Below are 113,957 nucleotides of genomic sequence, written 5' to 3'. Positions count from 1 at the left end.
CCGCACCCCCGCTCTCCCCGGACCACGTCGGCCGGAGCCGACCGCGGCCGAAGACCGCGTAGGCCAGGGCCGGCATCGGCCGGTGTCAGACGCCTGCCGGCGACGGCCTCGGCCGAAGCAGGCGGCGGCCGAAGTCCGTTTCAGTCGAAGACCACGCAGGACGCCGCGGGCACCTCCACCGAACCGTCGTAACGGGGCAGCCCGGAGTCCCGGTCGATCGCGAACCAGGTGACGTTCCCGGAGCGCTCGTTGGCGGCGTACAGGAAGCCGCCGCTCTCGGCCAGCGCGCGCGGCCAGTGGCCGCCGCAGGGCACCGTACCCGTCAGCCGCAGCCCTTCGCCCTCGACGGCGAACACGGACAGCACGTCCTCGCCACGGGTCGCGGTCCACACGAACCGTCCGTCGGGCGAGACGACGATGCCGGACGCGTAGGCGTCACCGGCCGGTGCGCCCGGCAGGAGCGGCGTCTCGGTCAGCGGCCGCAGCAGGCCCTCCCCGGCGTCCCAGCGGCACACGGTGACCGTCGGGGTCAGCTCGTTGACGACGTAGGCGTACCCGCCGTCCGGATGGAAGGCGAGGTGGCGGGGGCCGGAGCCGGGGCGGAGGGCGATCTCGCGGTGCAGCACGGGGGTGCCCCGCTCCAGGGTGCACACCCGCACCGAGTCCGTGCCCAGATCGACGCTGACGGCCCAGCGGCCACTGGGGTCCGGTTGCACCTGATGGGCGTGCGGGCCCCGCTGGCGCCGTTCGTGCGGGCCCGCGCCGGCATGCTGGAGGATCCCGGACCGGACGCCGGCCAGGGAGCCGTCGGCGCGCACGGGCACGGCGGTGACGCTGCCGGAGCCGTAGTTGGCGGTGAGCAGGTGACCGTCGTACAGGCCGAGGTGGGTGGGGCCGCTGCCGCCGACCGACACCGGCGCCCCGGCCAGCACCGGCTTGTCACCTTTGACCCGGTACGCGGCCACCGCGCCGTCGGCCGTCTCGCTGACGGCGTACAGCATGCCCCCGTCGGGCGACAGCGCCAGATACGACGGGTCCGGGACACCGTCGACACTGTCGAGCACCATGAGCGCACCGCTGTGCGGGTGGACGGCCACCGTCACCAGCCCGGGGCCGCCCGCCGCCGTGAACGACCCGATGAAGGCCCTGGGCCGCCTGTTGCCGTCTGCCACCGTTGTCCCCTCTCGTGCGTGCCACGTCCGGGGCCGACGGTAGCAGTCGATCTCTGGCGGTCTAGACCAGGCCCGCCCGGTCCGGGCGCGGCCGCCTGCGGGACGTGAACCGGACGGGCCGGCGACGACTCGGCCCGGTTCGCAACGGCTCGGTCCGGTCAGTGTGGTCGGCGGGTGCGTGTCGCGCACCGTGGCGGTCGACCGGCACCGGTCCCGGCGGTCGCAGAGGCCGCGGCCCGCGCGGCGGCAGGGTTCGCCCGGTGGCCTGCGCCGGGCGGGTGACCCGCTCGGCGCAGGCCGCGATGTGCGCCCTGCCGCGCGGCGCCGAACCGCCGTTCCCGTCCCGGTCGGGCCGGTCCGGGCGGGGCCCGGACCGGGGCCGCCACCCGGACGGCTCAGCACGGTTGTTCGGCTCCGAAAAGCGGTACCGGCCTTGTCGTCAGGCCGCTGCACAGGTGGTGACGGCCCGTTTTCCCGGCGTCCCGGCGCGCGGGGCACGACGTCTGTTCCTACGGTGTGCGCAGGACAGCACAGGAAGGTCTGCCCCATGCCCACCGACCCGATCCCTCCGCACCGGCAGCCCGGGCTGTCCCGCCGCGCCGCCCCCGCGCCCACCGGGCCGGGCGTCCGGCACCCCGGCCTTTGCTGGTCGCCATGAGCACCGTCCAGACCCAGGAGACCGAGCCGCTCGCGGACGAGCGGCGCTGGAAGGCGCTCGCGGTCTGTCTGACGGCGGGCTTCATGACCCTGCTGGACACGTCGATCGTGAATGTCGCCGTGCCGTCGATGGAGCGCGGTCTGCACGCCGCCCCGTCCGATCTGTCCTGGGTGGTCTCCGGCTACGCGCTCACCTACGGTCTGTGCCTCGTGCCCGCCGGACGGCTGGCCGATCTGCGGGGCAGCCGGCAGGTGTTCCTCACCGGGGTCGCGTTGTTCACGCTCACCTCCGCGGCCTGCGGGCTGGCCCCCACGGGCAGCTGGCTGGTGATTTTCCGGCTGTTGCAGGGCGTGGCGGGCGGCCTGATCGCTCCTCAGACGTCGGCGCTGATCATGCAGTTGTTCCACGGCAGTGAACGGGCCCGCGCCTTCGCCGCGTTCGGCAGCGTCGTAGCCGTCTCCACCGCGGTCGGTCCGCTGGCGGGCGGTGTGCTGATCGAGGTGTTCGGCAGCTGGCGCTGGGTGTTCTACCTCAACCTGCCGATCGGCCTCGTGGTGTTCGTGACCGCGCTGCGGCTGCTGCCGAGAATCGCGCCGCGCGGGAACGCCGGGGAGGGCTTCGACGTACCGGGCGTGCTGCTGCTCGGCTGCGGCGCGTTCGCGCTGATGCTGCCGGTGGTGCAGGAACAGGCGTGGCCCGGCCGGGGCAAGTGGGCCCTGGTTCCCGTGGCCGTGCTGCTGCTGGTGGCGTTCCGGGCGTGGGAGCGGCGGCAGGGCCGGCTCGGCCGGGGACCGCTGCTGGACCTGGGGCTGTTCGCCCTGCGGTCGTTCTCGCTGGGCTCGCTGCTGAGCCTGGTGTACTTCGCCGGATTCACCTCGGTGTACTTCGTCTACTCCCTGTACCTGCAGAACAGCCTCGGCTACAGCGCACTGGCCGCCGGAACGGCCGCGATGCCGTTCGCGGTCGGCTCGGCGGCGGCCGCCCTGGCCGGCGGACGGCTCGTCGTCCGCTACGGCCGCGGGCTGGTGGTGGTCGGGCTGCTCGCGGTGACGCTCGGGGTGCTGGGTGCCCTGGCGGCCGTGCAAATGGTGCCGGGCCCGGGGGCCGGCTGGGCGGCGGCGCTGCCGCTGCTCGTCGCCGGTGTCGGCTCCGGTCTGACCGTGTCGCCCAACACCACGCTGACGCTCGCCGGGGTCCCGGTGCGCCGCGCCGGGGCGGCCGGCGGAGTCCTGCAGACCGGGCAGCGGATCGGGTCGGCGGCCGGGATCGCCGTCGTGGGCTCGGTGTACTTCGCGCATCTCACCAACCACGGGCGGGCCGCCGACGCGCTCCGGCTGGCCTTCGCGACCTCGCTGGTGTTCGTCCTGGTGGCGCTGGTACTGGCCGTGGCCGATCTGCGGGGCCCGTCGGCGAACGGCTGACCGTGCGCCCTCACCCGGCAGGTGACCGGGACCGCGGCGCCCGCCGGGTCAGGACCGGCGTCGCGGCCTGCCGCTACCGGTCCCCTTGGCTCCTTTGCCCCCCTTGCTCCCCTTGCCGCTCTTGGCGCTCCTGGTGTCCTTGGCCCCCTTGGAGGCGGTGGAGCGGTTCTGCCGGGTGCGGCCGGCCGAGCCGCCCGTCGCGGGCTGCTGCCGGGCGGCTCCCTCGGGGGTTTTCCGCTTCGGCGGGGTCTGCCCGGCCTGAAGGGTGCCCCGGCCGCGGGTGCTGTTGGCGGTGCGTCCGCGCACGATCCCGATGAAGTCCTCGACCAGGTCGGTGGTGGCGTGCTCGGGCCAGCACAGGGCGACGCCCGACTGGGGGGCGTCGACGACCGTGCGGTAGGTCAGGTCCCTGCGGTGGTGCAGGCGGGCCAGTGACTGCGGGACGACGAGGAGACCCACCCCGGCCGCGACGAGCTCGACGGCGTCCGCGGTGGTGGCGGGCCGTTCGACGGCGGGCCGGCCGGGCGGGGCGTCCCAGTCGAGGACGTCGTCGAGGGGGTGCCAGACGACCTCGTCGGCGAGGTCGGCGAGGGTCACCTCGTCCGCGGCCGTGATCAGATGGTCCTTCGGGACCACCACCACGGTCGTCTCGGTGTACAGCGGGATCGCGCTGAAGAACGTGCGGTCGACCGGCAGCCGGACGAGACCCGCATCGGCCGATCCCCCGCGCAGCGCATCCGCCGTCTTCTCGGCCGGCACCGGGAGAAGGGCGAGCGGGACACCGGGCAGGCGTTCGTGCCAGATCCGCGCCCACTTGCCGGGCGTCGTCCCCGGTACGTACGCGAGTCGGAAGGACGGTGTCTCCTGCGGGCCCGTCGCCGGGCCATGGCCTGTCACCGGGCCAAGGGTACCGGCCGTGGCCGGCCCTCCCGTGTCCGGCCGATACCCTTGACCGCATGACGTCCCAGCAGAGCCCCCAGACGATGAAGCCCGCGACCGCGGCGAAGAAGCTGGGTGTGTACCTCCCCGCCACCCCCGCAGAGTTCCAGGAGGGTGTCGTCTCACGCACCGAGCTGAACCGGCTCCAGGCCGAGCCGCCGGAGTGGCTGCGCGAGCTGCGGCGCGACGGCCCGCACCCGCGTCCGGTGATCGCGGCGAAACTGGGCGTGTCCATCGCGGGCCTGGCCCGCGCCGGGGTGACCGACGCGCTCACCACCGAGCAGATCGAGTCGCTGAAGCGGGAAGGGCCCGAGTGGCTGGAGCGGGAGCGCACCACCCAGGCCGGGGTCCGCAAGGAGGCGGCCCGTCTCAGGGAACTGCGCAAGGAGCAGGCCGGGCAGGACTGACCGCCCCGCCCGGCGCGCGCCCGCTCAGCCGCTCGACGGCACCTTGAGCTTGTCCCAGCTGGCCCGGCCGGGGATGCCGTCCGCGTCCTTGCCCTTGAAGCCCAGTTTGCGCTGCCAGGCCGCGTAGGACTTGCGGTCGGCCTCGGTCCACTCCGGGCCCGGTCCCTGCTCGTAGTGGCCGCACCCCTCGGCGACGAGCCGGCGGCCCATCGCCGTGATCAGCGCCGACTTCTGCCCGATGTGGAAGAAGCCGCCACCCGGGAAGGGCGCGTACTTGGGCTTGGGGGTCGGGTCAGGCTGCTGCGGCTTGCCCGGGCCCTTTCCGCCCAGCCGGGCGGCGATGCGTCCGCGCATGCTGTCCATGGTGAAGCCGCGCGGGTCCTGCTTGCCCGGCTGCCACTCCTTGTGGCCGATCACCGAGCGCTCGCTCCAGCCGTAGTGGCGGCAGATGGCGGCGGCGACCCGTGCGATGGCGTCCTTCTGCGCCTCCGGCCAGGGGTCCTTGCCGTCGCCGAGGTTGACGCACTCGAAACCGTAGAAGTGCCGGTTGCCGTCGGTGTCGGCCTCGTTGTCGTGCGGCAGCTTCGCCTCGTTGACGACGGCCCGCAGCACGTCGCTGTCACCGAGGCCGGCGTGGTTGGCGCGGCCGTTGCCGACGAGGTGGACATGGCCCTGCTTGTCGATGACGCCGTGGCACAGCGGGCCGGGCAGCCCGGAGTAGCCGTTGTAACAGATGTTCACCGAGTTGTCGGTGCCCGAGGTGACGGTGTGGTGGATCATCACGCCGTTTATCGGGCCCCAGGGCCCCTTGGTGTTGCGGTTGTGGGTGCGCCACTTGCGCACCTCGTGGACCGTCACGCCCTCCGCTCGCAGGATCTCCACCAGCTTGGACGCGCTCATCGGCTGCGCCATCACTCGTCTCCTTCCACGGCCGCCTCCGCCGTAGCTGTGGTCTGTGACCGGCCGCCGGAGGGGTCGGCCTCCGCCGCTTGTTCCTCCCGCGCGGCGGACGCCTCCGCCGCGAGGGTCGCCTCGTCCGCCGCCGGGATGCTGCTGGCGAGCGGTCCGAAGGCATACCGCAGATCGACCGCGCCCTCCTCGCCCTTGACCAGGGCGAGCGGCGCGAAGTGCCGCTCGATACCGGCCGGTTGCCGCAGCAGGGGGCGCCGCGCCGGGGCCGTGGGCCACTCGACGCCGCCGGTGGCGGTGCGGGCGGGGACCAGCCAGTGATCGCCGGTGCGGTAGGTGCCGCCCGCGGCGAAGTACACCTCGACGCCGTCCTCCAGGGGCAGCCACTCCCCCTCGGTCACCGGGATCGCACCGCCCTTGAGCGCCGCGGTACGGCCCTTGCGGCGGGGCCCTTCGTGGTGGTCCCAGCGGCGCAGGAACGGGTGCAGGTGGGGCAGCCGCCCGACGTGCGGATCGGGTTCGGCGGACAGCCGGACCCGGCGGCCGGGCAGGTCCAGTTCCTCGACCCGCAGCAGCGGCAGGGCGTCGAGACGGGAGGCGTACGCGGTGTCCGTGAGCTCCACCAGGTCGCCGACGTCCAGGTCCAGCTTCTCGTCGAAGCCGAGGGTCGCCAACTCCACCCAGGTGCCGTCGAGTCCGTCGACCGGGAAGACCACCGAACCGTTCTCCCGGGACCACTTGAAGGTGGCGTCCTCGGCTTCGCCACCGGCGTGCACCTCCACCCGGTACAGCTGGTTCTCCTGGCCGCGGTAGCGGGCGTCGGGGCGGACCAGGCACGGGTCCTCGTCGGCGTGCTCGGGCCGTTCGGCGCGGGCGGCGAGCCGGGTGGTGGGCGCGGCCTGGCGCCGTGCCCAGCGGTCGAAGGCGGCGCGGACGACCTCCTTGGTGGGGTCGGCGTCCTCGATCTCCAGCTCGCCCAGGGACAGCGGCAGCACCTGCCAGACGACCTTGGAGCGGACGGCGGTGTCGGGCAGCGCGGCGCCGAGCGCGACCTCGCGCAGCGCGGGATCCTCGGCGGCCGAGACGGTCCGCTCCCACACCTTGAGGTAGGCCACGAACGGGGACTGCCCCGGCGAGGGCAGGCGGTCGCCGGGCCGCTCCGGGTCACGGAAGCCGTCGGGCTGGTGCCAGTAGTCCCAGATCGGCTGCGCGGCCGCCGGCTGCTGGTCCGCGGCGGCGTCCTCGTCGGGTACGGGGGTGTCCGGTGCCGGGCGGTCCGCGTCGCACAGGATGCCGTCGACGTAGTAGCGGCCGCCGCCGATGTACAGGGTGTCGAGGTCGTGCTTGCCGCCCACGTACTCGATGCGGAAGCCGGCGGCGTCGCGCGGCCCGCCGTGCCGGCCGATCAGATCGATGGTGCGGACACGGGCGTCGTGGAGCTGCATGGCGGCCTGCTCGTTCAGGTCGGCGTCCAACTGGACGCGGCCCTGCTGGGCGATGACCGCGGAGTAGTGCCGCTCGGGGCGGAAGGTGGAGCGGGAGAGATCGGCGTGCATGAAGGGTGTCCCCCTGGTTCAGGATGTGGTCTCGAAGGCGGCGGGCGGCTCACTCGCGGACGGGCGGCTCAGGTCACGAAGAAGATCCCGGCGTCGGTGCCGGCGGGCGCGTACTCGGCGAGCCTGGCCCGCAGGCCGTCCTCGCGCTGCGGCCGGTACAGGTCGTGGTACGCACCGAGTTCCGCGCCGTCGTCCGCGCCGCGCCGCAGTTCCCGGGCGCAGCGGTCCGAGAGCAGCCCGTACCACGGGGTGCCGTAGCGTTCGCCCGCGAACAGCGGCCGTACCCGCGCGGCCTCGGCCGGACCGGCCAGGTCCGGCTGGCAGCGGTGGCGGCGGGGGGTGCGCGAGCCGGGTGGTACGTAGCAGTACCGCAGGCAGCCGATGCCGCGCCGGACGACGTGCAGTTCGCCGGTGAAGACCGAGTTCTCGGCGATGCGCACCGCGTGGGTGCGGATCTCGCCGATGACGGTGGTGCGGTGCAGGTGCAGAACGGCGTGGGCGTGGCGGCAGTCCGGGGCGGACAGGGCCGTGCGGTCGTGGCCGGTGGCGTCCAGGATGCTGTCGCGCAGATGGATGTCGAGGGGGTCCTCGCCGACCTCGTCGCCGATGACCTCGATGGTGCCGAGGATGCTGTGTTCGATCTGCAGGCAGGCGGTGGTGCGGTCCAGGACGATGCTGGGCTCGTCGGGCGAGTGCGGCTCGCACTCGGGCTCCAGGGACCAGCCGGGCACCAGCGTGCTGTGCCGGACGACCACCGCGCCCATCGGGCCGGTGACGTGGATGCCGCGGCCGGCGACCAGCAGACCGTCGAGGACGAGGCGGGGCCGTTCGTGCGGCGCGCAGTCGTCGGACACGGCGCGGATGTTGAGGGCGTCGGGCCGGTTGCTGTACCAGTCGAGCAGCCTGATCACGGGCCGGGAGCCCTCGGCCGCGCGCAGTTCGAGGCGGTCGCCGGGGTCGAGGTCGAAGTCCAGCTGCTCCTGGTGGGCGCCGCTGTGGGTGATCTCGATGATCCCGGTGCGCTCCGGGCCGCGGTCCTGCTGCCAGGCCCGGTAGGCGTCCATGATCCGCTGGTAGGGCTGGCCGGGGCCGACCCTGAGGACCGTGGCGTCCGGGCGGGGTTCGCGGTCGCGGTCGTACTCGCCGCCGCCCAGGTCGGCGGCGGTGGCGTGGTGGTAGTCCACCCAGACGCCCTGGCGCGGCGCCGACCGGGACCCGAAGGCGATGCGGCCGAGTTCGGGATCGACGGCGACCTGGCCCCGCCCCGGGCGGTAGCGCCAGTCCGACAGGTCGGCGACCACCACGTCGGCGGGCGGCACCGGCCGGTCTTCCCCGTCGCGCCGGATGACGAGGCTCTTGCCGGGACCGTAGTAGTCGGCCAGCCGGTCGTGCAGCAGCCGGCGGGTGATGAACGCCGGGACGTTGTCGACGGCGGCGATGTGCGCGGGCGACGGCTCCGGGACCGGCTTGGTGACCAGCGGGGTGTCGTTGCCGAGGATGGAGAAGGTGTAGACATTGCGGGCGCGGTCGATGCAGTAGGCCGGGGACGAGGTCAGCGCCTGTGCCTTCAGCCGCCACACGAACAGCCCGACCCCGGCCGGCGTCCAGCCGCCCTGCTTGCGGCGGGAGTCGGCGCGGCGTACGTCGACGGTGCGTGCCGACTGCTCGAACGGGCCGCCGGCGACGGCGAGCGCGGCCCCGTCCCGCAGGTCGACCAGGCGCCCGCGGTCCCCGCGCCGGCCGCTGCCGTACAGCTTCACCGGCTGGGTGTGGGCCACGAGCCGGGACAGTTCGACGGCCCGCGCGGGCCAGTCGGCGACCTGCTGGGCCAGTTCCTCCAGCAGGGGGAGGGTGCCCTTGCGGCGGCGGTGGGAGACGGTGGCGGCCACGTCACGGCGCGGGGCGACGGCCTCGGCGAGCGCGTCCCGGCCGCCGGTGTGCAGGCCGGTGGTGAGGACGCTCCCCCAGCCTCCGGCCGGGGGTGCCCCCACCTCGCTTCGCTCGTAACCCGGCAGCGTGCGGTAGCCCACCAGGTCGCCGAGGTACGGCAGCACCCAGGGGGCCGCGGTCTCCACGAACAGGTCCTCGTAGCCCTGGGCGACGCCGTCGCGGACCCGGTCGAGCTGCTCGGCGATGACCGCGAGCAGGGCGCGCAGCGGTTCGCCCTCCTCGGCGTCGCGCAGCCGGTGCCAGCGGGGCAGCAGGTCGGCGAGCCCGTCCGGCTCCCGCGGCGCGACCGAGGCCGGCATCTCCAACTCGGCGTCGGGGGACATCACTTGACCTCCGTCAGGATGAGGGTGTCGATGGCCCGCGCCGACAGCAGCGCGAGCTGTGCGGGGCGAATGCCGCGGAAGACGAACACCGTCCGGCCCTTGTCCAGGCGCCGGGTGTCGGTGATGTCGGGGTTGAGGCGGAGCAGTTCGGCGAGCGGGACGCCGTACCGGGCGCAGACGGACGACAGGGTCTCGCCGTGCTCGTCGCGGACGGTGTGGGTGCGCTCCTCGTACGCGGCCGGGCGGGCCGGTACGGAGGGCCGGGGCTCTCCGGGATCGGCGAGCAGCGCGGTCAGCTGCTCCGGCCCGGCGGAGGCGGGCACGCCGGTGAAGACGTCGACGTCCACGTAGTCGACGCCCGGTACCGAGTGCGCGGTGGCCAGGACCTCGGAGAGCCGGGCGGGCTGCGCCAGTTCCCGTCCGGCGTAGCCGAGCCGGGCCAGCAGTGCCTGGCGCAGCCGGGGTTCGACCACCTCCCAGGTGTGGTCAGGTGCCAGTTTCACCTTGGCGGAGACGAGCAGCAGGACCAGTTCGCGCACGTCCACGCGGACGGGCAGGTTCGGGTCGCCGTACTCGGTGAGCGCGCCGCGCAGGGCGCGCAGGATGTCCGCGCCGTCGGCGATGGGCACGTCGTCGGTCCCGGCCACCGTCACCTGGAGCACCCGGCGCCGCCCGTCGAAGAGTTCGCGGGCCGCCGCCCGGCCGATGCCGGCCCGGGAGCGGGCGAAGTCCGCGTAGTCGGACGGGGAGACGAGGCGGTCCAGGGCGGAGACGGCGAGCGGGATCATACGGCGGGTCAGACCGGGCCCGTCCGCGTCCGCGCCGCCGGTGGCCGGACGCGGGTTGGTGACCGCGGTGACGCCGAGCGGGCGGGTGAGGGGCTGGGTGATCCGGTCGGCGGGGACGTTGGCGGCCTTGCCGGTGCCGAAGCGGTAGCGGGCGCGGACGTTCTCGTGGCCGCTGGACAGCCGGGCGCCGTGCACACCGTCGCCGAAGGTCACGGTCGTCCGGCCGCCCGCCAAGGTGCCGGTGATGTAGACCCGCTCGGTCGGACCGCGCCCGGCGAGGCTGTCCACCTCGTGCCACAGCACGCCGTCGACCCGGATCTCCAGGACAGGGGTGGCGCCGAGCGCGGCGAGATGGGGGTCCACCCCACCGGGGGCCGGTGCCGGACTGTCGGCGGCGAGCCAGGTCAGCGGCGACTGCCAGAGCGCGAAGGTCTGGTTGGCGCGGTCGGACTCGCCGCTGCCGATGGCCTCCTCCCGGCTCTCCCCGTGGGTGGCCTCGACGACGTTGCCGAGGATCCGGACCGTCGAGCGGCGGTAGCGGTGGACCAGGTCGGTGGTGAGGGTGAGCCGGGTGTGCACGTGGTCGCCGGGCAGCCGGGGGTCGACGGCCGGGTCGGCGGCGGCGATGGTCACCACCTCGGTGGCGGCGACCCCGGCGGTGCCCGGGATGTCGGTGCGCTCGCCGGTCACGATCAGCAGCCGGCCGGGCCGCAGTCCGTCGTACAGGTCGGCGAGTTCGATCTCGTTGCCGTGCACCTCGTCGCCGAGCGGTTCGTCCGCGAGGCGCAGCGGTTCGCCCGCCGCGTCCACCGTGGTGTCGCGGATGTGGGAGAGCAGGACGTCGAACTCGTCGAGCCAGGGGTCGGCGAGGGTGAGTTCGGTGCCACGGCCGGTGATGCCGTAGTTGGAGTACGCGGCCGTGCGCGCAGCCACCACCTGGGTGGTGACGAAGGCCAGTTTCGCGTCACCGGGGATGCCGCCCTGGGCACCCTTGGCCGGGCGCCGGATCGCGACCCAGCTGCCGACGGTGATGCCGTCCTGCACGGTGTCGAGTTGCAGCACCCGGCGGTTGACGGGCTCCGGCTTGGTGGCGATCACGATCTCGACGTTGGGTTCGGTGGTGCCGACGGTGTACTTGAGCGTCACCTCGTACGCGCCGTGGGTGAACTGCTCGGCGGCGCCCGGCCGCAGGGTGGTCTCGTGGGTGGTGCCGTTGTTGACTCCCACGTGGACGAAGCCGTCGTCATCGGGGCGGGCCACGAACAGGGTGCATTCGGGCAGCCCGGACTGGAGCCGGGCGGTGATGCCCGGCTCCTGGGAGTCGGCGGGGCGCCGGCCCAGCCAGTTCAGGTCGCGGTCCTGCCCGGCCCTGTTCGACAGGTCGACCCGGCCGGGGCCGAGCGGGAAGGTGACCGGCTGGGCGACGGGCAGGTTCTCGGCGCGCTGGTCGGAGCCGGCGCCCTCCACGTACTGGAACTCGGCCCGCACCGGGGCCTTGCCCGCGGTGTCGTACACCACGCGCATGCTCGCCAGCACGGCGCCGGTCAGCGGCCAGTCCGCGCTGCGGATGACCCGGCCCCGGTCGTCCTGGACCGGCTTCAGCGGGGCCGTGGCACCGAACGGGGCGGCGGTGACGCGCAGTGCGAGCAGTTCGCGCAGCAGTTGCGGAGCAGTCGGCGCGGCGGCCGCGCGCCAGGCCGGGTAGAGGCTGCCGAGGGCGGGATCCAGGGCGGTGAGGAGACGGGCGGTGTCGGTGCCGGGGCGCTGGGTGCGGGTGCCCGTACGGGCGGCGGGGGCGGAGCCGCGCAAGGCCGGGAGGACACCGGCCAGGGCCCTGAGGGCGGCCCGGCGGGGATCCTCGGACCGGTCCTGGGCCTGTTGCCCGGGTGCGGGCTGCGCGGTCACCGCCCGGGCGCCTCCGGTGGTGTGGCTCCCACCGGTCCGGGCGGCCTGCGCCGAGTGCGCGGGCGGGACCGGCTGCGCGGGTGCCAGGCCGAGGGCACGCCGGGCGAGTTCGGCGAGGACCGCCTCCAGCCGCTCGAACCACGCGGCCACGTCCGGGTACGGCTCGGCCAGCACCTGTGCCTCGTTCAGTCGGGCCAGCGGCTCGGCCAGCAGGGTCGCCAGGCCCTCCGGGGTGGTGGTGCCGTCCAGGCCGGCCCGGAGCGGCGCGAGTACCTGGTCGTCGAAGTCGTCGATCAGCCGGCTCACCGGCCGAGGATCGGGGACCTCGGGTGTCGGCGGCTCGTCGCCCGGCTCACCGGGAGCGGCGGGCTCCGCGGTCCAGCGCCGCACCTCGTCCACCAGTTCCTTGAGCGTGGGCGGGGCCGACTCGGGCAGCGAGATGGCGGTGATCTCGTCCTCCCGGTCGATGCGGACACCCGCGACGGGCAGCAACCTCCGTTGCCCGCCCGCCTGTTCGCCGAAGACGAAGAGGAGCTGGTCGCCGGTCTGGAGGGAGTTCGCCGTGCCCTCCACGAACAGCTCCGAACGGCGGTCCAGGTCCTCCGGCGTGACGAGGGAGGGACGACGGCGGCGCACCTTCAGCTCGTTCCAGGCCCAGCGGGCGGTGAGGTCCCGGAACGTCTCGAAGGTCAGCGACTCCTCGTGGGCGGCGGCCGGCACGCTGTGGCTGCGTGCCCCGCGCGGGATCAGCACGGGCAACTCGGCGGCGCGCGGGTCGTGGTCGAGGGTGTACGCGAGATGCGTGCCGGCCGCGACGCCCGGCCGCGGCCGGTGGCCGACGAGGCGGCCGAGCAGCGCCAGTGAGCGGTGTTCGCCGGCGGTGCGGATGTATGCCTCGTCCGCGATCCGCTCGGAGTGGAAGGTGAGCAGGTCCCCGAGGACGGCGGTGGCGTCGAGCAGGCCGATCGCCGGGTCGTCGGGGGTGCGGACGGTCAGCCCGGTCAGCGCCGGGTACGCCGGTGAGGCGAGCCGGTCGAGCAGCGCGGCGAGGAAGGAACCGTACTCGCCGACGCGGTAGTCGAGGGCGGTGCGGCCGGGCGGATTGTGCGGCGGGGCGGGGGCGAGGCGCTCGTCGTGGCCGCCGCACGCGCCGCCGCAGGAGCAGCCCCGGGTCATCGGGCACCTCCCAGGGATACCGCCAGCCGGCCGTTCTCCGGCCGGTCCGGGTCGTTGTCGCAGGTGGCGATCTCCAGCGGGCCGAGCCGCAGCACGCCGTCCTCCCTCTCTCCTCGGTCCTGTTCGAACAGCCGGCGCAGCCGGGTGACGTCGACGCTCTGCACCCCGGGCACGGCCGCGGCGACGGCGACCAGCCGGCTGAGCCGGACGGGCTCGCCGAAGGTCAGCGCGTCCGGGTGGAAGAAGCCCAGGCGTCCGCCGGGCAGCCGGCCGCTGCCGAGCGCCCGGTACAGGTCGGCCAGGATCTGCCCGTGCTGGTGGCCGGGCAGCGCGCACACCGTGAGCGCGATGTCCAGCGGGACCGGCCGGGCCGGGCCGACCACGAGGTCGTGCCCGATGCGCCGGTACCCCTCCAGGGCCTGGGCCGTCGCGGCGAGCAGCTCCGCGGAGGGGCTGCCGCTGCCGTACGCGTCGATCGCGACATGGGCCTCCTGGACGCTGCCGGTCCAGCGGATGGTGGCCGCGGCCCGCTGCACTCCCGGCAGGCCGGAGGCGAGGGCCGCGTAGTCCTCGGCGGTGACCGCGCGCATCCTGGTGCGGCGCAGGTCGAGCGGGGCCAGCTGGCGTACCTGCTCCAGCGGTTCCGGGTCGGTTCCGCCGGTGGCGGGCAGCGGGTTGCGGACGGCGGCGGCCGGTGGGGTACCGCCGTCCGCAACGACGACGAGGTGGTTGATGGCCTCCGCGCCGACGTTGCCGGTGGCGCCGCCGCCGAGCCGGTAGTGCACCGTCAGCCGTGCGCCCGGGGTGGGCTCGGCGCCGTACCGTCCGTCGCCGAAGCGCAGGGCGAGCCGTCCGTCGTCCTCCGGCTCGCCGACGAAGTGCCGGTCCCGGGCGGTGCTGCCGAGCAGGTCGCGGCGCGGTTCCCAGGTCTCGTCGCGGTCCTGGAGGCGTACGGCGGGCAGGGCGCGGCGCGGGTCCTGGGCGAGGGCGGCGGTCGCCGAGCCGCGCAGCACCGGTTCCTCGGGGTGCAGTTCGGCCGCGTACGAGGGACCCCAGCTGTGCGCGATCTCCCAGGCGATGTGCCCGTCGAGGACCGTGCCGGCCCGGGCCCGCGCGGCGAGGATCCCGATGCGCCGGAGCTTGGCGTCGAGCAGTTCGTCGGAGCGGTACAGCAGTTCGCGCAGGGCGCGCACCGGGTGGCGGCGCAGTTCCAGCCGCTCCAGCACCTTCAGGCCGTAGATCAGGGCGAGTTCGGTGACCTCCTCCGCGCCGAGCCCGTCGCGGTCGCGGGCGCTGCGCCACAGGTCCACGAGCCGCTGCCGGACCCGGCCCGGGACGGCGGCGATCCGCTCGGCCTGCCCGGCGGCGACCGTGCCCGGGTCGGGGTAGGGCACGGCCTGGGTGACCGGTGCCCGGCCGAGGACGGGGCGGAAGCGCGGCCGGATGCCCGGGTAGAGGGACTGTGCGAGCAGGGTCCGCAGGGCCGCGGCCTGGGCGTAGGCGGTGCCCGGCACCACCCGCCCATGGCTTTTGGCCTGGGGTGCCCCCGCGTGCCGCTGCCCGGCCTGTTCCAGGCCGAGTCCGGCGCGTACGGTCGCCTGTTCCCCGACGGTCTCGAAGAGTTGTCGGACGTCGTCCGGGGTCAGGGCCCGGCCGCTCTCCGTCTGGTCCGTGAGGAAGGTGATGAGCCGTGCGGGCGCGTTGCCCTCGCTGCGGTCCAGGCAGCCGAAGTCGGGCGGTTCGCAGGGTGCCACGACGGCCGGGGCCGGCGGCACGGTGACGGTCTGGTGCGGGCCGGAGCGGCCGTGGTCGACGAGGACAGTGTTGCCCCGGGCGAGGGTGACGTCCGCGACGGGCAGGCAGTCCCGTCCGCCACGGGTGGTCAGGCAGAACGGGAAGCGCAGGGCGTCCTCGACGGCCCAGGTGACCTCCAGGACGGGCTGGTCCTCGATGCGGTCGAGGCCGGGGGTGACGGAGGTAAGGCGTACGGCCTGGCGGTGGGCGGGGTCGGCGTCGCCCGGGGTGCCGGTGCGCGGGCCCTTGACCTCCTCAAGGACCAGGACGTCGCCCGGTTTCAGGTCCAGCCGGCGTTCCCGGCAGGTCTCGGGGTCCGCCCATTCGTCGCGCAGGGTGGCCGCGGTGGCGCCCTTGGGCAGGGCGCACACCTCGCCGTCCCAGGTCCACAGCCGGATCGCGTTGTGCGCGACCCGCAACCGCAGCGGATCGGCGGCGACGACCGGTTCGAAGACCTCCACGGAGCCGCGCTCGTCCAGGTCGCCGAGGTCGTTCTCGTCGATGACGATGCCGGGTTCGGGGCGGTCGTGCGGGTCGAGGGTGCGGACGTCGACCGACGCGAAGCGGAACGTGCCGGGGGTCAGGGTGTGGTCGGCGGCGGTCTCGACGGCCACGTACGCGCGGGCGTTGCTGCCCTCGTGCATGGCGTAGTCGATGAGCCGGACGTGGCGGCGCACCGAGACCCGGCGGCGCGCGGTGTCGAGGTAGGCCTCGGTGGCGACCGCGTCCTGCTGGTAGCTGATCTGGTCGCCGGTGTACGCGAGCAGTTCGACCAGGGTCGTGCCGAGGTCGGCGGGGCTGCGCTCCAGCCAGTCGGGGGTGGTCAGCGCGAGCCGGTCGAGCAGCACCTTGCGGATGGTGTCGTAGTCGCGGGCCGTGTAGTCGATGACGGGCGCGGCCGGGAGGTCCACGGGCCGTTCGGCGGGGTCGACGCAGTCGAAGGGGGTGGGGCAGTCGGGCCGGAAGGAGAACGAGGCGCTGTGGTAGCGCTGGTCGAAGCCGCGGAACGGTTCGGTGCCGGGGCGGCCGTAGGGGTCGGCCTCCACCAGCGACAACCGGTAGCGGGAGGTGTCTCCGGTCCGGTCGAGGGTGACGTAGAGCCGGTCGTCCAGCTCGGGGTCCTCCTCGCGTTCGACGCTGAGGTCCACGGCGGTGATGCCGGTGATCCGCCGGCCACCGTCGATCCGGACGTTCTGCGGGCCGAGCCCGTGCGGGGCCTTGCCGAGGAAGGTCACGGTGAGCAGCAGCCCGTCGTCGCCTGCCTCGACGGCGTCGATCCCGCCCAGCTGGGCGGCCCGTACCTTGGCCCGCCGGGTGGTTCCCGCGCTCATGCCGCCCTCCCTTCGAAGAGGTCCTCGTGCACGGAGCCCGTGGCCCGTACGACGTACGACAGCTGGACCCGGACGGCGTCGTCGTCGCTCTCGATGTCGAGGGACACGACCTCGACCAGGTCGCCGAGCCAGCGCTGGAGCGCGGCCTGGACGGAGAGTTCGAGGGTGCTGACCAGTTCGGGGCTGTTCGGGGCGAAGACCAGGTCGAGCAGTCCGCAGCCGAAGTCGGGGCGCATCACGCGTTCGCCGGGGCTGGTGAACAGCAGTTGCTCGATCAGGTCGTGCACGTGCTCGGCGGGGCGGGCGTGCGCGGTACGTCCCCGCCGGTCGGCGTGGAACGGGAAGGCGATGTCGGTGCGGGTGCGGGTGCGGTGAATCGTCGGCCTCATCGGACGGTGACCTTTCGCTGCGCGGCCTGGACGACGGGCGGGCCCTGGGGGACGAGGGCCGCGCTGAGGCACTGGGCCGCGGAGGTGGCCAGCAGCACGGGCGCACCGTCGACCGTGATGCCCGAGCCGTCCGGGGTCCAGCGGACCGAGACGCAGGGCGAGGGCACGCCGTCGACGATGTGCGGGCAGCCGGTGACGGCGTAAGCGGCCGTGGCCGTGACGACGGCGGCGCCCGCGATCCGCAGGCCGCCCGTGGGCGTGGTGGCCGGCGCGGCACGGCCGCCGTGCGGGCAGCCGATGACGGCGCTCGTGTCCAGCAGACTTCCGGACAAGTTCTCTTCCCCCGTGTTCTAACGCTTGGAGAGGACGGTCAACTGGCCCTCGTTGATGGTCACTTCGCGACCGCGCAGGATGACCTCGGCGCCGGCGCCGGTGGCGATGACCACGGCTTCCTTGGTGATGCGGATGTAGGCGCCGCCCTGGGCCTGCAGGAGTATGCCCTGTTCGGTGCCGGCGGTGTCGTTGAGCACGATCTTGTGGTCCTGCAGCGTCTGCACCACGACCGGTTTGTTCGCCGCGTTCGCCTGGAGTTCGCGGCGGGCGTCGGGCGGCAGTTCCGCGGCGTCGCCGTACCAGCATCCGGTCCACACCGGGAAGCTGGGGTCGCCCTGCTCGAACTCCACCCACACGCCCGCGCCGGGCGGCGGCACCACGAACTGGCCCGCCTGCGGTCCGGTGAACGGCAGGCAGGGCAGCGCCCAGGTGGACGGCTCGTCACCGAGGACGTCCGGGACCTCGGCCGTGATCCGGCCGATGTGCAGCGGGTCGTTGTTGTCCACCACCCGGCCGCGGAACTTGCCGAGATAGCGATTGCTGGGTGCCGCCATGCTGAACTGCTCCTGGTTCCTAGGTGGTTCGGGTCAGGGCCGGACGTGGGCGCTGCGTGCCTCCAGGCCCTCCCGGGAGAGGGTGAAGTTCTGCTGGAACGAGCCCGGACGCAGGCTGTGGGTGACGGACTTGACGTAGTAGTCGCCGTCGTACGCCCGCCCCGCCCCCCGCACGCCGACGAGCCGGCGCGGCTGCAGGAGGTAGCCGTGCCGGTTGACGTCGAGCGAGCCGGACCCGGAGATGACGTCGGCGGAGACGGCGGCCCTGGCGAGGAGTTCCGCCTCGGCCTGTGCGCGCTGCTGCTTGGCGGTGCCGGAGAGCGTCTTGCGCTTGAGGGCCGGGGTGGGCCGGCGGCCGAGCGGCGGGCGCAGGGGACTGATCGGCGGCTGCGGCAGCAGGGTGGTCTGCCGTGTCCCCGGGTCCTGCCAGCGGGCCTGCGGTTCCTCCCGTGCCGTACCGTCGTAGGAGAAGGTCAACTGGTCGACCGTCGTGTTGGCGTCCATGTTGACGTTGAGGGCGTGCTGACGGACGCCGAGCCGGACCTCCGGTCCCCAGCGGGCGGAGGACTGGCCGGGGGCGGGCCCGGGCTCCAGATAGAAGGTGTAACCGTTGGCGCGGGCCAGTTCGGTGACGTACTGGAGGTCGGTGCCCGTCTGGTAGTGCACCCGCAGGTCCTGGTGCGGGGGCTGGGCCACCTTCTCCGTGTAGACGTCCGGCCGGATGCCGTACTCCGAGTAGCGGCGCAGGATGGCGAGGACGCGTTCGGACGGGGGCAGGTTGGGGTAGCGGGCGGTGCGTTCCTCCAGGTCCATGAGCAGCGTCAGGTCCTCGCCCGTGACGGTGAGGGTGGAGTGGCCCGGAATGTTGCTGGCGCCGACCTCCTGCCGGACGATCAGCCCGTCGAACAGCACCTCGGGGGTGCCGCGGACGCTGACGGTGAGGATGACGCGGGTCTTCGGATCGAAGTATCCCTCGGGCAGCAACCGGCGGCTGATCTGCCCGTTCTTGGTGAGGTCGAACGCGAACTGGAAGCCGCTGCGCTCCCCCGCGGTCGCGGTGATCTGGGCGGAAAGCAGCGCCTCGGCGACCTCCGGCGGGACCGGGCGGGCCAGCGTGGGCCCCATCAGCAGCTGGATGTGGATGGGGCCCTGCCCCACGGGCTGTTCAGACATGCCGTTCTCCGCGTGGGAACCCGCCGCTGAGCGGGATGCCGATGACGCGGCCCGGTTCGCCCGTCAGCTCCCGCGGGTCGAGCACGGGATTGGCGTCGGCGATCCGCCACCACTGCCTCGGGTCGCCGAGGAAGCGCTGCCCGAGCAGATCGGGCCGCTCCCCGGCGCCGACGGTGTGCGGCTCGGTCTCCTCGTCCAGCGGGGGCAGCAGGCGCCGTTTGGTGTACCGGACTTCGGTCCCGTCCGCACGCCGGTGCACGCCGATCTCCGCGTCGTGGTAGCGGCTGGTACGCGGGTAGGGGTGCGCGCCCGGTATCGAGTCCAGGGCGCTCTCGTACGGCTGGATGTCGGCCATGGCGGTGGTCTCAGCCCCTTCCGGTGACGAGGTCGGCGCCCCCGAGGCCGAGGGCGCCCAGGCCGCCGCCGCGCGCGGCGGCGGCGAGCCGCTCCTTCTGCGCGAGGTGAGCCATGTACAGGTCGGCGCCGCGGTGCCCGGCGGGCAGATCACTGACGGTGAGGATCTTCATCCCGATGCCGAGCGAGGCCCGGATCGGGTTGAGGTTCACGTCGAAGGCGGACTCGTTGACGGAGAGTTCGGTCAGCCGGACGGGCATGACCCGCTTGCTCCCCCAGGTGAACAGCGTCAGCGGCATCTCGATCGGGCCGATCTCGATGGCGCCCTTCTGCGTCAGCCGGGCCGCCGCACGCAGTTGCGCGGTGGTCGGCTGCACGAGCATTTCGAGCGTGGCGAGCTGAGGGTGGATGCCGTCGGGCGCGGCGATCTCCAGTTGGTCGGTCGCGTCGATCTCGGCGGTGAACTTCCAGGTCTCCTGGGCGGGCCCCTTCAAGCGCAGGGCTTCGTTCCGGTCGCCGCTGCCGGTGCCGCCGCCTCCGCCGTCACCGCTGTCCCCGGCGGACTGCGGCGCGATGCTGCGCTCCAGGGTGTCCGGGTTGAACTGGAGCACGATGATCCGTTGGGGAATGCCGGTTTCGGGGCTGACGACGACGATTCCGGAGCGGATGGGTTTGGGGATGTCGGCGTAGCGGGTCATGAGCCCTCTTCATGCTCTCTGATCTGCTTGATGGCGATCGACCACCAGGTGTCCGGCTCGCGAAAGGCATGCGGGTCGCGATCGATGAGGATCTCCGCTAGCTCGTCGGCGTCCCGCACGCCTTCGGCGCTCGATTCGGGAGCTGGCGACACATCACGCCGGGCGATGCGGTAAAGGAATTCCACGAAATCACCCAGGGTGCTGTTCACCACCTCTCCACGAGGTTCGTCATGGAAAGCGATCAAACCAACGAAACTATCCCGGACATTGAGAAAGTATCGCATTTTCGGGTCGTCACGCGGACCGCCGAGAATCACCGCGCGATTGGCCCCGTCGTCCGAGAAGTTCCGGACGGCGAACAGCGGCGGACTCCCTTCCACCTCAGTCGTGAAGAGGGCTCCACAATTCTTCGGAAGTCCCACGTGCGAGAGGATGAGCGCGTCCTCTTCATCGAGGCCGATCCGCAGGGCCTCTCTGTAGTCAAACGTTTCGATGTTGCGTTCGCCGAAGATTTCGACGAGCTCACCATGGGAAGCCATGAATCCCCTCAGCCAGTCAGTACATTTTAATATCGAAAGTATACAGGGCGCCGTAGTCCAGATGATTCACCGAATCCGTGATCTGCCTTCCCATCTTCTTATTCATGCCCTTATCGATGAGCCGCAGGTTGTCATATATGTCACGGCCACCTGACTGCAGTTCGACTGTGTGGTCGGCCTGCATGTTGTTGAGCCGCTCCTTGACTTCGTTCTGGAACGGCCGCCCCTTGGGTTTGGCCAGCTGATCCGCGCGAATGATGACCAGTTGCCTGAACCTAAAACTGAGATCATTGATCCGGGTGGCCAGGGCGGGATCCCGTGACGGCTTGTCCTTCTTCTTCTTCGGCTCCCTGAGCCTCCTCGCGGTCTCACCGAATTGAGCGATCAACATTTCACGGTCGATCTCGTCGAGGAACATTTCATCCGCGCTGCTCTTGAACTTGGAGACCTGACCCCGTTCGCCGGCCTTCTTGAGAGCCAGGGCCTTTCGGGCGAACTCCACCTTGTTCGCCATCTTCTCCGGGGTCCACGTCACCCGGGCGACCCCCTGCGGCAGGTCCGGGTCACCCACGATGGGCGGCTTGGCCCGCTGGATCGCGTCGCTCATGTGTACGCGGTGGAAAGCATCCTCCTCCTGGCTGACCACACCGTCCGGAATGTCACCGCTGTCCGGCTGCCATCTCCCGTTGTTGGCATCCTGGGCACGCAGCTTCTTCCTTGTGTCGCTTTCCGCCACCCTGATCGTGCCAAGCGCTTTGTCCCTCGCATTGCGCCGATCCGCCTTGTCGAGATCCTTGAGTATCCGCCGGATCTTCATCATGAACTGATCGGCGTTCTCCGCCCCCTTGAACAGAAGCCAGTCGTGGATCGTCGAAATGTTCAGTGCCTGCTCAAGGCGTGCCCGCCGTTCGGGATCCTTGTTGAGGAATTCGTCCAGCCTGGCCGAAAGCTCGACTTTGGCGCGATCTCCCTCGCCGGCGCTTTCGGTCGGGTTCAGCGTGGCATTCACCTTGAACGGGCTGCTCCGCGTGTCGCCGAGCGCGGTGAGCCGGTACCAGGTACGGAGCCCGACGAGCACAGCCTTCGAAGCCAGCCGGCCGATGCCCTTGCCCAACATGTTCTGCAACCGCGGGCGAATCCGCTGGACGATCTTATGGAGCCGTACCTCCTTCGACTCCTTCGACTTCTCGTCCTTCTTCCGCTGGTCCTGCTTCTGCCTCTTCTGCTCCTGCTGCCGCCTCTTGTGGTCCCGCAGCCGGTCCTTCTTCTTCTTGAAGAAGTTCCGCAGCTTGGACGCACCGTTCTTGAGCGCCTTGCCCAGTTTCGACTTCTTCAGCTTCCGGCCGAGGGTCTTCGCCGCGTTGCCGACCTTCTTCAAGGCGGACTTGACCGCCCCCTTGGCCTTCGCGAGTGCCTTGCCCACCGGAGACTTGGGCTTCTTGGGCTTGGCCGGCTTGGGGCCCTCGATCTCTTTCTTCTTCTTGGGGGTGGTGTCGGGCCTCTTGTCCTTGGCGGGACCCCGGTCCGGCGTCCTGTCCTTCGACGATTCCTGCTCCCGCTCCTTGGCGGGCTTCGGCTCCGTGTCCTTCCGCCCCGACTCCGCCGCGTCCGGCTTCTTCGCCGGCCCCTTCGGTGTCGCGTGCTCCTTCGGCTTCACCGGGGACTTCGGATCCGGTGACGGTTTGCCCTTCGGTCTCGGTGCGGTGCCGGGTCGGGCCAGGGCCTGTTTGGCCTTCCGCATCGCCCCCCGCGCCGAGTTGACCGCGGCCCCCGCCGCCTTCTTCGCCCCGCCGCCGACCTTCTTCAGGCCGTCCATGATCTTCTGGGCCATGGCCTTGAGCCGCTTGCCGACGCCCTTCGTCGCCTTGGACAGGCGTTGGAGGAGGAAGTTGGTGATGAAGTCGAGCAGGGCCACGACGCCGGCCGCGACCGCCTCCGCGAACAGACAGGCCGCCGGGCCCGCCTTCACCGCCTTCAGGTACGCCCAGAACTTCGAGAACGCCGACAGGATCGAGCTGACCGTCGACCAGGCCGCCATCAGCCCCTGAATGATCGTCAGGATGGCGCCCGCCGCGGGGATGATCATCGAGACGACCTTCTCGATGACGAGTGTGGCGATCATCATCGGAAGCGAGGCGATGATCGCGTCCCAGGCCATCTTGCCGATCTGCTTGATCGAGACGCAGCCCTTGACCAGGACGTCGATGACCGCTTTGCCGAGGCCGAGGACGCCCTCGACCTTCGTGTCGAACCACTGCTTGACCGCCACCTTGATGGCGCCCCAGAGGTGGTCGGTGATCCCGGTCTTGGCCGCACTGGCCGCCTTCGAGATCCAGCCGCCCGGGTCCGGCGCGATGTCGGCGACGAGTGCCGCGAACTTCCCCAGCGCCTCGATGGCCGCCTGGGCGAACTTGATCGCTCCCTCGATGACGGCCTGGTACACCTTGATGACCGCCTTGACGCCCGCCTCCAGGACGTCGAGCAGTTTGTTCAGCCCGGCCGCCAGGGCGTCCAGGAATGAGTTGACGGCCTTCTTCAGGCCGTCCGCCAGTTGGTTGACCGTCGCGATGGCCGCGTCCCGCAGGCCCTCGATGGCCTTGCGGAAGCGGTCCCGCAGCGCGGGGAAGGCGGCGAGGAGCGTGTCACCGAGGGCGATCAGGACGTCCGCCAGCGCATTGATCGCCTTGATCGCCAGGTCGCGTACGAAGTCGATGGCCTGGTTGGCCCACTCCTTGAACTGGTCGATGATCCCGTTGACCGCCTTGCGGGCGGCGTCGAAGACCGCGGTGACCGCCGCGAGCAGGCCCTTGAAGAAGTCGGCGACCTTGTCGGCGATCCAGCCGAACAGCCCCCCGGAGGGCTTCTTCTCCTCCTTCTTCTTCTTGGCCTCCTTCTCGGCGTTCTCCCGCTCGGTGTCGATCTTCCCGTTGTCCGTGTCCTTGCGCGCGACGATCTCCTTGTCCTTGTCGTCGCGCGCCTTGACGATCTCCTTGTTCTGCTTGCCGTGTTCGTCCTCGGACTGCTTGTCCGCGTCCTCGATCTGCTTGTCCTGCTCGGTCCGCCAGTCCTCGCGCTGCTTCTGCGTCTCCTGGGCGACCTTGCCGCGTTCCGCGGTCTGCTGTGCGGTGTTCCGCTCGACCTCGCGGTCGATCTCGGTCTGCTTCTCCTGCTTGGCCTGCTGCTCGCCCTGCTGCTGTTCCTTCTCCTTGGCACCGAGGTCGCCCTGCGCCTTGCCCGCGGCACCGGTGATCTCGGTGCCCTTCTCCTGCTTGGCGACGGCGCCGACGCCCGCCTTCGGCGCGGGCGTGGCCGCGAGCGCGCCGCCCTTGCCGCCCCCGGAACCACCCGACGCCTTTCCGGTGAGCTGTTCCCGGGGCGCGTCGGGGTAGACCTGGTCCTCGCCCATGGGCTTGGCCGCGTCGTCGCGGCCGGTCGTGCGGAGGTCGGACTGCTTGTCCTTGAGCGCCTTGGCCTGATCGTCGGTACGGGTCGGGTCGCTGGCGCCCTCCAGCCGGATCTTCGGCGCCGGGCCGACGGTCTTGTTCTCCAGGGCGGGGTCCGTGGTCGGGACGGCGTCGGCCGCGGCCTCGACGTTCTTCGCCTCGGCCTCGCTGAGTCCCTTGTCGGGCACGGCGGGCGGCGGCGGAGGCGGAACGTCCGCGGCGGGCTGGTCGCCCGCGGCCTTGTCGCCGCCCTTGGCCTTCTGCTTCTCTCCCTGGTCCTCGGGGCCGATCCGTTCCACCTTGCCGGTGACCTGGGGGGCCACGGGCGCGGCCTCGGGCGGCGCGGAGCGCGTCTGCGGCGCCCCCGAAGGGCGTTCCCGGGTCGGTGGGGCCGCGTCGAGCCGCTTCTGCTCCTCGGCGATCTTCTTGTCCGCGGCCCTGTCGACGCCGGGCATGGCGGCGGCGGCCTGGTCGGGCGCCAGCTTGCTCACGGTCTGTACGGCGGCCTTGGGGTCCTGCCCGGAGACGTCCGGCGGATCCTGCTGCTTCTCCTCGGAAGCGGCCTCGCCGCCGCCCCCGCCACAACTGCCCTGCGCGCCCTCGTCCTTCTCGGGCGCGGGCGCGGGCGGCGCACAGCCGCCACCGTCCTTCTCCAAGGACGCCTCGGGCCGGGGCGCGTCCGCCGCCGCGGTCTGACCGGGCCCGTCGGTCTGCTCGGCGGCCGGACTCACCGCCGCCTGGGCGACGGAGGGCGCGGCACCCGGGCCCGCGGCGACGGCCGGCCCGGTCTTCTCGGCGGCACCCACCGGTCCGCGCGGTGTGGCTCCGGGCCCGGTCTCCTTGGGCACCCGGCTCTTGGCCTGGGGCGCCTCGCGTTCGGACCGGGGCGGTTCGGCACCGCGGCGAGCGGCGGGCGAGGGGTCGCGGTCCTCGACCGGTGTCCTCGGGGTCTGTGCGCCCGCCGGCCGGGACACGGCGGCCGCGACCGGGCCGGCGACGGAGGGCGCGGGACCCGGAGCCGACGGGGACGCGGCGCCGGTACGGGACTCGGCGGCCGTCCGCTCCCGCTGTTCGGCCTGCTCCTCCTGCTCGTCCTTGGCGTCCGGCCGCTCGTCGTCCCCGTCCGCTCCGCCGGCCCCGGCGTCGTCCGCGTCCTTGGTCTGTTCCTGCTCCTGCTGCTGCTCCGGACCGGGCTTCTCGCTCTCCGGCTCGGGACGCTCCTTGTCCTGGGTCCCGAGGTCCGGGCCGACCTCCTGGTCGAGCGGTTTGCCGGTCTCCTGGAGTTCCTTGGTGCCGCGGTCCTGCGCCTGTGCGGCAGGTCCGTTCTCGGGCTGCGGAGCCTCGCCCTCGACGGGTCCCTCGTCCTGGCCCGGGGCCTTCGCCTCGGGCCCGGCGTCGTCCTCGTCCTGTTCCCCTTCGTTGCGCTGCCGTTCCTGCTCGGCCTTCTCGGCCTTCGTCGGCGGTGGAGCGGGGAAGGCGGGCGGCGACGGTTCGGCGGCGCCCGGGCCGAGGTTGTCCGCGGTGGACACGGCGGACAGGTCGAGGTCGGCCTCGGGCAGATAGTCCTCGGGCTTGAGCGCGGGCTCGTCCCGCCCGCCCGGGGACCGGGTGTCTGCGTCCTCGCCGCCGGCGACCTCCTGGTCGGCGCCCGCTTCGAGGCCGAGCGGCCGCTCCTCCTCGCGTGGCTCGGCGTCGGCGCCGCCGTCCTCGTCCTTCTCGTTGAGCCCGTGCTCGGACAGCGCCGAGTCGGGCTGCTCGGCCCGTTCGTCGACCTTCTCGGGGCGCACCGGACCGGGCTGGGCCTGTTGCCCGGGATCGGGTTCGGCCTGCCGCGAACCGGCGGCGGGCTGCGTCTGGTCGTCCCGCTGCTTGCGCTTGTCGGCGCCGGGCGCGGCGGCCTGCTGCGGGTCGGCCTCCTCCCGTTCGCGCTGTTCCTTGCGCTGCTCGGTGGCCTGTTCGGTGCCTTCCTGCTGCCCCTGGGCGCGTTCGTCGCCGGCCCGGTCGGTGCGTTCGCGGTCGGTGGCGGCCTGCTCGTCCTCCTGCTGCTGCTCCTCCTTCGCCTGCTGCCGGGAGGCGGTGCGCTCGTCCTCCTGCTCGGTCCGCCGGGCGGCGTCCTGCTCCTCCGTGGCGGCGTCCGCGCGGGCCCGGCTGCGGTCGCTGCCGGACTTCTCGTCGCGCGCCGTGGCGTCACGCTGTTCTTCGCGCGCGTCGACGGCCCGCTGCGCGGCGGTCCCGTGGTCGGCTTCCTTCTTCGTCTGCCACTGGGTGCGTTCGACCCCGAGTTGTTCGAAGAGGTCGATCTCGGGCAACGGGGCCTCGGCGGGCTGGAGTTCGACGGGGCCGGGGCGGGCCTGCTCGGCGATCTCCAGCAGCCGGTCGTACTCGGGGGTGAGCAGCCGGTTCTCCAGCCGCTCGATGACGGCGTCCTCCAACTGCTCCGACATCCGGGCCAGTTGCAGCCGTACCCGGCCGGAGGTGTCGGCCGGGTCGCCGCGCAGTCCGCGCAGTACATGGCCCGCGAGCCGGTCCACGAGGGTCGCCGGGTCGACGGCCTCGGCGCGCATCCGGTCGGCGTCGACGGTGGCGTAGCGCAGCCAGCCGGGTGTGGCCTGGCCCTCCTCGACCTGCGGGGCCGGTTCCGCGGCGGGCTCCACCACCGCCTGCGCGGCTGCTTCCGCCTCCCGCTCGATGGACTGCTGGGGCAGGCTCACGGCGCCGAGTTCGCGGCCGGCCCGCAGCGTGCCGAGGCCGTGCGGGTTCTGCACCGTGTGCTGGAGTTCGTGGGCGAGCAGGCGCCGGCCCTCGTCGGTGCCGGGCCGGAAGGCGCCCTCGCGGAACAGGATGTCCTGACCGACGGCGACCGCGTCCGCGCCGAGCAGTTCGGTCAGCTGTCCGGCGTCCCGGCCGGTGTGCAGCCGTACCCGGCCGAGGTCGTGGCCCAGTTGCTCCTCCAGGTCCCGGCGCAGGCCGGGGTCGAGGGGCTGGCCCGCGCCGCTGACGATGTTCTTCGGCTCGGGCGCACGGGACTTGGCGGCGCGCTCCTTGCGCTTGCGGCGGCGCTGTTCGGCGGCCTGCTCCGCACGGCCGTCCTGGGTCCGGGAACTCACCGGGTCACCTCCCCGTGGCCGCTCAGCCCTTCGTGCACGGCGCGCGCCAGTTCCTGGCCGAGCCGGCGGGCGGTCAGCCCGGCCGGCAGCGGCGGAAGGCCGGACAGCGCGTCGACGGCGAGGGGGCCGTCCACGGCCAGCGGCACGCCGTGCAGCCGTACGAGCCGGGTCAGTTCGGTCTCGAAGGCGGCCGACACGCGTTCCGGATCCGCCTGGAAGCCGTCCAGCACCAGCTCGCCGATCTCGACCCGGATCGTCGAGGGTGCCCGCTCCCGCGAGCGATTCACACCCATCCGCGGACCTCCGTGGGCGTCAGCGAGCGCTCCAGCTTCAGGTACTCGGTGCGGGCGGCGGCGAGCATGTGCCGCATCTGGAGCCGGCCGCCCTCCTCGGCGGCGAGGAAGGCGCCGGAGAGGGCGATGTTGCGGATCGAGCCGCCCGCGACGGTGAGCTGGGCGAGCAGCCCGGGATCGATGTCCTTGACGGGGGCCTGCGGCGGCAGGACCCGGCGCCAGATCTCGGCGCGTTCGTGCTCGGCCGGGAAGGGGAAGTCGACGACGAAGCGGATGCGGCGCAGGAAGGCGGTGTCGAGGGCCTGCTTCATGTTGGTGGTGAGGATGGCGAGGCCCCGGTACGCCTCCATCCGCATGAGCAGGTAGCTCACTTCGAGGTTGGCGTACCGGTCGTGGCTGTCCTTGACCTCGCTGCGCTTGCCGAAGAGGGCGTCGGCCTCGTCGAACAGCAGCAGTGCGCCGCCGCGTTCGGCGGCGTCGAAGACCCGGCGGAGGTTCTTCTCGGTCTCGCCGATGTACTTGCTGACCACTTGGGAGAGGTCGACGACGAACAGGTCGAGGCCGAGTTCTTTCGCCATGACCTCGGCGGCCAGGGTCTTGCCGGTGCCGGAGCCGCCCGCGAACATCGCGGTCACGCCGAGGCCGCGGCGCAGGGTCGCCGCGAAGCCCCACTCGTGGTGGACGGTCGCCCGCTGCCGCACATGCGCCACGATCTCCCGCAGCACGCTCGTCTGCCGTTCGTGCAGGACGAGGTCGTCCCAGCCGGCCTGCGGCTCGATCCGCCGGCCCAGCTCGTCCATGCCGATCCGCGCCTCGTCGAGCCCGGCCCGCCAGGCGAGGCCGGCGGCGTCCTGCTCGTCCTCGTGCGGCAGCAGACGGCGTACGGCGGCGGCCGCGGACCGCACGACGTGCGGCGGCAGCTGGAACTGCGCCACCAGCGAACGCAGTTCACCGTCGTCGAGGTCGCCGACGTCCTCGAACGCCTCGCCCCAGAGTGCGAGCTGCTCGTCGTCGTCGAGCCGTGGCACGGTGACCCGCATCCGGTACGACCGCTCCGACCGCGGCGGGTCCTCGCTCGACACCACCACCGGTACGGCGGCTCCGGCCAGGAACGCCTCGGTCGCCGCCCGCTGGTCGCGGTCCAGTTCGCCCACCTCGACGAGGAGCGCCGCGGGCAGCAGGATCGCCTCGCGCTGCCACAGCCGGGCGAGCCGGTCGCGCTCGACCGGGTCGGAGGGAACGTCCTCGGCACTCATCGAGTAGAGCCCGAGGCCCGAGCGTGCGGCTGCCGCCGCGGCGATCTCGGTCCGGCTGCGCTGGTCCCCGCCGGTCACCTGGACGAGCGGCGCGTCGGATCCCGTGCCCGCCGTCCAGCCCTCGGCGAGGCTGCTCGCCGCCAGGTCGTACGACGGCGTCAGCGTCTGCGGTACCGGGACGCGGCGCAGTTGGCCGTGCAGGCGGGCGTCCAGGTAGGGCGAGCCGAGCAGGAAGTGCAGGACGCGTTCGTCCAGCCGGAGCCGGGACGTGGTCAGCCGTGCGGGGTCGTCGAGTTCGACGATCCGCCAGCGCCGGAGCGGGGCGACGGGGGTGAGCGCGCTCCAGTGCGGGTCGTCCAGCGCGGCCAGGGCGAGCGAGAAGGTGGGGTGGGCGCGCTGCGGGTCGCCGGCCGCCGCCGCACACCGGGCGGCGGTCGTGGGGTCGAGGTCGTCGGCGGCGGTGAGCAGGACGACGTCGCGTTCGAACGGGGTGAGTCCGAAGCAGCCGACGAGGGCGTCGAGTGCGGCGCTTTGGGGGGCGGCGGGCACGACGTCGGTGCCGGTACCTCCGGTGCCCGCACCGTGCGCGGCCCCGGGGTCCCCGGCGCCGCGCTCCGTACGGCTGCCGTCCGGGTTCGCGGTGTCCCGGGCGACGCGGGCCGCGTGGGTGTCGACGCGGGTGAGGACGCGGTGGATCTCCGTGGTCAGCGGCGTGCCGCCGCCGGGTGCGGCGGCCGTCGCCGGTTCGTGCGTGGCGTGTGCTCCCATGTGGTCACCTGCCCCCCTCGATCCCACGCCGCCTCAGCTCTCCGCGTCCTCGTCGGCCCCGGACCGCGTCGCGGGGCCTGCGTCCGGGTGTTCGGCGGGCCGGGTGGTCCGCGTCGTCCGTTTCGCGGCCTTGCCCGCCCTGGCGGGCTGCGCCGTACCGCGGGTGCGGGCGGGCGCCTTCGGCGCGGTCTTGGCGACGGCCTTCCCGGGCCGTTTCGCGGCCCGGCCGGCGGCGTCGGGCGCGGCTGCCTCGTCGGTGCCGGTCCCCGCCGCGCCGGACCAGGGCTTCGGCGTGCCGGGTCCGGTCTCCGCCGTCCCGGGGCCGTCCCCGCCGGCCGACGGCTCGTCGGCACGTGCCGGTCCCGGCGGTACGGGTGCGCCCGGCGCCCCGAACGGCAGCACCCGCACCTCGGGCCGCTCGACGGGCTTCGCCGGTGTGGGCGTCTCGCGGCCGTCGATGAGGACCAGGGACGCCTGGTAGACCACGGACAGCGCGTACGGGGTCTGGTAGAGCATCCCCCACAGCTTCGACGTCTCGTCGACGTCCATCACCGTCGGCGTGAACCGCACCCGCTGGGCGGCCTCGGCGAGGTTGCTGCCCGCCAAGTAGGGCTTCTCACCGGCGAGTTCGATGACGTCCTTGGGCAGCACCGGGATCTCGTGCAGGGTGCGCACCACCGAGCCGATGAGCCGCTGCCCGACCAGCTCGGTCTCGTCGCCGTACGCGCTGATCACATAGTGCAGGTCGAGCGCGGCCACGGCCCGGCGCACCAGGGTGCCGTCGGCGGCGCGGGTCGGCAGGTCGTCGTTGCGCCGTGAGACGTTGGGGGTGACCTGGTAGAGGAAGACGGAGATGGTGGGGTCCGTCGGCGGGTCGGCGGGCGGCTTGCGCGGTTCCACCTTGACGGCCATGTCGATCTCCGGCTGCAGGTGGGACTCGATCAGCAGGGCGAGGGCCTGGCTGACATGGGCGATGACGAGTGCGTTGCTCATGGCGTCAGTTCCTCGGTTCCTCTCGTCGTGCCGGTCCTGCCGCGGCACTGCCGGCGTGGTTCACTCACGCCCCCGGGCCAGGTAGTCGGCCAGGCTGAGGGCGGTGCCCGGCCGCTCGGCCGACCGGGCCCTCGGGGCACGGCCGCCGGCCGGTGCCTGGCCGGCCGTGACCTCCAGCCGCCCGATCTGCACCTGGACCACCTGCTCGGGCGTCCGTGCGGGACGGCGGGCGGCGGCCATGCGTACGGCGTCCCTGGCCGCCGTCGTGTCCGCGGGGCTGGGGCGCACTGCCGCCGGCACGACGGATGCGGGATCGGCGTCCCGGCCCGGGAGGGTGAGCGAGGACGCCGCGGTCCGGGCCGCGCGCGGTTGTGGGTGTCCCGGCCCGGGGGTGCGCGATCCGGGCCGGGGCACCGGGAGCGGGCCCGGCGCGGCGGGCGCGACGGGATGCAGCAGCGGTGCCTCGACCGGGGCGGGCGACGCCGGCCGGGCGGCCGGTTCGGCGGGCGCCTGCCGGGTGTGCACGACGGTGCGCTCCCGTTCCGTGTGCCGCGGGCCCGCGGTGCCGGCCGGGCGCGGATCGTCCCGGTCCGCCGCGGCGGCCGGCACCGTGAAGGGCCGGCCGGCCGGGTCGGCGGTGTCGGGGTCCTGGGTGCCGGCCCGTACCGCCTCGACCCGCTCGAACGGGCCGGGCAGCCGGGGGCGTACCCGGAACGCGGCCGGTCGCGGGGCGGTGTGCCGGGCGATCAGCCGGTCGAGGAAGTCGGGCTCTGCCGGGGGCGCCTCGGGGGTGGAGTCAGACATCCGCACACAGCTCCAGGTAGTAGCGGCGGCGCAAGGGGCTGAGCGCCAGGATCTCCGGCTCGCTCCACCCGTAGGCGGTGGCGAGCAGGTGGACGTCGAGGAGCAGGTCCCGTGCCCAGGAGTCCAGTTCGGTCCACAGGTACGAGGCGATGTCCAGTTCGGCGCGGGTGGCGGCGCCGCACTCGGGGCAGCCGACGTTGAGCGTCAGGTCGGCGGCCGGATCGGCGGTCTCGACGGTTTCGGCGAGGCGCCGCTGCACGTGCGCCGGCAGGGCGTCGGCGCCTGCCGGTGCCCCGTCCCGCACCGCCGAGACCAGGCACCGGGCGAGCAGCGCGGCGCGGGGGTCGGCGGACCGGGCCACCGCGGTCAGGTCGGCCGGGCCGGGCAGCCGGAACTCGATCTCCCAGCCGTCCTCGGCGATCCGGACGACCGGCTCGCGCGGCCCGGCCGCCGAGGGGGCGAACTGGCCGGCGTCGAGGTCGAACTCCATGTCCTGGCCGCAGGTCCGGCACTCCAGCCGGACCTGCATCCGCTCCCCGAACAGAGCCCGGCGCAGCGCGAACAGGTCGGCCTCGCGTTCGCCGACCGGCAGCGCCACGAGCGTCCCCGGGTCGGTGTCCGGGCGTGCCGTGCGGTGCAGCAGCAGGGCACGCCCGGCGGGCGCCTCGGCGAGCCCCGCCTCCCAGGTGTCCAGCAGTCCGGCCGTCCCGGTGATCGCCATGTCTCCCCCCGCGTTCCTCGACCGGTCCGGGTTCAGGCCGGGTTGAGGAAGGACGGTTCCTCGGGCTCGGGCACCTCGTAGTCCCGCTCCCAGCCCTCGCACTCCAGTTTCAGGCTCTGGATCGCCACCGCGTTGGCGTTGGCGTCCAGTTCGCCGAGCACCTGGTACTCACTGGGCCAGGCCCGGTAGAGCTTGTGCGACACGGCGACCTGGCCGGCCTCGTTGAGGACCTGGATGACGATGTCCTTGCGGAAGTCGGCGAGGGACACCTCGGAGCCGAGCCCGGCGCCGACCTGCCAGACCTTGTTGGCCCAGCGGTCGAACTCGGGGTCGTGGGTGACCCCGCGCTCCAGCGTGATGCCCTCGAACTCGGAGCGGCCGGGCGACTTGCGCGGGGAGGAGGGGTCGCCGCCGTGCCGGTGCTTGACGACCTCGGTGGTCCGCTTGAGTGGACTGATCTTGCTGATGCCGGCGACCGTACGACCGTCCCACAGGACCAGGAACTTGAAGTTCTTGTAGGGGTCGAAACGATGGGCGTTGACGGTGAACTCTGCCATCGGATTCCTTCAGCTCTCCACGTCTTTGGGGTTCCCGTGGGCCTACAGCTCGAACTGCCCGGAGGTCTGCTGGATTTTGACGATCACGAACTCCGCCGGGCGTACGGGCGCGATGCCGACCAGGACGTTGACGATGCCGTTCGCGACGTCCTCGTCGGTGGTGGTGTCGCTGTCGCACTTGACGAAGTAGGCCTCGCGCGGGGTGCCGCCCTTGAAGGCGCCCTGCCGGAACAGCGTGTGCAGGAACGAGGAGGCGCTGAGCCGGATCTGCTGCCACAGGTTCTCGTCGTTGGGCTCGAACACCACCCATTGCAGACCGCGTTGCAGGCTCTCCTCGACGTGCAGGGCGAGCCGGCGGACGGGGACGTACTTCCACTCGCTGTCGAGCGCGTCGGAGCCCTCCAGGGTGCGGGCGCCCCACACCGTCGGACCGGTCAGCGGGAAGGTGCGCAGGCAGTTGACGCCGAGCGGGTTGAGCAGTCCGCTCTCACGGTCGGTGAGGCTGACGGCGAGAGAGTGCACGCCGGCCAGCCGGGCCTCGGTGCCGGCCGGGGCCTTCCACACGCCGCGTTCGGAGTCGGTGCGCGCGATGACGCCCGCGACCGCGCCGGACGGCGGGAAGGCCCGCAGCCGCCCGGTGAGCGGGTCGGTGAGCTGGAGGTGCGGGAAATAGAGGGCCGCGTGGTTGCCGCGTACGGCGTCGAAGGCGGCGACTCCGGCGCGTGCCGCCTCCACGCTGACCCAGTTGCCGGGCGCGTCGACGAGCAGGAACATCCGGCGTTCCTCGCACAGCCGCTGGGCGGCGGAGACGACGGTGACGGCGTCCTCGGTGTTCTCGTACGCCGCGAGTTCGGGCAGGACGAGCAGGTTGACGTCGGCGACGTCGCGCAGCGCCTGGATGCCGGTCTTGTCGGCCTCGGAGCCGATGAGGTCGCGCGGTCCGGGGGCCTCGCCGTCCTCGCCGCCCGCCAGCGGGAACACGGGCGGGTTGACGGAGGCTTCCAGGCCGAGGTCGTTGGCGCACTCGCCGAGGAAGCGGACGACGTCCTCGGGGTCGGCTGAGCCCGCGACCACCTGGACGCGGCGGCCGAAGGGGGTGACCTCGACGCCCGCGAAGGCGTGCTTGCCCGGGGCGTCGGGCAGGGCCCGCAGTTTGCGCTCCAGGAGCAGGGCGAGGCCGGTCACGGAGGACGGGGCCTCGCCGTCGGAGTCGGGGTCGTGGAGGGTGAACTCGCGCTCCACGTCGCCGATCTTGACGGTGAGGTCCACGGCCAGGTCGGGCAGGTCGTGCCCGAAGGGCTTGGAGACCGTCCCGGACGGGTCGGGACGGCCCTCGCCGACGGCCTCGACGCGGATCAGCCGGGAGCCGGCGTTGACGACGGTCTGCACATAGCGACCGCCCGCCGGGTCCATGGACAGGCCGGTGAAGCTCTCCCTGGCCTCGCCCCTGGCGTCGTAGACGCGCAGGTTGAAGGTGTCGTCGGGGCAGGGCGTGTCGTGGTCGACGGCGACGCGCAGGCCGTTGCCCCAGCTGCCGGGCTCCTTGGCGTGCACGTCGAGGACCTTGGTCTCGCTGCGGCCCTCGGTGGACTTGAGGGTGACGCAGGCGGCCTTGCCGCTGCGGGCCTTGGTGACCCGCACGACGACGGCGACCGTGCCGCCGTTGCCGAAGAACTGGTGGACCGCGTAGCCGACGGCGCTGCGTGCGCTCAGTCCGCCGAAGCGGCGCTCGAACTCCGCGAAGCTGGTGACGCGTACCGGCTCGTTCAGCGGACCGCGCCGGGTGTGGCCCACGAAAGCGGTCACCGACGTGGTCAGGGTCGAGATGGTGCGGGTGCTGCTGGGAAGTTCTTCGACGTAGACGCCGGGATACGTCGGCTTGGCGGCGTTCACCGCGCTCATCGGCTCCCCCTCCTATCCCTGTCTCGGGCACCGGGCAAGGCACCAAGAGGCAGAGAGCGGAGGGACATGTCCGGATGGTGCGCCTGTCGAGCCGCGCGTCGAGGACGGGCGGCCTAGCGCACCGCATCAAGTTCCCCCGTCATCGCCCGGACGGTTCGGTTGTCCGGGCCAAGCAGCGCAGCTTGTGACTCCTGATGCTCAGGTGCTCGCACCACCTTGGTTCGTGGGCAGTTGACTCAACAAGGCGTGTTCTGGCCACCTGGCGAAAAGGTTTCGTGAAGGTCAACTTCCCAGTACCAGCACATCACTTCCGCGCGCCACCGGCAGGGAGTCCACGGTTCCTGCACAGCCGGCGTCCTGCCCTCACTCGATCGGGTCATACCGAGTCCTTCGCCCTCGGGCCAGTAAGCGATTGCCCAGTGGCCGGATCCACCGGTTGCCCGGCCGGGACCGTGTTCCGCGCACGTCGGGGGCGTTGTCAGTGGCCTGTCCTAAAGGTCCCGTCACTTGATCGATGCGGTGCGGCGAGGCACACATGGGGTGGGTGACGCCGGGCGGCTACGCGGTCGCCGTCGACGGCGGGAGGGTGGTGTGCCGCACGCGGCCGGACGGCGGCTGAAGTCGGGTCCGGCCAAGCTCGCGGACGATCCTGCGGTCGTCGGGCTGCGTCAGCTCGCCGCATGGCTGGAGCGGCACGAACAGCGCTGCCCGGCCGACGTGGAGCGGTGGATGGTGCGCTCGCTGCCGGTGCCGCTCGCCGTCGTCACCGGAGTGTGGGCTGATCCGGCATGGAGGTCCGCGCGGCGCACGCCGCGCGGCTCGCGGTGTCGGGCGCGACGGTCTCCCCGGCCGGACGGCTCGGCGCGAAAGCAGCGGTGCGGGCGGTTGGCACGCCGGGGGCCGACTGGGACGAGCGGCCCCTCGACCGGCCATCCCACGGATCCCGGCGCCCCTCTGGACCTGGGCTTCGACCGGCTGCTGTGCGCGGATCTGCCCACGGGCCGGACACCGGCGGCCGACATGATTCCCAGGCCCGCGCCCCAGGAGGCTTCGCTGTACCTGCTGCGCCGCCGGATCCGTCAGTCGATGTCCGGCGGACGGCGCGTACTCGCTTTCTCCGCCGGTGACACGGCGGACCGCCGACAACTGCACGGACACGCCTGGCGACGGCCGGCGACCTCCTCGGCGCCCTGCACTCGGCCGCGGCGGACCGCTCCCGCGACGCCTTCGGCCGTCTCCGGCCGGTCGACCGGGACCGGTTCGCCCGTAGTCGGCTGGCCGCCGCCCGGTACCTGGAGGAGGCCGACCGTGCGCTGTGCGCCGCGGCCTGGGGTGCGGGCCGCCACTCCCCGCGCCGACGGCCCCGGGCGGCGCCGGCGAGGGACCGGGATGAACCGGTCGGCGCCTGCCGCGGGGCCGTCAGGAGTGGTCGGCGCAGCAGGGTGTGGGGTTGGGCACCTCGAAGGGGGCGAGTGTCCCGCCCGCGGCGGGGACCAGGGCGAGGGTCAGCCGGCCGTCCCGCCACTCGGGCCGTACGTGGTCCTGGGTCACCACCGGTGTCCGCGGATCCGGCTCGGCGGCGAAGGGCGAGCCGACCACGACGACCCGTTCGATGGCCGACGTGGCCAGCAGATCGGCCAGGGTGACGGTGCCGGTGAGGCGGTCCGCACCGGGATAGAGCACGGCCCGTCCGCCGCTGCGCCGGACGTGTTCGGCCGCGCCCGGCTGTGCCGTGCGGGCGGCCGGTGCCGGGCCGTGCGTGCGGTCGCCGAGCACGGCGCCCAGGCCCGGGTCCGGGTCGGCGAGGCCGGTCAGGCGCTGCCACACCGTCTGGGCCGCCGTTTCGTCGGGCAGGGCGAACGAGACGGTGGTGCCCCTCCGGTCGGCGGTGCGGACCAGATGGGTGCAGGCAACGGTGCCGTCCGGCAGCCGGAGACCGTCCGCCAGCCGGTGGACGAGGTGATCCGCCTCGCGCAGGCTCACCGTGCCGGCGTCCACCCCGATGACGGAGCGGACGCCGGGCACGTGGTGGGGTGCCGTCATGCGGGCAGGACCCACATCGGGTTGGAGTAGAACCAGAGGTCCTTCCACGGGTCGGCGTCGCCGAGGACGTCCATGGCCGGACCCGCCGGGTCCACGGCGGCGCCGTTCAGGCCGACGGCGGAGCGGTTGCCGTCGGTGCCGCGCAGCCGTACGTACACCGGCTTGTCCACCCGGCCGAGGGAGTAGGCCAGCCGGACGGAACCGGTCGACCTGTTCACCTCGAAGGACTTCACGACCTTGGTGTTGGGGGTGGTGAAGGCGTCCTTGTCCGCGACCCGTCCGGTGACGTCGCCCTGGATGACGTCCACCCGGGCCAGCTCGGGCACGAACTGGGACCAGTTGGGGCCGCCCGCCAGGCTGATCTCGATAACCAGGTCGACCTGGCTGCCCCGGCGTACGTACAGCGAGTCGCCGAGCGTGACCGACCTGGACCCGGAGCGCAGCCGCGCGTCCAGGCCGCTGATCAGGCCGCCGTGGTCGACCCAGACGCGGCCGGCCCGGATGCCGTCCATGACCGCCTGGTACGAGAAGGAGGAGGCACCGACGTGCGTGCGGGAGTACTGGCCCGGCCAGTAGTCGCCGTCCGTCAGGTTCAGACCGCCGCCGTAGACCGGGTCCTCGTAGCGGCCGTTGGCCTCGAAGTTGCTGTTCGGACCGCGCACGGCGCTGTCCGCGTACACGTTGTGGGAGTCGGAGTTGGCGGTGATCCACCAGGGCTTGCCCTCGGCGAGCAGGCTGTCCCACAGGCCGCCGACGGTGGCGGTCATCCAGTCGAAGCCGCCCCAGGTGCGATAGCTCTCCAGCGGGTAGCCGGCGAACGAGTCGGCGCCGGGGCTGCCGTCGTAGTAGCCCCGTCCGCCGCCCGGACCCTGCGGCCGCGGCAGACCGGCGGCCTGGTGGCCGGGGGCGCCCTCCATGCCGACTGCGATGGCGGGGGCCGCGTCGCGCCAGCCGCGGATCTCGTGCGGGGAGTCGATGCCCTTGCGGGCCGGGTGGTTGGCCAGGAAGAGGGCGTCCTTGACCGTGCGGCGGCGCACCTGGTCGGCGAGGAAGTTGATGCCCGCGATGGCCAGTGCCTCGTTGGCCGGGGTGTTCGAACTGGCCTTCTTGACCGAGCCGTCGAAGGAGTTCTCGAACTCCTTCAGCACGGCGACCTCGTTCCTGCCCGGGTGGACGAAGACCGTGCCGTGCTCGGCCGCGGGAATGTTCCACTCCAGGCCCTGGAAGACCAGGGTGTCGCCGATCGTGTCGCGGGCCGCGACGATGTCCGGGTTGACCTTCTCCACACCGATCTTGGCGTGCGTCTCGCTGCCGTGGTCGGTGATCACCATCCAGTCCAGGCCGTGCGCGTTGCCCTGGCGGACGTGGTCGATGACGCGGTACTTGCCGTCGTTGCTGTGCTGGGTGTGGATGTGGTGGTCGCCGGCGAGCCACAAGTAGCCGCCCGGACGCGAGCCGTGCGACGCGTTCGTCGTCGTGGCCGGCGACGCGGCCGGGGACGCGGCCGCCTCGCCCGCGCCGCCGAGGACGCTGCCGGTCGCCAGTCCCGCGCCGAGCAGACCGGTGCGGCGGAGCATGGCGCGCCGCGACAACTGGCTGGGCGTCAGTTCGGCGTCGGGCACCGACAGGTCGAGGGCGGGCGGCAGGGACGTGGGCTCGTCGCCCCCGTGGTGGTGATGGTGATGACCGTGATCGTGTCTGTGGCCGTGGCCCATTTCAACTCCCGCTGACAACAGGGACGTACGCGCTTGGGACGTGTGGAGTCTGCAAAGCTCTGGTAAACGGGGAGGGTCAAGGCAATGGTCCGGCAACGAAGCCCGGATGTGCAGCGGGCGTCGATGCCCGCCCGGAGCTGCGCCGACGCCCTCGCGCCCGCGGGTCCGACCGCTCCCGCACGGCGGGGACGCGCCGCGTCGGCACCGCCGTGCGACCGCCCGGCCCCCTGGAATCGTTTCGGCCACCGGGGTCACGCCTGGGCCGCCCACGGACCGTTCGGTACGGCGCGGGAGCGGTGTGTCAGCCCGAGACGATCCCGACGACCAGGTTGATCACGGTGGCCAGGATGCTGGTGCCGAAGACGTACGACAGCAGGCAGTGCCGCAGCGCCACCGCGCGGATCGTCGAACTCGACACGCTGGTGTCGGAGACCTGATAGGTCATGCCGAGGTTGTAGCTGAAGTACAGGAAGTCCCGGTACGCCGGCGGCTCGTCCGAGTTGAAGTCGATGCCGCCGGCCGCCGTGCAGTAGAGGTGGGCGTAGCGCGTCGCGTACATCATGTGCAGGGCCGCCCACGCCATGAAGACCCCGCCGAGCGCGGCCGCCGCGGCGACATGGCCGTCGGCCGACCTGCCGAACGCCAGCAGCAGCACGATGCCGAGCAGCCCGCACAGGGCGGCCACGACCACGACGAGTTCGTCCAGGACCGGACGGAAGTCCTCGCGGCGGATGTTGCGGTGGGTCTCCTCGGCGTCCAGGGGCCACAGCACGATCCAGCCCGCCACCACGAAACACGTCTCCGCCGCCGAGATGCCGGCGAGCAGCCCGAGGGGCAGGTCGGTCGGGAGTCCGACGGCCACGCCGATGACCGCGCCGACGGCCGCCGATCCGAACAGCCGGGAGACCGCCGAGAGCGGCAACCGTGCACCCATGGACCGCAACAGTAGCGTCCGGGGCTCCGCCACGCAGGCAGCCACGGCCGGGCGCCGGGAGGCGCACCCGGGGCGGACGGACGCCGTCCGGCAGTCGTCGGGCAGCGGGGCGGGCCGCCATCCGAATGCCGGACGCGACCGTACGCGGCGGCGGCCCGACCCGTAGGGTGGCCGGTGCAGCTGGTTCGCCCCGTCAGCCGGACGGGATGCGTCGCAAGAGGGAACCCGGTGGGAATCCGGGACTGCCCCGCAGCGGTGAGCGGGAACGACCGCCGTCATACGCACTGGGCCCGAGGTACCGGGCCTGGGAAGCGACGGCCAGTAGGAGTCTCGTACGTGCTTCGTACGGACGAGATGTGCCCGCGAGTCCGAAGACCTGCCCGCTGCCCGCGCGCGACCGCTCGTGCGCGGACATCCCGGTGACCCCGAGGGCGGGTCGGGGACACCTCCGGACACTGTCCGGGGAGTGATGCCAGGCGCAGGGCCGCACGCTGCCACGCGTGCTCGTTCCGTCCGGTCCGGCACCCCTTCGCGCTCTCGCCCCGTCGCCGGGACCTCAGGGAATCGTCTCGCGAAGGAGATCTCCGTGACCACCGAGCCCACCACCGGGGCGGCACGGGCCACCGTGTACGGCTACCCGCGTCAGGGACAGCACCGGGAACTGAAGAAGGCCGTCGAGGGCTACTGGGCCGGCCGCGTCGGCGCCGACGCGCTGCGTGCCACCGCCGCCGGACTGCGCCGGGCCACCTGGCGGCAGCTCGCCGAGGCGGGCATCCACGAAGTGCCCACCGGCGACTTCTCGTACTACGACCACGTCCTGGACACCACGGTCATGGTCGGCGCGGTCCCGGACCGCCACCGGGCCGCCGTCGCGGCGGACGCGTTGGACGGCTACTTCGCCATGGCCCGCGGCACCCAGGATCTGGCGCCGCTGGAGATGACCAAATGGTTCGACACCAACTACCACTACCTCGTACCGGAGTTGGGTCCGGACACCGTGTTCGCGGCGGACTCGGCCAAACAGGTCGCGGAGCTGACGGAGGCCCTGACCCTGGGCCTCGCGGCCCGCCCGGTGCTGGTCGGACCCGTCACCTACCTGCTGCTCGCCAAGCCCGCGCCGGGTGTCGCCGCGGACTTCGATCCGCTGACCCTCCTCGACCGGCTGCTGCCGGTGTACGCGGAGGTCCTGGCCGACCTGCGGGCGGCCGGCGCCACGTGGGTGCAGCTCGACGAGCCCGCCCTCGTCCAGGACCGCACCCCGGCCGAACTCGGTGCCGTCGCACGCGCCTACCGGCACCTCGGCGGTCGCGCCGACCGGCCCAGGCTGCTGGTCGCCTCCTACTTCGACCGGCTCGGCGAGGCCCTGCCCGTGCTGGCCGACGCGCCGGTCGACGGGCTCGCGCTGGACTTCACCGGGGGCGGGGCCGCCCAGCTCGACGCGCTGGCCGCCGTCGGCGGGCTGCCCGGCAGGCGCCTGGTCGCCGGCGTCGTCGACGGCCGCAACATCTGGGTCAACGACCTGGCGAAATCCCTCGCCACGCTCGGCACGCTGCTCGGTCTGGCCGACCGGGTCGACGTGGCGGCCTCCTGTTCCCTGCTGCACGTCCCGCTCGACGCCGCCGCCGAACGGGACATCGAGCCGCAGTTCCTGCGCTGGCTGGCCTTCGCCCGCCAGAAGACCGCGGAGGTCGTCACCCTGGCCCGCGGCCTCGCGCACGGTACGGCGGCTGTCACCGCCGAACTGGCCGCCAATCGTGCCGCCCTGGCCTCCCGGGCGGCCTCGCCCCTCACCCACAGCCCGGCCGTGCGCGCCCGCACGGCGGCGGTCACCGGAGCCGACGCCCGCCGCGACCAGCCGTATGCGGTGCGGGTGGCCGCCCAGCGCGCCCGCCTCGGCCTTCCGTTGCTGCCGACCACCACCATCGGCTCCTTCCCGCAGACCGCCGAACTGCGCGCTGCCCGCGCCGACCTGCGGACCGGCCGGATCGACGGCGCAGGCTACGAGGAGCGGATCAGGGCCGAGATCCGGGAGGTGATCGCCTTTCAGGAGAAGACCGGCCTGGACGTCCTCGTGCACGGCGAGGCCGAACGCCACGACATGGTCCAGTACTTCGCCGAACGGCTCACCGGATATCTCGCCACCCGGCACGGGTGGGTCCAGTCCTACGGAACCCGTTACGTCCGCCCGCCGATCCTGGCCGGCGACATCTCCCGCCCGCAACCCATGACCGTGCGCTGGACCGGCTACGCGCAGTCCCTCACCGACCGCCCCGTCAAGGGTATGCTCACCGGCCCGGTCACCATGCTCGCCTGGTCCTTCGTCCGTGACGACCAGCCGCTCGCCGACACCGTCCGGCAGGTCGCCCTCGCCCTGCGCGAGGAGGTCGGCGACCTGGAGGCGGCCGGCACCCCGGTGATCCAGGTCGACGAGCCCGCCCTGCGCGAGACCCTGCCGCTGCGGGCCGCCGACCGGGCCGCCTATCTGGACTGGGCGACCGAGGCGTTCCGGCTCACCACCGGCGGGGTGAGCCCGGCCACCCAGATCCACACCCACATGTGCTACGCCGAGTTCGGTGACATCGTGCAGGCCATCGACGACCTCGACGCCGACGTGATCAGCCTGGAGGCGGCCCGCTCGCGCATGCAGGTCGCGCGTGAACTGGCCGCCCACGGCTATCCGCGCGAGGCCGGTCCCGGCGTGTACGACATCCACTCCCCGCGCGTACCGAGCGTGGAGGAGACCGCCGAACTCCTGCGCACCGGGCTGCGGGCGATCCCCGCCGAGCGGCTGTGGGTCAATCCCGACTGCGGTCTGAAGACCCGCGGCTGGCCGGAGACCCGCGCCTCGCTGGAGAACCTGGTCGCCGCCGCCCGCACCGTCCGGGGCGGGCCGGCCACGTCCTGAGCTGCGGCGCCCGGTCCGGGCCGGGGTGGGGGCGGCGTGCCTCACCCCGGTCCGCCGGCCGCTTCGCCGGGCGGCTTCCCGGTCGAGACCCACTCGTGGACGACGCTCGGGGACAGGCCGCCGTCGGCGGCTATGACCCGCTCCGGTACGCCGCTCAGCCAGGCGAGGAGCACGGCCCTGCGCAGTTCGGCCGCGCGGGTGGCGAGACCGGCCCGGTAGGCGCCCGCGGAGCCGACGGCGAGCTTCGGGGCGTCCTCCGCCAGGCGCCGGGCAGCCTTGCGCACCGTGCGTCGTGCGCTCAGTGTGTCGAGGTCGTTCATGCCGCTCTCGCCTCCCGTCGTTCCCGTTCCGTGTCGAGGTACCTCCGTTCCGTGTCGAGAGGATCGTGGTGCGTGTCGAGGCGGCCGTGGTCCAGGTGCCAGTGCAGATCCCGTACGCCGGGCTCCAGGGAGAGCCGGGCGATGAGCCGCTCCAGGCTGCGGGCGGGGTCGCCGGTGACGCAGACGCCGGCGCGCAGGGCGGTGGCCTCCTCGCCGTCGCGCAGCACCCGCAGGCCGGTGGGGGCCAGCCCGTCACCGGCGAGGGCCTGGGAGAGCTGCGCGCGGACATGGGTCTCGTCGGCGCGGTCGCAGACCACGTGGACACTGGCGCGCACGCCCTCGCTGTCGGGGTCGCGCTGCGGCACCCGGTCGATCAGCCGGCCGGCCGGACGCAGCAGCAGGTGGACGCCGAGGACCACGGCCGTACCGAGCGCGCACAGCGCAAGTCGGCCGGACGCGGCCAGCACCCCGACGGCGGCCGAACACCACAGTGTGGCGGCCGTGTTGAGGCCGCGGACGCCGCCGCCCTGGCGCAGGATGACTCCGGCGCCGAGGAAGCCGATGCCGGACACGACGTAGGACGCGACCCGGGTGGGGCTGCCGGTGTCGCCGACGGCCACGCCGTAGAGGACGAACAGCGTGGCTCCGGCGGCCACGAGTGCGTTGGTGCGCAGTCCTGCCATACGGGCACGCCACTGGCGCTCGACGCCGATCAGGGCGCCGCAGCTGACGCCCACCGCGAGCCGCAGCAGGAATTCGAAGGTGGTCAGGTTCGCCATGGGAGCCTCCCCTCCCCCGTCGTGACGGGGCAGGTCGAGGGCATGGCAGCCGCCGGGGCGGGGCGGGGGGCTACCGGATGCCCGAGGAGCGGGGGGACATGGGAATGCGGGGCCCGGTATGGCCGGGACTACTGCCACCGCTGCTGCGATCCATGTCGCTCACCTCCTCCTCGGTAGGCGGCGCCCGGTCCTCCCGGGCGTCCGGCACACCTCCAGAGTTGCACAGCGACGTGCATTCTGCCCGTCCTTGTCGCAGATCGTGCGGGGTGGCGTCCGCCCCGGGCGGCGGGGCGGATCAGCGGCAGTCCGCCCGGGTCGTTGTTCGCGCGGACCCCTGATGCGTCCCCGGCGGGGGTGCCGTCAGCCCGCGTCCCGGTGGTCCCGCAGGAGCCACTGGATCGCGGCCAGTGTCTCCGGGTCCGGGCCGCGGCCACCCGACGTCAGCGCCTCCAGACGCCGGGCGGTACGGAAGTCGTAGGCGTGTTCCTCCTCCTGGCCGGGCACCGCGGCGTACGACTCCGTGTCGGCGAAACCGACGACGACGTCGACGGCCCTGGCGAGGATCCAGGTGAGGACGAAGGAGAACGCGGCCACCGCAATGATGGCCACGACCTGCTTCCAGAGCAGTGAGCCGCCGCCGAACCGAGCCTCGGCGGACAGTCGTGGTCGTGGTGGCGGTCGGCGGAGCCGTGGGCGCCGCCCTCCGCTACGGGGTCTCGTCCCTGTGGCGCAATGGTTCCGACGCCTACCTCGTATGGCGCACCGGCGCGGCCGCCTTCCCCTGGAACACCCTGCTGATCAACGTCGTGGGCTGCTGTGCTGCTGGGTTTCGTCGTCCAGGCCGGTGCCGAAAACGGAATCGGGCCGCACGGGCATGCGCTGCTGTCGACGGGGTTCTGCGGGGCCCTCTCCACCTGGTCCACGTTCTCGCACGAGATCCTGGCCATGACCAGCGCCCGCAGGGCGACCGCCGCCGCCGGGTACCTCCTGGTCACGGTTGCCCTCGGCATCGGTCTGTCCTTCGCGGGCGCGGCCGCCGCCACGGCCCTGTGGTGAGGCGGACGAGCACCGTCGGCCTCACCGTTGCAGCAGGCGGCCACGCCGAGATCGGTCCCGCTCAGGCCAAGAAGCCCAGCCGCACCTGCCGGTTCGGGTTGTCCCGGTTGGTGTCGACCAGGCACACGGACTGCCAAGTGCCCAGTTCCAGACGTCCGCCCAGTACCGGCAGAGTCGCGTGAGGAGGGACGATCGCCGGGAGGACGTGGTCGCGGCCGTGGCCGGGGCTGCCGTGGCGGTGCTGCCAGCGGTCGTCGGCGGGGAGCAGGGTGTGCAGGACGGCCAGCAGGTCGTCGTCGCTGCCGGCGCCGGTCTCGATGACGGCGATCCCCGCGGTGGCGTGCGGCACGAAGATGTTCAGGAGGCCGTCGCGGCCGGCCGCCGCCTCGCGCAGGAAGGTCTCGCAGTCGCCGGTGAGGTCGATGATCCGCTCCCGGGAGCCGGTGGCGACGTTCAGCACCCGGGTGGTGAAGGCATCTGGCATGCCACCATCCTGACCCATGCACCGGTTTCGGCTCGTCCGCCGACCGCCGGCCGACCGCACTGCGTCCGCCGCGCCGGGCCCGCGTCGGGCCCGACGGCGCCGACTCGGGAGGGGCCTGTCGCCCGCCGGCGGCCGGGAAGATCCGCGTCCGCGCCGCTGTTGGCAGGGCCGTGGACAGCGAGCGCGAGGTCGAGACAGTCGTCATAGGCGCGGGGCAGGCGGGCCTGTCCAGCGCGTATCACCTGCGGCGCACCGGCTTCGCGCCGGACCGCGACTTCGTGGTGCTGGACCACTCCCCCGCACCCGGCGGTGCCTGGCAGTTCCGCTGGCCGTCGCTGACGTACGGCAAGGTGCACGGGATGCACTCGCTGCCGGGGATGGAGCTGACCGGCGCCGATCCGGCCCGGCCTTCGGCGGAGGTCGTCGGCGCGTACTTCGACAGCTATGAGCGCACTTTCGACCTGCGGGTACGGCGTCCGGTGGACGTCCGTGCGGTACGCGAGGGGGTGGCCGGCCGGCTGCTCGTCGAAACCTCGGACGGCACCTGGTCGACCCGGACGCTGATCAGTGCCACCGGCACCTGGGACCGGCCCTTCTGGCCGGTCTATACGGGACACGAGACCTTCCGCGGACGGCAGTTGCACACCGCGCAGTACGCGGGGCCCGAGGAGTTCGCCGGGCAGCGGGTGGTCGTGGTGGGCGGGGGTGCGTCCGCCACCCAGCACCTCCTGGAGATCGCGCCGTACGCGGCGGCCACCACGTGGGTCACCCGGCGGCCACCGGTCTTCCGGGAGGGCCCGTTCGACGAGGGTGTGGGCCGCTCCGTGGTGGCGTTGGTGGAGCAACGGGTCCGGCAGGGACTGCCGCCCCGCAGCGTGGTCTCGGTCACAGGTCTGCCGCTGAACGACGCCATCCGGCAGGGACTGCGGGACGGCGTCCTGGACCGGCAGCCGATGTTCGACCGGGTCGCCCCGGACGGCGTCGAGTGGCTGGGCTCACCCGGACACGGTGGCGGGCGGCACGTCGACGCCGACGTCATCCTGTGGGCGACGGGATTCCGGGCCGCCCTCGACCATCTGGCGCCGCTGCGGCTGCGCGAACCGGGCGGCGGGATCCGGGTCGAGGGGACCCGGGTGGCCGCCGATCCGCGGATCCACCTGGTCGGCTACGGCCCGTCCGCGAGCACCATCGGTGCCAACCGGGCGGGACGCGCGGCCGTGCGGGACATCCGGGGGCTGCTGGCCGCGGAGGCCGCCGCATGACGTCCCGGCTGCTCAGCTCGGCGACTGCGAGGCCGGAGACTGCGCTGCGGTCCGGCTCGGGCTCTGCTGCGGCTGACTGCTCTTGTGCTGCTGGGCGTTGAACTCCGCGACGTTGCGCTGGTGCTCCGTGTAGTCGGAGGTGAAGCGGGTGTCGCCGGGCTTGACCGTGACGAAGTACAGCCAGTCGCCGGGAGTCGGGTTGAGCGTCGCACGCATCGCGGTGTCGCCCGGGTTGTCGATCGGCGTGGGCGGCAGCCCCATGCGCTGGTACGAGTTGTAGGGGCTGTCGATGCGGGTGTCGTCCGTGCTGGTGTGGATCGTGTGGCGGCGCAGCGCGTAGTTGATGGTGGAGTCCATCTGGAGCGGCATGCCGCGCGCCAGCCGGTTGAGCACGACCCGGGCGACCTTCCCCATGTCGTTCCTGGTGGATGCCTCGGCCTGAACGATGCTCGCGATGGTGACCGCCTGGTGGACGTTCATCGCGTTGCGCTGTGCACCGGCCGCGAGGGGGGCGCCGTTGAACTTGTCGTTCGCGGCGTCGACCATCGACTGCAGCAGCGACTCGGGCGTGGCGCCCTTCACGACGGAATACGTCGCCGGGAAGAGATAGCCCTCCGGGTTGCCCGCGGCGTCGTGCGGCAGTTTGAGGCCGGCCTTGCCGATGGTCTTGGCGGTGGCGCCGGTGGGCAGGGCGAGCACCTTGTCGACGGCTTCGTAGACCTGACTCGCCCGCCAGCCCTCCGGGATCACCAGGCTCACGGGCTTGGGCGGCTCGTTGCCCAGGGTCAGCAGCGGCACCGCCACGGCGGTGCCGGCCACGACGGCGCCGGTCACGACAAGGACGAGCTTGCCCCGGCGCGTCAGTCGAATCGTGCTCCGTGACGGAGTGTTCATCTGCATGCGGGCACGTTAACCCGCATACACGCGCAAACCTGGCATATCTTCAGCTTGTCGGTTCCAGTTGCGCATCTCGGCGGACCAGGGCCGCGTAGCGCCCGCCGAGCGCGAGCAGTTCCTCGTGCGTGCCGCGTTCGGCCACGCGCCCGGATTCCAGGACCACGATCTGGTCGGCACCCCGGACGGTGGAGAGGCGGTGCGCGATGGTGAGTGTCGTCCGGTTGGCGGACAGGGCGTCGATGGCCGCCTGGACCGCGTGCTCGGTGCGGGTGTCCAGCGCGCTGGTCGCCTCGTCGAGGATGAGGACCGGCGGGTCGCGCAGGATGGTGCGGGCGATGGCCAGCCGCTGTTTCTCCCCGCCGGAGAAGCGGTGGCCCCGCTCGCCGACGACCGTGCCGTATCCGTCGGGCAGCGCCGCGATGTGGTCGTGGATCTGGGCCGCCTTCGCCGCCGTGTACAACTCCTCGTCGGTGGCGTCCGGCTTGGCGAAGCGGAGGTTGTCGGCGACCGAGGCGTGGAAGAGGTACGTCTCCTGCGAGACGACTCCGACCGCGCGGGCGAGCGTGTCGAAGTCGAGGTCGCGCACGTCGACACCGTCCAGGGTGACCCGGCCCCCGGTGACGTCGTAGAGCCGCGGCACCAGATAGCCGAGGGTCGACTTGCCGGCGCCGGTGGGACCGACGATCGCCAGGCTGCCGCCCGCGGGAACGGTGACGTCGATGCCGTCCAGTACGGGGCCGTCCTCGGCCTCGTAGCCGAACTCGACGTCCTCGAACCGCACCTCGCCCTTGACCTGGTCGAGATGGACGGGCCGGTCCCGCTCGGTGATCTCGATCGGCAGGTCGAGGTATTCGAAGATGCGCTGGAAGAGGGCGAGCGAGGTCTGGATCTGGACGCCGGTCGCCAGCAGGCTCACGGCCGGGCGGAAGAGGCCCTGCTGGAGCGAGACGAAGGCGACGATGGTGCCGATGGAGGCCTGGGGCCCGCCCAGTCGGAGCGTCATCCCCGCGGCCCAGTAGATGACTGCGGGCATCGCGGCCATGACGATGGTGATCACGGCCATGCGCCAGCGGCCGGCCATACTGGAGCGCACCTCCAGGTCGACCAGTTGCTCGGACTCGTCGGCGAAGGACCGGGTGAGGGAGTCGGCGCGGCCCATCGTGCGGCCCAGCAGAATGCCGCTGACCGACAGCGACTCGGTGACGGTGGCGGCCATGGCGGCCATCTGCTTCTGGCGCTGGGTGGTGATCCGCTTGCGTTCGTTGCCGACGCGGCGGCCGATCCACACGAACACCGGCAGCAGGACCAGCGAGACGATGGTCAGCCGCCAGTCGAGGGCGGCCATCGCGACGATCGTGGCGACCACACCGGTCAGGTTGGACACCAGGGAGGTCGCGGTGGAGGTGACGGTGGCCTGCATGCCGCCGATGTCGTTGGCGATGCGGGACTGCACCTCGCCGGTGCGGGTGCGGGTGAAGAAGGCGAGTGACATGCGCTGCAGACGGCCGTAGACGGCGGTGCGCAGATCGTGCATGACGCGCTGGCCGACGGTCGTCGAGATCAGCGTCTGCAGCACGCCGAAGACGCTGTTGAGGACGGCACTGAAGATCATGCCGAGCGCGAGCAGGCTCAGCAGACCGGTGCGGCCCTGCGGAATCGCGACGTCAAGGGTCTCCTTCAGCAGGAACGGCGTGGCGACGGACACCAGCGACGAGGCGCCGACCAGCAGGCCGACGATCGCGAGCCGCCCGCGGTAGGGGCGGAAGAGAGACAGGATGCGGCGCACCTGCCGAGGCCGGCCCTTCGGGTCGGCAGGCGGTGTCCAGGAGGGGGTGCGGTCGGGTTGCATGGGCTCCTACGGAGGTGAGGGTGCCGGCCGGAGGACCGGCCGGCGACGATTGAAGGATCTTAGCTCACTGTTACCTATACTCACAATGAGCGGACTCCTGATATTGTTCCCGCATGACCACCCCCGACCCCGAGGGCCGGCTCGCCGAGCAGCTGCTGCGCCTCACCCGCCGGGTCCAACGCATCCAGAAGCGCCATCTGGAGCACCGCGACCTGGGCGTCACCCCCGCCCAGTCCCGACTGCTGCGCACCCTGGCGCACTACGCCTCACCACCGCGCATGGCGGACCTCGCCGAGCGCCTGGAGGTGGTGCCGCGCGCGGTGACGACCCTGGTCGACGGGTTGGAGACACACGGCAAGGTGCGCCGGGTGCCGGATCCGACGAACCGCCGGGTGACCCGGATCGAACTGACCGAAGACGGGCACACGACGCTCGGGGAACTGCGCGCCGCACGCCGGTCGGCGGCGGAGGAGATCCTGGCCCCGCTCGCCGCGGAGCAGCGCGAAGTGCTCGGCGGGCTGCTCGACACCCTGCTCGACGACGCGGTCGCCCAGCGCTGCTGATCCCCCGGGACGGGTGACGGGCCGACGCCGGGGCGGTACGGGACGGCGGAGGCGTGAGGCGATCTGGCGCGATCAGGATCTCGATCGCGATCGAGACGGCGGTGGCGATCGAGGGGTGGGTTCGGGACGTTTCTGTCTGTCTGAGGTGGTGTGCCGGTACGGGACGGCGGCCGCGTCACCCCCGGCGCACCGCCCCCGCAGCACTACCCCCGCAACGGCGGCCGTCGCTCCGGTACGGCCGTCGCCCGACAGCAGCCACCACTCGACAGCAGCCGTCCCTCAGCAACGGCCGTGGCTCAGCAGCGGCTGTCGTCCTCGGTGAGCACCCCCTGGACTGTCGTCAGCGAGCGGTCGTAGCAGCCGTGCGAGCCGGACAGCCGGTAGCGCTCGCTCGTCGTACCGACCGCATGCCGCTGGTCACGGGGCACGTTCAGGGTGTAGGTCGCGTCGCCGGAGTAGGTGTCGTCGAACCGCGACCACGAGATGCGCCGACCGCCCACGGTCCCCGCCACCGACGCCCTCTCGCCGAGGGCGAGAACCGTGCGCAGCCGGTCGTCCGCGCCGATCGTCGTCGCACCGTCCATCGTGTAGGTCCGGTCCGTACGCGTGGTCCGGGTCACCCCGTCGGCGCCGACCGTGACCGACCCCCCGTCCGTCCAGGTGGCGTCGAGCCGGTCCGTCGTCTCGCCGTCGGTCCAGCGGTGCGTCGAGGTGTTCGCCAGGGTACGGCTGACGGTGGTCGCCACCCGGCCGTGCGAGGTGTCGAGGTACCCCGCGACGGTCAGCCGGTGACCGGCCCGGGTGTCGACCCGGTGCTCCGCGGAACCAGGAGTGTACGTCGAGGAGTTGACGAGGTCGGTCACCCGGTGCGTGGTGAGTTCGCCGGTGACCCGGGCGCGGTGCCGGTCCTGCCAGACGAGGACGTTCACCGGCGCGCTCCAGCCGGACTGCCCTTCGGGAACGCCCTCCACGGATATCTCGACCCGGTGCGGACGCCCGTCGTCGAGCAACCCGGCGAACGGGGTCAGGTCGTACTCGATCGGCCGCACGTCGAAGGCGCGGGGGCCCGGAATCACGTACCAGAGGAAGGGGTTGGACCAGCCTCCGGTCCATACGTTCGGGAACGGCGCGGCGATCCCGGCCAGTTGGCCGTCGACCTTGATCTGCACCTCACGGTAGGGGCCCCGGTCGGCCTTGCAGGAGTACGGAGCCGGGTCGGCCACGGTCAGGTACCAGAACTCCTCGCAACCGCCGCCGGATCCGGTGGCGTACACCTCGGCGACGATGCGCTCGCTGTTGCGCGGAGTCGTGAGGGTGGTGCCCTGGCCGGTGTCGGTGAGGGTGAGGACCCGGTCCGGTGTGGCGGCGGCCCTGCCCCCGTAGAAGGTCAGTGTGACCTTGACGTCGATGACACCGGTGTAGGTGTCGTCCACGGCGTTCCCGATGAGCATCTCGACGTCCTGCGGGTCGCTGAAGGTGTCGCTGTAGCGGGTGACGTCCTTCTCCACGGACCACTCGATACCGTCCGGCGAGGGCTCCGGCGTGGAGGTACGCAGGATCTCGACCCCGCCGACGTGCAGATAGCCGAGCCGGTCGTACTGACGGCCCCGCACCTTGCCGTCAAGGCGCAGCACGACCTTGCTCCAGCGGTCACCGCACCCGCGCGGCGGCGTGTACGTGCCCCGGTACGGCGTGAAGTCCCGGAACTGGGCCGCCGCGAGCGCGACCCGGCAGGACCTGGCGTCCGGTACGGCGACCGGCGGCGCGGCGGTCACCGGGTCGTGCCAGTCGGTGCCGAACTCGGCCGGGACACCGGCCGGGTCCTGGGCCGGGACCCGGGCCTGGGCCGGGATGGGTGTCTGTGCCTGAGCCGGAAGGATCAGGGCGGAGGCCGCCGGGGAGCCGAGGAGGATGCCCGCGAGGAGGGCCGCTCCCGCGAGCATGCACATGACTATCCGTCTTCTCATGGCCGGTGTTCTACGGGGTGGTCGGCCGTCCCGGCAATGCCGCATCCAGCCGGACGAGACTGCGGGAACCGTGCCGCCGACAGGCGGGGCCGTTTCCGGCGCCGCGGCAGAAAAACCGTTTGATTTTCGCCGCACTCCGACGCCAGCCTTGCACGGTTTGCTGCCGCCGCTCCTGTCCCCACCCCCGTCCGATTCCGCCCCGACACGAACCACTGGGACGTCATGCAGATCCAAGATCTTCCGTATCCCGACCCGGGTGTGCCGGACGCACGCTCGGGCCCCCGATTCCTGTGGTGGCTGGGGCGCAATCAACTGGGTGGCCAGCTGAAGGCGCTGGCCTGGGGCCTGCTCCATTTCACCTCCGTCTCCTCGCTGCCGTTCTGCGTGGGCCTCGCCGTCCAGGCCGTCGTCGACCGCTCGGGCACCCGGCTCGCCCTGACCGGCCTGCTGATGGCGATCTGCGGGATCGGCGTCGCGGTGGGCGACACCTTCCTGCACCGGGCCGCCGTCACCAACTGGATCACCGCCGCCGCCCGCGTCCAGCAACTGCTCGCCCGCAAGGCCGCCCTGCTGGGTTCGGGGCTGACCCGGCGGGTCGCGGCCGGTGAGGTGGTGGCCGTCTCGACCGGCGACGTCGAGAAGATCGGCTGGTTCGTCGAAGCCGTCTCCCGCTTCACCGCCGCCGCCCTGACGGTCGTCCTGGTCTGCGTGGGCCTGCTCGTCTACCAGCCCGTTCTCGGCGCCCTCGTGGCGGTCGGCCTGCCCTTGCTGGCCATCGCGGTCCTGCCGCTGCTGCCCCGGGCCACCCGGCGAGCCGACCTCCAGCGCGAGAAGGCGGGCCGGGCCACCGAACTGGCCTCGGACACCGTCGCCGGTCTGCGCGTGCTGCGCGGCATCGGCGGCGAGGAACTGTTCCTCGACCGCTACCGGCGTGCCTCACAGGAAGTACGGCACGCAGCCGTACGCAGCGCCCGGATGTGGTCCCTGATCGCGGCGCTCCAGGTGCTGCTGCCGGGCCTGCTGCTGATCGCGGTCGTCTGGCACGGCATCGGTCTCGCCCGCCAGGGCCGCATCGACGTAGGCGAACTGGTCACCGTCTACAGCGCGGTGATGGTCCTCGCCTACCCGTTGCAGCACTTCCAGGAGATCGCCATGGCGTACTCCTTCTCCCGCCCCTCGGCCCAACGCGCCTCCCGAGTACTGTCCCTGGAACGGCATACGGACGCCGGCGGATCACGCGCGGCCGAGGTGCCCAGCGGTGACCTGTACGACCCGGCCACCGGCCTGCTCGCGCCGGCCGGCCGGCTCACCGCCGTGGTGTGCGGCGACCCGGACGCGGCGGGGCGGCTCGCCGAACGGCTGGGCGGACATCCGGCCGAACCGGGCACCTCTGTGCTGCTCGGCGGCGTACCGCTCGACGAGCTCCCTCTCGACAGCGCCCGCACCGCCGTCCTGGTCCAGGACAAGGATCCGGTCCTGCTGTCCGGCACGCTCCGCGACCTCCTCGACGTGCCCGCGTCCGCCGATGTCCGCGCCGAGGACGCGCTGGCCGCCGCGCAGTGCGGGGACGTGCTGGAAACCCTCGTCGAGGGATCCGCGGACACGAGGGATCCCTTGGACGCCCGGATCACGGAAAGGGGACGGTCACTGTCCGGCGGCCAGCGCCAGCGGCTCGCGCTGGCCCGGTCGCTGATCACCGACCCCGAGGTGCTCGTCCTGGACGAGCCGACCTCCGCCGTCGACTCGCACACCGAGGCACGGATCGCGGAGGGCCTGCGGAAGCTTCGGACGGGGCGGACGACGGTGGTGTTCACCTCGTCGCCGCTCCTCCTGGATCGCGCGGACCAGGTCGCGCTGGTGCACGGCGGCGAGCTCGCGGCGGTCGGCGTGCACCGCGACCTGCTGCGCACGGAGCCTCGGTACCGGGCCGTCGTGACCCGCGAGACCGAGGACGAGGCGGCAGCTCGCGGCCCCCTGGACGGCAAGGACGCCCTGCGGGAGCCATCGGACGACGAAGCCGCCCTGCCGGGCGCCCTGGAAGAGATCGAGGAGAGCGCATGATCGGCGTTGCGCCACCGGCGTACGACCCGGCGGCCCCGACGACCGCGACCACCCTGCCCGTCGGCGCCGCGCGGACCGTGCGCGCCTACGTGGCCGAACTGTTCCGGCGGCACCGCCGCGCCTTCCTGATTCTCATCGCCGTCAACACGATTGCGGTGGTCTCCTCCTTGGCGGGCCCCTACCTCCTCGGCGGACTCGTGGAGAGGGTGTCCGACGGGGCACGGGAACTGCATCTGGGTTTCACCGCCGGGCTGTTCGTGCTCGCGCTGGCCGTGCAGGCCGTGTTCGTCCGCGAGGTGCGGCTGCGCGGCGCCATGCTCGGCGAGCGGATGCTGGCCGACCTGCGCGAGGACTTCCTCGTCCGTTCGGTCGGACTGCCGCCCGGCGTCCTGGAACGCGCCGGCACCGGCGACCTGCTCTCCCGCATCACCACGGACATCGACCGGCTGGCCAACGCCATGCGCGAGGCCGTGCCGCAACTGTCGATCGGCGTCGTCTGGGTGGTGCTGCTGCTCGCCGGGCTCGTCGGCACGGCGCCACCGCTTGCGGCGGCCGTACTGCTCGCCGTCCCGCTGCTGGTGTTCGGCTGCCGCTGGTACTTCAAACGCGCCCCGTCCGGCTACCGCTCGGAGGCCGCCGGGTACGCCGCCGTGGCCGCCGCGCTCGCCGAGACCGTCGACGCCGGCCGCACCGTCGAGGCCCACCGCCTGGGCGCCCGGCGCATCGCCCTGTCGGAACGCCGGATCAAGGAATGGACCGCTTGGGAGCGCTACACCCTCTGGCTGCGCTCGGTGCTCTTTCCGGTCGTCAGCCTCACCCACGTGGTGGTGCTGGGCTCGGTCCTGATGGCCGGCGGAGTCTTCGTCCTGCAGGGCTGGATCGGAGTGGGCCAGCTGACCACCGGTGCCCTCATCGCGCAGATGCTCGTCGATCCGGTCAACCTGATCCTGCGCTGGTACGACGAGGTGCAGGTCGCCCAGGTGTCGCTGGCACGCCTGGTCGGGGTACGGGAGATCGAACCGGACGCCGGGGATGCCGAACTGACTCCCGAAGGCCGGGACGTACACGCGGACCGGGTGCACTTCGGCTACCGCGAGGGCGTCGACGTCCTGCGGGAGGTGTCGCTCTCGGTCGCGCCGGGCACCCGGCTCGCCCTGGTCGGTCCCTCGGGCGCGGGCAAGTCCACGCTGGGCAGGCTGCTCGCGGGCATCTACGGGCCGCGCGACGGCCGGATCACTCTGGGCGGCGCCGAGCTGTCCCGGATGACCGCCGAACGCGTCCGCTCCCACGTCGCCCTCGTCAACCAGGAGCACCACGTGTTCGTGGGCACGCTTCGCGACAACCTGCTGCTCGCCCGCACCGACGCCGTGGACGCGGAGCTGTGGGCGGCCCTGGGTGCGGTCGACGCGGACGGCTGGGCGCGGGACCTGGAGGACGGACTGGACGCCGAGGTCGGCTCGGGCGGTCTGGCGCTCACCCCGGCGCAGGCCCAGCAGATCGCCCTGGCCCGGCTGGTGCTGGCCGACCCGCACACCCTGGTCCTGGACGAGGCGACCTCGCTCCTCGACCCCCGTGCGGCCCGCCACCTCGAACGCTCCCTGGCCCGAGTCCTGGACGGCCGCACCGTGGTCGCCATCGCCCACCGGCTGCACACCGCCCACGACGCCGACGTCATCGCCGTCGTCGAGAACGGCAGCATCCGCGAGCTGGGCAGCCATGACGAGCTGGTCGCGGCCGGCGGGGCGTACGCGGCGCTGTGGCGGTCCTGGCACGGGTGAGCGGGGCGCCGTGATCGGTACGCGTACTGGAGGCAGCGCCGCGGACCACGGCGTGCACGGACAGGCCACCGCATCGGCCCGTACAGGTGACCGGCGCACCGCCGGGTGCCGTGGCACCCTCGGCACCGAGGTGTGGCGAGCGGGGCCGGCGGTCGGGCGAGGGACCCCGACGCGGGCCCCGACGCCGGTGGTCACGCCGGTCGCAGGAGCGGGTCGCGGGGCAGGTGGGACGGCGTTCGCGGGCGCGGGCCGGGAGCCGTGGCGTTGCGCGGTCCCGAAGCGGAGTGAAAGGCTGGAGAACGGCACCGGTTCGGGGGATGCCCGGGAACCGTCGGGTTCGAGCCGGGTGAGACTTGTGCCCCGCGTGCCGGTGGTCCGCCGCCGCACATGGCGGGAATGGGCCGCCCCCACCACCTGGAGGTATCCGTGAACAGCTCCGACGGATGGGGGGACGACGTCTACCAGCCGGATGGATCCGAGATCCAGGAGGACTCGGGGCTGCTCGACGCCGAGGACACTCTCGTCGACGACGGTGTCGAAGATCCACTCGACCGGGGCTGGTCGCCCCCCGAGCGGCCGTGGGCGGTGGAACACGCCGGAGTGACGGCGGCCGAGGGCCATGAGGGCGAGACGCTGGACCAGCGCCTGGCCGAGGAGCAGCCCGATCTCGCCGTACCCGACGGTGACGGCATCGGCGACTGCCAGGGCACCGACGGCGAACTGCTCGACAACGAGGTCGGCGACCTCCGCTCCGGCCGCCTCGTCGCACCCGACGAGGGGGCCCACGAGGACGATGAAAGCGCACTCGTCGCCACCGACGTGGGCATCGACGGTGCGGGCGCCTCCGCCGAGGAGGCCGCGATGCATGTCGTGGACGAGGACTCCTTCTCCACCTGAGCCCGGCCGCACCCATCCGCCGACCGTCCCGCGCGAGGAGCCGCCATGCAGCAGGACAAGCACCCCGAGTACCGCCCCGTGGTCTTCCGCGACCGCTCCGCCGGCTACGCCTTCCTCACCCGGTCCACCGCCACCAGTGACCAGACCATCGACTGGGACGACGGCGAGACGTACCCGGTGGTGGACGTCGAGATCTCCTCGGAGAGCCACCCCTTCTACACGGGCAAGGCCCGCACGGTCGACTCGGAGGGCCGTGTCGCACGCTTCGAGCGCCGGTACGGCGAGGCCGGGCGGGGCTCCGCCGGGAGCGGTGGGGCCGGCTGACCCCGGAGCGCACGTCCTTGGAGCGCACGCCTCCTGAGCGGGACCCCCCGACCGAACGGGCCGCAGGTACCACCGACGCAGGCACCACCGACGTGCCCGTCCCCCCGCCGGGGAGCCCGGCCCTCGGCTCCGGCCACGGCTCGAAACTCCATCCGGGCCGGGGCCCGTATGGAGACCCGGTCCTCGGCTGCGATTGCCACCCGGACCTGGGCCCGAACCGGCGTCCGGGCACCGGCCCGGGTCGCCCACACCGCTCAGATCACATTGAGCGCCGCCGCGCAGCCCACCCCGCCGAGCAGCATGAACACCGGCATCAGCACCTTCAGCTCGACCCAGCTGCCCGCCCGGAACCGCATGGCCTTGGGCGGACCCAGGGGGTACCAGCGCTTGCGGCCGACCGGGATCGGCCACAGGATCGGGCAGCCGGAGACGGTCAGCGCGTCCCCGATGTCGTGCACCAGCGCCCCCAGCACGATGGGCAGCCCCAGCCACAGGTACTCCTGGCCGGGATCGATGAACAGCCAGTCCGCACCATTGCCCGGTTTGTCCAGAATGCCCGCAAGGATCCACGCGCTGGTCGCGGCCAGCAACCACACCAGGATGTCGCTGCTGGACCCCCGGGCCGCCCGCCACAACAGGCCCTCGATCGCCAGCACCATGTGGACGAAGAGGATCGCCAGCACCGCCCACCGGCCGCCGGTGATCGCCAGGGCCGAGGCGCCCGCCCCGATCAGCACCGCCCACAGCCAGGTGTGCGTCAGCGTCCGGTGCCCGCCGGAGCGGCGTGTGTCGCCCTTCATCCGGGTGCCCTTGTAGACGGCATGGGAGAGCTTGTCCACGATCTCGCACAATCCTCGTGACAACGGCCCGAAGGCGCGCGAGATGGTGGCCGCCTTGTGGTCGAGGTCCGGAGCGAGCGCGGCACCCGCGCTGATCAGGGCGCCCACCAGGAGGACCGGCCAGGGCATCGGATGCCCGCCCGCGGCGGCGGCCGCCCCGACGCCGAGCCAGGCCGCGGCCCCCGACAGTGAGTGCGCTGGTCCCATCATCGCCGTTGCCCGCCCCATTCCTCTTGTGCCGCTGTCCAGTTGACCGGGTGCATTGACGCTCCGCCGGCGACACAGCGTAGCGGTAGCGATCTTCGTACTCGCAGCCGATTCCCGGATCGGCCGGGTCGCCAGGCAAGATGGGTGCGTGACCCTCATCGATCAGCTGCCGCAGACCGCCGACCCCGATGCCCTCTACGAAGCCTTCGAGTCGTGGGCGCGGGATCGCGGTCTCACGCTCTACCCCCATCAGGAGGAGGCGCTGATCGAGGTGGTCTCCGGTGCGAACGTGATCGTTTCGACGCCCACCGGGTCCGGCAAGAGCATGATCGCCGCGGGCGCCCACTTCGCCGCGCTGGCCCGGGACGAGGTCACCTTCTACACCGCCCCGATCAAGGCGCTCGTGTCGGAGAAGTTCTTCGAGCTGTGCAAGCTGTTCGGCACCGAGAACGTCGGCATGCTGACCGGTGACGCCTCCGTCAACGCCGATGCCCCGGTGATCTGCTGCACGGCCGAGGTGCTCGCCTCCATCGCGTTGCGTGACGGCAAGGACGCGGACGTCGGCCAGGTCGTCATGGACGAGTTCCACTTCTATGCGGAGGGCGACCGCGGCTGGGCCTGGCAGATCCCGCTGCTGGAACTGCCCCAGGCCCAGTTCATCCTCATGTCGGCCACGCTCGGCGACGTGTCCTTCTTCGAGCAGGACCTCACCCGGCGCACCGACCGGCCCACCTCCGTCGTCCGCTCGGCGAACCGTCCGGTGCCCCTCTCCTACGAGTACCGGTTCACCCCGCTCACGGAGACCCTCACCGACCTCCTCGAATCCAGGCAGGCACCGGTCTACATCGTCCACTTCACGCAGGCACAGGCCGTGGAGCGGGCGCAGGCGCTGATGAGCATCAACATGTGCTCGCGCGAGGAGAAGGAGCAGATCGCCGAGTTGATCGGCAGTTTCCGCTTCACCACCAAATTCGGCCGCAACCTCTCCCGCTACGTCCGCCATGGCATCGGCGTGCACCACGCCGGCATGCTGCCCAAGTACCGGCGGCTGGTGGAGAAACTCGCCCAGGCCGGCCTGCTGAAGGTCATCTGCGGCACGGACACGCTCGGTGTGGGCGTCAACGTGCCCATCCGGACCGTGCTGTTCACGGCACTGACCAAGTACGACGGCAGCCGCGTCCGCACGCTGCGCGCCCGTGAGTTCCACCAGATCGCGGGCCGGGCAGGCCGGGCCGGATTCGACACCGCCGGTCTGGTCGTGGCGCAGGCTCCTGAGCACGTCATCGAGAACGAGAAGGCCCTCGCCAAGGCGGGCGACGACCCGAAGAAGCGTCGCAAGGTGGTTCGCAAGAAGGCGCCGGATGGTTTCGTCGGCTGGACCGAGAACACCTTCGACAAGCTCATCACCTCCGAGCCGGAGCCGCTGACCTCCCGTTTCCGGGTGACGCACACCATGCTGCTGTCGGTGATCGCGCGTCCCGGCAATGCGTTCGAGGCGATGCGCCGGCTGCTGGAGGACAACCACGAGCCACGCAAGCAACAGCTGCGGCACATCCGCCGGGCGATCGCCATCTACCGCTCGCTGCTGGACGGCGGCATCGTCGAAAAACTCGACAAGCCGGACGCCGAGGGCCGCATCGTCCGGCTCACGGTCGACCTCCAGCAGGACTTCGCCCTCAACCAGCCGCTGTCCACCTTCGCGCTCGCCGCGTTCGAACTCCTGGACCCGGAGTCGCCGTCGTACGCACTGGACATGGTCTCCGTCGTGGAGTCCACCCTGGACGACCCGCGGCAGATCCTGGCCGCGCAGCAGAACAAGGCGCGTGGCGAGGCGGTCGCCGCGATGAAGGCGGACGGCGTCGAGTACGAGGAGCGCATGGAGCGCATCCAGGACGTCACATACCCGAAACCCCTGGAAGATCTCCTCTTCCACGCGTACGACACCTACCGCAAGAGCCACCCCTGGGTCGGCGACCATCCCCTGTCGCCGAAGTCCGTCGTCCGCGACATGTACGAGCGGGCCTTGTCCTTCACCGAGTTGGTGTCGTTGTACGAGCTGGCGCGTACCGAAGGCATCGTGCTGCGCTACCTGGCCGGCGCCTACAAGGCCCTGGAGCACACGGTCCCCGACGACCTGAAGTCGGAGGACCTCCAGGATCTGATCGCCTGGCTCGGCGAGATGGTGCGTCAGGTGGACTCCAGCCTGCTGGACGAGTGGGAGCAGTTGGCCAACCCGGAGGAGATGACGGCCGAGGAGGCCCAGGAGCGGGCCGACGAGGTGAAACCCGTCACCGCCAACGCACGCGCCTTCCGGGTCCTGGTCCGCAACGCGATGTTCCGCCGGGTCGAACTCGCCGCCCTCGACCAGGTCGACGAACTCGGCGAGATGGACGCCGAAGCCGGCTGGGACGCGGATGCCTGGGGCGAGGCGATGGACAAGTACTGGGACGAGTACGAGGACCTGGGCACCGGCCCCGACGCACGCGGGCCCAAGCTGCTCGTGATCCAGGAGGAGCCGGACAACGGACTGTGGCGCGTCCGTCAGATCTTCGACGATCCGAACGACGATCACGACTGGGGCATCAGCGCGGAGGTCGACCTCACCGCGTCGGACGCCGAAGGCCGTGCGGTCCTCCGGGTCATCTCCGTCGGCCAGCTGTGAACACTGGAGAATCACGCGCATGACGAACCCCGCCGAAAGACTCGTCGACCTGCTCGACCTGGAACAGATCGAGGTCAACATCTTCCGTGGCCGCAGCCCGCAGGAATCCCTGCAACGGGTCTTCGGCGGCCAGGTCGCGGGCCAGGCGCTGGTCGCCGCTGGGCGCACCACCGACAGCGAGCGCCCCGTGCACTCGCTGCACGCGTACTTCCTCCGCCCGGGCATGCCGGGTGTGCCGATCGTGTACCAGGTGGAGCGCATCCGCGACGGCCGGTCGTTCACCACCCGGCGGGTGACCGCTGTGCAGCAGGGCCGCACGATCTTCAATCTGACCGCCTCCTTTCACAAACCTGAGGAAGGACCGTTCGAGCACCAGTTGCCGCCGGCCCGGGAGGTACCGGATCCGGAAACGCTGCCGACGATCGCCGACGAGATCCGCGAGCACCTCGGGGCCCTGCCGGATCAGCTGGAGCGGATGGCACGCCGTCAGCCCTTCGACATCCGTTACGTCGACCGGCTTCGGTGGAACGCCGAGGACGTCAAGGACGCGGAGCCGCGCAGCGCGGTGTGGATGCGCGCGGTGGGCCCGCTGGGCGACGATCCGCTGGTGCACACCTGCGCGCTCACCTATGCGAGCGACATGACCCTTCTCGACGCGGTCCGCATCCCGGTCGAACCGCTGTGGGGACGGCGGAACTTCGACCTGGCGTCCCTCGACCACGCCATGTGGTTCCACCGCCCGTTCCGCGCGGACGAGTGGTTGCTGTACGACCAGGAGTCGCCGATCTCGACCGGCGGCCGCGGACTGGCCCGCGGCCGCATCTACGACCAGGAGGGGCGCCCGCTCGTATCGGTCGTCCAGGAGGGTCTGTTCCGGTCCCTGTAGCCGAAGGTCTCACGCTCGCGCACACCGGTAACTTCTGCCGCGCAGCCGGTCGAGCAGTCCGCCGGGCCGCTCGGGTGTCCTGGCCGCCGACGGTGCACAGCGGGGAGTGGCTGCCCTGCTGCGGGCAGGCGCGGGAGTTGGTTGCCGAGGGCGCGGTACGACAGGTCCGACGTGACGCGGTGCGGACCTCTGGGCGCCTGCCTCGTCCACCGCGCGTGCCAACTCGCTCCTCAGCCAGCCGATCTCGTCCTGGTGGTCCGCTGTCATCAGCTTCTCCGCGAGGTGTGCGGAGGGTGATCCCGGCCTGCCGTGGACGGGCGGCCCCGGCCGGAAACGGTTGAGATGGGCGCGCTCGTGGGGGTCAGGGACGATGTCCGCGACGTGGGCGGGGTCGAGGAAAGCAGCCACGGCCCCGGCACGCTCCCACGGGTCGTCGGTCTGCCGCAGCAGGAATCCCAGGTGACGTCCGCGCCAGTTGCGGGGGCGGAGATCGAGTCCGGCCCCCAGCCGGCCGCGCAGTTCCTCGGGCATACGGCCCGTCAGCAGGTCGGCGCACTGGCCGTCGGACACGAACCGGCGCAGTTCGTCGGCCAGATAGAGCCAGACCACCGCGCGGTAACGATTGACGTAGAGCTTGACGGGCGCCACCAGGCCGAGGCGCGCGAGTCGGGTGAACCGGCCGGCCGGCACGTCCAGGAGCGCAGCGCCCGCCGCGGTGCCCACGGTCGCGACGCCCTCCCGGAGGGTTTCGGGGAAGTCCGCGGCCGCACACAAGCGATCGATCTCCGTCCGTGCGACCCTGCGGCCTCCACCGCCCTCGTCCAGTACGGTCCGAATGCGCCCGAGATGCACGGCGAGATCGAACTCACCGCGTTTGAGCCCGAGTTCACGTGCGGCGCGGCTCGGGGCGCAGGTGAGTTGGCGAGGTGATGCGACAGTGCTGCCCGGCATGGTGCTACTCCCCCGTGGAGTCGGTGCTCACGCTGTGTGCGTTCGCCGTGACACATGACGTTAGCCGCTCGGACGGATGTCGTGGCGAGCCTGTGGACAACTCCATCGGGCAGGACAAAAGCACAGGTCAGAGAGGTACGATCAGGAATATTCTCGTCGGGGATCTGCAAGAGATCCGCCGAAGATCCGCGAGAGATCTGCCGTCACTGATCTGAAGAAGGTCCGCGCTCGGGTTGCCGGGCGTCCACGCCGAGGTGTTCACCGACCCGGTTGACGAGCAGTGTCATCTCGTAGGCGATCTGGCCGATGTCCACTTCGGCGCCGCTGAGCACGCACAGACAGCTGCCGGAACCCGCGGCGCTCACGAACAGCACGGCGTCGTCATATTCGATCATGGTCTGGCGCACTCTGCCCGCGCCGAAGTGGCGTCCCGAGCCCTTGGCCAGGCTGTGCAGCCCGGAGGCTATCGCGGCGAGGTGCTCCGCGTCCTCGCGGCGCAGGCCGGTGCTCGCCCCCGTCACCAGTCCGTCGTTCGACAGGACCAGTGCATGCCGTACGTGTTCCACGCGTTCGGTCAGGTCGTCGAGCAACCAACCGAGCCGCTGGTTCTGCCCCATGTTCCGTCTCCCCGTGTGATGTCTCCCCCCTGGCCGGAGGATCCCTAAGCCAGCCTTACCCACGGCCGTCGTCCCGGCAAGGAGGATGGGAGGCATGGCACAGAAGATGACCGATGAGGAATGGCGGGCGTTCGTTTCTGACGGGACCCGCACCGGAAAGCTGTCCACCGTACGGGCCGATGGAAGTCCGCACGTCGCCCCGATCTGGTTCCTGCTGGACGGGGACGACGTGGTCTTCAACACAGGAAAGGAAACGGTGAAGGGGCGCAATCTGGCCCGTGACGGGCGGGTCGCACTGTGCGTGGACGACGACCGGCCGCCGTTCCACTTCGTCGTGCTGAACGGGCAGGCCCGGCTGTCGGAGGATCTCGGCGAGATCCGGCACTGGGCGACCAGGATCGGGGCCAGGTACATGGGCGAGGAGCGCGCGGAGGAGTTCGGCGCGCGCAACGGGGTACCGGGTGAACTGCTGGTCCGTGTCGCCGTGGACAAGGTGGTGGCGGTACGGGATCTGGCGGACTGACAGCATTTCAGTGCACAGCCGCCGGGCCGGAGGAGGGCGTGCTTCCGACGCCCGGCCCGGCGGTGTGACCGCAGAGGGTGAGAGCCGGGGATCACTGAAGCCGCGGTGGACAACCCGTCGTGACGCGAACGGCCGGGGACGCACGCGCGGATGGTGCGACGCGCCCGGCGCCGAGCCGACACGTCCCCCAGCCCATGACAGCCTGCGGCGGGCTGCCGCCGAATGCGGTGTGTTACAGGCGTTCCAGGGCCCGGACGCCCGCCGGGACGGGACACCGAAGGCGACCCCTGTCGATAGGAGTCGATCTTTGAGGTGGAGATGTGCTGGAACGATCGCATCACGCTCGGACATGGGCGCGGAGGCGCCTTTCGCGCTGGTGCGGGATCATGCCGAACATGAGCGACGACCACACACACGTGCAGGAGTTCTTCACCGCCCGTGCGGCCGACTGGGACCGGAGGTTTCCGGACGACGGTCCGGCCTACGCCGCCGCCGTCACCGCTCTCGGGCTGCGGCCCGGGGATCGCGTGCTCGACGCGGGATGCGGTACGGGCCGCGCCCTGCCGCCGTTGCGTGCGGCCGTGGGCACGTCCGGAGTGGTCCTGGGCGTCGACCTGACTCCTGCGATGCTCCATGAGGCGGTACGTGCCGGCCGGGACCGGGACGGGCGGCTGCTGCTCGCCGACGTGATCGCACTACCGCTGCGTACGGCGGCCATCGACGCCGTGTTCGCGGCCGGGCTGATCTCTCATCTGCCCCATCCCGGCGAGGATCTTCGGGAGTTGGCTCGTGTGGTGCGGCCGGGTGGCACGCTGGCCCTTTTCCATCCGATCGGCCGCGCGGCGCTCGCGGCCCGCCAGGGGCGGCGGATCACGCCGGACGGCCTGCGCGCCGAAGTCAACCTCCGGCCGCTGCTGGCGGGTACGGGGTGGCGTATGACTTCCTACATCGACGAGGACGATCGGTTTCTCGCCCTGGCGGTCCGGGAGGGCTGAGCACGGTTCGGGGCACCACGACCGGGCACGAACCCGTCCTGTCTCGGCGCCCCGTCCGCCTCCGCCATGCTCCCGCCCTCCCCGGTTGCTCCCCTCCACCACCGAGGTGTCCTCTTCCCTCACCAACACGCCCTCTTCTGTCACCGCGGCCGCGACCTTAGGTTGAGGGGAACGGACGCAGGACGGAAGAAGGCCGGACACAGGAGGAAGGTGGTCCGCATGTTCGACAGAATTCGCGCGTACGTCGCCGGATTCGGCGGTTCCGCAGACGCGGAGAACGCCGGACTTCGTGAACGACGCGCCCACAACTTGTTCGAAGCCGCAGCCGCCCATGTGGCGGCCCGAGCGGAGGACGACCAGGACCAGATCGACGAGACGGCGACCTGGGTGTCTCCGGAGGCGTTGTCGTTCGGGGTGAGCGAACTGGCCTGCCGGGCCGTCATCGCGCTGGCCCGGGAGCGCGACGAGTCGCCGCGCGCGGTGGCCCGTGACCTCCTGGGGCTGCCGACGGCCTGAGCGCAGAGCCACCGCCGTTCCGCGGGTCGTTTCGCCCGGTCCAGGAGGAAAACTGCAGGTCCGGGTGTGAAAGGGAATCGTGACAACCGGCTTCCGGTCGCACTATGGTGCGCGCCGTTGGACGAACCACTGGGGAGGCTGGGATGGCCGGGACGGACGAGGAGGTCGTCGCCGCCGCGGACGATGCGCTGTACGTGCTCACGGCAGTACTGCTGACGCCCGCGCAATTTCCGAGCGTGCTGGGCGACGACTATCCGGAGGCTTGCGCGGCGCTCGGCCTCGCGCCATTGGCCGACGGGTACGGCCTGGTGCTCGGCCAGGACGGTGCGGGCGCCCGCTGGACGGTCGTCATCGACGACGTCTCGCTGGTGGCTGTCGCGATCGCCTCCTGGGACTGCGGCATGGAGCACGACCTGTCACCGGACGAGCGCACGGTCGTCGCGGCTCTGCCGGGCTGGCCGCTCGCGGTCGCGGTGGCCGCGCCAGGGGTGCCGGCCCCGCACGATCCGGATCCTGAGGAGGTGGACGGCCCGGCGTTGACCCCACCGGACACCGGTACCTGGGGACCGGCCCAGCGACGGCTGGGCGCCGACGAGATCGCCTTGCAGTGGGCGGTCTGGCGCGAACAGATCGGCGAGGCCGACCTCCCCGCACCCGCATCGGCTCCGCAGCTGACCGCCGAAGCAGCCACGGACCAGGGGCCGGAAGCAGCCTCCGCGCAAGGACCGGAAGCAGCCTCGAACGGGGGGCCGGAACCGGCCGCCGGTCACCGCGGCATCCGGCGTGTCCTGGCCGAGGCCCGGGCCTACGTGGACGCGCCACCACCTCTCGGCCGGGTCCGCTCGGCCTTCGCCCCGGGCAACGCCCGGACGCTCCGCGCCGACGGCCCCGGCTGGTCGCTGGTCGCCCGCACCGACGACATCGCCTTCGTCCTGCTGGACGACGAACCCGGCGAAGTACTGCCGGTGGGCCGCGGCCCGGAGCTGCCTAGCCTTCTGGAAGCCCTCGACAAGCTGGCCGTACGCCCCAGTTGATGGCCCCGGGCCCGCGCCCCGGCGCGGTACGGGCTCCGGCCGACCACCTGGCCGATCCAGGTTCGCAGCGACTTCGGTGTCCTGTCACCGCCCCCTGACCCTGCCGACGTCCGGTGCGGGGGCGGCGACGTGACCGGCTGCTGCGCGCCGAAGAGGCCGCGCGGTGCCGAAGGGCGACCCGCCGCGACGCCGGTGTCTCAGCGCCCGATCTCCTTGCGGGCCGCTCGGCGCAGCCTGCGCCGCTGTGAAGGGTCCAGCGTCAGATACGCGGCGGCCGGGACTCCCACCACGATCAGGAACGCCACCCACCACGGCAGCCAGATCAGCAGGATGAGCCCGACCGCCACACCCCCTGCGGCGATCTTCGCGTTCTTCGACATGTACGTCGCCTCCTTCGCGGCCACTGCCGCTCTCTGCTCTGAAAACGGGCCCGCGCTTCCCACGGTTCCGGACCGCACCCCTGAGACGTCCCTGATACCAGTCCCTTACGCATCCCTGAGACCGGACTTCCCTGCCCCCTGTCGAACATCAAGTGAAGTGACTCAGGTCACAGCGTAGCCGTTCGGGGTCTACCGCGGTCGTGAGGTAACTTCGGCACCCTCTCCCCCCCAGTAGTCAAATTTGAGGAGTAGGGCAGAGCCGTGCAGAGCATCACCGCGGTGCCATCCTCCGAGCCGTCCGAACTGACCCATTGCTGTGCCGTCTTCCTGCCGACCGATCCCGCGCGGGCCGGCCACGTCGCCTTCTGGCGGCCGGACGGCCTCCCACCCGCCACCGCGGGCTCGGGTGCCGTCGCGGACCTGAGCGTGGCCGTGCCCGGCGAGCACGGGATCGAGCGGGTGCGGGTACCGGCGGTGCTGCTGCCGGTACCCGCCGCCCTGCCGGTGCTCACGCACGCGCGTACCGACACGCTCGCGGACCGGGCCACCGCCTTCTGGGGTTCGGCAGCCGTGCTCGCCCTGCACTTCCTGGCCCGCGGTCTGCTGCTGCCCGGGCTCTCCCCGGCCGATCACGACGCCTGGCGGATCGGTCCCCTGTCCGCCAAGGACGCGGACACCGTCCGCGAGCTGGCGGCCTCGATGCCGCCCGAGGCGCACGCCGTCCCGGTGAGCGACGCCGGGCCGCCCAGGCTGCCCGATCCGGAGCCGCTGCTGCGTTCCTTCCTGGACGCGGTCGCCGACACGCTCCCCCGCTCCCCCGCCGCATCGCTGGTCACCGGCGGCCCGGCGTACGCGGCGGCACAGCCGCAGCACCTGCCCCGGCAGCGGGCGTGGGCGGACGACGTGGCCGCGGGCCACGACGCCGGCGTACGCCTCTCACTACGGATCGAGGTACAGGGCCTCGACGACGCGTTCGACGACGCCGCGCCACGGTTCCGCACCGTGCTCCAGGTGCACACCGTCGGCGGACCGGCGGCTGTCGCGGACGCGGCCGAGGTGTGGTCGGGCGGACCGGCGGTCGCGGCCTTCGGCGCCCGCGCGCGGCTGGACACGCTGCTGGCCCTGCGCCGCGCGGCGCGCGCCTGGCCACCGCTCACAGCCCTGCTCTCGGCGGCCGTACCGGACCGTGTCGAGCTCTCCGAAGACGAGGTCGCCGAACTCCTCGGAGCCGGCACCCGGGCGCTGTCCGAGGCGGGCGTCGAAGTGCACTGGCCCAAGGAGGTGTCACGGGACCTGTCCGCCGGAGTGGACATCGGCCCGCCGGACGACGGGGACGCGCGAGCCGCACAACGCACGCGGGTGCCGTCGTTCCTCTCGGCCGACGCACGGCTCGCGTTCACCTGGCGGTTCACGCTGGACGGCCGGGAACTCTCCCGCGCGGAACTCGACCGGCTGGCGGCCACCGGACGTCCCCTCGTACGACTGCGCGACCAGTGGGTGCTGATCGACCCTCGGGAAGTGCGTCACGCGGGTGCGCGGCAGGACCGCGCGGTGACGCCCGTCGAGGCGCTCGGCGCCGCACTGACCGGCTCCACGGAGGTCGACGGCCGCCGGGTCGACGTACGGCCCACCGGGTGGCTGGCGGAGCTGCGGAAGCGGCTCATGGCCCCCGAGGGGCAGCAGCCCGTCGGCCTGCCTGCGGCGCTCACCGCCACCCTGCGCGACTACCAGGTGCGTGGTTTCAGCTGGCTGGCCCGGATGACGTCCCTGGGGCTCGGCTGCTGCCTGGCGGACGACATGGGGCTCGGCAAGACCGTCACGCTGATCGCCCTGCATCTGCACCGTCAGGAGGACGCCGCCGCGGCCGGTCCCACACTCGTGGTCTGTCCGGCGTCCCTGCTGGGCAACTGGCAGCGCGAGATCGAGAGGTTCGCTCCCGGCACACCGGTGCGCCGCTTCCACGGCCCGCGGCGCAGTCTGGACTCCCCGGCCGACGGAGAGTTCGTCCTCACGACCTACGGCACGCTCCGCCTGGACGCGGGGCGGCTCGGCGGGGTTCCCTGGGGCATGGTCGTCGCCGACGAGGCCCAGCACGTGAAGAACCCGTACTCGGCAACCGCGCGGGCGCTGCGCTCCGTCGAGACACGCGCGCGCGTGGCGCTCACCGGCACGCCCGTGGAAAACAACCTCTCGGAACTGTGGGCGATCCTCGACTGGACGACCCCGAGACTGCTCGGGCCGCACGGTGCGTTCCGCGCCCGCTTCGGACAGGCGGTCGAGGGTGCCCGTGACCCCGCCGCCGCGCAGCGGCTCGCCCGGCTGGTGGGGCCGTTCCTGCTGCGCCGCCGCAAGTCGGACCCGGGCATCGCGCCCGAGCTGCCGCCGAAGACCGAGACCGATCACGCCGTACCTCTGACCGCGGAACAGGCGGGCCTGTACGAGGCTCTGGTGCGGGAGACGCTGGACGCGATCTCGGGGACCGACGGCATGGCACGCCGCGGACTGATCGTGAAGCTGCTGACCGGACTGAAGCAGATCTGCAATCACCCGGCGCAGTTCCTCAAGGAGGACGATCCGCGGATCTCGGGACGGTCGGGCAAGCTGGAGTCGCTGGACGAACTCCTCGGCACGATCCTCTCCGAGGGGGCGGGCGTTCTCGTCTTCACGCAGTACGTGCGGATGGCACGTCTCCTGGAGCGGCATCTCGCGGCCCGTGGGGTGCAAACGCAGCTGCTGCACGGCGGCACGCCCGTGGCCGAGCGCGAGACACTGGTGCGGCGCTTCCAGGACGGCGAGGTGCCCGTCTTCCTGCTCTCCCTGAAGGCTGCCGGGACGGGGCTGAACCTGACCCGGGCCGAGCACGTCGTGCACTACGACCGCTGGTGGAACCCCGCAGTGGAGGCGCAGGCCACCGACCGGGCGTACCGCATCGGGCAGACCCGGCCCGTGCAGGTGCACCGGCTGATCGCCGAGGGGACCGTCGAGGACCGCATCGCGGAGTTGCTCAGCCGCAAACGGGCGCTGGCCGACGCCGTCCTCGGTTCCGCGGAGGCGGCTTTCACGGAACTGACCGACCGGGAGCTGGCCGGCCTGGTGGAACTGCGCGGGGAGGCGCGATGACCCGGTACGAGGAGCAGGCGGAGCGTACGTTCCCGGCTCTGCCGCCTGCACGCGGGCGGGGCTTCGCGCAGACATGGTGGGGCAGGGCGTGGCTGCGCGCCCTGGAGGACACGGCTTTGGACGGAACGCAGGTGAAGGCGGGACGCCGGCTCGCGCGCTCGGGAGCGGTGGGTGCGGTCTCGGTGCGGCCCGGCCGGGTCACAGCCGTCGTCCGGGACCCCGGCCGGGCGGCGCACCGTGCGGACGTCCTGCTGCCGGAGCTGTCGGGCGAACAGTGGGTCCAATTCCTCGACCTGGCCGTCGAGCGGGCGGGACACCTGGCGGCGCTGCTCGACCGCGAGATGCCACCGCACCTGGTCGAGGACTCGGCGGCCGCGGGCATCGACCTGCTGCCCGGGCTGGGCGACCTGGAGCCGGAGTGCGACTGCGGCGCCTGGGACCACTGCGGGCACACCGCGGCGCTGTGCCACCAGGTGGCACGGCTGCTGGACGAGGATCCGTTCGTGCTGCTGCTGTTGCGGGGACGGGACAGGCAGGCCCTCCTGGACGCCCTGCACCTGCGTACCGCGGTGCCCGAGGGGGCGCCGCAAGGGGTGGACGCTGCGGAAGCCTGGGCGGCCGGCGACATCCTGCCTCCTCTGCCCGCTCCGCCCGTCCTTCCGGACGCACCCGGCCGGCCGCCGTCCTTCGACGCCGAGGCGGCGCCCACGCCCGGGGTCGACCCGGCTTGCCTCGGGTACCTTGCCGCGCGGACCTCCGTGGAGGCATACCGCCTGCTCACCGTGGCACTCCACGGTGAGCCGGAAGGTGGGCGGGACGAGTGGGAGCTGACGCTCGGGCAGGATGTCGTGCGGCTCGCCTCCGGGGCTCCTGAAGGAGCCGTCGCCCACCGGCTGACGGACGGTTCGGGGCGCGGTCGGGAAGGGCTGGCGACTGCCGTGCGCGCCTGGCGTCTCGGCGGCACCGCGGCGCTGTCGGTACTCGACGAGGAGTGGCCGGTGGAGGGAGCCGCCCTGGCACGCGCGTGTGCCCTTCTGGAGGCGGCCTGGGACCAGGACGACCGGCCGGTGTTCCATCGGACGGGCAACCGGTGGACGGCGGTCCAGGGTGAGGACGTCCAGCTGCGGTGGGGACGGGACGGCCGCTGGTGGCCCTACCGCAAGGACGGTAGCTGGATCCCCGCGGGAGACGCGGCACGGGATCCGGCGACGGCGCTCGCGGCGGCGCGGTTCTCCCTTGCCGAGGAGCGCGAGGAGCCGTCGGCGGGTCCGGACGGCTCGACGACCGTGCAGGGGTGACGGACGAACGGCTGCACCGGAAGATCAGCCGCGGTTGCGAGGCCGACGCCGTGCCGTCGATATCAATGACGTCGGCTTCGGGGTGACCGACGGCTCGGGCGCCTTCGACGCTGAGGGCCGGCGCGTCGACAGCGGCATCGGGACGACCGTGGCCTACGTCCGGCTTCCTCAGGGCATGTGGACGACCCCGAGCCGGAGCACAGCGGCACCGGTCGGTCATCAGCACGCGCGCGTGGGGCGGCAGGAAATCCGCCGCCCCACGCGCGCGCAGTCGTTCCCACACACACGCGCGTGTGCGCGCGGTCGTTCCCACGCGCGCGTGCGTTCAGCCCCTGGCGCCGAGGAGGTGGTCCATGGCGAGCTGGTCGAGGTGTTCGAAGGCCATGCCTCGGGCGGCGGCGGCCGCCACGTCGAAGTCCTCGTAGGCGCTGCGGTCGGCCAGGAGTGTCTGCAGGCCGTCGGCGGCGGTGGGCTGGGCGAGCTGGTCGAGGCGGGCGGCCCGGAGGGCTTCCTGGACCTCAGGGTCGGCCCGGAAGGCTGCGGCGCGGTCCTTCAGGATGAGGTAGTTGCGCATGCAGCCGGCCGCGGAGGCCCATACGCCGTCGAGGTCCTCGGTCCGCGGGGGCTTGAAGTCGAAGTGGCGCGGGCCGTCGTAGCCGGCGGTCTCCAGGAGGTCGACCAGCCAGAACGCGGCGCGCAGGTCGCCGGCACCGAACCGCAGGTCCTGGTCGTACTTGATGCCGTTCTGGCCGTTGAGGTCGAGGTGGAAGAGTTTTCCTGCCCACAGGGCCTGGGCGATGCCGTGGGGGTAGTTCAGGCCGGCCATCTGCTCGTGGCCGACTTCGGGGTTGACGCCGTACAGCTCGGGGCGTTCCAGTCGCTCGATGAAGGCGAGTGCGTGGCCGACGGTGGGCAGCAGGATGTCGCCGCGGGGCTCGTTCGGCTTGGGCTCGATGGCGAAGCGCAGGTCGTAGCCCTGAGCGGTGACGTACTCGCCGAGCAGGTCGAATGCCTCCTTCATGCGGTCGAGGGCGGCCCGGACGTCCTTGGCGCCGCCGGATTCGGCGCCTTCCCGGCCGCCCCAGGCGACATAGGTCGTCGCGCCCAGTTCGGCGGCCAGGTCGATGTTGCGGATGGTCTTGCGCAGGGCGTAGCGACGCACGTCGCGGTCGTTGGCGGTGAACGCGCCGTCCTTGAAGACGGGGTGGGTGAAGAGGTTGGTGGTGGCCATGGGCACTTTCATGCCGGTGGCGTCAAGGGCCTGCCGGAACCGCTTGATGTGCGACTCACGCTCGGTGTCGGAGGAACCGAAGGGGATCAGGTCGTCGTCGTGGAAGGTCACTCCGTAGGCGCCGAGTTCCGCGAGGCGCTGCACCGATTCGACCGGGTCGAGGGCCCGGCGGGTGGCGTCCCCGAACGGGTCCCTGCCCTGCCAGCCGACGGTCCACAGACCGAAGGTGAACCTGTCCTCAGGGGTGGGCCGGTAGTTCATGCCGCGGCTCCTTGCTCGCTTGCGACTATTTCGTCATGGCGGTTTACAAATTAGTATGCGACTGCATCCCTGGGAAGGGATGAAGATGTCCCCAAAGGAGTGACGCCCGGTCGTCACCCTCGCGGACAGACCGAAGAACACAGGCCGGATCCCGCGAGCCGCGGGAGAGGGAGAGCCCGATGTCAGCAGCCGATGGTCCGCTCGTCGTCGGCGTGGACACGTCCACCCAGTCCACCAAGGCGCTGGTCGTCGACGCGGCCACGGGCCGGATCGTGGCCGGCGGCCAGGCGCCGCACACCGTCACCACCGGCGCGGGCCGGGAGAGCGACCCGCGCCAGTGGTGGGACGCCCTGTGCGAGGCGCTGAGCCAGTGCGGCGACGCGGCACGCGAGGCCGCCGCGGTGTCGATCGGCGGCCAGCAGCACGGCCTGGTCACCCTGGACGGCGCGGGCGAACCGGTCCGGCCGGCGCTGCTGTGGAACGATGTCCGCTCGGCGCCGCAGGCCCACCGCCTCGTCGAGGAACTGGGCGGCCCCAAGGCATGGGCGGAACGTACCGGCAGCGTGCCCAGCGCGTCCTTCACGGTCACCAAGTGGGCCTGGCTCGCCGAACACGAGCCGGAGGCGGTCCGCGCCACCAAGGCGGTGCGCCTGCCCCACGACTACCTCACCGAGCGCCTCACCGGCCAGGGCGGGACGGACCGCGGCGACGCCTCCGGCACGGGCTGGTGGGCGTCCGGCACCGGGGCATACGACGAGGAGACCCTCGCCCATGTGGGACTCGACCCGGCGCTGTTGCCCCGCGTGGTCCGGCCGGGCGAGGTGGCGGGAACCGTCCGCCACAGCCACGACCTGCCGTTCTCCAAGGGCACCCTGGTGGCGCCCGGCACCGGTGACAACGCCGCGGCCGCGCTCGGTCTCGGCCTCCGCCCCGGCACTCCGGTGCTGAGCCTCGGCACCTCCGGCACCGTGTACGCGGTGTCCACGCACCGTCCAGCCGACCCGACCGGCACGGTCGCGGGCTTCGCCGACGCTCGCGGGGACTGGCTGCCACTGGCCTGCACGCTGAACTGCACCCTCGCCGTCGACCGCGTCGCCACGCTGCTGGGCCTGGACCGCGAGGCGGTCGAACCCGGCGGTGCCGTCACCCTGCTGCCGTACCTGGACGGCGAACGCACCCCGAACCTGCCGAACGCCTCCGGGCTGTTGCACGGGCTGCGCCACGACACGACGGCGGGGCAGTTCCTCCAGGCGGCGTACGACGGCGCTGTCCACGCGCTGCTCGGCGCCCTCGACCTGGTGCTGGACGAGGACGCCGACCGCAGTGCGCCAATGCTGCTGATCGGCGGCGGCGCCCGCGGCACGGCCTGGCAGCAGACGGTACGGCGGCTTTCGGGACGGCCCGTACAGGTCCCCGACGCCGGGGAACTGGTTGCGCTCGGCGCGGCGGCACAGGCCGCCGGGCTGCTGACCGGCGAGGATCCGGCCGCGGTCGCCCGCCGGTGGAACACGGCCGCGGGTCCGGTGCTGGACGCCGTGGACCGGGACGAGGCGACGCTCGCCCGGATCTCCGCGGTACTCTCCGACGCGGCCCCGCTGCTGGCCCGGGGGACGGACGCCCGGTGACCGGTACCGCACGGGAAGGCCGTTGAGGGACACGGAGCGAGGATCGACGCAGGCATGACCGCACCGCTGCACGAGGGCCCGGCCGCATCGGGCCGCGCCCTGCCCGACACCCAGCAGGGCATGCGCCGCCGCAACCTGGCCCGGGTGATGCACGCCGTCAGCGCCGAGGGACCGCTGTCCAGAGCCGCGGTCGCCTCGCGCATCGGGCTGACCCGGGCCGCGGTGTCGACCCTGGTGGAGGAGCTGACCCGGTGGGGGCTCCTGGAGGAACTCGGCCCCGAGCGGCCCAGCCGGGTCGGCCGCCCGGGATCGGCGCTCGCCGTCAGCGGCCGCGGGCCGGCCGGGATCGGCGCGGACGTGGGCGTCGACCACCTCGCGGTGTGCGCGGTCGACCTGCGCGGAGACGTACGCGCGCGTGCCGTGCGGCACGGTCCCAACCGGGGTCGCGCCGCCGGACCGGTGCTCGACGACCTCGCCACGCTCGTCCGCGACGTCGTCGCCGAGGCCGAACGGGCGGGACTGTGGGCGGCGGGGCTTGCCGTGGCGGTCCCCGGCCTGGTGGCACGCGACGCCCGCACGGTCGTCCGCGCCCCGAACCTCGACTGGCGGGAGACGGACCTCGGCGCCCTGCTCCCCGTCGGCCTGCCGCTGACCGTGGACAACGAGGCCAACTTCGGCGCGCTCGCGGAACTCTGGCTCGGCGAGGGCACCCCGCGGGACTTCCTGCACGTGTCTGCCGAGATCGGCATCGGCGCCGCGGTCGTGGTGGACGGGCAGCTGCTGCGCGGGACCCGGGGCTTCGCGGGGGAGCTGGGCCATGTACCCGTCCGGCCGGACGGACCGCGCTGCCCGTGCGGCGGGCGCGGCTGTCTCGAACAGTACGCCGGTGAGGAGGCCGTCGTACGTGCCGCCGGTCTCCCGTCCGGTGAGGACCTGGTCGGGCGGCTCGCCCGGAGCGCCGACGGTGGGCACGAGGGCGCACGACAGGCCCTGCACGAGGCCGGCACCGCGCTCGGCATCGCCCTGACCGGCGCGGTGAACCTGCTCGACCCCGAGTCGGTGGTACTGGGCGGGGCGCTGGCGGGGCTCTCGCCCTGGCTGCTGCCGTCGCTCTCGGCCGAACTGGCGGACCGCACGGTACGACCGCCGTGCCCGGTGTCGGTGTCGCGTTTCGGCCCCGAGGGGCCGTTGCTCGGCGCGGCGCACTCCGTGGTGCGCGGTGTCCTAGACGATCCGGCGTCGGTGGCCGAACACGCCGCCTGAGGCAGTCTCAGCCGAGGAACTCCTCCGCCGTCCCGACGAACTGCCCGGCGTCGTCGAGCCAGGGGTAGTGACCGGCGCCCGGCTGGACGGTGAACCGCGCGTCGGGGAACAACGCGGCGTACTCGGCCACCGCGGGCGGCGGGGAATTCAGGTCGAACTCGCCGGCCAGCAGCAGCACCGGGCGTACGAAGGCGGCGATCGCCGCACGGGTGGCGTCCGGGTCGAAGGCTCCCGCGGCGGCGAAGACGGCGGCGGCCGCGTCGTTGCGCTGGCCGTCCTCGGCTGCCCGGTGGCACCGCGCGGCCTCGTCCCAACGGCCGTAGGCGAAGGGCGCGACGGACCGCCACGCGGCGGCGGTCGCGCGGCCGGCGACAATCTCCTCAAGGGCCGCACGGGCGGCCGGGAACCAGTGTTCGCCGCCCCGCAGCGACGCCGTCCGGCGGCGCAGGTCCGCGTCGACCGGGATGCCGACGGCCAGCAGGCTGGGGGTGATCAGCGCAAGTCTGCGGACGTGTTCCGGGTGGCGCTCCAGCGACGAGACGGTCGCAGCGGTACGAATCCTTCTCGTCCGGCACCCCGGAGGCGCCGGTGCCACGGAGATCCAGCATGATCAGTCGGCGGTACGCCGACAGGCCGCCCAACCCGCTCAGGTAGGCGGCGGCTTGCATCGGCCCACCCGGGAGGCAGACCACTGGTGGGCCGTCCCCGAAGACGTGGTAGGCCAGTACGGTGCCGTCGGGCGCGGAGAAGACAGGCATGGTCCCGACCCTCGCAGGGACGTTCGGGAGGGGCAATCGGATTGTCCGTCGGCCGTGCGTGGAAGGTGTCCGACGACCGCGTGTGGACAACTGCCGGGAGGCGCGAATGACGGACTGGGTGCCCCGCGAGGAGTGGGTCAAGTCCCAGCCCATGGCTCTCCTGGCCTCGTGTGTGGTGATGCTGGACGATCGGGGCCGGGTCCTGATGCTGCGCTACGGGCCCGGGCAGCCGGCCGCCGGAACCTGGTGGCTGCCCGGTGGGATGCTGGACCACGGTGAGGATCCGTGGACGGCGGCACGCCGGGAGATGCAGGAGGAGACGGGCCTCGAACTCGCACCGGCGCCCAGACTGATCGGCATCGACCACCGGACGGACGTGCTCGGCACGGGTCCGGTCCTCGACTGCTTCTTCGACGGGGGAAGCATCGCCGGGGACACGGGGATCCGGCTCAGCTCCGAGCACGACCGGCATGGGCTGTTCAGCCTCGACGAGTTGGCCGGCATGCCGCTCGCCGCACCGCTGCCGACGCTCGTTTCCCTGCACGCGGCAGCCGTGGCGGGAACCGTCGCGTACCTGCGTGAGGGCGATCCCGTCTGACTGCCGCCGGCGCGTGGCCCGGGGCCGGGCGTGTCATCGCCGGCTCGGCCCTCTTCCACTGCCCCAGGGCCGCATTCACCCGAACAGGTGACCGAGTTATCCCCAGGTTCGCCTTCGTCCACCGAATCACACGGCGCCCTTCTGCCCAACCCGCAAGCGCCGTACCGTAATTCACGCAGGGCGCGACCCGGCCACCGGTGAGATCCCTGCGGACGCGTCACGAGGGACGACGGGAAGAGGGGGGTCACGGATGTCGGGGGAAGCCGCGTCAGGGCTGCGCCGGGACGCCATCGGGCTGCGCGAGGTCCTGTTCCAGAGCATCACGGCCATGGCGCCCGCCGCCGCGGTCGCCGCTTCCATTCCGTCGGGTGCGGCCTTCGCGGGTGGCAGCCTGCCGCTGTCCGTGCTGATTGCGCTGGTGGCCTGTCTGTTCACCGCCTCCTGCGTGGCCGACCTGGCTCGGGAACTGCCGGCGGCCGGTTCGGTCGCCACCTACGCGGCGCGGGGTCTGCATCCCGCCGTGGGATTCCTCGTCGGCTGGGGTTATGTGTTCGTGGAGGCACTGATCCCGCCGCTGCTGCTCCTGCAACTGGGCTTCACCACGGCCGGCACACTGCACGAGGAATGGTCGTCGTATCCGGCGGACCTGTGGTGGCCCTGGTCGCTCGCGGGCGCCGCCGTCATAGCGGTCGCCGGGTATCTGGGCGTGCGCGCCTCGGTCCGCTTCGGCCTGGTCCTCGGCGTCTTCGAGGTTGTGGTTCTCCTGGTGTTCGCCGGCTGGCTCATCGGCAGGGCGGGCGCGGACAACACCCTGTCGGTCTTCGGTACGTCGCACACCGTCGACGGCCAGGGAGGCATCAGCGGCGTCTTCGCGGGTTCCGTCTACACGGTGCTGGCATTCGCCGGCTTCGAGGCCGCGGCACCGCTCGCCGAGGAGACACGCGACCCCCGGCGGACCATGCACCGCGCGGTGCTCGGCGCGGCCCTCGGCATCGGCCTGTTCTACGTGGTGACGACTTACGCGATGACCGTCTACTTCGGTCCCGACCGCTTCGGGACGTTCGGCGCGTCGGGCGCGGCGTCCTGGGAGGGGGTCGCACGGGCTTCGTTCGGGCTCTTCTGGGTGCTGGTGTTCCTCGCGGTGGTGAATTCGACGATCGCCAACGCCAACGCGTGCGCGAACGTCTCCACACGCACGGCCTTCGCGCTGGCCCGCATTCGTGTCCTGCCCGGATTCCTCGCCCGGCTCCATCCCACGTACCGCTCCCCCGTCGCGGGCATCGCGGTGCAGAGCGCCGTAGCCGTGGGCGCGATACTCGGTCTCGGTTTCGGCTACGACCCGGTGACCGCGTTCCTGCTGTTGGCCACGGTGATCGTCACCGTCGTCATCGGTGTGTACATCGTCGTCAATCTGGCCTGCGCGGGATACTTCCTGCGCCGGGGGCGCGCGACCCTCAAACCGGTACGGCACCTGCTGTTCCCGTTGCTGGGCACCGTGGCGTTCGTCCCCGCCCTGCTGACCGCTGCCGGAGTACCGGCGTTCGACTTCGTGACCCGGCTGGCGGCGCCGGTTTCGTACGCAGGCCCGGTGGTCGGCGTGTGGATGGCGGCCGGAGTCGTCGTCCTGGTGATCCTGATACGGCGTCACCCCGACCGGATAGCCGACACAGCCCGTGTCCACCTCGACGAACCCGTGTCCGCCGGCCCTCGGCAGAATGGAGCTGCACAGCGATGACCGACCCGCGCGTGCTGACCGTACGGCCCGAACCGGGCGAGTACGCCTGGACGTTCGGCGGTGTCCCGCCCGTGGCGCGGATCACGCCCGGAACGGTGCTCGACCTGTACACGGAGGACTGCTTCGGCGGCCGGGTGCGGTCCGAGAAGGACCTGGTGTCCGAGGTGTGCGAGTTCCCGTTCCTGAACCCGCAGACCGGGCCGTTCCACATCGAGGGCGCCGAGCCGGGCGACACGGTGGCCGTGCACTTCGTGTCGATCGAGCCGGCCCGTGACTGGGCGGCGTCGACCACGGTGCCCCTGTTCGGCGCGCTCACCTCGACGCACAACACGGCCACGCTCCAGCCTCCGCTGCCTGAGACCGTGTGGATCTGGCAGCTGGACCGGATGCGGCGCACCGCGCTGTTCCGGGCGCACGACAGCAACATCGAGGCCGAGTTGCCCCTCGATCCGATGCACGGCACCGTGGGCGTGGCCCCGGCCAATCTGGAGGTGCGCTCGGCGCTGGTGCCCGACGCGCACGGCGGGAACATGGACACGCCCGAGATGCGGGCGGGCGTCACCTGCTACCTCGGGGTGAACGTCGAAGGTGCGCTGCTCAGCCTGGGTGACGGGCATGCGCGGCAGGGCGAGGGCGAGACCTGCGGGGTGGCGGTCGAGTGTGCGATGAACACCGTCGTGATCGTCGAACTCCTCAAGGGCGTCTCCACCCCGTGGCCCCGCCTGGAATCCGACTCCCACATCATTTCCACCGGTTCGGCACGTCCGTTGGAGGACGCCTTCCGGATCTCCCAGCTCGACCTCGTGCAATGGCTGGTACGTGACTACGGCTTCGCCGAGCTGGACGCGTACCAGTTCGCGACCCAGGCGGTCGAATCGCCGTTGGCCAACGTGTGCGACACCAACTACACATGTGTGGCCAAGATCCGCAAGGAATGGCTGCCGGCCCGCGAGACCCATCGCGGGCTGCACGCGCAGCTGCGCGAGACCGCGGCGGGGCTGCGTATCTGACCTCGCCACCGCACTTCCCCGAGTCCCCCACTCCCGAAAGGTGATCGCCCATGGACCGGTCCAGACCGCTGCCCAGCAGACGACGCATCCTGAAGGGTGCGGCCCTCGCCGCGGTGCCCTACGCACTGCTGCCCGGCACGCGCGCCGATGCGCAGACGCTAGCCGTCGACTATCCGTCCGCCGAGTGGCAGCCCGCCAGCACCTCCAACTTCACGGAGTCCACCCGCCCCAGCGCCTACTCCGTCGACCGCGTGATCGTCCACGTCACGCAGGAGACGTACGCCACCACCCTGTCCATTTTCCAGAACCCGCAGAAACAGGTGTCCGCGCACTACGTGGTGCGGTCCGCCGACGGGCACGTGGCCCAGTGCGTGCGCGAGGCCGACATCGCCTGGCACGCGGGGAGCTGGAGCTACAACACCCGCAGCATCGGCATCGAACACGAGGGATGGGTGGACCAGCCCGCCTACTTCACCGACGCGCTCTACGAGCAGTCGGCGAACCTGACGGCGGCGATCTGCGACAGGTACGGCATCCCCAAGGACCGGACGCACATCCTCGGGCACGCGCAGGTGCCCGGGACCGATCACACCGATCCGGGGCCGAACTGGGACTGGGTGCGCTACATCAGACTCGTCAACCTCGCTTGACCGGACCCGTCGGCAGCGGAGGGGGCGGCCCTGCGGTCCAACGGGCGCACGCCGGGCGTAGTACACCGGCGCGCGCCCGTCGCCCATCGTTCGGGTGAGCCCGGTCGAAACGGTTGTCCGGGCCGACCCCCCGAGTGACGATGTCCCCAGTCGCATCGCCGTCCGGGGGGAGGCCGAGTTGACAGAGCCGTGGGTGGCCCTGGAGCCGGGGGCCGATCCGACCGAGCGCGTTCGCGTGCTGCGCCGGGCGCACGAGACGTTCACCACGGCCGGCACCGTGCCGCGACCGGTGCGGTCGGTGGTGGCGGATTCCTGGCGGCGCTCCGCGCGGGCGGGGGTGGGGCCGGACGGCAGCGCGCACGTGGAACTGACGGACGGCGACCTCGGCGCCTACCGCGCCGAACACCCGCTGGCCCAGGTCATGCCGCTGTTCCGGGAGCTGATGGGCACGTTCGCGGCGGACGGAGAGCATCTGCTCGCCGTGTGCGACGCGCACGGCAGGCTGCTGTGGGTGGAGGGCCATCCCGCCACCCGGCGCAGGGCGGACCGGATGAACTTCGTGCCGGGTGCGCGCTGGGCGGAGAGTGCCGTCGGGACCAACGCGCCGGGCACGGCCGTCACCGTCGACCGGCCCGTGCAGGTCTTCGCGGCCGAGCACTTCATCCGGCAGGTTCAGCCGTGGACGTGTGCCGCGGCGCCGGTGCACGATCCGCGCACCGGTCGGGTGCTCGGTGCCGTGGACATCACGGGCGGGGACGGGCTGGCACACCCGCACAGCCTGGGGTTCGTGCAGGCAGTGGCGCGTGCCGCCGAATCCCAGTTGGCACTGCTGGCTCCGCCACGGTCCGGGGGCGAGGCGGCCGCTCTGACCTCGCTGGGCCGCGACGAGGCGCGGCTCCTGCTGGCCGGGCGCACACTCGTCCTCAGCCGTCGGCACAGTGAACTGCTGGTGCTGCTGGCCCGTCACCCGGAGGGCCTGACCGGAGACGAGTTGTTGTGCGCGCTGTACGAGGACGAGTCGGTGACACCGGTGACGATCCGCGCCGAACTGGCCCGATTACGCAGGCTGTTGGGGCCTGGACTGCTGGCTTCACGGCCGTATCGGCTGACGGCCGTGGTGGAGTCCGATGTCGCCGTGGTGGAGCGGCGGCTGGCGGCGGGCGCCATCACGGCAGCCGTGGCCTCGTACGCCGGTCCGCTGCTGCCGGGTTCGCAGGCGCCGGCCGTCGTACGGCTGCGGCGGAGCCTGGCCGACGGCCTGCGCGCGGCGCTGATCGCGCGCGGCGATCCCGATCTGCTGGCCGACTGGGCGCACGCGCCCTGGGGTGAGGCCGACGTGGAGGTGTGGCGGGCGCTGGCCGTGCTGCGGCCGACGCCGTCGGTCCTTTCGCGTCTGACCGAACTGGACGCACAACTGACGGCACCGCGCGCCCCTGCCGCCGATCCGGCCGGGGCACCGACATGCCGCCGGGCCGGGGCGCCGACCGGCCGCGCAACGTGGTTGCAACGTCCGGGTCCCTAGCCTCGCCGCCCGAGCTGTCCAACGGCGGGCAGCGCTTCACCGGAGGCAGACCACGATGACCCGTTACACGGCGCCCGGCACCGAGGGCGCGCTCGTCACCTACCACGCGCGCTACGACCACTTCATCGGCGGGGCGTACGTGCCGCCGGCGCGCGGGCAGTACTTCGAGAACCCGTCGCCGGTGAACGGACAGCCGTTCACCGAGGTGGCACGGGGCACCGCGGAGGACGTGGAGCGGGCGCTGGACGCGGCGCACGCGGCCGCTCCGGGCTGGGGTCGTACGTCGGTGGCGGAGCGGGCCGGCATCCTGCTCAAGATCGCCGACCGCATGGAGACCTCCCTCGAACCACTGGCGGTGGCCGAGAGCTGGGAGAACGGCAAGCCGGTGCGGGAGACGCTGGCGGCCGACATCCCGCTCGCCATCGACCACTTCCGCTATTTCGCTGGGGCGATCCGCGCGCAGGAAGGGTCACTGGGCGAGCTCGACGACGACACGGTCGCCTATCACTTCCACGAGCCGCTGGGTGTCGTGGCACAGATAATCCCGTGGAACTTCCCGATCCTGATGGCGACCTGGAAGCTCGCGCCCGCACTCGCGGCGGGCAACACGGTGGTCATCAAGCCGGCCGAGCAGACCCCGGCGTCGATCCACTACTGGATGAGCCTGGTCGCGGACCTGCTGCCGCCCGGTGTGGTGAACATCGTCAACGGCTTCGGCGTCGAGGCCGGCAAGCCGCTCGCGTCGAGCCCTCGGGTGGCGAAGGTCGCGTTCACCGGCGAGACCACGACGGGGCGGCTGATCATGCAGTACGCCTCCGAGAACATCAAGCCGGTCACGCTGGAACTCGGCGGCAAGTCGCCCAACATCTTCTTCGATGACGTGTGGGCGCGGGACGACGACTTCCGGGACAAGGCGCTCGAAGGATTCACGATGTTCGCGCTCAACCAGGGCGAGGTCTGCACCTGCCCGTCCCGGGCGTTGATCCAGCGTGGTCACTACGCCGAATTTCTCGACGCGGCGGTCGAACGCACCCGGCAGATCACACCCGGCCACCCTCTGGACACCGACACGATGATCGGCGCCCAGGCGTCCAACGACCAGCTGGAGAAGATCCTCTCCTACCTGGACATCGGCAGGCAGGAAGGTGCCCGAGTCCTCATCGGCGGTGAACGCATCGAATACGAGGGAGAGTTGAAGGGCGGATACTACGTCCAGCCGACCATCTTCGAGGGCGACAACCGCATGCGGATCTTCCAGGAGGAGATCTTCGGCCCGGTGGTCTCGGTCACCTCCTTCGACGACTTCGACGACGCCATCAAGATCGCCAACGACAGTCTGTACGGCCTCGGGGCGGGCGTGTGGACGCGCGACGTCAACACCGCCTACCGGGCGGGCCGGGCCATCCAGGCGGGCCGAGTCTGGACGAACTGCTACCACGCCTACCCGGCACACGCGGCGTTCGGCGGTTACAAGCAGTCCGGGATCGGCCGGGAGACGCACAGGATGATGCTGGAGCACTATCAGCAGACGAAGAATCTTCTGGTTTCGTACTCGCCGCAGAAACTGGGCTTCTTCTAGACAAACGAAAAAGGCGCCTGACCTGGGTCTTCACCCGTCAGGCGCCTTTCGCGCAGTCGGCTCTCAACCGAGCCCGGCTTGCGCGCCAACCCCCAGTTCCTCCTACTGCTGCACCCCTCCTGGCCGGTACGTCCGGACCAGTCACGGGCCCAACCCCCGCCTCAGCCCTCGGGTGCGTCGCCTCGACTGAGGACTCCGTCGTTTTCGCCGAGTTTGTCAGCCACGTACGCCTGCAGGTCGTCGCGGATGTCGTCGGGCTCCCACTTCGCGCTGGCCAGCAGGTACTGCAAGCCGTCGGGGGCAGAGCGGCCCGCCTGCTCTTCCAGTTGCCAGCTGTGTTTGCGGGCTACCGGGGCGGGCAGACCGCGTACGTAGTCGCGCATGCGGCGGAGCTCAACTCGGTGGAAACAGTGATGGATGGTCAGGAACGGGTCGTACAGTTCGTGGTCTCAGTGTGCGGCATCACGCTCGGTGATCACATCGGGAGTTTCCCTGGCCGCTGCCACTACCAGCGGCGGCGGCACACGTTTCTGGGACGGCCTCCGCGAGACTGTCCCTGACCACCCACCGGCCCGCTACGATCCAGCCGCCCAGCGAAACCCGCAGCTCAGACAGCGAAATCTGCTGGAGTACCAGGCCATCGCCCCGCCGGTGCGCGCTCCACCGGCGGCAGTACCAAGCCGGGGCAGCAGCGCTCTGATCGCGGCTCATGCCAAGAGAGGTGTCTGCGGCGCAGTCCTGCCATCCTTCAGAGAACCCTTCGCGCCAAGGGGCCGCGCCCATATACGCCGGTCCGGCCGGCCCGAGGGCGACCGGATACAGTGCGCAGGACGGCAGCCTGGTCAGGGAGGGGAAGCGTGACCGCCACCAGCAACATCCGACCCGCCGACGGTGAAGCGCGAGCGCCGCGGCAGAGCCGACTGCGCCGCCTGATGCGCCACATCCCCCTGGTCGCCCCCGTCCTGCTGTGGGCCGTGCCCTGCTGGGTGCTCCTGTACGGCGGCCAGCACTGGCCGCTGCCCGTCACGCTGATGGGCACCGCCCTGTTCGTCCTCGGCCTCATCGGCATGCCGCTCGCGATGGTGCGCGGCCACGGCCGGCGTCAACAGGACCGGGCGGCGATCGTCGGTGACACCCTGCTGGGCACCAGTTGGGTCCTGTTCACCTGGTCCGTGCTGATCGGCGTCCTGTTGCGGCTCGCCCTGGCCGTGGCCGACGTCGGCGAGAGTCAGGACCGGGCCCGCATCGTCACGTGGGCCGTCCTCGGCGTATCCGCCGTACTGCTCGGCTGGGGGTACGCCGAGGCCCGCCGTGTGCCACGGGTGCGCCGCCTCGACGTGCAACTCCCCAGGCTGGGTGCTGGGTTGGACGGCCTCCGCGTGGTCCTCATCACCGACACCCACTACGGCCCGCTCGATCGCGCTCGCTGGTCGGCACGGGTGTGCGAGACGGTGAACACTCTGGAAGCCGATCTGGTCTGCCACACCGGCGACATCGCGGACGGCACGGCCGAACGCCGCCGCGCCCAGGCCGTCCCACTCGGCACCGTGCGGGCCACCCGGGCCCGCGTATACGTCACCGGCAACCACGAGTACTACAGCGAGGCCCAGGGCTGGGTCGACCTGATGGGCGAGCTGGGCTGGGAGCCGCTGCGCAACCGCCATCTGCTGCTCGAACGCGGAGGCGACACCCTCGTGGTCGCCGGCGTGGATGACGTCACCGCCGAGTCCTCCGGCCTGGCCGGCCACCGCGCCCACCTCGCCGGAGCCCTGGACGGCGCCGACCCCGGCCTGCCCGTCCTGCTCCTGGCACACCAGCCCAAGTTCGTCGACCGGGCGGCAGCCGACGGCATCGACCTCCAGCTCTCCGGCCACACCCACGGCGGCCAGATCTGGCCCTTCCACCACCTGGTCCGCATCGACCAGCCCGCCCTCGCCGGCCTCAGCCACCACGGCCCCCGCACCCTCCTCTACACCAGCCGCGGCACCGGCTTCTGGGGCCCGCCGTTCCGCGTCTTCGCCCCCAGCGAGATCACCCTGCTCGTGCTCCGCTCCCCGCACCTGCCCACCTCGCCGTAGACGGGCGAGCCACCACATGCCCTGGAGGTGTCCCGAGCTGAGGGGTGCGGCGGCCGAACCGTGTTACCCGTTTGGCCTGCTGAACTGCGTCCTCGTAGTCACGGTCGTCGTACCAGCCCGCTACCAGCCATGATCGCCCCCTTCCACAGCCCAGCCGTCTCGCCCAGAAGCCGACCGTACTGGCCGTGGACGACACGGTCAGTCCAGCGGCTGGGTGGTGTCGTCCATGCCGCCCATGACACGCCGGTTCGTGGACGCGCCCGGTGGCGCGTTGATCAGCCTCGCCCGGCATCGTTGAGTGCGCGACGGATCTGGTCGACGTCGGGCGCCCCGGCCAGGCCGCCGGGGGTGCGGTACATCCGGCACGCGAGGGTCGGTGCGGCTCCAGGCTCGGCGAACGGGTCGCGGCCGTCGATGAGGATCGTCGGGGAGCCGGTGAAACCGGACCGCTCGGCCTCGGCCTGGTCGCTGACCACCCGCGTGGTGACGCCGGTGGTGGTCAGCCCGGCGGCATCGAGCGCCTGGCGCACCCGTTCCTCGGCGAGCTGCTGGTGCGGGCAGTCCGGTACGACCAGGACCTCGATCTCCATGTCTCCAGGATCGCGCGCCACGGCGTCAGACTGAAGGGGTCGGCCTGGCCGGGGACGCCTGAGCTGCGGACGGGTGCCGTGCGGGAGGGGCCGCACGGCAACCAGCCAGGTGCAGGGGCGGGACGGACCGTCCAGGGTGGCCGAAGGCCGGCGCGTAACGCCGCCGCAGGCGCCCTTGACCGGCCGGCCCGGCCCGCACACTCCACGGGCAAGATCAGTACCGAGGTGCGTACGGCCTGCCCGGCTGCGGATACCGGTTTCCCGGCTGAGGGTAGGAGTTCCCCGGCTGCGGATTGCCCGCCTGCGGGTACGGGTTGCCCAACTGCGGGTTGCCCGGCTGCGGATACGGGTTGCCTGGCTGCGGGTACGGATTTCCCGGCTGCGGGTACGAGTTACCCGGCTGGGGATAGGGGTTACCCGGCTGCGGATTGCCCGGCTGGGGCTGTGAATTGCCCGGCTGCGGCTGCGAGTTGCTCGGCTTTATGGTGAACGAGCCGTTCTCCATCGGCCCCGGCGCATAACCGCCACTGGTCAGCGCCTGCGGCCCCATGGAGTCCATGGACCCGCCATCCACGGAGACTTTGGTGAAACGCACGCTATCGAATTCCGGATAGGCTTGGTTGGGCGACTCGATGACCGCCTCCGCGCTGACATTATTTGCTTGCAGCGTCTTTTTGACCTGCTGGGTCCAGCCCTTGGTGTTGTTGGTCAGGGCCAGTGAGTAACCGCCCGCGCCATCGGAGGTGACCGACGCGGTCATGCTGTCCCCCTCGGAGACGGGATTCTGCCAGTACACCGGTGGGGCCGGATACATCTCGTACCAAGCGGTGGTCACCGGGGAACCGCTGGAGCAGTCGGTCTGCACCCCCGTCTGTTCCACCGTGCGTGAGCCCCAGCCGTCCAGCCCGACCCAGGGGGCGAACTTGTCGCTGTTGGAACGGCAGGCGACATGCGGCTGGGTCCACGAGCCGGTGATTTTGGTGAAGCTGCCCTGGATCACGTAGCCGCCCCAGTTCGAGTCGCCTGACTGGTAATGGGCCCTGGGGTCGAACCGCACAGTCGGCATCGCAGTGGCTGCGGAGGCCACCGGGGAAAGAGCTGTCGCGGCGAGAACCAGCCCTGCTGCCGCGAATGCGGCCGGGGTGCGCCGTGTAGTGCCTGCGCTGCCTATTCGCATAACGATGACCGGTCTCCCTGCGAGATGTGAAAATGGCGTGGGGTGAGAGGGGACCGTCCGTGCGGACGGTCTACGGGGACTGGTGGTGGCAGTGCCGTCCGCAAGACGTCGTGCCGCCGAACGACTTGACGCGAATCGCCGCAGGGGCGGCGAATTGCCGGCGAGCCAATTGACTCGTCGCGCGGCCGTAGCCATTCGTAAACAGGACCGGTGACGCTGCCGGCATTCGACGGATGGTGTCGCGCGGCGTCTGAGGCTTTCGCCCGGCGACGACTTGCTCGGATATTTCATCCCACTGATAGCGATAGCAAGTGTTTTGTGATGGTCGTCACCAGGCCGCTCCCCACATCGTTACCGGAGGGCCGGAGGGCGTTTTAATCGATTTAGAACCGTTTTCATGCGTTGTGACCGCCCGAAAGAACCGTCATTTCGGACATCAAGCGACCGACAAGCCCGGCCCCAGGGCCCCAGGCGCCCAGGGCATCACTCGCCACCACATCGGGCGATACCCGCAGGTCGACCACGCCGCCACGTGCACCAATTGCAATAAATTCGGACGTAAGCCCTTAAAGCGCCCACTTGACTGGGCGGCGCCGCCACGCCGCAGCGCACCGGGGGCGACGGCAGTGCAAGTGAGGGCGATTCTTGAAAATCGGCACTGCCCGCAGTTCCGTGAAGCTCATTGGCTGGGCGAGGATCCAGGCCCGGAGGAGTCCGAAGGAGACTCGGTGATATATTTCCTGTTTGGGTAATTTCGCACGTTTTACGCGCCCGTCGACAGGCCCGGAACTCCAAGGCGAGGCAGGCCGGCGGTGACGGCGCCGAGGTCCTGGCCGGCAGAGGAAGCCGGCGAAGCACGGTCGAGGTGTGCCCGGTCTCCTCACGGAAGGGGGAAAGGGCGGATGAGGTAACGGATGCGGCATTGACAGTCGCCAGGATCGGCGCGACGGTGAAGGTTCTCCTGTGGCCCGAGACCGGAGGTCGCCCCTTGCCCGGTTCGCCAGCTCCTCTTTCGGACACCGACCTCATCGAACGCGTACGTGAGCTCCAGCCGCTCATCCGCTCGCAGGCCGTGCACGCGGAGCAGCAACGGCGGGTCACCGGCGAGGTCGTCGAGGCTCTCACGGGCGCCGGGATCCACCGTATGAACGTTCCCCGTCACTACGGGGGCTACCAGACTTCGTTGCGGACTCAGATCGACGTGCTGAGCGAGATCTCCGCCGCGTGTGGGTCGGCCGGGTTCATGGCGTTGATCCAGGCTGGGTGTGCGTTCATCGCGGCCCTGTTCCCCGACGAGGCTCAGGACGAGATCTTCACCGTGCCCGATGTACGGATCAGCGGCACTCTCGTCCCGAGCTCGAAAGCCGTTCCGGTGGACGACGGCTATGTGGTGAACGGAAAATCTCCCTTCGCGACCGGCTGTCAGAGCGCCGACTGGCATTTGCTGACCGCGCTGGCCGGCACCGGGGAGGGCCCGCCGGAGATGCTGTGGCTGGCGATCCCCATGGCCGATCTCAAGGTGCTGGACGACTGGAACGTCTCCGGTCTGGCCGGGAGCGGCAGCAACACCGTCGTTGCCCAGGATGTTCACGTGCCCACCCGTCGCGTCCTGCCGGTGGGGCCGTTACTGGCGGGCGGGTATCCGTCGCAGCGCAACAGCACCGACCCCTTCTACGGGATGCCGGTGCTGTTGCTGTTCTGTGCCTGGACGGCCGCGAACGCCCTGGGTCTGGGACGGGCGGCCTTGACAGAGTTCAGGGAGCGCATCCATCAGCGGGGCATCACGTACACCTTCTACGAGCGTCAGCACGAGGCCCCGGTGACGCATCTCCAGTTCGCCGAGGCCGCGATGAAGGTCTCCTCCGCGGAACTGCTCGCCGCCGACTTCGTGGGGCTGATCGAATCCAGGGTGGCGGACGGAGCGCCGTACACGACGGAGGAGCGAGCCCGGATCAGGGCGCAGTGCGGGTATCTGACGCGGTTGTGCAAGGAGGCCGCGGACCTGATCGGGTCCGCTTCGGGTGCCTCGGCCCTGAACCGGGAGGTGCCGGTCCAGCGGATCGTGCGGGACCTCACCGCCCTGAACGTGCACTCGTTCGTCAACCCCGCCGCCAACCTGGAGCTGTACGGTCGGGTGTTGTCGGGGCTCGATGCGCGTACGCCGTTTCTCTAGTACTCCGCTCGAAGTTCGCTGTCGTCTCTGGTCAGACGGGCAAGCATGGCGGGATGCGGGATGCCTGGGCGAGGGCGAAGCCGGTGCGGCCGACGGCGGGGACCTTCCGGGCCGGGCCTAGGCCCAATGCTGGTGACTTAGATGTCCTCGTTCGTTGGTTGTGGTGTGGCATGGGGTGGGCAGGTCAGGTCGCCTGCGGGTGAGCGTTTGTCGGACCGGATCGCGATCGGGGTGCTGACAGGGGCGTTTCCGTCGCGGCTGGTCGACGAGGTGATCGCGGAGACCGGACGGGGTGAGCGGCGCAGTCGTCTTTTGCCGGCCCGGGTGGTCGTGTACTTCGTGCTGGCGATGTGTCTGTTCTTCGGGCAGCCGTATGAGGAGGTGTCGCGGTTGCTGGGCGCGGGTCTGGGCGATGCGGGGCGCTCGTGGCGGGTGCCGACGACTGCCGCGATCGGGCGGGCGCGTCGGCGTCTGGGCGTTGAGCCGTTGAAGTTGCTGTTCGCGCGGGTGTGCCGTCCGGTGGCGGTGCCGCAGACGGTGGGTGCGTGGTATCGGCGGTGGCGTCTGGTGGCGGTGGACGGCACGACGTTGGACCTGGCGGACACGGCGGAGAACGACAGCTTCTTCGGCCGCCCGGGGTCCGGGCGGGGGACGGGCGCGTTCCCGCAGGCCAAGGTGGTGGCGCTGGCGGAGTGCGGGACGCACGCGGTGTTCGGTGCGGCGGTCGGGTCGTTGTCGGTGAGTGAGCCGGTGCTGTCCCGGCAGTTGTTGACCGGGCTCGGGGCGGGGATGCTGCTGCTGGCCGACCGGGGCTTTTACGGGTTCGAGCTGTGGCAGGCCGCCCGGGCCACCGGCGCGGACCTGCTGTGGCGGATGCGTAAGAGCGCGGCTTGGCCCGTGGTTCAGGTCCTGGCCGATGGCTCCTGTCTCAGCGCCGTCCATGCCGAGTGGGACCGCAAGAGCCGCCGCAGCCCGGTGGTGGTCCGGGTGATCGAGTACACCCTCGCCCGCACCGGCGACGCCACCGTCTGCCGCCTGCTGACCACCCTGCTCGACCCGGAGGAAGCACCGGCGGACGAACTGGCCGCGCTCTCCGCCCAGCGGTGGGGGATCGAGACCACACTGGACGAGATCAAGACCCGCCTGCGCGGCCCGAAGCTCGTCCTGCGCTCGAAATACCCGTGGGGCGTGGAGCAGGAGATCTACGGCTTCCTCCTGGTGCACCACGCCATCCGGTAGCTGATGCACCAGGCCGCGACCGGCCAGGGCCTTGATCCCGACCGGTTCTCCTTCACCCGGTCCCTGCGGACCGTGCGCCGCCAGGTCCCGGCCCAGGCGGCGTTTTCCCCCCGGCAGACTCGCCCGGGCACTGACCCGCACCCTGGCTGAGATCGCTGAGCGCCTGCTGCCCGCACGCCGCCATCGCACCTGCCCCCGAGTGATCAGACGCAAGATGTCCAACTGGCCGCTCAAACAGGCCGAGCATCGCAACTGGACACCACCCGCACCGCACAGCATCACCATCACTCGGCGGGACAGAACTTAAGTCACCGACATTGCGGTTAGGCCCGGCCGCTGTGCCCGTCGCTCATCGGCTCTGCGCACCGCTTCGTGGATCCTTCGACGGTTCTTCCTCGGAGGACCTGGTGCGTGAAGGACTCATCGCCGCCAGCAGAACCGTCCCTGTGACGGCAAGTACAAGCATCACTCCGGCCAGCACCCAGGCGGTAGTTGTGATACCGAGGGCCGCGAGCAGATAGCCGGCCAGGAGACCGCCCAACGGAATCGCGCCGTTGGGGAGAATGCCGCTGGCTCCGCTGACCTGGCCCAGGAGTGGGGACGGTGTGGCATTGACACGGTACAGACCTACCGCGACACCGCTGAGAGCACCGATGCCCCCGACGCCGAACCAGGCGACTCCCTGGACAGCAGGGTGTCGAGTGGCAGCGACGGCTGTGGCGCACAGTGTCCAGCCCCAGAGTGCGAAGGCAAAAATCCGGCGGGCCGAGAACGAACCGGAGACCCGTGATGCGACTGCCGCGCCCACGAGGCCGCCGACGCCGGAGCCGGCCAGCAGCAGGCCGAGGACCCAGGTCGGCTGACGGTCCTGGGTGGCGGAGACGATGAACAGCAGGATCATGCACTGCCAGAGCATGTTGGTGGCACCGAACAGAAAGTTCGTGATGCGCAGGAAGGGCTCGTGCCAGAGCCACGTGAGGCCCTGGCGCACTCCCCTGGGCGGCTGGCTGCCCACGGTGCCGGGTTGGTCGACCGGGTTCATGCGGCGGCCGTCGACCATGCTGAGGGTCAATGTGGCGACGGCGTAGGACCCGAGGTTGGCGAAGAACGGCAGCCACCGCATGACGCCGTAGAGGACGACTCCGACGGCGCGGGACAGCAGGACGGCGGCGTGGGTCTGTGCTTCGTACAGGGACAGGGCCGTAGGCCGCTGGTCTTCTTGGACGACGTCCCGGATGGCCGCCATCTCGGCCAGCTGGAAGTAGACGAAGAAGCACCCTTCGGTGAAAACCAGGGCGATCACCGCCGGCAGGAACCAACTCACATCGAGCATGCCGAGCGTGACGAGAACGGCTGCTGTGACGAGTCCGCCGGCTTGGCATACAGCCATGGTGCGGCGCCGGTTGCGGGTGTCGGCGTTCAGCCAGGCGGGCAACTGCACCAGGATGTTGGGCAGTGCTCCGGCGAAGGTGACCCAGCCCGCGGCTACCGGCGAGCCGGTCTCGGCCAACGTCAGCAGCGGGTACGCGATGCGGGCGCTGTTGGTGCCCAGCAATGAGGTGCCGTTGCCCAGCCACAGCAGCATGAAGTCACGGTTCCGCCATACCGAGACGGCTTTCATCGGACGTCCCGCATGGTCGGCCGGTCCGCCTGGTCCGCCTGGTTCACCCCGGCCGCACCAGCCTGCCCTTGCATTACGGTCGGGGCGCCGCGCACCGATAAGGCCGGGGTGCCGCAGTCGACCACTGAAACTGCCATGGCCGCCGACTCGCGAGCCGGGATCAGCGCCCGTAGCGAGCGCAGCGCAGGGGGGTGTGGGAACCGTCGGTGAGGCAGATCCGCACGACTGCGGCCCCGCCGGGGACGTCCGCCGGCACGGTCATGAAGAAGCGGGCGCTTGAGCCGCACACGACGTTGGGGCTCAGTTCATCCCCCAACTGTCCGTCGTGGGTGTCGAGGGTGTACGCCCGGGTGGCCCGGCAACTCGGGATGTCGGCCGAGCTGACCGACTTGTGCTCGCCGGACACGATGACCGACCGGTCGTGCCATTCGATGAGGCCCCTCGTGTACGTGTTCCCGATGGTGACGTCGAATTCACTGATCGGGTAGTCCGCGGCGTGGGCGTCGGCAGCAGGGGCGCCCAGGAGCGTGCCCGTGGCCAGCGCGACGGTGCTGAGGGCAGCGGCGAGATGAGTGCGCATGCGGTCTCCAGGAGTTGTGCCTGTCGCAGCTGTCGGCTGACAATTGCCCCAGTGTCCGGGCACACACTGATCGCGTCTACGGCAGATCTGGCCAAGTGTTGCGACGACTTGAACGCACCCTCGGCTGCGGCCGCGGCAACAGCGGCGTCCGGATTCGGGCGGAGCACCGGAAGCCCAGCCGAGAGAAGCACCGAACCCCCGGCCGGGGCAGCTCATCGGGCCGGGAACCGGCCAAGCGGCTCACCGCATCGGGAGCGCAGCCGAGCGGATCACCGGCATCGGAATGTCGAGAATCCTCGCTTGACAAGGAAGTAAGGGCCGAGACCGGGTTCCGGGTTCTCTCGCACACCCATGGGTTTTCGGACGGAGTTCAGTTCGATGAACTGCGCGTGCCCGTCCCGTGTCAGACCGATCCGCGGCCCGGGGCCCTACGCGGTTCCGGACGGTCTGTGGGCCACGCGCGCGACGATCGTCAAAGCACTGAAACACGAGGAGCACTCGATTGACGGGGCCGGCGAATGCCGGCTACGTGGCGAAACCCTTCCTGAGCCCGTCGAGAACGGTCAACTCGCGGGAGGACAGCGGCGGTTCCGAGAGCCGGGGCAGAGGGGATCCGTTCATCGCGGCCAGGACGGCTCTCGGGCGCAGCAGGCGGGTCGGGCCGGTGGTCAGGCTGGTGACGTCCCACAGGGCGGATGCCGCATCGTAGGAACCGGTGGCCGCACGCCCCCGCGGCCAGCAGCCGGGCGCGCACGCCGACTCCGGGCAGCAGGTCCTCCATCGCGGTCAGGCCGCCCGCCATGAGCAGGTGTGCGTGGCGCCCCTGGGGGACGCCCTTTCGGTTCTCGGGGCCGGCGGGCAGAGCGTCGCGGTCGAGGAGGAGGACTTCGTCGACCGCGGGAGACAACGCTGCGGCAGCCAGCATGCCGGCCGGCCCCGCTCCGACGACGACAGCTCTCCCCCTGATGCTCCTTCATGCCGTGGTCGGTGCGGTCACGGCTCTCCCGCTTGCCGCGGTCTCGCGAGCCGCGCGCGCGCCAGCGCTTCGGCCAGGTCCAGGAGTTCACTGGTGAGCCGGTACTTTCCAGGATTCGCCGAGGAGGCTTCCCCGTTGACGGAGTTCCGGCGGGCCGCCTCCACGGTCATGGCCGCCTCCGATGCGGCCCGGGCGCTCCTGGTCGTGTGGCCGTGGTCGACCGCGGCCTGGTACGCCTCTTCGCCCACACGGTCGTCGAACTCGGCCGTCAGACGCAGCAGCGCGTCGTGGATCGATACTTCGAGCAGGTGGAGACGGGTCCTGGGCAGTTGCCAGAAGGACGGCTGGGGCTTCGGCACGGTCGCCACGTCCCGTACCTCCAGCCACAGCGGCTCCAGGCTGCGGAACTCGGTCAGGCTGCGGCGCTGCGCGGCGACCGCGGAGACCAGTCCCGGCAGGACGAAGCCGGCGGCGCAGAGCAGGGCACCGAGCGAGGCGGCGGGCGGGGCGACGGTCGTGGAGAGGAAGTCCAGGTCGTACCCGAGCCATCGGGCCACGACCGCCGTGGCCTTGGTCAGGAAGAACCCGGCCACGTCCAGCGTCAGTCCGGCGAGGAGCAGCTTCAGACCCGTTCGGAGCAGGCCGGTCACCTCGCCCCGCACCCACCGCAGGCACAGCAGCGACATCACTACCGTCGAGGCCAGGTGTGCCACGAGGTAGAGGACGATCATCTCCCGCATGTAGCGGGTGTTCGCATAGTAGGTGTCGAGGTCCTGGAGACGTTCCGCGTCGGCGTCCGCCAGAGAGAAGAGGACGACGATGGCGATGATCAACGAAACGTAGACGGCGATGCCGACGCGGACCATCCGCCGCACCTGCCGGGGCGGGCCGCCTCTCCAGCGGATCAGCAGGATCAGCAAGGATCCGCTGTAGGCGGACAGCGCGCTGTAGGTGAGCGGCGCACCCGCGTTGGGGATGCCCGTGAATCTGTTGAACGCGGCCAGGGTCGCGGGGGCCGCGCAGAAGAAGGTCAGGGCACCCAGGCAGATCGATGCGCAGGTGGGCAGGGTCAGCGGGTTCCGGGGAGCCGTCCGCGGGTGACGGAAGATCAGGACAGCGGCCAAGAAGAAGACCAGAGCCGCTATGTACACGACAAGACTCATGTGCCGTGGCTCCGTTCGGCTCCGCCCGCGATGGGGGTCGGTTCCGGGTGCACCGCGGTCGGGACCGATCCTGGCCGTGGGGGTTCGAACCGGGTGCGGAAGGCGGCGACGGTGCTGGAGGTGGCGAGCGCGTCCGCGAGGGGGCCGAGCGCCGCCGAGCCCGGTGTCAGCGACAGCCGGTCGGCGGTGTCGAGGGGGCGGGCGCCCGGCGTTCCGCTGAGTGCGGCCGCCGCCGCGACGGTCACGGCCCACGCCGTCGAGGTCGCGCGCTCGGGGTCGCCCGACGCGTGCAGTTCCGCCGCATGGGCCCGGTCGTGGAGTCTGCGGTCGTAGAACTCCTCGATGTCCCTGAGGCCGTTGAGAATGCTGCTCTGGCGCCAGATCAGCCACATGAGGGGCGAGAACGGACGCGGTACCCGCAAGGCCCGCCGGGTGAGGACCCCGTCCAGTTCCCGTTCGAGCGGGGCGAGCCGGACGTAGTCGCGCAGCGCCTGCCGCACGTCCGTCAGGCGCGGCCCGGCGAGCGGTACGAGGACGCCCACCGCGGTCAGGAAGGCTCCGACTCCGGCGCAGACGGGGGCGATCGTCGTGCTCAGCACCGACAGGTCCTGCCCGCTCCAGCGGGCGACGACGGCGATCAGCTTGGAGATGCTGTACCCGGTACTGATCAGTGTGCCGGATCCCATGATCAGCAGGCCGCCGCGCAGCCAGGGACGGCACCGTACCCGGCGGGCCCAGCGCAGCGACCGCAGCGAGGTGACGGTCACGGCCGTCAGATGCGCCACGAGGTACAGGACGATCATCTCGGCGATCCAGGGGGTCGCCGAGTAGTAGGTGTCGAAGTCGGTCCGGCGTTCCTCGTCCGCGCGCCCGATCACGAACATCACGGCGATGGCGACGACGACCGCGGCATAGCCGCACACCCAGCGCCGAGTGATCCGGCGCGCGTCGGATCCGGCGCGCCAGTGGGCGATCAGCACCAACGACGCCGCGCCATAGGCGGTGATCGATATGTAGGTCAGGGGCGCGGCCAGGTTGGGTACGCCGCTGAGGTCGTTGATCGTCCCCACCGTCGGCGGCGCACCGAAGAGGAAGCACAGCGATGCCAGGGCCAGTACCGCGTTGATGGCGCGCAGGGAGGGATCGCGCCAGTGACGGACGAGGTCGGGCAGCTTCATCAGGAGTCCGAGCGACAGCGCGGCGCAACTGACGTAGTTGATCAGTCCGCTCATCTTCGGTTCCCGCCACGGTAGTTGAGCGCGGCTCCGATGCGTCCGGCGAGGTCGTCGGTGTCGGAGGGGAGTTCCATGAGGGACCGCATGCGCCGGCCCACCAGGAGCCCGAACAGCTCGGCCTCCCGCTCCTCCGCCAGCAGGAAGTCGGTGCGGGCGGCGACCGGTCGGAGCTCGTCGTGGTCGGGGACCTGACCGAGGGCGATTCTGCTCATTTTGTACATGTGCCACATTTCATGGCCGAAGATCCCCGTCTGATGCCACGGGACGGCGTCCTTCTCGACGAGGACGTCGTCGTGGTCCGTGCGCTCCAGCCAGAGTCCGGTGGCTGCCGATACCGCCGGGAAGTTCACCTTGTGCACGTAGATGGGCCGGCCACGCCACTGGATCGCCGCCTGGACGAGGGCATCGAAGAGTTCTTCAGGACGGGCCGGGGCTTTTGCCCGGATCGGGTCGATGAGTGTGTCGGCGAATCTGCGCATCTCCTTGTTGCGGTTCTGCGCCAGCCGCCACCGCTGAAGGCCGCTCATCATGCCCATGCGCAACTCCCCGCAGCGGTCGGCCGCGTGCACGTGCGGGGCCCCGGTGAACCGGGCCGGGCGTCGCGCCGCCGGACGGGCGTGCCCGTGCGCGGGGCTCTGGTGAACTCGGCCTTCATCGACAGTCTCCGCCGGTCGGTCCGCCGCCTTCGCACCCGGGGCCGGTACCGGGGCCGTCCGGGCGGGTGATCATGTCGGCCCACCGGCTGAGGCTGCTCAGCGCGTCCGGGAGTACGTGGGGCGCCCGCGCGGCGAGGCGCAGGATCTCGGGTGTGCGCAGCGCGGCGAGGGGGTCCGACTCGGCCTCCAGACCTCGCAGTACGGGTTGCAGTGCTTCGTCCAGCGCTTCGGGCTCGTCCGCGGTCAGAAACCCGGGCGGCTGCGCGAAGAACCGACGCAGCCTGTCCGCCGACTCCAGGCTGGGGACCCCCTTGGTGAGCCAGTCGCTCATGGTCTGGCGTGACACACCCGCGCTGGCGGCGAGCTCCTCGACCGAGTAGCGCCTTCCGTCAGGCCGCCGCCGGGTTCTGCGCAGGAGTTCCAGCCGTTGTCGCACCCGTTCGGCCACCGACGTCTCGTCGGCCCGCCCGCCGTCCAGCAGGGCCCGGACGATCCCCTCGGGAACGCCTGCGCGCAAGGACAGGTCGTCGACGTCGAGGGCGTCCGCCAGTCGCCCGGATCCTCCGGCGGCGTGCGCCAGCCGCTCCAGGGTTTCCCCGAGCCGTGCGTAGGCGTCTTCTGCTGTCACCGAGCACTCTCCCCGGCCGCGTAGGCCGACCCGTGGGGACCGGCACCTCGGAGGCGCCTGCCCTGCCTCAGAAATGTCAAATACTCCAGCCCTGATATGCAAGTCTGATTGACAACTCGCGAGGAGAATAGCAGCCAAAACACGTGCTGTGAGGCCCCGTTCGGACATCCTTGGCCGGTTCCGGTCGGTCCACCGCGGCGCCTGACGCCGGCCCAGGAGCCCGGCAAGCGTGCGGCCCCGGTCGGGTAGCTTGGGCCACGCGGCCCAGTGAACGTGTCGAGGTGTCAAGGTATGGGGAGGCCCCGGGCGGTATGGCAGAGGCGATCGGTTCCGAGCCGTCCACCGAGGGCACACCGCGCCGTTCCACGGTGCGCTGCGACGGCGAACTCCTCAGCTGCGTACGGCTCGTTCCCGCCCCCGACGCGTCGGCGGACGGCCGGCCGGCCGTCGTGTTCCTGCACGGCGCGGGCACCAGTGCCAAGGCGCGTTTCACCGGCCTGATGGCGGAGGCCGCCGCCCGCGGGCACGAGGCACTGGCCTTCGACTTCTCCGGGCACGGCGAAAGCACGGGAACGCTGCCGGAGTTGAGCCTGCGCCGTCGGTTCCACCAGGCCCGGGACGTGATCGACCAGCACGTCCCGAACGGCCGGGGGCTGGTCCTGGTCGGCTTCAGCATGAGCGGGCAGACCGTGGCCGACCTCGCGGCCCACTACGGCGGCCGGGTCGCGGCCGTGGGGCTGTGCGCCCCGGCGGTGTACGCCTCGGCCGCCTGGCCGCTGCCGTTCGGCAAGGGTTTCACCGAGGTCATCCGGACCCCTGACAGCTGGCGGGATTCGCCCGCGCTCGGTGTCTTCGCCGGGCTGACCCTTCCTGCCGTACTCGCGACGCCCGGCACGGACGCGGTCATCCCGCCTGCCGTGACCGAGGCCGTCGCCGGTGCGCTTCAGGAGCGCTCCCGGTTCACCCGGCTCGTCCTTCCGGAGGCGGACCACAGCCTGGGACGGTGGTTCGCCCGCGAGGAGTCGTCGCGGCGCCGGTTCGTCGAAGCCCTGCTCACCGGCGTCTGATCCGCCCGTCCGGCCGTACGGCGTGGGCGGCGCGGTGTCCAGGCCGGCGCGGCTGACCAGCCGGCTCGCGCCGTCCTCGCCCCGGCCTCACCGGTGGCCATCCGAACGCCGGGGCGGCGGATACCGCTGCTTCTCTTCGACCGTCCCATCCGTGGGCACGGAAGGACGGTCAGATGACGCCCGCCGCCCTCAGCCGCTCGATCTCCTCCGCGTCGTACCCCAGTCCGGCCAGGATCGCGTCGGTGTGTTCGCCGACGGCCGGGACCGGGTCCATGCGCGGTACGGTTCCGGCGAGGTCGACGGGTGGCAGCAGCGCGGACACCGTCCGGTCGCCCGGGAGCGCGACGCTCCGCCAGCGCCGCCGGGCGCTCAGCACGGGATGCGCCAGGAACTCCGTCACGTCGTTGACACCGGCGTTGGCGATGCCCGCCGCGTCCAGCAGTTCCATCGCCGCCCGGCTGTCCAGCTCGCCGAAGCGCCCGGCGATCAAGGTGTCCAGCTCCTCGCGGTGGGCCACTCGGTCCGGGCCGGTGGCGAAGCGCGGATCCGCGACGAGGTCCGGGCGGTCCAGGAACCGTTCGCACAGCGCGACCCACTCGCGTTCGTTCTGGACGGAGAACAGGACTTCCTTGCCGTCGGCGGCCGGGTAGGCGCCGTAGGGGGCGATGGTCGCGTGCCGGGTGCCGAGGCGCGGGGGCTGCCCGCCGCCGTAGCGGGTGTAGTACGCGGGCTGGCTCATCCACTCCGCCAGCGCCTCGAACAGGGAGACCTCGACGGCCCGGACCGTGCCGCGGGTGGCGCGGACGAACAGTGCGGTGAGGATGCCGGAGCAGGCGTACATCCCCGCGGCGATGTCGGCTACCGAGATGCCGGTCCGGGCGCTGCCCTCGGGTGTGCCGGTCAGTGAGACAAGGCCCGTCTGGCACTGCACCAGCAGGTCGTACGCCTTGCGGTCGGCCCAGGGGCCGCTGGTGCCGTAACCGGAGACGGAGCAGGGGATCAGGCGCGGGAAGCGCTCCGTGAGGGCTCGGGTACCGAAACCCAGCCGGGTGGCCGCGCCCGGCGCCAGGTTCTGCACGAACACGTCGGCGTCCGCGAGCAGCCGGTTCAGGATCTCCTTTCCCCGGTCGGTCGCGAGGTCGAGTGTGATCGACTCCTTGGAGCGGTTGACCCAGACGAAATAGCTGGACTCACCGTGCACGGTCGTGTCGTACCGGCGGGCGAAGTCACCGCCGTCCGGCCGCTCCACCTTGATCACCCGGGCGCCGAGGTCGGCCAGCTGCCGGGTGGCGAAGGGAGCCGCGACCGCCTGTTCGACGCTCACGACGGTGATGCCGGTCAGGGGCAGGTCTTCGACGGATTCGATCATGCGGCGGCCTCCAGGAGCGGATTCCCGGCACGGACTACGATCGTGAGCTGTCAGTCCCAATCATGAGCGGTCACCAGCATCATGAATGGTCGCCATCATCATGAGTGGTCGTGCGAGCCTAAGGGAACAGTGGTCGCCACGGCCCGAGGTGGCCTTCGTCCGCACTGCCGGACCACGGGCACAGCGAGTCATGGGCGTGTTTCAGCCAAGGGTGTCCGCGTCTCAAACCGGTAGGCGCAGACGCGGCTGTCGGGGCTGACAGTTGATCAATAACCTTGTGCCGCAGGCTGTGACTCACATTAGGAGCCCCATGTCCACCGCTCAGCAGGTACCTGACATACTCTCGCCCGAGTTCGCCGCGAACCCCTATCCGGCCTACCGGGCGATGCGGGAGAGCGCTCCCCTCATCTGGCACGAGGTCACACAGAGCTACATCATCTCGCGCTACGACGACGTCGAGCACGTCTTCAAGGACAAGAACAGCGAGTTCACCACCGACAACTACAACTGGCAGATCGAGCCGGTGCACGGCAAGACCATCCTGCAGTTGAGCGGTCGCGAGCACTCGGTACGCCGGGCACTGGTCGCGCCGGCCTTCCGCGGCAGCGATCTGCAGGAGAAGTTCCTGCCCGTCATCGAGCGCAACTCCCGTGAACTGATCGACGCCTTCCGCGACAGGGGCTTTGCGGACCTGGTCCACGACTACGCGACGCGGTTCCCCGTCAATGTCATCGCGGACATGCTGGGTCTGGACAAGGGCGACCACGACCGCTTCCACGGCTGGTACACCTCGGTGATCGCTTTCCTGGGCAACCTGTCCGGCGATCCACAGGTCGCGGCGGCCGGGGAGCGCACCCGGGTGGAATTCGCCGAATACATGATCCCGATCATCCAGGAGCGGCGCGAGAACCTGGGCGACGACCTGCTGTCCGCGCTCTGCGCCGCCGAGGTCGACGGCGTGCGGATGAGCGACGAGGACATCAAGGCCTTCTGCAGCCTGCTGCTCGCCGCGGGCGGCGAGACCACCGACAAGGCCATAGCCAGCATCTTCGCCAACCTGCTCGCGCACCCGGAGCAGTTGGAGGCCGTCCGCCGGGACCACGGGCTCATCCCCCGCGCCTTCGCCGAGACGCTGCGCTTCACGCCGCCCGTCCACATGATCATGCGGCAGTCGGCGACCGAGGTCGCCCTCAGCGGAGGCACCATACCGGCGGGCGCGACCGTCACCTGTCTGATCGGGGCCGCCAACCGCGACCAGACCCGCTACCGCGACCCGGACCGGTTCGACATCTTCCGGGACGACCTGACCACCACGACGGCCTTCTCCGCCGCGGCCGACCACCTCGCCTTCGCGCTCGGCCGGCACTTCTGCGTGGGCGCGCTGCTGGCGAAGGCCGAGGTCGAGATCGGCGTCGGTCAACTGCTCGACGCGATGCCCGACGTCCGGCCGGCCGACGGCTTCGACCTGGTGGAGCAGGGCGTGTTCACCCGCGGCCCGCAGTCGCTGCCGGTGCGGTTCACACCGAGCGCCGTCTGAAAGAGCGCGCCGCGGCCCGCGGCCGGACCGGTCACGACCTGCCGTCGTCCCGGTCCGCCGCGGCGCCCGCGTGCTACTGGACGACCGGGGTGAACAGCGCGGGCAGCGTCGTCAGACCACGCATCCAGACGGACGGGCGCCAGGTCAGCTCCTCCGGTTCCACCGCCAGGACCAGGTCCGGCAGCCGCTCAAGCAGCGTCTCGACCGCCGTACGGGCGATGACGTCGGCGAGCAGCGGGGCCGGGTACGGGCAGCGGTGCTCGCCGTTGCTGAACGACAGATGGGCGGAGTTCTCCGCGCCGACGTGCGAATCGGGCCAGATCTGCGGATCGGTGTTGGCCGCGGCCAGCCCCAGCACGACGCAGTCGCCCGCACGGATCTGCCGGCCGCCGAGCTGGGTGTCGCGCACCGCCCAGCGGCCGATGAAGTTCTGGGTCGGCGTGTCCAGCCAGAGGACCTCGTTCAGTGCCTCGCCGACGCTGAGCCGGCCACCGGAGACGTTCAGGGCGAACCGCTCGTCGGTGAGCAGCAGCCGCAGCGTGTTGCCGATCCAGTTGGCGGTCGGCTGCTGGGCCGCTGCGATCACGGAGATCAGGTCCTGGACGATCTCCTCGTCGGTCAGCCCCGCCGGGTCGAGGATCATCCGAGAGGTGACGTCCGGGCCCGGCCGGTCCCGCTTCTCCTTGACCAGTCGCTGGATGCGTTCGCCCACGCGGGTGTAGGCGGCGACCGGGTCGTCGCCCTCCGAGGCGTCGAGCGAGATCCGCAGGTCCTCGACGAGGTGCTGGGTGTCCGCGGCCTGGTGCGGCATCCCGCACATCTGCACCGCCGCGCGCATCGGCAGGGCATGCGCGTAGGTGCTCATCAGCTCGGCCCGGCCGCTGCCGGCGAAATCGGCGATGAGCCGGTCGGCGATGACCTGGCAGTCACGGGCCAGTTCGAACTGGTCGACGCCCTCCAGCGCCTGGGTGATCACGCCGGCCCGGCGCCGGTGCTCCACGCCCTCGGTGAACAGCACCGAGGGCTGGTAGCCGACGAAGGGCAGCAACGGCCAGTCCGGCGGAATGGCCGACCACTGGTTCCAGCGCCGGGAGTCCCGGGCGAACAGCTCGTCGTGGCTGGTCACATAGCTGACCTCGGTGTAGCCGAGGACGAGCCAGGCCGGTACGTCCCCGTCCAGCAGCACGGGCGCCACGGCACCGTGCTCGCGGCGCAGACTCCGGTACAGCTGTGACGGCGTCTGCTGGTACTCCAGACCGCCCAGCGGCACCGCGCCCTGGTGGGCGGGGCAGCCCGGGGGTGGTGTGGGGTCGGATCCGGTGTCGGTCACGATGCGCTCTCCTTGACCGCGGCCATCTGGTAGAGGTGATCCACGAGGGTGATCAGTACGTCCTTGCCCGATGCCCGCACCCGTGCGTCGCATTCGATCAGCGGTACGTGCTCGGGCACGGCGAGCGCCTGCCGTATCTCGTCCAGGGAGTATCTGGAGGGGTCGTCGTCGAAGCGGTTGACGGCCACCACGAACGGCGTCTTGTGCTGCTCCAGGCGGTCTATCGCGTACCAGGAGTCGTTCATCCGCCGGGTGTCGACCAGGACGACCGCCCCCAGCGTGCCGGAGAAGAGGCGGTCCCACAGGAACCAGAAGCGCTCCTGGCCCGGGGCGCCGAACAAGTACAGCACCATGCGGTCGTTGAGGCTGATCCGGCCGAAGTCGAAGGCCACGGTGGTCGTGGTCTTCGCCCGCACCCCGCTGAGCTCGTCGACGCCGACACCGGCCTGCGTCATCACTTCCTCGGTGTTCAGCGGCCGGATCTCACTCACCGAGCGGACCAAGGTCGTCTTGCCGACACCGAAGCCACCCACGACGACGATCTTCAGTCCGGTCTCGGCGGCATCGGCCAAGGGCGCGCGGGTGGCAGGCAGTTCAGAGATTGCGGAGCCCATCGAGCACCTCCTTGAGAAGGGCGGTTTCGGGAAGCGAGGCGAAGGATTGTGCCGCGCGCGGGTGGCGCGCGGTGATCCGGCTGGTGGCGAGCAGGTCACCGAGCAGGATGCGCACCACAGTGATCGGGAGTTTCAGCTCCGCGGAGATCTCGACCACGGCCGTCGGGTGCCGGCACAGTTCGAGGATCCTGACGTGTTCCGACTGCATGCCGGCGGTCGGCTCGCACTCGCTGACCACCAGGGTGACCAGGTCGAAGGAGTCGTCGGCGCGGCTGCGTCCGCCCGTGACCGTGTAGAGCCGATCGGGATCACCGGTGTCCACGGGCCTGCGCATCACGAGGTGGCACTCCCCGCCACCGGATTGCGGGGCTCGGCCCGCAGGTGGTCACCGATCTGCTCGACCAGCTCGGTCATCTGGTTGCCGACCACACCCGGGTCGGCGTTCTCGTCGGCCACCACGGCCAGGTGGGCTCCCTCGCCCGCCTCCACGATGAACAGCAGGCCGCCGTGGAACTCGGTCATGGAGTGGCGGACTCCGCCGCTGCCGTTGCCGAACTCCACGGACGCGCCCTGGGCGAGGGCCTGGATGCCCGAGCAGATGGCGGCGAGCTGGTCGGCCTGGTCCAGCGTCAGGTGCTCGGTCCAGCAGAGCTTCAGGCCGTCCCGGGAGAGCACCAGGGAGTGACGGGTCCCGGGAGTGCGCTCCAGGAGGTTCTGCAGAAGCCAGGTGAGGCTGTTGTCGGTGGTCTGCATGGCAGGTGATGGGACGGTGGTGCCCGGTTGTCCGGTCACCGGCCCGTTCCTCCAATCTCGCGATCTTGGGGCAGGGGATGCCAAGGCTCTGGGCGTCATAGGGAGGACGCCGTGGTGCTACTCCGGAGCGGGCTGCTCCGAGTCCGTGTCGACGGACGGGGTCGCCTCGCCCGCGCCGGCCCGGCGCCCTCGGTGGAAGGCGCCGAACTGCGCGCCCGCGTCCCGGGCCGCCCCGCTGCCGCCCGGGCGCGGCTCCTCGCGGCCGGAGGTGTCGTCGCCGGTCCTGCGCTGCCGGCGTTCGAGTTCGGCCTCGGCCATGGTCCGGCCGGGGGCACGCACCGGGAGGCCGTTGACCGTGGAGGCGGTACGGCGGGTCAGGTCCGGCTCGGGCGCCGGCTCGGTCACGCTCGGGACGTCCGGCAGGGAAAGGGCGGTGAGCAGATCGGTCTCCGGAGCCGGGACGGGTCCCTGGGCGGGGACAACCGTTTCCGTGTGGAGCTCGGAGGTGGCGGGGCCCGGGTCGCGCTGCTGGGCGAGCAGCTGCGGCGGCAGCAGGACGACGACGCCCGTGCCGCCACGCGACGACGGCCGGTAGTTGACGCTGATGCGGTACTTGGCGGCCAGGCGTCCGACCACGGCCAGACCGAGGCGGGTGCCCTGCAACGAGGCGAGGTCGGTCATCTGCCCCGCCACCGCCCGCTCGGCGTGCCGCATCGCGGCGTCGGCCATCTTCAGACCGCTGTCCTCGATGGTCACGACGATTCCGGCGGTGCGCTCCTCCACGTAGACGTGGACCTCGTCGATGGGCGGGGAGAAGTTGGCGGCGTTGTCCATCAGTTCGGCGAGCAGGTGCATGACGCCCTCGGCCGCGTAACCGGAGATCGCGGCCTGGGTGGAGCAGTGCATGCGGACGCGCTGGTAGGCGGCGATCCGGCCGACCGCGCCGCGCAGGATGCTCTCCATCACGATGGGCTTGTTCCAGGCGCGGCTGGACCGGCCGCCCATCAGCAGGGCCAGCCGGTCGGTCATGAGACCCAGCTGGGAGGTGCTGTGGTCGAGACGCAGCAGATCGCCGAAGACCTCTTCGCCGTACCGCTCCTGGAGTTCCCGGAGGTCGGCGAGCATGCTGACGGCCTTGGCCTGGACGCGGCTGAGGGCCTTGGCGGAGGCGGCCTGCGCGGCGGCGGCACGCCGCTCGCTGAGGGCCATCTCCCGCAGGAACAGCTCCACGGGGGCACGCAGCAACGGGATGGTCGGCCAGTCCAGTTCGGCCATGACGACCTCGGCGGAGCTGCCCTCGCGCAGCCGGGCGATCGCCGTGGGCAGCGTGTGCTGCGTCAGCCGTTCCAGCTCCGCCGCGCCGAGGGTCCGTTCCCACTCGGCCTCGTGGCTTTCGGTGCGGGCCGCAGCGGCCTGCTGAATGGATTCCTCCATGAGGGTGGCGAATGACTGCACGATGCGCCGCAGTTCCGGTTCGGCGACGGACCCGGAGTTGGCCACCGCCAGGTCGGCGCCTTCCCCGTCGTGCAGTTGTTTCACCACGGCCGGCAGGGCGACGTTCGCCACGTGCAGGGCGGCCGCGTGCTGCTGGGCCAGCTGTGCGTTGAGGGTGCTGAGCTGCGCCGCCTGCTGGTCGGCCGTGCGGCGGGCTCGTCCTGCCAGCCGGGACGTCACGAGGGTGGCGCAGCCCAGGCAGAGCCAGGAGGCCCCGGCCACCGCCAGCGTCCAGGCCCGGGCGGGCTCGGGTGCCGCCGCCGAGACACCGCCGGCCGCCGCGGCGGTCGCCAGCAGCACGGCCGGAGGTACGGCACGTGCAGTGCGGGACGCCTTTGTCCGAGGCTGGCGGGGGGAAGCAGGCACTGACATTCCGCGGTCCCTCTGGTCCTTGAGAGCAGGGCAAGGTCGATCGACACATATCGACCGCGGTCAGAACGTCTCCACAGGTGGAGTGGAACCGTCCGGACGGCACCCGGCACATGCTAGTCATCCCTCGGACCGCGCGTGCCGGACAAGCTGCACACTCCGCCCAGGAGCGAACTTCGTCGAGATTTGGCCAGGCGAACCAAGTGATGTGATAAGGATTTCGGTCGCCGGACGCGGCGCGATGCCCCAATCGCCCTGAGTCCGCAGGTAATCGCCATGCGTTGCTCGGTGGATCTTCCGTCAACCTCGGCGATCCCCCTGTCCGAGGGGTCATTACTTTCAGCCGATTATGGCCGAGAACCGCTCACCGGCCGGCAGTACGGACCGACATCCCCGACGGCGGGGCCGACCCGCGCAACGCACGTACGGGCGCCCGGCCGGGCGGGGTCCCGGCGGACGCCCTTCCCACACATGTCGTTCAGGCGGACTTACGGGCCACACCGCCGTAGAAGCCGATCTCGTCCGAGCCGGCCGGCGGCGGGGTGTCCGGGCGCCAGAACGGGGCCTGGACGAGCCCGGGTTCGATCAGGTCGAAGCCGTCGAAGAACTGCCCGACCGCGGCGCGCGAGCGCAGGTTGAGAGTGGCGGTGGCCTTGCTGTAGACGGCCTGGGCAGCGCTGCGGTCGGCGAAGTCGCCCGTGGCGTGCGAGAGCACCAGGTAGCTGCCGGCCGGCAGCACGTCGCGCAGAGCGGCGACGGCCTCCCCGGGCCGTTCGGCGTCGGTGAGGAAGTGGAGGACGGCGACCAGGAGCAGGGCGACGGGCTCGTCGAAGCCGATGATCCGGCGGACGTCGGGGTGGTCCGCGATCGCCTACGGGTCGCGCAGGTCCCCGAGTGCGATGCTGGTCTCACCGGAGCGGTTGAGCAGCGCGCCGGCATGCGTGTGCACGATCGGATCGTTGTCGACGTCCGCGACCCGGACGTCCGGCGCGACGTCCTGGGCCGTTTCATGGACGTTCGGCGAGGTGGGCAGGCCGGTGCCGATGTCGAGGAGCCGGCGGACACCGCTGCCGACGACGTGCCGGACGGCCCGGCGCAGAAACGCCCGGTTGGCCCGTACGCCGACGCGCACCTCGGGCGCCGCGGCGGCGAGTGCGTCGCCGGCGTGGTCTCGCGGCCCCTCGGCCTTGCGGCCCCTTTGCGACTCCCGGCAGTCCTACGAGGGTTCGGCAGGGCCTCCGGTGGCCTCAGCGCTCCGGCGGAATCTCCTGTTCGGCCCAGATGATCTTTCCGCCGGTCGTGTACCGGGCGCCCCAGCGATGGGCCAGCTGGGCCACCAGGAACAGGCCCCTGCCGCCCTCGTCCGTGCTGCGGGCGTGCCGCAGTCGCGGCGCGGTGCTGCTGCCGTCGGAGACCTCGCAGGTCAGCCGGGAGGCGCGGATCAGGCGCAGCCGCAGGGGCGGTGAGCCGTAGCGGATCGCGTTGGTGACCAGCTCGCTGACGACGAGTTCGGTCGTCACGGCCAGTTCCCCGTAGCCCCAGTCGATCACCTTCCGGGTCGCACGGCTGCGCAGCTCACCGACGGCCGCCGGGTCCAGGGGCACGTCCCAGGAGGCGACGCGGTCGGCGCCCAGCTCGTGAGTGCGTGCCAGCAGCAGCGCGATGTCGTCGAGTTGCGGCTTGGGGACGAGCTGCTGCGCGGCGGTGGCGCACAGCGTTTCGAGATCGGGCCCGCGCCGGGACAGCAACCGGCCCAGCCTGGCCATGCCCATGCCCATGTCGCGGTCGACCCCCTCGACCAGACCGTCGGTGTAGAGACCGAGCAGACTGTTCTCGGCGAGTTCGATCTCGGTGGCCTCGAAGGCCACCCCGCCAAGCCCGAGCGGCGGCCCGGCGGGCAGTTCGGGGAACATGACCTGGCCTTCGGGCGAGATCACCACCGGGGGCGGATGTCCGGCGCGGGCCAGCGTGCACACCCGGGTCACCGGATCGTAGACGGCGTACAGGCAGGTCGCCCCGAGGAAGGGCGTGACGGTCTGGTCGGCCGCCTCGCCGTCCGGCTCCTCCTCGCTCAGCCGCAGCACGAGGTCGTCCAGGTGGGCCAGCAGTTCGTCGGGGGGCATCTCCATGTCCGCGAGGGTCTGCACGGCGGTGCGCAGCCGGCCCATGGTCGCGGCCGCCGCGATGCCGTGGCCGACGACGTCCCCGACGACCAGTCCCACCCGGGCGCCGGAGAGGGGGATCACGTCGAACCAGTCGCCGCCGACGCCGCCGGTCGCGTGGGCCGGCAGGTAGGAGGAGGCGACCTCCATGGCCGTACCGCCGCTCAGGGCGTGCGGCAGCAGACTGCGCTGGAGCGTGACCGCCGCCGTGTGCTCGCGCGTGTAGCGGCGGGCGTTGTCCACGCACAGCGCGGCCCGCGCGACCAGCTCCCGGGCCAGCAGGACGTCGTCGGGGTGGAAGGGGACCGGGTTGAGCGAGCGCACGAACGTGGTGAGGCCGAGGACGGTGTTCCGGGCGCGCATCGGCACGGCGATCATGGAGTGCAGTCCGAACTCGCGCATCCGGGCCGCGCGGACGGGCTCCTCGGACACCCACAGCTCGTCGGAGGGGTCGAGAACGGGGGTGAAGATCGGGTCGCCGTCGACGAGCAGGTTCAGGTCGTGCGGCGGCGGGATGAAATCCACCCGTTCGCCGATCTGCGCGACCGATTCCGGGCAGCCCTCCCGCACCGAGCTGAGGCCGGCCCGGCGCATCCCCAGCCGGGCGGTGGCCGGTCCGGCGTCGGACAGCCACGCCCCGTGACCCTCCAGGCTCAGTACGGGCTCCAGCAGGTCGACGACCGCGAAGTCGGCGAAGCGGGGTACGGCGAACTCCGCCAGTTCCTGAGCGGTCTGCATCACGTCCAGGGTCCGGCCGACCTGGTTGCCGGCGTCGTTGACCATCGCCAGGAGCCGGCGCGCGTACCAGCGCTCGGTGATGTCCAGGACCAGGTAGCAGATGCCGGCGACCTCGCCGAGGGCGTCGACCAGCGGGAAGAACGACGAGGAGTAGGCGTGCCGGCGATGCGGATCGGCCCAGCTCCAGCCCTCGTACTCGTAGTCGGTGACCGGGATCCCGGTCACCATGACCTTGCGCATCAGGGCTTCCAGGGTCTCCGCCTGCAGACCCGGCAGCAGCTCGCCGAGCCGCCTGCCCAGCCGCTGGTCGCGGGGCACCCCGCCGAACTGTTCCAGGGTGTCGTTCAGCCAGAGGTAGCGCAGCTGGGGGTCCATCACGGCCATGCCGATCGGGGAGCGGGTGAGGAAGCCGTCGAGGACGGACTGGCGCATCGTCCACTGCGGCAGCTGCTCGCGGGCCGAGACCAGGAAGCATTCCTCGCCGCCGATCCCGAACGACGCCGACACCCGAAGATCGGCCTCGATGCGCCGGCCGTCACGGTGCCGCAGCGCGATCAGGCCGCTCCACCCCTTGCCTTCTCGGCACCGCTCCACGATGCCCGCCAGCCGCAGGGAGTCCCCGGCCAGCACCAGGAGACGGGCGCCGGAGCGTTCGACGATCTCCTCGGCCGCATAGCCGAGGAGCGCCCGTGCGCCGCAGGTCCAGCTGACCACGATGCCCCGCGCGGACACCACCGCGACGGCGTCGTGGGGCATGTCGAGCAGATCGCGCTGTCCGGTGGCCGGAGGTGCGTCGGATCCGTTTTGCCCAGTTCCCATATGTCCCATCCTCTATAAGACAATATGTTCGTTCCTGGGCGCCGGATGTGCGAGGCCCGGGGCGCGGGCGGGGGCGGTCACCGGTCGGCCTGACGGCCGGTGCCGAGCGTCCGGGCGATGAGCAGGGTGGCGTCGTCCCGGCCGTCCGGAGTGCGCAGCGCGTCGAGCAGCCGGTCACACGTGTCCTCCAGGGACCGGGTGGGGCCGTCCAGGAGACCGAGCAGGGTGTCCAGGCGGTCGTCGAGGGCGTCGTGGCGGGTTTCGATCAGGCCGTCGGTATAGAGAACGAGCAGGTCACCGGGGTCGAGGTCGATCGTTCCACTGAGGAAGGCGACCCCGCCGACGCCCAGCGGGACACCGGTGGGCAGGTCGAGCAGTTCCGGGGGGCGGCCGCCGCGCACCAGGACGGGCGGCAGGTGTCCCGCGTTGGCGAGGTGGCACTCGCCGCGGGCCGGGTCGTAGACGTGCGATGCGCCTGAGGTCGGCGCCGCTCACGTGCGGCACCAGGACCGGGCGGGCGGTGTGGACGCACTCAGCGAGCAGCCGGTCGGCCGCGTAGGCGGCCGGTTCCCCGGGCAGAACGGCCGCCCGGGTGGCGGAGCCCGGGCAGGCGGCGACCAGGGCGAGGGAACGCAGCAGCGCGGGACCGCCGGCCGCCCCGGCGGAATGACAGGACAGGACCGAGTCGAGGACGTCGACCACCGCGACGTCGGCGAGTTCAGGCACCACAACCTCGGCGAGTTCACGGGCGGTCTGGTTCACGTCCAGGGTGGTGCCGATGCGGGCGGAGGCGTCGGCGATCAGCGCGAGGCGCCTGCGGGCGCGCTCTGCCTCCTGCGCGGCACGGTGCCGCTCGGTGATGTCCACGACGGCACCGGCGACGCCGAGCACCTGCCGCCGGAAGTACGAGAGGGACCAGGCGTGGTCGTGGTCGGGGTCGGCGGGGGTACGGCCGGTCGTACGCCGGTCGAAGTTCCTGGGCCGGGGCGCTCCAGAACACGATCCGGCCGTCGGAGTCCAGCACCACCGCGGCGACGCCGAGGACGTCGAGGAGGCCGTACCTCGCGCGCGACCCGGCCTGCCGCAGGATGCCGTCGGCCCGGAAGGGTTCGGCAGTCATCCCGGTCCTCCCTCCGTCCCGCAGCGGGGCGCTGCACAGAGTCCGGCTTCCGGCCCCGGGCCGCAGCCGGCGGGGCCTTTCCCATGGTCTCTCCGCCCGCACCGGACCCGCATCCCTCCGCCCTCCGGCGCGGTCGCGACCACGCCGCCGCTCCTTGCTGTCCTCTGCCGCTTTCCGCCTCCTCGCAACGGGCGTGCTCGTCCTCGTGCAGCCGACCGCGTCGGGCGGCACGCCATCGACACCGGGCCGCACTCACCCGACGTGAGCGACTCCGCACTCTCGGCTTCCGGTCCCGTCCAGGCCGCGGGGCCAGGCCGCTCGACCTGCATGCCCCCGCCGGCCACCCCGAACGCCGCCCGGCGACCGCGCCCCCTCCCCCACCCACGGGGCGACGGCACCGCACGCGAGTTCGACGCGACCGGTCGACGCGGTCCGGTGGACGCCGACCTGACCAACCGTGAGACTGGAAGCTTTCCCTGCCCCGACCCGGACGGTGATCATGTATCAGGAGATTCCGCGCGTCGAACTCACCCCGCAGGCCGCCGAACTGATCCGCCGGCTGCGCGCCGCGCACGGCCCGCTGATGTTCCATCAGTCCGGCGGCTGCTGCGACGGCAGCGCGCCCATGTGCTACCCGGACGGAGAGTTCCGTACCGGAGGTTCGGACGTGCTGCTGGCCGAACTTGAGGTCGAGGGCGTCGACGAGCCGGTCACGTTCTGGATGTCGCGCAGCCAGTACGAGGTGTGGAGCCACACCCGGCTGATCGTGGACGTCGTCCCCGGACGCGGCAGCGGCTTCTCCCTGGAAGCACCCGAGGGCGTACGTTTCCTCACCCGTTCGCGTGTGGTCGACGCCTAGCCACCACGGCGAACACCCGCGTCTGCTGCACTTCCCCTGACATCACCGGCGGTTGAGGGACTTCAGGGGCGGGGGCGACAATGACACGTCGGCACGGGCGGATCACGGCGGGCAGAGCGGTATGCACGGTCCTCACGGCGTTCGGCGTGCTGGCCGGTGCGGCCCTGACGGGGGCGGCCCAGGCCGCCGCCGCGGCGGCCGGCACCACCATCGCGGCGGGCGTGACCTACCGGCAGTTCGACCTGTCGGCGGTCAAGGGAACGACACACGTCCACCTGGTCTCCGTCGACCTGGCCAACCCGCACGTACGCGTGGATCTGCTGTACCCGGGGAAGATCGCGGCCCGCTCCCCGGTCTCCGCGCTCGCTGATTCGGCAGGCGCGGTCGCGGGCGTGAACGGCGACTTCTTCAACATCGACGAGGCCCAGCACCCGGACGTCGAGGCGACGGGCGCGAGCGTGGGTCCGGTCATCGCGCAGGGCCGGCCCCTCAAGGCCGCGGTACCGCGCGGTCAGCGGTTCGGCCCGGCGCTGCCGCCGGGCACGACCACCGAGGAGGTCTTCGGCGTGGGCACCGACCGGCGGGCCCGGCTGGACCGGCTCCGGCTCGCCGGCTCCGTCCGCACGCCGGACGGCCGGCTGCCGCTCGGCGGTCTCAACCAGTACGCGCTGCCGGTGAACTCCGTGGGCGCGTTCACCGCGCAGTGGGGCAGCGCCTCCCGGCTGCGCGCCACCTGCGGCACCGACACCGACCGGGCCGCCGCGTGCAGCAAGGACACCTACGAGGTGACGGTCCGCGGCGGCCGGGTCGCGTCCGTCTCGGCCACCCCGGGACGCGGCACCGTCGCGGCGGGCACCACGGTTCTGGTGGGCCGGGAGGCGGGGGCGCAGCAGTTGCGGAAGCTGTCCGTGGGCGAGCGGGTGGCCGTACAGAAGTGGCTGGCCGCCACCGGCTCCAAGACCCCCTACCGCTTCGCCCTGGGCGGCGTTCCGGTGCTGCGCGCGGGCCGGCCGGTGGCCGGTCTCGACGGCGCCACCGCCGCGGTGCGCACCGCCGTCGGCATCGCGGACGGCGGACGGCGGCTGCTGCTGCTCGCCGTGGACGGTGCGCCCGCCTACCGCGGCGGCCTGACCGTCGCCGAAGTCGCGGACGAGCTGCGCGCGTTGGGCTCGGTCGACGCCTTCGGCCTGGACGGCGGCGGTTCGACGACGCTGGTCACCCGCGCGCCGGGCGCACACGCGGTGACGGTGCGCAACCACCCGAGCGGTGGGGCCGAGCGCCCGGTGCCCAACGGCATCGGGGTCTTCACGGCGTCGTGAGCACATGGGCCCGTCCGTCCGCCCCGGTCATGGTCGCAGGCTGCTGACCAGGTCCGCGGTCGCGGTGAGCCCGCTCTGAATGGTCGGGGCCACGCTGGTGCTGGCCATGTAGAACCCGAGCAGCACGCAGACCAGCGCGTGGGACATCTTCAGCGCGCCGTTGCGCAGGAAGACCAGGGCCCAGATCAGGAGCAGCAGCACCACAGAGATGGAAATGGCCATCGCGAACCTCCTCCGCCACGCCAGTTCGCGGCGTTCGGCCGCAAGTGTGGCGTAGCGGAGGGTTCGTCCGGGCAGCTGACGTGTCCTCCGATCGAGTGGTGTTCGCGGTTCCGCTAGGCCGACGGGTGGGCGTCCAGGAACGCCTCCAGCCCCGCGAGGTCGTCGGTGTTGAGGTAGTCGACGCCCGCGGCGAGCAGTTCGGTCCACAGCGCGTCCCGCGCCGGGCCCGCCGCGTCCGGGGTGGCCCAGAACCGGATCTGCTGCCCGCGTGCGTGCGCCGTCCCCACGATGTCCCGCAGCTTCTGCCGCTCGGCGGCCGGGAACGGTCCCTCGCCCAGCCAGCTGAAGTTGGCCGTCCAGTTGTCGCTGATCAACGGGACGAAGGAGGCCGGTGCCGCGCTGCCGAGGTCGCTGAGCCGGCCGTCGTAGAACGCACGGCGCTCGGTCTGCGCCTCCATCGGGATACGGGCGGCGCGGTCGCCGGAGATGACGGCGGTGACCGGTCCGGGATGCACCCGCCCGTGCGCGTACGTGGTGAACAGGTGCTTGTAGCGGCGCAGGTGGCGGTCGAGTTCGAGGTAGGCGGAGGAGCCCTCGGTCTTGATGTCGATGAGGAGTTGCAGGGGCCTGCGCGCTCCCCGGTACACGGCGCCGTGGTTGGCCTCGACCCGGGCGGCGAGCGGGCCGAGGTAAAGGGATTCGAGGGTGCGGGACGGATCGAGGTCGGTCACGTCATGGCCGATGAGGAGTTGGTCGCCGACGAGGAAGATGTCGGCCTCGACACTGCCGAAGCGGTGGTCGAGGGCGTCGAAGAGGGGGCGCTGATGCTCGTAGTCGTTGTGCGCGTGGGCGTGCCACAGCGGGCGCGGGGCGCGCGGGCCGCGGCTCGCCGACGCCTGCGCGGCGGGCAGGGCGAGGGCGCCCGCGAGGGCGGCGCCGACGGTGGTGAGGGCTCTGCGGCGGGTGGTGAGGGCCATGCGCTGCCTCCCTGATAGGGCCGGTGGGACCGAAGGGAGTATGCGTGCCGGGGCTGCCCGAGTGGCATGGCTGTGCGGGGAGTTGGCCGGTCCGACGCCGTGCGTTCATTTCGCCGGAGCGGCTGGTACGCGACAGCCCGCCCCAGGTGGGACGGGCTGTCGACAGCGTTGCGGCGGGGCCGGGTCAGGGGGCGCGCAGGTCGACCAGTTCGGCCAGCGCGGCGCGGTGCGCGCCCGCCGTGCCGAAGGCGAGGGAGTCCGCCTTGGCCCGCTTGAGATACAGGTGGACGGGGTGCTCCCAGGTCATGCCGATGCCGCCGTGCAGTTGCAGCGCCTCCTCCGCGGCGCGCACGGCGACCGGTGCCGCGTACGCCTGGGCGACGGCGACCGCGACGTCCACGTCCGTGCCGGTGGCCAGCGCGTCGGCGGCGGCCCGTGCCGCGGCCCGGAGGCTGACCACCTGCAGCCACAGCTGCGCGAGCCGGTGCTTGACCGCCTGGAATCCGCCGACCGGCCGGTTGAACTGCTTGCGTTCCTTCAGATGACGGACCGTCTCGGTCAACGACCATTCCGCGAGGCCGAGTTGTTCGGAGGCGAGCAGTCCGGCGCCGGTCCGCAGGGCGCGTCGTACGGCGGGTTCGGCCTCGCCCAGGCGGCGGGCGCCGCGCACCCCGTCGAGGACGATGCGGGCCACCGGCCGGGTGAGGTCCAGGGACACCTGCGGTACGACGGTCACGGAGGCGGCGTCGACCGCGTACAGCCCGCCGTCGTCGGCGGGTACCAGC

The 113,957-nt window shown here is 71.8% G+C and carries 88 protein-coding genes, 7 pseudogenes and 1 riboswitch (1 of these 96 only partly in view); of the genes and pseudogenes, 35 read left to right on the top strand and 60 right to left on the bottom strand.

Annotated elements, in window-relative coordinates:
* Positions 1–140: 140 nt before the first annotated feature.
* The gene (locus ACFYPJ_RS14185; protein ID WP_389015491.1) at positions 141–1,172 is read right to left on the bottom strand and encodes a lactonase family protein; all 1,032 of its coding nucleotides are present in this window, start codon (positions 1,170–1,172) and stop codon (positions 141–143) included.
* Between the two features lie 654 nt (positions 1,173–1,826).
* On the opposite strand from ACFYPJ_RS14185, the gene ACFYPJ_RS14180 reads away from it, so the two are divergent.
* On the top strand, positions 1,827–3,251 hold the full coding sequence (locus ACFYPJ_RS14180; protein WP_389015488.1) for an MFS transporter: 1,425 nt from the start codon (positions 1,827–1,829) through the stop codon (positions 3,249–3,251).
* A gap of 48 nt (positions 3,252–3,299) precedes the next feature.
* On the opposite strand, the gene ACFYPJ_RS14175 is transcribed toward ACFYPJ_RS14180, so the two are convergent.
* The gene (locus ACFYPJ_RS14175; RefSeq protein WP_389015486.1) at positions 3,300–4,148 is read right to left on the bottom strand and encodes a LysR family substrate-binding domain-containing protein; all 849 of its coding nucleotides are present in this window, start codon (positions 4,146–4,148) and stop codon (positions 3,300–3,302) included.
* A 59-nt stretch (positions 4,149–4,207) separates the two neighbouring features.
* Between ACFYPJ_RS14175 and ACFYPJ_RS14170 the strand changes: the two genes are divergently transcribed.
* A complete protein-coding gene (locus tag ACFYPJ_RS14170) occupies positions 4,208–4,597 on the top strand; it encodes a DUF5997 family protein (RefSeq protein ID WP_389015483.1) in 390 nt (129 codons plus the stop codon).
* A 24-nt stretch (positions 4,598–4,621) separates the two neighbouring features.
* Here ACFYPJ_RS14170 and ACFYPJ_RS14165 read toward each other — a convergent pair whose 3' ends face one another.
* The 20 genes from ACFYPJ_RS14165 to ACFYPJ_RS14070 all read right to left on the bottom strand — a co-directional run bounded on the left by ACFYPJ_RS14165 (position 4,622) and on the right by ACFYPJ_RS14070 (position 34,213).
* The gene (locus ACFYPJ_RS14165) at positions 4,622–5,509 is read right to left on the bottom strand and encodes a peptidoglycan-binding protein (protein WP_389015480.1); all 888 of its coding nucleotides are present in this window, start codon (positions 5,507–5,509) and stop codon (positions 4,622–4,624) included.
* Positions 5,509–7,062 carry a DUF6519 domain-containing protein gene (locus ACFYPJ_RS14160; protein WP_389015478.1) on the bottom strand — a complete coding sequence of 518 codons (1,554 nt, stop codon included), beginning with the start codon at positions 7,060–7,062 and terminating at the stop codon, positions 5,509–5,511. Before ACFYPJ_RS14160 ends, ACFYPJ_RS14165 begins: the two co-directional genes overlap by 1 nt.
* Positions 7,063–7,130: 68 nt before the next feature.
* Entirely contained in the window at positions 7,131–9,335 is a 2,205-nt protein-coding gene (locus tag ACFYPJ_RS14155; protein ID WP_389015475.1) for a hypothetical protein, read from the bottom strand.
* Positions 9,335–13,204, bottom strand: a complete 3,870-nt coding sequence (locus tag ACFYPJ_RS14150) for a putative baseplate assembly protein (RefSeq protein ID WP_389015473.1) — start codon at positions 13,202–13,204, stop codon at positions 9,335–9,337. Before ACFYPJ_RS14150 ends, ACFYPJ_RS14155 begins: the two co-directional genes overlap by 1 nt.
* Positions 13,201–16,329 carry a putative baseplate assembly protein gene (locus ACFYPJ_RS14145; protein ID WP_389015470.1) on the bottom strand — a complete coding sequence of 1,043 codons (3,129 nt, stop codon included), beginning with the start codon at positions 16,327–16,329 and terminating at the stop codon, positions 13,201–13,203. The genes ACFYPJ_RS14150 and ACFYPJ_RS14145 overlap by 4 nt, the downstream gene beginning before the upstream one ends.
* Positions 16,326–16,718 carry a GPW/gp25 family protein gene (locus ACFYPJ_RS14140; protein ID WP_389015467.1) on the bottom strand — a complete coding sequence of 131 codons (393 nt, stop codon included), beginning with the start codon at positions 16,716–16,718 and terminating at the stop codon, positions 16,326–16,328. Before ACFYPJ_RS14140 ends, ACFYPJ_RS14145 begins: the two co-directional genes overlap by 4 nt.
* Complete coding sequence (locus tag ACFYPJ_RS14135; RefSeq protein WP_389015464.1) at positions 16,715–17,050, bottom strand: hypothetical protein; 336 nt, start codon at positions 17,048–17,050, stop codon at positions 16,715–16,717. The genes ACFYPJ_RS14140 and ACFYPJ_RS14135 overlap by 4 nt, the downstream gene beginning before the upstream one ends.
* 18 nt (positions 17,051–17,068) lie before the next feature.
* On the bottom strand, positions 17,069–17,605 hold the full coding sequence (locus ACFYPJ_RS14130) for a phage baseplate assembly protein V (protein ID WP_389015462.1): 537 nt from the start codon (positions 17,603–17,605) through the stop codon (positions 17,069–17,071).
* A 33-nt stretch (positions 17,606–17,638) separates the two neighbouring features.
* Entirely contained in the window at positions 17,639–18,778 is a 1,140-nt protein-coding gene (locus tag ACFYPJ_RS14125) for a hypothetical protein (protein ID WP_389015459.1), read from the bottom strand.
* Positions 18,771–19,133 carry a hypothetical protein gene (locus ACFYPJ_RS14120; RefSeq protein ID WP_389015456.1) on the bottom strand — a complete coding sequence of 121 codons (363 nt, stop codon included), beginning with the start codon at positions 19,131–19,133 and terminating at the stop codon, positions 18,771–18,773. The genes ACFYPJ_RS14125 and ACFYPJ_RS14120 overlap by 8 nt, the downstream gene beginning before the upstream one ends.
* Positions 19,134–19,143: 10 nt before the next feature.
* Positions 19,144–19,830, bottom strand: a complete 687-nt coding sequence (locus ACFYPJ_RS14115) for a hypothetical protein (protein ID WP_389015453.1) — start codon at positions 19,828–19,830, stop codon at positions 19,144–19,146.
* Complete coding sequence (locus ACFYPJ_RS14110) at positions 19,827–20,369, bottom strand: SUKH-4 family immunity protein (protein ID WP_389015451.1); 543 nt, start codon at positions 20,367–20,369, stop codon at positions 19,827–19,829. Before ACFYPJ_RS14110 ends, ACFYPJ_RS14115 begins: the two co-directional genes overlap by 4 nt.
* A 16-nt stretch (positions 20,370–20,385) precedes the next feature.
* A complete protein-coding gene (locus tag ACFYPJ_RS14105) occupies positions 20,386–26,919 on the bottom strand; it encodes a DUF4157 domain-containing protein (protein ID WP_389015448.1) in 6,534 nt (2,177 codons plus the stop codon).
* The gene (locus ACFYPJ_RS14100; RefSeq protein WP_389015446.1) at positions 26,916–27,212 is read right to left on the bottom strand and encodes a hypothetical protein; all 297 of its coding nucleotides are present in this window, start codon (positions 27,210–27,212) and stop codon (positions 26,916–26,918) included. The genes ACFYPJ_RS14105 and ACFYPJ_RS14100 overlap by 4 nt, the downstream gene beginning before the upstream one ends.
* A complete protein-coding gene (locus tag ACFYPJ_RS14095; RefSeq protein ID WP_389015444.1) occupies positions 27,203–29,236 on the bottom strand; it encodes an ATP-binding protein in 2,034 nt (677 codons plus the stop codon). The genes ACFYPJ_RS14100 and ACFYPJ_RS14095 overlap by 10 nt, the downstream gene beginning before the upstream one ends.
* A gap of 33 nt (positions 29,237–29,269) precedes the next feature.
* Positions 29,270–30,229, bottom strand: coding sequence for a Pvc16 family protein (locus tag ACFYPJ_RS14090; RefSeq protein ID WP_389015441.1), 960 nt, complete (start codon positions 30,227–30,229; stop codon positions 29,270–29,272).
* Positions 30,230–30,289: 60 nt separating this feature from the next.
* Positions 30,290–31,033: a hypothetical protein gene (locus ACFYPJ_RS14085; RefSeq protein ID WP_389015438.1), complete on the bottom strand. Its 744-nt coding sequence runs from the start codon at positions 31,031–31,033 to the stop codon at positions 30,290–30,292.
* Positions 31,026–31,754, bottom strand: coding sequence for a hypothetical protein (locus tag ACFYPJ_RS14080; RefSeq protein WP_389015435.1), 729 nt, complete (start codon positions 31,752–31,754; stop codon positions 31,026–31,028). The genes ACFYPJ_RS14085 and ACFYPJ_RS14080 overlap by 8 nt, the downstream gene beginning before the upstream one ends.
* A gap of 32 nt (positions 31,755–31,786) precedes the next feature.
* Positions 31,787–32,311 carry a phage tail protein gene (locus ACFYPJ_RS14075; protein WP_376526980.1) on the bottom strand — a complete coding sequence of 175 codons (525 nt, stop codon included), beginning with the start codon at positions 32,309–32,311 and terminating at the stop codon, positions 31,787–31,789.
* 42 nt (positions 32,312–32,353) lie between these two features.
* Complete coding sequence (locus ACFYPJ_RS14070; protein WP_389015432.1) at positions 32,354–34,213, bottom strand: phage tail sheath family protein; 1,860 nt, start codon at positions 34,211–34,213, stop codon at positions 32,354–32,356.
* A 535-nt stretch (positions 34,214–34,748) separates the two neighbouring features.
* On the opposite strand from ACFYPJ_RS14070, the pseudogene ACFYPJ_RS14065 reads away from it, so the two are divergent.
* A pseudogene (locus ACFYPJ_RS14065) lies at positions 34,749–35,020 on the top strand (DUF4132 domain-containing protein); the annotation flags it as partial.
* A 612-nt stretch (positions 35,021–35,632) separates the two neighbouring features.
* Here the strand turns inward: ACFYPJ_RS14065 and ACFYPJ_RS14060 are convergent.
* The 3 genes from ACFYPJ_RS14060 to ACFYPJ_RS14050 all read right to left on the bottom strand — a co-directional run bounded on the left by ACFYPJ_RS14060 (position 35,633) and on the right by ACFYPJ_RS14050 (position 38,905).
* On the bottom strand, positions 35,633–36,256 hold the full coding sequence (locus ACFYPJ_RS14060; protein ID WP_389015430.1) for a hypothetical protein: 624 nt from the start codon (positions 36,254–36,256) through the stop codon (positions 35,633–35,635).
* Entirely contained in the window at positions 36,253–37,971 is a 1,719-nt protein-coding gene (locus ACFYPJ_RS14055; protein WP_389015428.1) for a histidinol-phosphatase, read from the bottom strand. Before ACFYPJ_RS14055 ends, ACFYPJ_RS14060 begins: the two co-directional genes overlap by 4 nt.
* Before the next feature lie 301 nt (positions 37,972–38,272).
* A complete protein-coding gene (locus ACFYPJ_RS14050; protein WP_389015425.1) occupies positions 38,273–38,905 on the bottom strand; it encodes a DUF1345 domain-containing protein in 633 nt (210 codons plus the stop codon).
* A 179-nt stretch (positions 38,906–39,084) separates the two neighbouring features.
* Positions 39,085–39,290: riboswitch (cobalamin riboswitch) on the top strand.
* 201 nt (positions 39,291–39,491) lie between these two features.
* On the opposite strand from ACFYPJ_RS14050, the gene metE reads away from it, so the two are divergent.
* Positions 39,492–41,810: a 5-methyltetrahydropteroyltriglutamate--homocysteine S-methyltransferase gene (gene metE, locus ACFYPJ_RS14045; protein WP_389015422.1), complete on the top strand. Its 2,319-nt coding sequence runs from the start codon at positions 39,492–39,494 to the stop codon at positions 41,808–41,810.
* Positions 41,811–41,851: 41 nt separating this feature from the next.
* Here the strand turns inward: metE and ACFYPJ_RS14040 are convergent, their stop codons facing one another.
* The 3 genes from ACFYPJ_RS14040 to ACFYPJ_RS14030 all read right to left on the bottom strand — a co-directional run bounded on the left by ACFYPJ_RS14040 (position 41,852) and on the right by ACFYPJ_RS14030 (position 43,518).
* Positions 41,852–42,130 (bottom strand): helix-turn-helix domain-containing protein, encoded by a 279-nt coding sequence (locus tag ACFYPJ_RS14040; RefSeq protein ID WP_389015419.1) that lies wholly within the window; start codon positions 42,128–42,130, stop codon positions 41,852–41,854.
* Complete coding sequence (locus tag ACFYPJ_RS14035; RefSeq protein ID WP_389015417.1) at positions 42,127–42,909, bottom strand: MgtC/SapB family protein; 783 nt, start codon at positions 42,907–42,909, stop codon at positions 42,127–42,129. The genes ACFYPJ_RS14040 and ACFYPJ_RS14035 overlap by 4 nt, the downstream gene beginning before the upstream one ends.
* Positions 42,910–43,269: 360 nt before the next feature.
* Positions 43,270–43,518 carry an ammonium transporter gene (locus ACFYPJ_RS14030; RefSeq protein WP_389015415.1) on the bottom strand — a complete coding sequence of 83 codons (249 nt, stop codon included), beginning with the start codon at positions 43,516–43,518 and terminating at the stop codon, positions 43,270–43,272.
* A 17-nt stretch (positions 43,519–43,535) separates the two neighbouring features.
* Between ACFYPJ_RS14030 and ACFYPJ_RS14025 the strand changes: the two are divergent.
* Positions 43,536–43,682, top strand: a pseudogene (locus tag ACFYPJ_RS14025) (hypothetical protein); the annotation flags it as partial.
* Between the two features lie 43 nt (positions 43,683–43,725).
* Positions 43,726–43,965, top strand: coding sequence for a CrcB family protein (locus ACFYPJ_RS14020; protein ID WP_389015413.1), 240 nt, complete (start codon positions 43,726–43,728; stop codon positions 43,963–43,965).
* Positions 43,966–44,026: 61 nt separating this feature from the next.
* Here the strand turns inward: ACFYPJ_RS14020 and ACFYPJ_RS14015 are convergent, their stop codons facing one another.
* Positions 44,027–44,449, bottom strand: coding sequence for a YjbQ family protein (locus ACFYPJ_RS14015; RefSeq protein WP_389015410.1), 423 nt, complete (start codon positions 44,447–44,449; stop codon positions 44,027–44,029).
* Positions 44,450–44,619: 170 nt separating this feature from the next.
* On the opposite strand from ACFYPJ_RS14015, the gene ACFYPJ_RS14010 reads away from it, so the two are divergent.
* A complete protein-coding gene (locus ACFYPJ_RS14010; RefSeq protein WP_389015407.1) occupies positions 44,620–45,711 on the top strand; it encodes an NAD(P)-binding domain-containing protein in 1,092 nt (363 codons plus the stop codon).
* Between the two features lie 12 nt (positions 45,712–45,723).
* On the opposite strand, the gene mltG is transcribed toward ACFYPJ_RS14010, so the two are convergent.
* Positions 45,724–46,611, bottom strand: coding sequence for an endolytic transglycosylase MltG (gene mltG / locus ACFYPJ_RS14005; protein WP_389015404.1), 888 nt, complete (start codon positions 46,609–46,611; stop codon positions 45,724–45,726).
* A gap of 43 nt (positions 46,612–46,654) precedes the next feature.
* On the bottom strand, positions 46,655–48,457 hold the full coding sequence (locus ACFYPJ_RS14000) for an ABC transporter ATP-binding protein (RefSeq protein ID WP_389015401.1): 1,803 nt from the start codon (positions 48,455–48,457) through the stop codon (positions 46,655–46,657).
* A gap of 113 nt (positions 48,458–48,570) precedes the next feature.
* On the opposite strand from ACFYPJ_RS14000, the gene ACFYPJ_RS13995 reads away from it, so the two are divergent.
* Positions 48,571–49,020 (top strand): MarR family winged helix-turn-helix transcriptional regulator, encoded by a 450-nt coding sequence (locus ACFYPJ_RS13995; protein WP_389015399.1) that lies wholly within the window; start codon positions 48,571–48,573, stop codon positions 49,018–49,020.
* Positions 49,021–49,316: 296 nt separating this feature from the next.
* On the opposite strand, the gene ACFYPJ_RS13990 is transcribed toward ACFYPJ_RS13995, so the two are convergent.
* Positions 49,317–50,987: a peptide-N4-asparagine amidase gene (locus tag ACFYPJ_RS13990; protein WP_389015396.1), complete on the bottom strand. Its 1,671-nt coding sequence runs from the start codon at positions 50,985–50,987 to the stop codon at positions 49,317–49,319.
* A gap of 222 nt (positions 50,988–51,209) precedes the next feature.
* On the opposite strand from ACFYPJ_RS13990, the gene ACFYPJ_RS13985 reads away from it, so the two are divergent.
* The 4 genes from ACFYPJ_RS13985 (at position 51,210) to ACFYPJ_RS13970 (ending at position 56,047) form a co-directional block, all read left to right on the top strand.
* Positions 51,210–53,048, top strand: a complete 1,839-nt coding sequence (locus ACFYPJ_RS13985) for an ABC transporter transmembrane domain-containing protein (RefSeq protein WP_389015393.1) — start codon at positions 51,210–51,212, stop codon at positions 53,046–53,048.
* Positions 53,045–54,826 (top strand): ABC transporter ATP-binding protein, encoded by a 1,782-nt coding sequence (locus ACFYPJ_RS13980; RefSeq protein ID WP_389015390.1) that lies wholly within the window; start codon positions 53,045–53,047, stop codon positions 54,824–54,826. Before ACFYPJ_RS13985 ends, ACFYPJ_RS13980 begins: the two co-directional genes overlap by 4 nt.
* Positions 54,827–55,252: 426 nt before the next feature.
* A complete protein-coding gene (locus tag ACFYPJ_RS13975; RefSeq protein ID WP_389015387.1) occupies positions 55,253–55,723 on the top strand; it encodes a DUF5709 domain-containing protein in 471 nt (156 codons plus the stop codon).
* A 45-nt stretch (positions 55,724–55,768) separates the two neighbouring features.
* Positions 55,769–56,047, top strand: coding sequence for a type B 50S ribosomal protein L31 (locus ACFYPJ_RS13970; protein ID WP_389015385.1), 279 nt, complete (start codon positions 55,769–55,771; stop codon positions 56,045–56,047).
* A 254-nt stretch (positions 56,048–56,301) separates the two neighbouring features.
* Here the strand turns inward: ACFYPJ_RS13970 and ACFYPJ_RS13965 are convergent, their stop codons facing one another.
* The gene (locus ACFYPJ_RS13965) at positions 56,302–57,096 is read right to left on the bottom strand and encodes a metal-dependent hydrolase (RefSeq protein WP_389015382.1); all 795 of its coding nucleotides are present in this window, start codon (positions 57,094–57,096) and stop codon (positions 56,302–56,304) included.
* Between the two features lie 145 nt (positions 57,097–57,241).
* Here ACFYPJ_RS13965 and ACFYPJ_RS13960 point away from each other — a divergent pair, with 145 nt between their 5' ends.
* Together ACFYPJ_RS13960 and ACFYPJ_RS13955 are read left to right on the top strand one after the other, a co-directional pair.
* Complete coding sequence (locus ACFYPJ_RS13960) at positions 57,242–59,755, top strand: DEAD/DEAH box helicase (protein ID WP_389015379.1); 2,514 nt, start codon at positions 57,242–57,244, stop codon at positions 59,753–59,755.
* A gap of 19 nt (positions 59,756–59,774) precedes the next feature.
* Positions 59,775–60,641 carry an acyl-CoA thioesterase gene (locus tag ACFYPJ_RS13955; protein ID WP_389015376.1) on the top strand — a complete coding sequence of 289 codons (867 nt, stop codon included), beginning with the start codon at positions 59,775–59,777 and terminating at the stop codon, positions 60,639–60,641.
* A 9-nt stretch (positions 60,642–60,650) separates the two neighbouring features.
* Here the strand turns inward: ACFYPJ_RS13955 and ACFYPJ_RS13950 are convergent, their stop codons facing one another.
* Complete coding sequence (locus ACFYPJ_RS13950) at positions 60,651–61,592, bottom strand: DUF6397 family protein (protein WP_389015373.1); 942 nt, start codon at positions 61,590–61,592, stop codon at positions 60,651–60,653.
* 203 nt (positions 61,593–61,795) lie between these two features.
* Entirely contained in the window at positions 61,796–62,209 is a 414-nt protein-coding gene (locus tag ACFYPJ_RS13945) for a roadblock/LC7 domain-containing protein (RefSeq protein ID WP_389015370.1), read from the bottom strand.
* 94 nt (positions 62,210–62,303) lie between these two features.
* Here ACFYPJ_RS13945 and ACFYPJ_RS13940 point away from each other — a divergent pair, with 94 nt between their 5' ends.
* From ACFYPJ_RS13940 to ACFYPJ_RS13925, 4 genes are all read left to right on the top strand, one after another.
* Positions 62,304–62,732 carry a PPOX class F420-dependent oxidoreductase gene (locus ACFYPJ_RS13940; protein ID WP_389015368.1) on the top strand — a complete coding sequence of 143 codons (429 nt, stop codon included), beginning with the start codon at positions 62,304–62,306 and terminating at the stop codon, positions 62,730–62,732.
* A gap of 395 nt (positions 62,733–63,127) precedes the next feature.
* Complete coding sequence (locus ACFYPJ_RS13935) at positions 63,128–63,727, top strand: class I SAM-dependent methyltransferase (protein ID WP_389015365.1); 600 nt, start codon at positions 63,128–63,130, stop codon at positions 63,725–63,727.
* Between the two features lie 219 nt (positions 63,728–63,946).
* A complete protein-coding gene (locus tag ACFYPJ_RS13930) occupies positions 63,947–64,243 on the top strand; it encodes a hypothetical protein (protein ID WP_389015362.1) in 297 nt (98 codons plus the stop codon).
* 143 nt (positions 64,244–64,386) lie between these two features.
* Complete coding sequence (locus ACFYPJ_RS13925; protein WP_389015359.1) at positions 64,387–65,277, top strand: hypothetical protein; 891 nt, start codon at positions 64,387–64,389, stop codon at positions 65,275–65,277.
* Between the two features lie 197 nt (positions 65,278–65,474).
* On the opposite strand, the gene ACFYPJ_RS13920 is transcribed toward ACFYPJ_RS13925, so the two are convergent.
* Entirely contained in the window at positions 65,475–65,657 is a 183-nt protein-coding gene (locus ACFYPJ_RS13920; RefSeq protein ID WP_389015357.1) for a hypothetical protein, read from the bottom strand.
* A gap of 261 nt (positions 65,658–65,918) precedes the next feature.
* On the opposite strand from ACFYPJ_RS13920, the gene ACFYPJ_RS13915 reads away from it, so the two are divergent.
* Together ACFYPJ_RS13915 and ACFYPJ_RS13910 are read left to right on the top strand one after the other, a co-directional pair.
* Positions 65,919–68,777: a DEAD/DEAH box helicase gene (locus ACFYPJ_RS13915; protein WP_389015354.1), complete on the top strand. Its 2,859-nt coding sequence runs from the start codon at positions 65,919–65,921 to the stop codon at positions 68,775–68,777.
* Complete coding sequence (locus ACFYPJ_RS13910; protein WP_389015351.1) at positions 68,774–70,075, top strand: SWF or SNF family helicase; 1,302 nt, start codon at positions 68,774–68,776, stop codon at positions 70,073–70,075. The genes ACFYPJ_RS13915 and ACFYPJ_RS13910 overlap by 4 nt, the downstream gene beginning before the upstream one ends.
* A gap of 325 nt (positions 70,076–70,400) precedes the next feature.
* Here the strand turns inward: ACFYPJ_RS13910 and xylA are convergent, their stop codons facing one another.
* Positions 70,401–71,567, bottom strand: a complete 1,167-nt coding sequence (gene xylA / locus ACFYPJ_RS13905) for a xylose isomerase (RefSeq protein WP_389015349.1) — start codon at positions 71,565–71,567, stop codon at positions 70,401–70,403.
* A gap of 179 nt (positions 71,568–71,746) precedes the next feature.
* Between xylA and xylB the strand changes: the two genes are divergently transcribed.
* On the top strand, positions 71,747–73,192 hold the full coding sequence (gene xylB / locus ACFYPJ_RS13900) for a xylulokinase (protein ID WP_389015346.1): 1,446 nt from the start codon (positions 71,747–71,749) through the stop codon (positions 73,190–73,192).
* A gap of 54 nt (positions 73,193–73,246) precedes the next feature.
* The gene (locus ACFYPJ_RS13895; RefSeq protein WP_389015343.1) at positions 73,247–74,455 is read left to right on the top strand and encodes an ROK family protein; all 1,209 of its coding nucleotides are present in this window, start codon (positions 73,247–73,249) and stop codon (positions 74,453–74,455) included.
* A gap of 7 nt (positions 74,456–74,462) precedes the next feature.
* Here ACFYPJ_RS13895 and ACFYPJ_RS13890 read toward each other — a convergent pair.
* Positions 74,463–75,213, bottom strand: a pseudogene (locus ACFYPJ_RS13890) (alpha/beta fold hydrolase).
* A 106-nt stretch (positions 75,214–75,319) separates the two neighbouring features.
* Between ACFYPJ_RS13890 and ACFYPJ_RS13885 the strand changes: the two are divergent.
* The 6 genes from ACFYPJ_RS13885 (at position 75,320) to ACFYPJ_RS13860 (ending at position 82,307) form a co-directional block, all read left to right on the top strand.
* A complete protein-coding gene (locus ACFYPJ_RS13885) occupies positions 75,320–75,811 on the top strand; it encodes an NUDIX hydrolase (RefSeq protein ID WP_389015341.1) in 492 nt (163 codons plus the stop codon).
* Between the two features lie 250 nt (positions 75,812–76,061).
* On the top strand, positions 76,062–77,546 hold the full coding sequence (locus tag ACFYPJ_RS13880) for an APC family permease (protein WP_389015338.1): 1,485 nt from the start codon (positions 76,062–76,064) through the stop codon (positions 77,544–77,546).
* A complete protein-coding gene (locus tag ACFYPJ_RS13875) occupies positions 77,543–78,556 on the top strand; it encodes an acetamidase/formamidase family protein (protein WP_389015335.1) in 1,014 nt (337 codons plus the stop codon). The genes ACFYPJ_RS13880 and ACFYPJ_RS13875 overlap by 4 nt, the downstream gene beginning before the upstream one ends.
* Positions 78,557–78,606: 50 nt before the next feature.
* A complete protein-coding gene (locus tag ACFYPJ_RS13870) occupies positions 78,607–79,206 on the top strand; it encodes an N-acetylmuramoyl-L-alanine amidase (RefSeq protein ID WP_389015333.1) in 600 nt (199 codons plus the stop codon).
* Between the two features lie 178 nt (positions 79,207–79,384).
* Entirely contained in the window at positions 79,385–80,728 is a 1,344-nt protein-coding gene (locus ACFYPJ_RS13865; protein ID WP_389015331.1) for a GAF domain-containing protein, read from the top strand.
* Positions 80,729–80,783: 55 nt separating this feature from the next.
* A complete protein-coding gene (locus ACFYPJ_RS13860) occupies positions 80,784–82,307 on the top strand; it encodes an aldehyde dehydrogenase family protein (RefSeq protein ID WP_389015328.1) in 1,524 nt (507 codons plus the stop codon).
* 161 nt (positions 82,308–82,468) lie between these two features.
* On the opposite strand, the gene ACFYPJ_RS13855 is transcribed toward ACFYPJ_RS13860, so the two are convergent.
* Positions 82,469–82,690, bottom strand: a complete 222-nt coding sequence (locus tag ACFYPJ_RS13855) for a hypothetical protein (RefSeq protein ID WP_389015325.1) — start codon at positions 82,688–82,690, stop codon at positions 82,469–82,471.
* A 474-nt stretch (positions 82,691–83,164) separates the two neighbouring features.
* Between ACFYPJ_RS13855 and ACFYPJ_RS13850 the strand changes: the two genes are divergently transcribed.
* A complete protein-coding gene (locus tag ACFYPJ_RS13850) occupies positions 83,165–84,385 on the top strand; it encodes a metallophosphoesterase (protein ID WP_389015322.1) in 1,221 nt (406 codons plus the stop codon).
* A 275-nt stretch (positions 84,386–84,660) separates the two neighbouring features.
* On the opposite strand, the gene ACFYPJ_RS13845 is transcribed toward ACFYPJ_RS13850, so the two are convergent.
* Together ACFYPJ_RS13845 and ACFYPJ_RS13840 are read right to left on the bottom strand one after the other, a co-directional pair.
* On the bottom strand, positions 84,661–84,975 hold the full coding sequence (locus ACFYPJ_RS13845; protein ID WP_389015319.1) for a hypothetical protein: 315 nt from the start codon (positions 84,973–84,975) through the stop codon (positions 84,661–84,663).
* A gap of 214 nt (positions 84,976–85,189) precedes the next feature.
* Entirely contained in the window at positions 85,190–86,032 is an 843-nt protein-coding gene (locus tag ACFYPJ_RS13840) for a G1 family glutamic endopeptidase (RefSeq protein ID WP_389015317.1), read from the bottom strand.
* Positions 86,033–87,140: 1,108 nt separating this feature from the next.
* On the opposite strand from ACFYPJ_RS13840, the gene ACFYPJ_RS13835 reads away from it, so the two are divergent.
* Both ACFYPJ_RS13835 and ACFYPJ_RS13830 read left to right on the top strand, forming a co-directional pair.
* Positions 87,141–88,325: an acyl-CoA dehydrogenase family protein gene (locus tag ACFYPJ_RS13835; protein ID WP_389015315.1), complete on the top strand. Its 1,185-nt coding sequence runs from the start codon at positions 87,141–87,143 to the stop codon at positions 88,323–88,325.
* A 141-nt stretch (positions 88,326–88,466) separates the two neighbouring features.
* Positions 88,467–89,714, top strand: a pseudogene (locus ACFYPJ_RS13830) (IS4 family transposase).
* A gap of 199 nt (positions 89,715–89,913) precedes the next feature.
* On the opposite strand, the gene ACFYPJ_RS13825 reads toward ACFYPJ_RS13830, so the two are convergent.
* The 7 genes and pseudogenes from ACFYPJ_RS13825 to ACFYPJ_RS13795 all read right to left on the bottom strand — a co-directional run bounded on the left by ACFYPJ_RS13825 (position 89,914) and on the right by ACFYPJ_RS13795 (position 96,423).
* A complete protein-coding gene (locus ACFYPJ_RS13825; protein ID WP_389015313.1) occupies positions 89,914–91,185 on the bottom strand; it encodes an MFS transporter in 1,272 nt (423 codons plus the stop codon).
* Between the two features lie 160 nt (positions 91,186–91,345).
* Positions 91,346–91,765 carry a hypothetical protein gene (locus tag ACFYPJ_RS13820; protein WP_389015311.1) on the bottom strand — a complete coding sequence of 140 codons (420 nt, stop codon included), beginning with the start codon at positions 91,763–91,765 and terminating at the stop codon, positions 91,346–91,348.
* 724 nt (positions 91,766–92,489) lie between these two features.
* Positions 92,490–92,690 (bottom strand): annotated as a pseudogene (locus ACFYPJ_RS13815) (pyridine nucleotide-disulfide oxidoreductase); the annotation flags it as partial.
* A gap of 68 nt (positions 92,691–92,758) precedes the next feature.
* On the bottom strand, positions 92,759–93,904 hold the full coding sequence (locus ACFYPJ_RS13810; protein ID WP_389015309.1) for an MAB_1171c family putative transporter: 1,146 nt from the start codon (positions 93,902–93,904) through the stop codon (positions 92,759–92,761).
* Positions 93,901–95,136 (bottom strand): hypothetical protein, encoded by a 1,236-nt coding sequence (locus ACFYPJ_RS13805; RefSeq protein WP_389015306.1) that lies wholly within the window; start codon positions 95,134–95,136, stop codon positions 93,901–93,903. Before ACFYPJ_RS13805 ends, ACFYPJ_RS13810 begins: the two co-directional genes overlap by 4 nt.
* The gene (locus ACFYPJ_RS13800) at positions 95,133–95,675 is read right to left on the bottom strand and encodes a toxin (protein WP_389015303.1); all 543 of its coding nucleotides are present in this window, start codon (positions 95,673–95,675) and stop codon (positions 95,133–95,135) included. The genes ACFYPJ_RS13805 and ACFYPJ_RS13800 overlap by 4 nt, the downstream gene beginning before the upstream one ends.
* Before the next feature lie 115 nt (positions 95,676–95,790).
* Positions 95,791–96,423 carry an XRE family transcriptional regulator gene (locus ACFYPJ_RS13795; protein WP_389015300.1) on the bottom strand — a complete coding sequence of 211 codons (633 nt, stop codon included), beginning with the start codon at positions 96,421–96,423 and terminating at the stop codon, positions 95,791–95,793.
* Between the two features lie 311 nt (positions 96,424–96,734).
* On the opposite strand from ACFYPJ_RS13795, the gene ACFYPJ_RS13790 reads away from it, so the two are divergent.
* Positions 96,735–97,490 (top strand): alpha/beta hydrolase, encoded by a 756-nt coding sequence (locus ACFYPJ_RS13790; protein WP_389015298.1) that lies wholly within the window; start codon positions 96,735–96,737, stop codon positions 97,488–97,490.
* A 169-nt stretch (positions 97,491–97,659) separates the two neighbouring features.
* Here ACFYPJ_RS13790 and ACFYPJ_RS13785 read toward each other — a convergent pair whose 3' ends face one another.
* Positions 97,660–98,859 carry a CaiB/BaiF CoA transferase family protein gene (locus ACFYPJ_RS13785; RefSeq protein ID WP_389015295.1) on the bottom strand — a complete coding sequence of 400 codons (1,200 nt, stop codon included), beginning with the start codon at positions 98,857–98,859 and terminating at the stop codon, positions 97,660–97,662.
* Positions 98,860–99,169: 310 nt separating this feature from the next.
* Here ACFYPJ_RS13785 and ACFYPJ_RS13780 point away from each other — a divergent pair, with 310 nt between their 5' ends.
* Complete coding sequence (locus ACFYPJ_RS13780) at positions 99,170–100,396, top strand: cytochrome P450 (RefSeq protein ID WP_389015292.1); 1,227 nt, start codon at positions 99,170–99,172, stop codon at positions 100,394–100,396.
* 73 nt (positions 100,397–100,469) lie between these two features.
* Here the strand turns inward: ACFYPJ_RS13780 and ACFYPJ_RS13775 are convergent, their stop codons facing one another.
* From ACFYPJ_RS13775 to ACFYPJ_RS13740, 8 genes and pseudogenes are all read right to left on the bottom strand, one after another.
* Positions 100,470–101,726, bottom strand: coding sequence for a cytochrome P450 (locus tag ACFYPJ_RS13775; protein WP_389015289.1), 1,257 nt, complete (start codon positions 101,724–101,726; stop codon positions 100,470–100,472).
* Positions 101,723–102,340 (bottom strand): ATP/GTP-binding protein, encoded by a 618-nt coding sequence (locus ACFYPJ_RS13770; protein WP_389015286.1) that lies wholly within the window; start codon positions 102,338–102,340, stop codon positions 101,723–101,725. The genes ACFYPJ_RS13775 and ACFYPJ_RS13770 overlap by 4 nt, the downstream gene beginning before the upstream one ends.
* Positions 102,321–102,677 (bottom strand): DUF742 domain-containing protein, encoded by a 357-nt coding sequence (locus tag ACFYPJ_RS13765; protein WP_389015283.1) that lies wholly within the window; start codon positions 102,675–102,677, stop codon positions 102,321–102,323. The genes ACFYPJ_RS13770 and ACFYPJ_RS13765 overlap by 20 nt, the downstream gene beginning before the upstream one ends.
* Positions 102,674–103,132 carry a roadblock/LC7 domain-containing protein gene (locus ACFYPJ_RS13760; RefSeq protein ID WP_389015280.1) on the bottom strand — a complete coding sequence of 153 codons (459 nt, stop codon included), beginning with the start codon at positions 103,130–103,132 and terminating at the stop codon, positions 102,674–102,676. The genes ACFYPJ_RS13765 and ACFYPJ_RS13760 overlap by 4 nt, the downstream gene beginning before the upstream one ends.
* A gap of 78 nt (positions 103,133–103,210) precedes the next feature.
* Complete coding sequence (locus ACFYPJ_RS13755) at positions 103,211–104,959, bottom strand: ATP-binding protein (RefSeq protein ID WP_389015277.1); 1,749 nt, start codon at positions 104,957–104,959, stop codon at positions 103,211–103,213.
* Between the two features lie 475 nt (positions 104,960–105,434).
* Positions 105,435–106,121 (bottom strand): annotated as a pseudogene (locus ACFYPJ_RS13750) (SAM-dependent methyltransferase); the annotation flags it as partial.
* An 82-nt stretch (positions 106,122–106,203) separates the two neighbouring features.
* Entirely contained in the window at positions 106,204–108,675 is a 2,472-nt protein-coding gene (locus tag ACFYPJ_RS13745; protein ID WP_389015274.1) for a SpoIIE family protein phosphatase, read from the bottom strand.
* Positions 108,676–108,752: 77 nt separating this feature from the next.
* A pseudogene (locus tag ACFYPJ_RS13740) lies at positions 108,753–109,644 on the bottom strand (SpoIIE family protein phosphatase); the annotation flags it as partial.
* Positions 109,645–110,294: 650 nt separating this feature from the next.
* On the opposite strand from ACFYPJ_RS13740, the gene ACFYPJ_RS13735 reads away from it, so the two are divergent.
* Positions 110,295–110,654, top strand: a complete 360-nt coding sequence (locus ACFYPJ_RS13735) for a DUF779 domain-containing protein (protein ID WP_389015271.1) — start codon at positions 110,295–110,297, stop codon at positions 110,652–110,654.
* Between the two features lie 80 nt (positions 110,655–110,734).
* Positions 110,735–111,973: a phosphodiester glycosidase family protein gene (locus ACFYPJ_RS13730; RefSeq protein WP_389015268.1), complete on the top strand. Its 1,239-nt coding sequence runs from the start codon at positions 110,735–110,737 to the stop codon at positions 111,971–111,973.
* A gap of 27 nt (positions 111,974–112,000) precedes the next feature.
* Here the strand turns inward: ACFYPJ_RS13730 and ACFYPJ_RS13725 are convergent, their stop codons facing one another.
* The 3 genes from ACFYPJ_RS13725 to ACFYPJ_RS13715 all read right to left on the bottom strand — a co-directional run.
* Positions 112,001–112,195, bottom strand: a complete 195-nt coding sequence (locus tag ACFYPJ_RS13725; RefSeq protein ID WP_389015265.1) for a hypothetical protein — start codon at positions 112,193–112,195, stop codon at positions 112,001–112,003.
* A gap of 113 nt (positions 112,196–112,308) precedes the next feature.
* On the bottom strand, positions 112,309–113,172 hold the full coding sequence (locus tag ACFYPJ_RS13720; protein ID WP_389015262.1) for a phosphatidylinositol-specific phospholipase C/glycerophosphodiester phosphodiesterase family protein: 864 nt from the start codon (positions 113,170–113,172) through the stop codon (positions 112,309–112,311).
* Positions 113,173–113,356: 184 nt separating this feature from the next.
* Positions 113,357–113,957: the 3' portion of an acyl-CoA dehydrogenase family protein gene (locus ACFYPJ_RS13715; protein ID WP_389015258.1), read on the bottom strand. Its footprint extends 485 nt past the window's final position; only the last 601 of its 1,086 coding nucleotides appear in the window; its start codon lies off the right edge, out of view; its stop codon occupies positions 113,357–113,359.

The sequence above is a fragment of the Streptomyces sp. NPDC006012 genome, assembly GCF_042871185.1.
Taxonomy (GTDB): domain Bacteria; phylum Actinomycetota; class Actinomycetes; order Streptomycetales; family Streptomycetaceae; genus Streptomyces.
The sequence above is the reverse complement of the archived record's forward strand: the minus strand, read 5'-3'. Positions and strand labels throughout refer to the sequence as shown.

Coding starts and splice junctions, on each gene's coding strand:
- ACFYPJ_RS13930 (WP_389015362.1), top strand. CDS start 63,947: ATGTTCGACAGAATTCGCGCGTACGTCGCCGGATTCGGCGGTTCCGCA.
- ACFYPJ_RS13805 (WP_389015306.1), bottom strand. CDS start 95,136: ATGAGCGGACTGATCAACTACGTCAGTTGCGCCGCGCTGTCGCTCGGA.
- ACFYPJ_RS14140 (WP_389015467.1), bottom strand. CDS start 16,718: ATGAGGCCGACGATTCACCGCACCCGCACCCGCACCGACATCGCCTTC.
- ACFYPJ_RS14050 (WP_389015425.1), bottom strand. CDS start 38,905: ATGGGTGCACGGTTGCCGCTCTCGGCGGTCTCCCGGCTGTTCGGATCG.
- xylA (WP_389015349.1), bottom strand. CDS start 71,567: ATGAACTACCGGCCCACCCCTGAGGACAGGTTCACCTTCGGTCTGTGG.
- ACFYPJ_RS14075 (WP_376526980.1), bottom strand. CDS start 32,311: ATGGCAGAGTTCACCGTCAACGCCCATCGTTTCGACCCCTACAAGAAC.
- ACFYPJ_RS14055 (WP_389015428.1), bottom strand. CDS start 37,971: ATGGGCCACGGCCACAGACACGATCACGGTCATCACCATCACCACCAC.
- ACFYPJ_RS14155 (WP_389015475.1), bottom strand. CDS start 9,335: ATGTCCCCCGACGCCGAGTTGGAGATGCCGGCCTCGGTCGCGCCGCGG.
- ACFYPJ_RS13860 (WP_389015328.1), top strand. CDS start 80,784: ATGACCCGTTACACGGCGCCCGGCACCGAGGGCGCGCTCGTCACCTAC.
- ACFYPJ_RS13735 (WP_389015271.1), top strand. CDS start 110,295: ATGTATCAGGAGATTCCGCGCGTCGAACTCACCCCGCAGGCCGCCGAA.
- ACFYPJ_RS14015 (WP_389015410.1), bottom strand. CDS start 44,449: ATGCCAGATGCCTTCACCACCCGGGTGCTGAACGTCGCCACCGGCTCC.
- ACFYPJ_RS13925 (WP_389015359.1), top strand. CDS start 64,387: ATGGCCGGGACGGACGAGGAGGTCGTCGCCGCCGCGGACGATGCGCTG.
- ACFYPJ_RS14085 (WP_389015438.1), bottom strand. CDS start 31,033: ATGTCTGACTCCACCCCCGAGGCGCCCCCGGCAGAGCCCGACTTCCTC.
- ACFYPJ_RS13845 (WP_389015319.1), bottom strand. CDS start 84,975: ATGGAGATCGAGGTCCTGGTCGTACCGGACTGCCCGCACCAGCAGCTC.
- ACFYPJ_RS13825 (WP_389015313.1), bottom strand. CDS start 91,185: ATGAAAGCCGTCTCGGTATGGCGGAACCGTGACTTCATGCTGCTGTGG.
- ACFYPJ_RS14150 (WP_389015473.1), bottom strand. CDS start 13,204: ATGACCCGGGGCTGCTCCTGCGGCGGCGCGTGCGGCGGCCACGACGAG.
- ACFYPJ_RS14115 (WP_389015453.1), bottom strand. CDS start 19,830: ATGACCCGCTACGCCGACATCCCCAAACCCATCCGCTCCGGAATCGTC.
- ACFYPJ_RS13970 (WP_389015385.1), top strand. CDS start 55,769: ATGCAGCAGGACAAGCACCCCGAGTACCGCCCCGTGGTCTTCCGCGAC.
- ACFYPJ_RS14110 (WP_389015451.1), bottom strand. CDS start 20,369: ATGGCTTCCCATGGTGAGCTCGTCGAAATCTTCGGCGAACGCAACATC.
- mltG (WP_389015404.1), bottom strand. CDS start 46,611: ATGCAGATGAACACTCCGTCACGGAGCACGATTCGACTGACGCGCCGG.
- ACFYPJ_RS13870 (WP_389015333.1), top strand. CDS start 78,607: ATGGACCGGTCCAGACCGCTGCCCAGCAGACGACGCATCCTGAAGGGT.
- ACFYPJ_RS14130 (WP_389015462.1), bottom strand. CDS start 17,605: ATGGCGGCACCCAGCAATCGCTATCTCGGCAAGTTCCGCGGCCGGGTG.
- ACFYPJ_RS14180 (WP_389015488.1), top strand. CDS start 1,827: ATGAGCACCGTCCAGACCCAGGAGACCGAGCCGCTCGCGGACGAGCGG.
- ACFYPJ_RS13745 (WP_389015274.1), bottom strand. CDS start 108,675: ATGGGAACTGGGCAAAACGGATCCGACGCACCTCCGGCCACCGGACAG.
- ACFYPJ_RS13875 (WP_389015335.1), top strand. CDS start 77,543: ATGACCGACCCGCGCGTGCTGACCGTACGGCCCGAACCGGGCGAGTAC.
- ACFYPJ_RS14090 (WP_389015441.1), bottom strand. CDS start 30,229: ATGAGCAACGCACTCGTCATCGCCCATGTCAGCCAGGCCCTCGCCCTG.
- ACFYPJ_RS13990 (WP_389015396.1), bottom strand. CDS start 50,987: ATGAGAAGACGGATAGTCATGTGCATGCTCGCGGGAGCGGCCCTCCTC.
- ACFYPJ_RS13755 (WP_389015277.1), bottom strand. CDS start 104,959: ATGTCAGTGCCTGCTTCCCCCCGCCAGCCTCGGACAAAGGCGTCCCGC.
- ACFYPJ_RS13800 (WP_389015303.1), bottom strand. CDS start 95,675: ATGGGCATGATGAGCGGCCTTCAGCGGTGGCGGCTGGCGCAGAACCGC.
- ACFYPJ_RS14035 (WP_389015417.1), bottom strand. CDS start 42,909: ATGGCGAACCTGACCACCTTCGAATTCCTGCTGCGGCTCGCGGTGGGC.
- xylB (WP_389015346.1), top strand. CDS start 71,747: ATGTCAGCAGCCGATGGTCCGCTCGTCGTCGGCGTGGACACGTCCACC.
- ACFYPJ_RS13820 (WP_389015311.1), bottom strand. CDS start 91,765: ATGCGCACTCATCTCGCCGCTGCCCTCAGCACCGTCGCGCTGGCCACG.
- ACFYPJ_RS13940 (WP_389015368.1), top strand. CDS start 62,304: ATGGCACAGAAGATGACCGATGAGGAATGGCGGGCGTTCGTTTCTGAC.
- ACFYPJ_RS13785 (WP_389015295.1), bottom strand. CDS start 98,859: ATGATCGAATCCGTCGAAGACCTGCCCCTGACCGGCATCACCGTCGTG.
- ACFYPJ_RS14120 (WP_389015456.1), bottom strand. CDS start 19,133: ATGGCCGACATCCAGCCGTACGAGAGCGCCCTGGACTCGATACCGGGC.
- ACFYPJ_RS13955 (WP_389015376.1), top strand. CDS start 59,775: ATGACGAACCCCGCCGAAAGACTCGTCGACCTGCTCGACCTGGAACAG.
- ACFYPJ_RS14125 (WP_389015459.1), bottom strand. CDS start 18,778: ATGTCTGAACAGCCCGTGGGGCAGGGCCCCATCCACATCCAGCTGCTG.
- ACFYPJ_RS13995 (WP_389015399.1), top strand. CDS start 48,571: ATGACCACCCCCGACCCCGAGGGCCGGCTCGCCGAGCAGCTGCTGCGC.
- ACFYPJ_RS13985 (WP_389015393.1), top strand. CDS start 51,210: ATGCAGATCCAAGATCTTCCGTATCCCGACCCGGGTGTGCCGGACGCA.
- ACFYPJ_RS13950 (WP_389015373.1), bottom strand. CDS start 61,592: ATGCCGGGCAGCACTGTCGCATCACCTCGCCAACTCACCTGCGCCCCG.
- ACFYPJ_RS14170 (WP_389015483.1), top strand. CDS start 4,208: ATGACGTCCCAGCAGAGCCCCCAGACGATGAAGCCCGCGACCGCGGCG.
- ACFYPJ_RS13895 (WP_389015343.1), top strand. CDS start 73,247: ATGACCGCACCGCTGCACGAGGGCCCGGCCGCATCGGGCCGCGCCCTG.
- ACFYPJ_RS14160 (WP_389015478.1), bottom strand. CDS start 7,062: ATGCACGCCGATCTCTCCCGCTCCACCTTCCGCCCCGAGCGGCACTAC.
- ACFYPJ_RS13965 (WP_389015382.1), bottom strand. CDS start 57,096: ATGATGGGACCAGCGCACTCACTGTCGGGGGCCGCGGCCTGGCTCGGC.
- ACFYPJ_RS13790 (WP_389015298.1), top strand. CDS start 96,735: ATGGCAGAGGCGATCGGTTCCGAGCCGTCCACCGAGGGCACACCGCGC.
- ACFYPJ_RS14165 (WP_389015480.1), bottom strand. CDS start 5,509: ATGGCGCAGCCGATGAGCGCGTCCAAGCTGGTGGAGATCCTGCGAGCG.
- ACFYPJ_RS13855 (WP_389015325.1), bottom strand. CDS start 82,690: ATGCGCGACTACGTACGCGGTCTGCCCGCCCCGGTAGCCCGCAAACAC.
- ACFYPJ_RS13720 (WP_389015262.1), bottom strand. CDS start 113,172: ATGGCCCTCACCACCCGCCGCAGAGCCCTCACCACCGTCGGCGCCGCC.
- ACFYPJ_RS14040 (WP_389015419.1), bottom strand. CDS start 42,130: ATGAACGACCTCGACACACTGAGCGCACGACGCACGGTGCGCAAGGCT.
- ACFYPJ_RS14145 (WP_389015470.1), bottom strand. CDS start 16,329: ATGAGCGCGGGAACCACCCGGCGGGCCAAGGTACGGGCCGCCCAGCTG.
- ACFYPJ_RS13920 (WP_389015357.1), bottom strand. CDS start 65,657: ATGTCGAAGAACGCGAAGATCGCCGCAGGGGGTGTGGCGGTCGGGCTC.
- ACFYPJ_RS14095 (WP_389015444.1), bottom strand. CDS start 29,236: ATGGGAGCACACGCCACGCACGAACCGGCGACGGCCGCCGCACCCGGC.
- ACFYPJ_RS13945 (WP_389015370.1), bottom strand. CDS start 62,209: ATGGGGCAGAACCAGCGGCTCGGTTGGTTGCTCGACGACCTGACCGAA.
- ACFYPJ_RS14000 (WP_389015401.1), bottom strand. CDS start 48,457: ATGCAACCCGACCGCACCCCCTCCTGGACACCGCCTGCCGACCCGAAG.
- ACFYPJ_RS14080 (WP_389015435.1), bottom strand. CDS start 31,754: ATGGCGATCACCGGGACGGCCGGACTGCTGGACACCTGGGAGGCGGGG.
- ACFYPJ_RS13880 (WP_389015338.1), top strand. CDS start 76,062: ATGTCGGGGGAAGCCGCGTCAGGGCTGCGCCGGGACGCCATCGGGCTG.
- ACFYPJ_RS13725 (WP_389015265.1), bottom strand. CDS start 112,195: ATGGCCATTTCCATCTCTGTGGTGCTGCTGCTCCTGATCTGGGCCCTG.
- ACFYPJ_RS14070 (WP_389015432.1), bottom strand. CDS start 34,213: ATGAGCGCGGTGAACGCCGCCAAGCCGACGTATCCCGGCGTCTACGTC.
- ACFYPJ_RS13730 (WP_389015268.1), top strand. CDS start 110,735: ATGACACGTCGGCACGGGCGGATCACGGCGGGCAGAGCGGTATGCACG.
- ACFYPJ_RS14100 (WP_389015446.1), bottom strand. CDS start 27,212: ATGGGTGTGAATCGCTCGCGGGAGCGGGCACCCTCGACGATCCGGGTC.
- ACFYPJ_RS14060 (WP_389015430.1), bottom strand. CDS start 36,256: ATGACGGCACCCCACCACGTGCCCGGCGTCCGCTCCGTCATCGGGGTG.
- ACFYPJ_RS13885 (WP_389015341.1), top strand. CDS start 75,320: ATGACGGACTGGGTGCCCCGCGAGGAGTGGGTCAAGTCCCAGCCCATG.
- ACFYPJ_RS13810 (WP_389015309.1), bottom strand. CDS start 93,904: ATGAGTCTTGTCGTGTACATAGCGGCTCTGGTCTTCTTCTTGGCCGCT.
- ACFYPJ_RS13980 (WP_389015390.1), top strand. CDS start 53,045: ATGATCGGCGTTGCGCCACCGGCGTACGACCCGGCGGCCCCGACGACC.
- ACFYPJ_RS13910 (WP_389015351.1), top strand. CDS start 68,774: ATGACCCGGTACGAGGAGCAGGCGGAGCGTACGTTCCCGGCTCTGCCG.
- ACFYPJ_RS13770 (WP_389015286.1), bottom strand. CDS start 102,340: ATGGGCTCCGCAATCTCTGAACTGCCTGCCACCCGCGCGCCCTTGGCC.
- ACFYPJ_RS13935 (WP_389015365.1), top strand. CDS start 63,128: ATGAGCGACGACCACACACACGTGCAGGAGTTCTTCACCGCCCGTGCG.
- ACFYPJ_RS13780 (WP_389015292.1), top strand. CDS start 99,170: ATGTCCACCGCTCAGCAGGTACCTGACATACTCTCGCCCGAGTTCGCC.